At 68.0% G+C, this 112,308-nt stretch carries 106 protein-coding genes, 2 tRNA genes and 1 pseudogene (2 of these 109 cut by a window edge); 60 read left to right on the top strand and 49 right to left on the bottom strand.

The annotated features are described in order from the left end of the window. Positions 1–323: the end of a mannitol dehydrogenase family protein gene (locus EOJ32_RS13870; RefSeq protein ID WP_127898963.1), read on the top strand. Its footprint begins 1,159 nt before the window's first position; only the last 323 of its 1,482 coding nucleotides appear in the window; its start codon lies off the left edge, out of view; the stop codon is at positions 321–323. Here the strand turns inward: EOJ32_RS13870 and oiaX are convergent. Both oiaX and EOJ32_RS13860 read right to left on the bottom strand, forming a co-directional pair. Then, on the bottom strand, positions 296–1,537 hold the full coding sequence (oiaX, locus tag EOJ32_RS13865; RefSeq protein ID WP_127898962.1) for a 3-oxo-isoapionate-4-phosphate decarboxylase OiaX: 1,242 nt from the start codon (positions 1,535–1,537) through the stop codon (positions 296–298). The two genes, EOJ32_RS13870 and oiaX, sit on opposite strands and share 28 nt — an antisense overlap. After that, positions 1,534–2,901, bottom strand: a complete 1,368-nt coding sequence (locus EOJ32_RS13860; RefSeq protein ID WP_127898961.1) for a four-carbon acid sugar kinase family protein — start codon at positions 2,899–2,901, stop codon at positions 1,534–1,536. The genes oiaX and EOJ32_RS13860 overlap by 4 nt, the downstream gene beginning before the upstream one ends. A gap of 86 nt (positions 2,902–2,987) precedes the next feature. On the opposite strand from EOJ32_RS13860, the gene EOJ32_RS13855 reads away from it, so the two are divergent. The 10 genes from EOJ32_RS13855 to EOJ32_RS13810 all read left to right on the top strand — a co-directional run bounded on the left by EOJ32_RS13855 (position 2,988) and on the right by EOJ32_RS13810 (position 14,775). After that, positions 2,988–3,818, top strand: a complete 831-nt coding sequence (locus EOJ32_RS13855) for a phosphogluconate dehydrogenase C-terminal domain-containing protein (protein ID WP_127898960.1) — start codon at positions 2,988–2,990, stop codon at positions 3,816–3,818. Between the two features lie 61 nt (positions 3,819–3,879). Next, a complete protein-coding gene (locus tag EOJ32_RS13850) occupies positions 3,880–4,857 on the top strand; it encodes a TRAP transporter substrate-binding protein (protein ID WP_240542443.1) in 978 nt (325 codons plus the stop codon). A gap of 51 nt (positions 4,858–4,908) precedes the next feature. Next, positions 4,909–5,385, top strand: a complete 477-nt coding sequence (locus EOJ32_RS13845) for a TRAP transporter small permease (RefSeq protein WP_127898959.1) — start codon at positions 4,909–4,911, stop codon at positions 5,383–5,385. Continuing rightward, positions 5,382–6,659 (top strand): TRAP transporter large permease, encoded by a 1,278-nt coding sequence (locus EOJ32_RS13840; RefSeq protein WP_127898958.1) that lies wholly within the window; start codon positions 5,382–5,384, stop codon positions 6,657–6,659. The genes EOJ32_RS13845 and EOJ32_RS13840 overlap by 4 nt, the downstream gene beginning before the upstream one ends. After that, positions 6,656–7,666: a Gfo/Idh/MocA family protein gene (locus tag EOJ32_RS13835; protein WP_127898957.1), complete on the top strand. Its 1,011-nt coding sequence runs from the start codon at positions 6,656–6,658 to the stop codon at positions 7,664–7,666. The genes EOJ32_RS13840 and EOJ32_RS13835 overlap by 4 nt, the downstream gene beginning before the upstream one ends. Next, positions 7,663–9,393, top strand: coding sequence for a hypothetical protein (locus EOJ32_RS13830; RefSeq protein ID WP_127898956.1), 1,731 nt, complete (start codon positions 7,663–7,665; stop codon positions 9,391–9,393). The genes EOJ32_RS13835 and EOJ32_RS13830 overlap by 4 nt, the downstream gene beginning before the upstream one ends. After that, positions 9,390–10,118 carry a transcriptional regulator NanR gene (locus EOJ32_RS13825; protein WP_045983584.1) on the top strand — a complete coding sequence of 243 codons (729 nt, stop codon included), beginning with the start codon at positions 9,390–9,392 and terminating at the stop codon, positions 10,116–10,118. The genes EOJ32_RS13830 and EOJ32_RS13825 overlap by 4 nt, the downstream gene beginning before the upstream one ends. Continuing rightward, positions 10,115–11,191, top strand: coding sequence for an FAD-dependent oxidoreductase (locus EOJ32_RS13820; protein WP_127898955.1), 1,077 nt, complete (start codon positions 10,115–10,117; stop codon positions 11,189–11,191). The genes EOJ32_RS13825 and EOJ32_RS13820 overlap by 4 nt, the downstream gene beginning before the upstream one ends. Before the next feature lie 132 nt (positions 11,192–11,323). Then, entirely contained in the window at positions 11,324–13,573 is a 2,250-nt protein-coding gene (locus tag EOJ32_RS13815; protein ID WP_127898954.1) for a methyl-accepting chemotaxis protein, read from the top strand. Positions 13,574–13,773: 200 nt separating this feature from the next. Further along, complete coding sequence (locus EOJ32_RS13810) at positions 13,774–14,775, top strand: TerC family protein (protein WP_045983577.1); 1,002 nt, start codon at positions 13,774–13,776, stop codon at positions 14,773–14,775. A 1,412-nt stretch (positions 14,776–16,187) separates the two neighbouring features. On the opposite strand, the gene EOJ32_RS13805 is transcribed toward EOJ32_RS13810, so the two are convergent. Then, entirely contained in the window at positions 16,188–17,213 is a 1,026-nt protein-coding gene (locus tag EOJ32_RS13805) for a tartrate dehydrogenase (RefSeq protein WP_127898953.1), read from the bottom strand. A gap of 907 nt (positions 17,214–18,120) precedes the next feature. On the opposite strand from EOJ32_RS13805, the gene EOJ32_RS13800 reads away from it, so the two are divergent. From EOJ32_RS13800 to EOJ32_RS13760, 9 genes are all read left to right on the top strand, one after another. Next, positions 18,121–18,492, top strand: a complete 372-nt coding sequence (locus EOJ32_RS13800) for a hypothetical protein (protein WP_127898952.1) — start codon at positions 18,121–18,123, stop codon at positions 18,490–18,492. Further along, the gene (locus EOJ32_RS13795) at positions 18,489–21,311 is read left to right on the top strand and encodes a response regulator (RefSeq protein ID WP_127898951.1); all 2,823 of its coding nucleotides are present in this window, start codon (positions 18,489–18,491) and stop codon (positions 21,309–21,311) included. The genes EOJ32_RS13800 and EOJ32_RS13795 overlap by 4 nt, the downstream gene beginning before the upstream one ends. 2 nt (positions 21,312–21,313) lie before the next feature. Continuing rightward, positions 21,314–22,288, top strand: coding sequence for a diguanylate cyclase (locus tag EOJ32_RS13790; RefSeq protein ID WP_205963151.1), 975 nt, complete (start codon positions 21,314–21,316; stop codon positions 22,286–22,288). 117 nt (positions 22,289–22,405) lie between these two features. Then, the gene (locus EOJ32_RS13785; protein WP_240542442.1) at positions 22,406–24,004 is read left to right on the top strand and encodes an ABC transporter substrate-binding protein; all 1,599 of its coding nucleotides are present in this window, start codon (positions 22,406–22,408) and stop codon (positions 24,002–24,004) included. Continuing rightward, positions 24,005–25,075, top strand: a complete 1,071-nt coding sequence (locus tag EOJ32_RS13780; protein WP_127898949.1) for an ABC transporter permease — start codon at positions 24,005–24,007, stop codon at positions 25,073–25,075. Further along, entirely contained in the window at positions 25,072–25,980 is a 909-nt protein-coding gene (gene nikC, locus EOJ32_RS13775) for a nickel transporter permease (RefSeq protein WP_127898948.1), read from the top strand. The genes EOJ32_RS13780 and nikC overlap by 4 nt, the downstream gene beginning before the upstream one ends. Then, the gene (locus EOJ32_RS13770; RefSeq protein ID WP_046001011.1) at positions 25,977–26,831 is read left to right on the top strand and encodes an ABC transporter ATP-binding protein; all 855 of its coding nucleotides are present in this window, start codon (positions 25,977–25,979) and stop codon (positions 26,829–26,831) included. The genes nikC and EOJ32_RS13770 overlap by 4 nt, the downstream gene beginning before the upstream one ends. A 1-nt stretch (position 26,832) precedes the next feature. Then, positions 26,833–27,594: an ABC transporter ATP-binding protein gene (locus EOJ32_RS13765; protein WP_127898947.1), complete on the top strand. Its 762-nt coding sequence runs from the start codon at positions 26,833–26,835 to the stop codon at positions 27,592–27,594. Then, complete coding sequence (locus EOJ32_RS13760) at positions 27,591–28,982, top strand: M20 family metallopeptidase (protein ID WP_127898946.1); 1,392 nt, start codon at positions 27,591–27,593, stop codon at positions 28,980–28,982. Before EOJ32_RS13765 ends, EOJ32_RS13760 begins: the two co-directional genes overlap by 4 nt. Before the next feature lie 169 nt (positions 28,983–29,151). Here the strand turns inward: EOJ32_RS13760 and EOJ32_RS13755 are convergent. Continuing rightward, positions 29,152–29,228 (bottom strand) — tRNA-Arg (locus EOJ32_RS13755). 152 nt (positions 29,229–29,380) lie between these two features. On the opposite strand from EOJ32_RS13755, the gene EOJ32_RS13750 reads away from it, so the two are divergent. Beyond that, positions 29,381–29,677: a hypothetical protein gene (locus EOJ32_RS13750; RefSeq protein ID WP_045981641.1), complete on the top strand. Its 297-nt coding sequence runs from the start codon at positions 29,381–29,383 to the stop codon at positions 29,675–29,677. Between the two features lie 51 nt (positions 29,678–29,728). Here the strand turns inward: EOJ32_RS13750 and EOJ32_RS13745 are convergent, their stop codons facing one another. Next, positions 29,729–30,190 carry a GNAT family N-acetyltransferase gene (locus tag EOJ32_RS13745; RefSeq protein WP_046001007.1) on the bottom strand — a complete coding sequence of 154 codons (462 nt, stop codon included), beginning with the start codon at positions 30,188–30,190 and terminating at the stop codon, positions 29,729–29,731. A 66-nt stretch (positions 30,191–30,256) separates the two neighbouring features. Continuing rightward, positions 30,257–31,396 (bottom strand): aminotransferase class V-fold PLP-dependent enzyme, encoded by a 1,140-nt coding sequence (locus tag EOJ32_RS13740; RefSeq protein WP_127898945.1) that lies wholly within the window; start codon positions 31,394–31,396, stop codon positions 30,257–30,259. 139 nt (positions 31,397–31,535) lie between these two features. On the opposite strand from EOJ32_RS13740, the gene EOJ32_RS13735 reads away from it, so the two are divergent. From EOJ32_RS13735 to EOJ32_RS13725, 3 genes are read left to right on the top strand one after another with little or no spacing between them, the layout of a single operon-like run. After that, positions 31,536–32,243 carry a type 1 glutamine amidotransferase gene (locus EOJ32_RS13735; protein WP_045981638.1) on the top strand — a complete coding sequence of 236 codons (708 nt, stop codon included), beginning with the start codon at positions 31,536–31,538 and terminating at the stop codon, positions 32,241–32,243. Next, positions 32,240–33,595 (top strand): glutamine synthetase family protein, encoded by a 1,356-nt coding sequence (locus EOJ32_RS13730; protein ID WP_127898944.1) that lies wholly within the window; start codon positions 32,240–32,242, stop codon positions 33,593–33,595. Before EOJ32_RS13735 ends, EOJ32_RS13730 begins: the two co-directional genes overlap by 4 nt. Beyond that, the gene (locus EOJ32_RS13725; protein WP_127898943.1) at positions 33,592–34,887 is read left to right on the top strand and encodes an FAD-binding oxidoreductase; all 1,296 of its coding nucleotides are present in this window, start codon (positions 33,592–33,594) and stop codon (positions 34,885–34,887) included. The genes EOJ32_RS13730 and EOJ32_RS13725 overlap by 4 nt, the downstream gene beginning before the upstream one ends. Here EOJ32_RS13725 and EOJ32_RS13720 read toward each other — a convergent pair. From EOJ32_RS13720 to EOJ32_RS13700, 5 genes and pseudogenes are all read right to left on the bottom strand, one after another. Further along, positions 34,876–35,325, bottom strand: a pseudogene (locus EOJ32_RS13720) (TerB family tellurite resistance protein). The gene EOJ32_RS13725 and the pseudogene EOJ32_RS13720 sit on opposite strands and share 12 nt — an antisense overlap. 32 nt (positions 35,326–35,357) lie before the next feature. Next, complete coding sequence (locus EOJ32_RS13715) at positions 35,358–35,651, bottom strand: DUF1330 domain-containing protein (RefSeq protein ID WP_127898942.1); 294 nt, start codon at positions 35,649–35,651, stop codon at positions 35,358–35,360. Continuing rightward, entirely contained in the window at positions 35,648–36,508 is an 861-nt protein-coding gene (locus tag EOJ32_RS13710; protein ID WP_240542441.1) for a PhzF family phenazine biosynthesis protein, read from the bottom strand. The genes EOJ32_RS13715 and EOJ32_RS13710 overlap by 4 nt, the downstream gene beginning before the upstream one ends. Before the next feature lie 9 nt (positions 36,509–36,517). After that, on the bottom strand, positions 36,518–37,420 hold the full coding sequence (ppk2, locus tag EOJ32_RS13705; RefSeq protein ID WP_045981633.1) for a polyphosphate kinase 2: 903 nt from the start codon (positions 37,418–37,420) through the stop codon (positions 36,518–36,520). A 54-nt stretch (positions 37,421–37,474) separates the two neighbouring features. Further along, positions 37,475–37,942, bottom strand: coding sequence for a hypothetical protein (locus EOJ32_RS13700; protein ID WP_205963150.1), 468 nt, complete (start codon positions 37,940–37,942; stop codon positions 37,475–37,477). Between the two features lie 130 nt (positions 37,943–38,072). On the opposite strand from EOJ32_RS13700, the gene EOJ32_RS13695 reads away from it, so the two are divergent. Continuing rightward, positions 38,073–38,369: an alkylphosphonate utilization protein gene (locus EOJ32_RS13695; RefSeq protein WP_045981632.1), complete on the top strand. Its 297-nt coding sequence runs from the start codon at positions 38,073–38,075 to the stop codon at positions 38,367–38,369. Here the strand turns inward: EOJ32_RS13695 and cobD are convergent. Further along, on the bottom strand, positions 38,366–39,328 hold the full coding sequence (gene cobD / locus EOJ32_RS13690) for a threonine-phosphate decarboxylase CobD (protein WP_127898941.1): 963 nt from the start codon (positions 39,326–39,328) through the stop codon (positions 38,366–38,368). The genes EOJ32_RS13695 and cobD overlap by 4 nt on opposite strands. A 178-nt stretch (positions 39,329–39,506) precedes the next feature. Here cobD and EOJ32_RS13685 point away from each other — a divergent pair, with 178 nt between their 5' ends. From EOJ32_RS13685 to EOJ32_RS13660, 6 genes are all read left to right on the top strand, one after another. Further along, positions 39,507–40,010 carry a YbjN domain-containing protein gene (locus tag EOJ32_RS13685; protein WP_046000997.1) on the top strand — a complete coding sequence of 168 codons (504 nt, stop codon included), beginning with the start codon at positions 39,507–39,509 and terminating at the stop codon, positions 40,008–40,010. Position 40,011: 1 nt separating this feature from the next. Beyond that, positions 40,012–40,821, top strand: a complete 810-nt coding sequence (gene proC, locus EOJ32_RS13680) for a pyrroline-5-carboxylate reductase (RefSeq protein ID WP_127898940.1) — start codon at positions 40,012–40,014, stop codon at positions 40,819–40,821. After that, complete coding sequence (locus tag EOJ32_RS13675) at positions 40,818–41,147, top strand: tRNA-binding protein (protein ID WP_127898939.1); 330 nt, start codon at positions 40,818–40,820, stop codon at positions 41,145–41,147. Before proC ends, EOJ32_RS13675 begins: the two co-directional genes overlap by 4 nt. Further along, positions 41,144–42,091, top strand: coding sequence for a D-glycerate dehydrogenase (locus tag EOJ32_RS13670; RefSeq protein ID WP_127898938.1), 948 nt, complete (start codon positions 41,144–41,146; stop codon positions 42,089–42,091). The genes EOJ32_RS13675 and EOJ32_RS13670 overlap by 4 nt, the downstream gene beginning before the upstream one ends. Positions 42,092–42,150: 59 nt before the next feature. Further along, the gene (locus tag EOJ32_RS13665) at positions 42,151–42,348 is read left to right on the top strand and encodes a CsbD family protein (RefSeq protein ID WP_046000993.1); all 198 of its coding nucleotides are present in this window, start codon (positions 42,151–42,153) and stop codon (positions 42,346–42,348) included. A 114-nt stretch (positions 42,349–42,462) separates the two neighbouring features. Continuing rightward, complete coding sequence (locus EOJ32_RS13660) at positions 42,463–43,416, top strand: magnesium transporter CorA family protein (protein ID WP_127898937.1); 954 nt, start codon at positions 42,463–42,465, stop codon at positions 43,414–43,416. On the opposite strand, the gene EOJ32_RS13655 is transcribed toward EOJ32_RS13660, so the two are convergent. The 10 genes from EOJ32_RS13655 to EOJ32_RS13610 form a co-directional block, all read right to left on the bottom strand. Then, positions 43,413–43,691: a protealysin inhibitor emfourin gene (locus tag EOJ32_RS13655; RefSeq protein WP_045981624.1), complete on the bottom strand. Its 279-nt coding sequence runs from the start codon at positions 43,689–43,691 to the stop codon at positions 43,413–43,415. The genes EOJ32_RS13660 and EOJ32_RS13655 overlap by 4 nt on opposite strands. A gap of 28 nt (positions 43,692–43,719) precedes the next feature. Then, positions 43,720–44,790, bottom strand: a complete 1,071-nt coding sequence (locus EOJ32_RS13650; RefSeq protein ID WP_127898936.1) for a M4 family metallopeptidase — start codon at positions 44,788–44,790, stop codon at positions 43,720–43,722. A gap of 84 nt (positions 44,791–44,874) precedes the next feature. Further along, positions 44,875–45,882, bottom strand: a complete 1,008-nt coding sequence (locus EOJ32_RS13645) for a sn-glycerol-3-phosphate import ATP-binding protein UgpC (RefSeq protein ID WP_045981622.1) — start codon at positions 45,880–45,882, stop codon at positions 44,875–44,877. Position 45,883: 1 nt separating this feature from the next. Beyond that, entirely contained in the window at positions 45,884–46,732 is an 849-nt protein-coding gene (gene ugpE / locus EOJ32_RS13640) for a sn-glycerol-3-phosphate ABC transporter permease UgpE (RefSeq protein WP_046000989.1), read from the bottom strand. After that, entirely contained in the window at positions 46,732–47,610 is an 879-nt protein-coding gene (gene ugpA / locus EOJ32_RS13635; RefSeq protein ID WP_045981620.1) for a sn-glycerol-3-phosphate ABC transporter permease UgpA, read from the bottom strand. The genes ugpE and ugpA overlap by 1 nt, the downstream gene beginning before the upstream one ends. Positions 47,611–47,688: 78 nt before the next feature. Continuing rightward, positions 47,689–49,002, bottom strand: a complete 1,314-nt coding sequence (ugpB, locus tag EOJ32_RS13630; protein WP_127898935.1) for a sn-glycerol-3-phosphate ABC transporter substrate-binding protein UgpB — start codon at positions 49,000–49,002, stop codon at positions 47,689–47,691. Between the two features lie 107 nt (positions 49,003–49,109). Then, the gene (locus EOJ32_RS13625) at positions 49,110–50,111 is read right to left on the bottom strand and encodes a DUF808 domain-containing protein (protein WP_127898934.1); all 1,002 of its coding nucleotides are present in this window, start codon (positions 50,109–50,111) and stop codon (positions 49,110–49,112) included. Between the two features lie 184 nt (positions 50,112–50,295). Then, positions 50,296–50,862 (bottom strand): fasciclin domain-containing protein, encoded by a 567-nt coding sequence (locus EOJ32_RS13620; protein ID WP_127898933.1) that lies wholly within the window; start codon positions 50,860–50,862, stop codon positions 50,296–50,298. Positions 50,863–50,964: 102 nt separating this feature from the next. Next, positions 50,965–51,669, bottom strand: coding sequence for an anti-sigma factor domain-containing protein (locus EOJ32_RS13615; RefSeq protein WP_127898932.1), 705 nt, complete (start codon positions 51,667–51,669; stop codon positions 50,965–50,967). Further along, positions 51,666–52,220, bottom strand: coding sequence for a sigma-70 family RNA polymerase sigma factor (locus EOJ32_RS13610; protein WP_045981615.1), 555 nt, complete (start codon positions 52,218–52,220; stop codon positions 51,666–51,668). Before EOJ32_RS13610 ends, EOJ32_RS13615 begins: the two co-directional genes overlap by 4 nt. Before the next feature lie 154 nt (positions 52,221–52,374). On the opposite strand from EOJ32_RS13610, the gene cobS reads away from it, so the two are divergent. Both cobS and cobT read left to right on the top strand, forming a co-directional pair. Next, a complete protein-coding gene (gene cobS, locus EOJ32_RS13605; protein WP_045981614.1) occupies positions 52,375–53,346 on the top strand; it encodes a cobaltochelatase subunit CobS in 972 nt (323 codons plus the stop codon). Between the two features lie 30 nt (positions 53,347–53,376). Next, on the top strand, positions 53,377–55,245 hold the full coding sequence (cobT, locus tag EOJ32_RS13600; protein ID WP_127898931.1) for a cobaltochelatase subunit CobT: 1,869 nt from the start codon (positions 53,377–53,379) through the stop codon (positions 55,243–55,245). Between the two features lie 65 nt (positions 55,246–55,310). On the opposite strand, the gene EOJ32_RS13595 is transcribed toward cobT, so the two are convergent. Next, positions 55,311–56,123 (bottom strand): NAD(P)-dependent oxidoreductase, encoded by an 813-nt coding sequence (locus EOJ32_RS13595; protein ID WP_127899408.1) that lies wholly within the window; start codon positions 56,121–56,123, stop codon positions 55,311–55,313. Then, entirely contained in the window at positions 56,123–56,971 is an 849-nt protein-coding gene (locus tag EOJ32_RS13590) for a glycosyl transferase (RefSeq protein WP_127898930.1), read from the bottom strand. Before EOJ32_RS13590 ends, EOJ32_RS13595 begins: the two co-directional genes overlap by 1 nt. Positions 56,972–57,098: 127 nt before the next feature. Between EOJ32_RS13590 and EOJ32_RS13585 the strand changes: the two genes are divergently transcribed. From EOJ32_RS13585 to EOJ32_RS13560, 6 genes are all read left to right on the top strand, one after another. After that, positions 57,099–57,407, top strand: coding sequence for a tripartite tricarboxylate transporter TctB family protein (locus tag EOJ32_RS13585; protein ID WP_127898929.1), 309 nt, complete (start codon positions 57,099–57,101; stop codon positions 57,405–57,407). 175 nt (positions 57,408–57,582) lie between these two features. Next, the gene (locus tag EOJ32_RS13580; protein ID WP_127898928.1) at positions 57,583–58,389 is read left to right on the top strand and encodes a GH25 family lysozyme; all 807 of its coding nucleotides are present in this window, start codon (positions 57,583–57,585) and stop codon (positions 58,387–58,389) included. After that, positions 58,362–59,024, top strand: a complete 663-nt coding sequence (locus tag EOJ32_RS13575; protein WP_127898927.1) for a CPBP family intramembrane glutamic endopeptidase — start codon at positions 58,362–58,364, stop codon at positions 59,022–59,024. The genes EOJ32_RS13580 and EOJ32_RS13575 overlap by 28 nt, the downstream gene beginning before the upstream one ends. A gap of 75 nt (positions 59,025–59,099) precedes the next feature. Then, positions 59,100–60,875, top strand: a complete 1,776-nt coding sequence (gene aspS / locus EOJ32_RS13570) for an aspartate--tRNA ligase (protein ID WP_127898926.1) — start codon at positions 59,100–59,102, stop codon at positions 60,873–60,875. 65 nt (positions 60,876–60,940) lie between these two features. Beyond that, positions 60,941–62,308, top strand: coding sequence for a DUF1800 family protein (locus tag EOJ32_RS13565; protein ID WP_127898925.1), 1,368 nt, complete (start codon positions 60,941–60,943; stop codon positions 62,306–62,308). 4 nt (positions 62,309–62,312) lie between these two features. Next, positions 62,313–63,488 (top strand): DUF1501 domain-containing protein, encoded by a 1,176-nt coding sequence (locus EOJ32_RS13560; RefSeq protein ID WP_127898924.1) that lies wholly within the window; start codon positions 62,313–62,315, stop codon positions 63,486–63,488. Positions 63,489–63,490: 2 nt separating this feature from the next. Here the strand turns inward: EOJ32_RS13560 and EOJ32_RS13555 are convergent, their stop codons facing one another. Then, positions 63,491–64,225: a response regulator gene (locus tag EOJ32_RS13555; RefSeq protein ID WP_127898923.1), complete on the bottom strand. Its 735-nt coding sequence runs from the start codon at positions 64,223–64,225 to the stop codon at positions 63,491–63,493. A gap of 129 nt (positions 64,226–64,354) precedes the next feature. Here EOJ32_RS13555 and mce point away from each other — a divergent pair, with 129 nt between their 5' ends. After that, positions 64,355–64,759, top strand: coding sequence for a methylmalonyl-CoA epimerase (gene mce, locus EOJ32_RS13550; RefSeq protein WP_042246072.1), 405 nt, complete (start codon positions 64,355–64,357; stop codon positions 64,757–64,759). Then, positions 64,759–65,028 carry a DUF1467 family protein gene (locus tag EOJ32_RS13545; protein WP_127898922.1) on the top strand — a complete coding sequence of 90 codons (270 nt, stop codon included), beginning with the start codon at positions 64,759–64,761 and terminating at the stop codon, positions 65,026–65,028. The genes mce and EOJ32_RS13545 overlap by 1 nt, the downstream gene beginning before the upstream one ends. On the opposite strand, the gene EOJ32_RS13540 is transcribed toward EOJ32_RS13545, so the two are convergent. The 3 genes from EOJ32_RS13540 to EOJ32_RS13530 are packed head-to-tail and all read right to left on the bottom strand — an operon-like array spanning position 64,985 to position 66,572. Beyond that, entirely contained in the window at positions 64,985–65,701 is a 717-nt protein-coding gene (locus tag EOJ32_RS13540; RefSeq protein ID WP_240542440.1) for an EI24 domain-containing protein, read from the bottom strand. The two genes, EOJ32_RS13545 and EOJ32_RS13540, sit on opposite strands and share 44 nt — an antisense overlap. Beyond that, complete coding sequence (locus EOJ32_RS13535) at positions 65,698–66,270, bottom strand: nitroreductase (RefSeq protein WP_127898921.1); 573 nt, start codon at positions 66,268–66,270, stop codon at positions 65,698–65,700. The genes EOJ32_RS13540 and EOJ32_RS13535 overlap by 4 nt, the downstream gene beginning before the upstream one ends. Positions 66,271–66,326: 56 nt before the next feature. Next, positions 66,327–66,572, bottom strand: a complete 246-nt coding sequence (locus EOJ32_RS13530; RefSeq protein ID WP_042246064.1) for a hypothetical protein — start codon at positions 66,570–66,572, stop codon at positions 66,327–66,329. Between the two features lie 141 nt (positions 66,573–66,713). On the opposite strand from EOJ32_RS13530, the gene EOJ32_RS13525 reads away from it, so the two are divergent. Beyond that, on the top strand, positions 66,714–67,484 hold the full coding sequence (locus EOJ32_RS13525; protein WP_240542439.1) for a M48 family metalloprotease: 771 nt from the start codon (positions 66,714–66,716) through the stop codon (positions 67,482–67,484). A gap of 186 nt (positions 67,485–67,670) precedes the next feature. Further along, positions 67,671–68,048 carry a hypothetical protein gene (locus tag EOJ32_RS13520; RefSeq protein WP_205963149.1) on the top strand — a complete coding sequence of 126 codons (378 nt, stop codon included), beginning with the start codon at positions 67,671–67,673 and terminating at the stop codon, positions 68,046–68,048. A gap of 8 nt (positions 68,049–68,056) precedes the next feature. Here the strand turns inward: EOJ32_RS13520 and ilvN are convergent, their stop codons facing one another. The 3 genes from ilvN to EOJ32_RS13505 form a co-directional block, all read right to left on the bottom strand. Then, the gene (gene ilvN / locus EOJ32_RS13515; protein ID WP_045981603.1) at positions 68,057–68,617 is read right to left on the bottom strand and encodes an acetolactate synthase small subunit; all 561 of its coding nucleotides are present in this window, start codon (positions 68,615–68,617) and stop codon (positions 68,057–68,059) included. 25 nt (positions 68,618–68,642) lie between these two features. Beyond that, positions 68,643–70,397, bottom strand: coding sequence for an acetolactate synthase 3 large subunit (locus EOJ32_RS13510; RefSeq protein WP_045981602.1), 1,755 nt, complete (start codon positions 70,395–70,397; stop codon positions 68,643–68,645). A 160-nt stretch (positions 70,398–70,557) separates the two neighbouring features. Next, positions 70,558–71,397 carry an arginyltransferase gene (locus EOJ32_RS13505; protein WP_046001162.1) on the bottom strand — a complete coding sequence of 280 codons (840 nt, stop codon included), beginning with the start codon at positions 71,395–71,397 and terminating at the stop codon, positions 70,558–70,560. 207 nt (positions 71,398–71,604) lie between these two features. Here EOJ32_RS13505 and EOJ32_RS13500 point away from each other — a divergent pair, with 207 nt between their 5' ends. Next, on the top strand, positions 71,605–74,406 hold the full coding sequence (locus EOJ32_RS13500; RefSeq protein ID WP_127898920.1) for a glutamine-synthetase adenylyltransferase: 2,802 nt from the start codon (positions 71,605–71,607) through the stop codon (positions 74,404–74,406). On the opposite strand, the gene EOJ32_RS13495 is transcribed toward EOJ32_RS13500, so the two are convergent. Further along, on the bottom strand, positions 74,403–76,553 hold the full coding sequence (locus EOJ32_RS13495; protein WP_127898919.1) for a glycosyltransferase: 2,151 nt from the start codon (positions 76,551–76,553) through the stop codon (positions 74,403–74,405). The two genes, EOJ32_RS13500 and EOJ32_RS13495, sit on opposite strands and share 4 nt — an antisense overlap. A 107-nt stretch (positions 76,554–76,660) precedes the next feature. Continuing rightward, positions 76,661–77,809 (bottom strand): glutamine-hydrolyzing carbamoyl-phosphate synthase small subunit, encoded by a 1,149-nt coding sequence (gene carA, locus EOJ32_RS13490; protein ID WP_127898918.1) that lies wholly within the window; start codon positions 77,807–77,809, stop codon positions 76,661–76,663. A 154-nt stretch (positions 77,810–77,963) separates the two neighbouring features. On the opposite strand from carA, the gene EOJ32_RS13485 reads away from it, so the two are divergent. Together EOJ32_RS13485 and EOJ32_RS13480 are read left to right on the top strand one after the other, a co-directional pair. After that, a complete protein-coding gene (locus EOJ32_RS13485; RefSeq protein WP_046001160.1) occupies positions 77,964–78,425 on the top strand; it encodes a GatB/YqeY domain-containing protein in 462 nt (153 codons plus the stop codon). A gap of 45 nt (positions 78,426–78,470) precedes the next feature. Then, positions 78,471–78,659, top strand: a complete 189-nt coding sequence (locus EOJ32_RS13480) for a DUF3008 family protein (protein WP_127898917.1) — start codon at positions 78,471–78,473, stop codon at positions 78,657–78,659. Here EOJ32_RS13480 and EOJ32_RS13475 read toward each other — a convergent pair. The 4 genes from EOJ32_RS13475 to lipB all read right to left on the bottom strand — a co-directional run bounded on the left by EOJ32_RS13475 (position 78,656) and on the right by lipB (position 82,218). After that, the gene (locus tag EOJ32_RS13475; protein WP_341872773.1) at positions 78,656–79,093 is read right to left on the bottom strand and encodes a DUF2244 domain-containing protein; all 438 of its coding nucleotides are present in this window, start codon (positions 79,091–79,093) and stop codon (positions 78,656–78,658) included. The genes EOJ32_RS13480 and EOJ32_RS13475 overlap by 4 nt on opposite strands. A gap of 70 nt (positions 79,094–79,163) precedes the next feature. Next, a complete protein-coding gene (locus EOJ32_RS13470) occupies positions 79,164–80,840 on the bottom strand; it encodes a cytochrome c oxidase subunit 1 (RefSeq protein WP_045981596.1) in 1,677 nt (558 codons plus the stop codon). 176 nt (positions 80,841–81,016) lie between these two features. After that, complete coding sequence (locus tag EOJ32_RS13465) at positions 81,017–81,457, bottom strand: cytochrome c family protein (protein ID WP_045981595.1); 441 nt, start codon at positions 81,455–81,457, stop codon at positions 81,017–81,019. 116 nt (positions 81,458–81,573) lie between these two features. Then, positions 81,574–82,218, bottom strand: a complete 645-nt coding sequence (lipB, locus tag EOJ32_RS13460; RefSeq protein ID WP_046000972.1) for a lipoyl(octanoyl) transferase LipB — start codon at positions 82,216–82,218, stop codon at positions 81,574–81,576. A 107-nt stretch (positions 82,219–82,325) separates the two neighbouring features. On the opposite strand from lipB, the gene EOJ32_RS13455 reads away from it, so the two are divergent. From EOJ32_RS13455 to eutC, 3 genes are all read left to right on the top strand, one after another. Next, positions 82,326–82,412, top strand: a tRNA-Leu gene (locus tag EOJ32_RS13455). A gap of 73 nt (positions 82,413–82,485) precedes the next feature. Beyond that, positions 82,486–83,859, top strand: coding sequence for an ethanolamine ammonia-lyase subunit EutB (locus EOJ32_RS13450; RefSeq protein WP_127898915.1), 1,374 nt, complete (start codon positions 82,486–82,488; stop codon positions 83,857–83,859). Further along, positions 83,856–84,584 (top strand): ethanolamine ammonia-lyase subunit EutC, encoded by a 729-nt coding sequence (gene eutC / locus EOJ32_RS13445; protein WP_127898914.1) that lies wholly within the window; start codon positions 83,856–83,858, stop codon positions 84,582–84,584. Before EOJ32_RS13450 ends, eutC begins: the two co-directional genes overlap by 4 nt. Here eutC and EOJ32_RS13440 read toward each other — a convergent pair. Genes EOJ32_RS13440 through EOJ32_RS13430 form a run of 3 tightly spaced genes read right to left on the bottom strand, consistent with a single transcriptional unit; the run spans position 84,581 to position 90,402 of the window. Then, entirely contained in the window at positions 84,581–85,966 is a 1,386-nt protein-coding gene (locus EOJ32_RS13440) for an efflux transporter outer membrane subunit (protein WP_045998781.1), read from the bottom strand. The genes eutC and EOJ32_RS13440 overlap by 4 nt on opposite strands. After that, positions 85,963–89,079, bottom strand: coding sequence for an efflux RND transporter permease subunit (locus EOJ32_RS13435; RefSeq protein WP_127898913.1), 3,117 nt, complete (start codon positions 89,077–89,079; stop codon positions 85,963–85,965). The genes EOJ32_RS13440 and EOJ32_RS13435 overlap by 4 nt, the downstream gene beginning before the upstream one ends. Positions 89,080–89,085: 6 nt before the next feature. Continuing rightward, positions 89,086–90,402: an efflux RND transporter periplasmic adaptor subunit gene (locus EOJ32_RS13430; protein ID WP_240542438.1), complete on the bottom strand. Its 1,317-nt coding sequence runs from the start codon at positions 90,400–90,402 to the stop codon at positions 89,086–89,088. 108 nt (positions 90,403–90,510) lie between these two features. Here EOJ32_RS13430 and EOJ32_RS13425 point away from each other — a divergent pair, with 108 nt between their 5' ends. Beyond that, positions 90,511–91,092 (top strand): TetR/AcrR family transcriptional regulator, encoded by a 582-nt coding sequence (locus tag EOJ32_RS13425; protein WP_052714870.1) that lies wholly within the window; start codon positions 90,511–90,513, stop codon positions 91,090–91,092. Here the strand turns inward: EOJ32_RS13425 and EOJ32_RS13420 are convergent. The 3 genes from EOJ32_RS13420 to EOJ32_RS13410 form a co-directional block, all read right to left on the bottom strand. Then, positions 91,089–94,490 carry a chemotaxis protein CheB gene (locus tag EOJ32_RS13420; protein WP_127898911.1) on the bottom strand — a complete coding sequence of 1,134 codons (3,402 nt, stop codon included), beginning with the start codon at positions 94,488–94,490 and terminating at the stop codon, positions 91,089–91,091. The two genes, EOJ32_RS13425 and EOJ32_RS13420, sit on opposite strands and share 4 nt — an antisense overlap. Then, positions 94,483–95,022 carry a PAS domain-containing protein gene (locus EOJ32_RS13415; RefSeq protein ID WP_164871449.1) on the bottom strand — a complete coding sequence of 180 codons (540 nt, stop codon included), beginning with the start codon at positions 95,020–95,022 and terminating at the stop codon, positions 94,483–94,485. Before EOJ32_RS13415 ends, EOJ32_RS13420 begins: the two co-directional genes overlap by 8 nt. 73 nt (positions 95,023–95,095) lie before the next feature. After that, positions 95,096–96,121, bottom strand: a complete 1,026-nt coding sequence (locus tag EOJ32_RS13410; RefSeq protein WP_127898909.1) for a LacI family DNA-binding transcriptional regulator — start codon at positions 96,119–96,121, stop codon at positions 95,096–95,098. Between the two features lie 147 nt (positions 96,122–96,268). Here EOJ32_RS13410 and EOJ32_RS13405 point away from each other — a divergent pair, with 147 nt between their 5' ends. The 9 genes from EOJ32_RS13405 to EOJ32_RS13365 all read left to right on the top strand — a co-directional run bounded on the left by EOJ32_RS13405 (position 96,269) and on the right by EOJ32_RS13365 (position 106,111). Next, on the top strand, positions 96,269–97,321 hold the full coding sequence (locus tag EOJ32_RS13405) for a sugar phosphate isomerase/epimerase (protein ID WP_127898908.1): 1,053 nt from the start codon (positions 96,269–96,271) through the stop codon (positions 97,319–97,321). Beyond that, positions 97,318–98,424 (top strand): Gfo/Idh/MocA family protein, encoded by a 1,107-nt coding sequence (locus EOJ32_RS13400; RefSeq protein ID WP_127898907.1) that lies wholly within the window; start codon positions 97,318–97,320, stop codon positions 98,422–98,424. Before EOJ32_RS13405 ends, EOJ32_RS13400 begins: the two co-directional genes overlap by 4 nt. After that, positions 98,421–99,938, top strand: a complete 1,518-nt coding sequence (locus tag EOJ32_RS13395; protein ID WP_127898906.1) for a sugar ABC transporter ATP-binding protein — start codon at positions 98,421–98,423, stop codon at positions 99,936–99,938. Before EOJ32_RS13400 ends, EOJ32_RS13395 begins: the two co-directional genes overlap by 4 nt. Continuing rightward, positions 99,935–100,930 carry an ABC transporter permease gene (locus EOJ32_RS13390; RefSeq protein WP_045983178.1) on the top strand — a complete coding sequence of 332 codons (996 nt, stop codon included), beginning with the start codon at positions 99,935–99,937 and terminating at the stop codon, positions 100,928–100,930. Before EOJ32_RS13395 ends, EOJ32_RS13390 begins: the two co-directional genes overlap by 4 nt. A gap of 27 nt (positions 100,931–100,957) precedes the next feature. After that, on the top strand, positions 100,958–101,893 hold the full coding sequence (locus EOJ32_RS13385; RefSeq protein ID WP_127898905.1) for an ABC transporter substrate-binding protein: 936 nt from the start codon (positions 100,958–100,960) through the stop codon (positions 101,891–101,893). 134 nt (positions 101,894–102,027) lie between these two features. Continuing rightward, positions 102,028–102,930, top strand: a complete 903-nt coding sequence (locus EOJ32_RS13380; protein ID WP_127898904.1) for a hydroxypyruvate isomerase family protein — start codon at positions 102,028–102,030, stop codon at positions 102,928–102,930. 33 nt (positions 102,931–102,963) lie between these two features. Beyond that, the gene (locus EOJ32_RS13375; protein ID WP_127898903.1) at positions 102,964–104,652 is read left to right on the top strand and encodes a GMC oxidoreductase; all 1,689 of its coding nucleotides are present in this window, start codon (positions 102,964–102,966) and stop codon (positions 104,650–104,652) included. Beyond that, positions 104,652–105,296 carry a gluconate 2-dehydrogenase subunit 3 family protein gene (locus EOJ32_RS13370; RefSeq protein WP_127898902.1) on the top strand — a complete coding sequence of 215 codons (645 nt, stop codon included), beginning with the start codon at positions 104,652–104,654 and terminating at the stop codon, positions 105,294–105,296. Before EOJ32_RS13375 ends, EOJ32_RS13370 begins: the two co-directional genes overlap by 1 nt. A 56-nt stretch (positions 105,297–105,352) precedes the next feature. Beyond that, on the top strand, positions 105,353–106,111 hold the full coding sequence (locus tag EOJ32_RS13365) for a DUF1080 domain-containing protein (protein WP_127898901.1): 759 nt from the start codon (positions 105,353–105,355) through the stop codon (positions 106,109–106,111). A 115-nt stretch (positions 106,112–106,226) separates the two neighbouring features. Here the strand turns inward: EOJ32_RS13365 and EOJ32_RS13360 are convergent, their stop codons facing one another. Next, the gene (locus tag EOJ32_RS13360; RefSeq protein ID WP_127898900.1) at positions 106,227–107,078 is read right to left on the bottom strand and encodes a sugar phosphate isomerase/epimerase; all 852 of its coding nucleotides are present in this window, start codon (positions 107,076–107,078) and stop codon (positions 106,227–106,229) included. Between the two features lie 187 nt (positions 107,079–107,265). Between EOJ32_RS13360 and EOJ32_RS13355 the strand changes: the two genes are divergently transcribed. Beyond that, positions 107,266–108,750, top strand: coding sequence for an inorganic phosphate transporter (locus EOJ32_RS13355; RefSeq protein WP_127898899.1), 1,485 nt, complete (start codon positions 107,266–107,268; stop codon positions 108,748–108,750). Here EOJ32_RS13355 and EOJ32_RS13350 read toward each other — a convergent pair. From EOJ32_RS13350 to EOJ32_RS13330, 5 genes are all read right to left on the bottom strand, one after another. Continuing rightward, complete coding sequence (locus EOJ32_RS13350) at positions 108,747–109,571, bottom strand: alpha/beta fold hydrolase (RefSeq protein ID WP_127898898.1); 825 nt, start codon at positions 109,569–109,571, stop codon at positions 108,747–108,749. The genes EOJ32_RS13355 and EOJ32_RS13350 overlap by 4 nt on opposite strands. A gap of 27 nt (positions 109,572–109,598) precedes the next feature. After that, a complete protein-coding gene (locus EOJ32_RS13345; RefSeq protein WP_127898897.1) occupies positions 109,599–110,402 on the bottom strand; it encodes an enoyl-ACP reductase in 804 nt (267 codons plus the stop codon). A gap of 16 nt (positions 110,403–110,418) precedes the next feature. Beyond that, positions 110,419–111,648, bottom strand: coding sequence for a beta-ketoacyl-ACP synthase I (gene fabB / locus EOJ32_RS13340; protein ID WP_127898896.1), 1,230 nt, complete (start codon positions 111,646–111,648; stop codon positions 110,419–110,421). Between the two features lie 24 nt (positions 111,649–111,672). Further along, positions 111,673–112,182, bottom strand: a complete 510-nt coding sequence (fabA, locus tag EOJ32_RS13335; protein WP_127898895.1) for a bifunctional 3-hydroxydecanoyl-ACP dehydratase/trans-2-decenoyl-ACP isomerase — start codon at positions 112,180–112,182, stop codon at positions 111,673–111,675. A 108-nt stretch (positions 112,183–112,290) separates the two neighbouring features. Then, positions 112,291–112,308: the end of a glycosyltransferase family 2 protein gene (locus tag EOJ32_RS13330; RefSeq protein ID WP_371706146.1), read on the bottom strand. The gene runs 849 nt beyond the window's last position; only the last 18 of its 867 coding nucleotides appear in the window; its start codon lies off the right edge, out of view; the stop codon is at positions 112,291–112,293.

Genomic DNA, 112,308 nt, shown 5'->3' with positions numbered 1-112,308 from the left:
CGACGCTGCGCGACCGGCTGACGGCGGGCGCGCCCATCGGCGGGCTGGCGCTGGAGCTGGCGCTGTGGTGCCGCTATTGCGAAGGCACGACCGAGGCGGGCGCGCCGATCGCACCCAATGACGACGCCCATGCGACGCTGCGCGACCATGCGCTGGCGGCAAAGGACGATCCGCAGGCGTTCCTGTCCCAGCACGCGATCTTTGGCGATCTGGCGGGGTCCGCGCCCTTGGTCGCGGCCTTCGGCGACGCGCTGGCCGCGTTGCGCCGGGACGGGGTGCGGGCGACGCTGGCGGCCTATGTCGCGGGCATGCCCCACCGCTGAAAGCTGGCGGCCAGGTCAGGGCAATCGGCTGCGGCCTGGGCGGGCGTCAGGCCCGCGCCGGCCGCAGCCCAGGCATGGCGGATGGCGCGCACCCCCGCAGCCAGCCCGTTCGGATGGCCGTGGATCCCGCCGCCGCCCAGATACATCAGGTCCAGCGTGCCGCCCGTGCGCGCCCAGGTCTGGAACGCCTGGCCGCCCCATTGCCCCGAACAGACCACCGGCAGCGCCCGGTCCGCCTCCGAGAAGATCGGCGTCGTGACGTCCGCAAAGGACCGCACGAAGCTGTCGTCACCCTCCCAGTATTTCGCGCCGATGCCGTTGATCTGGAACTGATCGACGCCCAGCAGGCGCCAGATCTTCTGCCAGGCGCGAAACTCGAAGCCCAGGCCCGGATGGCGCGTCAGCAGGTCCCACCCGTTGCGATGCGCGTGCAGGCACAGCGCCGACCGCTTTCGCAGGAAGGCCATCGCCCCCGGTCCGATCGAATTGATGTTCACCACCGCCGCATTGCCGCCTTGCGCCACGACGTGATCGTGGCGGCGCATCATCACGTCCGGGTCCGCCGATGACAGGCCAAAGGCATACATGACCTGCTTGCCCGTCTGCTGCGCATGGTCGCGGATCACCGCCATGACGGCATCGACCCGCGCCTCGAAGGGGGAATAGGCGGGCGACATCATCTTTTCGTCGTCCTTGATGAAATCGACCCCGGCCGCGCACAGCGTACGCACGACCTCGGCCGTCTGATCGGGGGTCAGGCCAAGCGAGGGCTTGATGATCGACGCGATGATCGGCCCCTCTGCGACCCCGGTCAGGCGGCGAGAGCCCTCAATGCCGAATTGCGGCCCCGGGTGGGCCGCGAAATCGGGCGTCAGGTGGAAATCCAGCACCCGCATGCCGGTCAGGCCGCGCGCCGCGAAGAGGCCGCCCGTGGTGACCGTCAGCAGCGCCGCGATGTCGCCGCCGATGCTGTCGGGCGAAAAGGCGATGGTCGCGCGGGCGCGCCGCACCGGCCCCGCGCCTTCGGGCAGCGAGGGCTGGGGCAGGGGCTCCAGCAGGGTCACGTCCTCGACCCGGGCGGCGTGGCGGGCGCGCAGGGCGTCGGTCTCTCCGGGCAGGTCGGTGAAGGTGCCGGTGGACTGGTCGGCCGCGATCTTCTCGGCCATGGCGCGCGGGTCGCCGGGGGTCTCCAGCAGATAGGTGACGCGGATCATGGCTGCTCCTGATGTCGGGGGCCGCCGCCGTCGCGGATCCAGCCGAAATAATCGGTCGAGCCCATCTGCCCGCCCTTCAACGCGATCTCCAGCCCGTCATGCAGGCCGTCGCCATGGGCCCGGCACAGCGCGGCGCCGGGAATGGTGGGGGCCAGCGCGGTCAGGGCGCTGAGGCCCAGCTGCCGCATTGCGTGCCCCGAGGTGTCGCCCCCCGAGATCACCGCGCGGCGGATGCCGGACCCGCACAGCACCCCGTCCAGAATGCGGCCCAGCCCCTCTCCGATGCGCCGGGCGGCGGTCTCAGGCGCCATGCCCGAGGTCGACAGCGCGCTGCGGAACGCGCCGACCTGCGCGCCGTCATGGCCCGCCGCCGAATGGATCAGCGGGCTGGCGCCGTCACTTGCGGCACGCAGGGCGGCGGCGGTCAGGCGCGCGACCTCGGCCGTCAGATCGGCCTCGGATCCGCAGGCGGCGCGTGCGTCGAAGGGCAGCAGCGCAAAGCCGTGCCGCCCGGCCCAGTCCAGCTGCGCCGCCGTCACCGGTGACACCGACCCCGACACCGCCGCGATGCGCGCCGCGCGCCCGGCCGAGGCGGGCGGGGGCGGCGCGGGCAGGTTCCCCGTCTGCTGCCAGTGGCGCACCAGCGCGTATTCGACCCCCTGGCTGCCCGCGACAAGGCCCATCCGCGCGCGGTTCCGCCAGATCAGCGCGCCCGCCGCGGCCTCCGATGCCGGGTCCATGCTGTCGATGGACAGGATGCGCGCGCCTTGGGTCAGCGCCTCCTCCAGCCGGGCCTGCGGGTCCGTGGCCAGCGCCTCCAGGTCGATCAGCGCGCCGGGCAGGTCGGTCTGCGCGGCCAGATGGGCCAGCAGGTCGGCTTCGGCCATGGGCGTCGCGGGGTGGTGCGCCATGACCGGGTGCCGGTCCAGACGGAACACCCCCTGCGGGCTGCCCGCGAAGAGATGCCCGAAGGCCTGATAGCGGCGCATGGCAGGGGCGGCGGTCAGCAGGGGCACGGCCCGGGACGGGCGCACCGACAGCCCCGCCGCGATGGCCGCGCCGATCGAGCCCAGATGCGGCGCCGAATCGAAGGTCGAGCATATCTTGTAATGCAGAATCTGCGGCCGCAGCGCGTCCAGCGCGGCGAAGAGCGGCGGCAGGTGTTCGGCCATCCAGTCCGGTCCCTGCGCGCGGGCGGTCGTGGCCAGCCCCACCGCCGCGCAATCCGCGAACCGCGCCATCAGCGCGGCTGTGGGCGGTTCGGTGAATAGGACCGATGGCAGGCCCGCGAAGGTCAGCACCTCCATCACCGCGGCGGCGCCGGTGAAGTCGTCGCCCAGCCAGGCCAGCCGCAGATCGGTCATTCGCATCCCCTCTTGACGTAACGGAATAATTATCACCTCATCATACCAGTTAGGCAAGTGATTCCCGAAGGCCGGAGGAGACTGAGATGACCAAGGTGGCGCTGCTGGGGGCGGGCGGTAAGATGGGGGTGCGTCTGGCGACGAACCTGGCCCGGACCGATTTCGAGGTGGCCCATGTCGAGGTCAGCCCCGCCGGACAGGCCCGGCTGAAGGCCGAGACGGGGCTGGATTGCGTCCCGCAGGAGGCGGCGCTGGCGGGTGCCGAGGTGGTGATCCTGGCGGTGCCGGACACGGTGATCGGCAAGGTCGCGGGCGCGGTCGTGCCGCAGCTGGCGCCGGGCACGATGGTCGTGGTGCTGGACGCGGCCGCGCCCTTTGCGGGCCATCTGCCCGAGCGGGCCGACATCACCTATTTCGTGACCCATCCCTGCCACCCGCCGATCTGGAACGACGAGGACACGCCCGAGGGCCGGGCCGACCATTTCGGCGGCGTCGCCGCCAAGCAGGGCGTGGTCAACGCGCTGATGCAGGGCCCGCGCGAACATTACGCCCTGGGCGACAGCATCGCCCGCGCGATCTATGCCCCCGTTGCCCGCACCTATGAGGTGACCGTCAGGCAGATGGCCATGCTGGAGCCGGGCCTCTCCGAGACGGTCTGCGCCTCGCTGCTGGCGGTGATGCGCGAGGCGCTGGACGAATGCGTGGCGCGCAGCGGCGTCAGCCACGACTGCGCCCGCGACTTTCTGCTGGGCCACATGAACATCCTGGGCGCGGTGCTGTTCAACGAGCGCGAGGGCGCGTTCTCGGATGCCTGCAACAAGGCCATCGAGTTCGGCAAGCCGATGCTGATGCGCGACGACTGGAAGCGGGTCTTCGAATGGGACGAGGTCGAGGCCAGCATCCACCGCATCACCTGACATCGCGCGGCGGGCGGGGGAGCGTCCGCCGCGATCATCAACACAAGGGAGGAGACCTTCGATGACCAAGATGATGACCGCCGCGTCGATGCTGGCCATGCTGCTGGGTGCGGGACCGGCGCTGGCCCAGGCAAAGGTGATGAACCTGGCCTTCACCCCGCCCGCCGACAGCCATTACGGCGATGCGGCGCGCGCCTTTGCCGAGACCATCGCTGATCTGTCCGACGGTGCCTTCGAGATCGCGCTGCGCCCGGCAGGCGCCCTGGGCGGTGAGCGCGACGTGATCGAGGGGCTGCAGATCGGCACGGTCGAGCTGACGATCTCCTCGACCGGACCCATCGGCAATTTCGTCCCCGAGGTCTATGCGCTGGATTTCCCGTTCCTGTTCGACGACTACGCCAGCGCGCACGCGGTCCTGGACGGAGAGATCGGACAGGAGCTGCTGGCCAGCTTCCAGCCGCACGGCATCGTGGGCCTGGCCTGGGCCGAGAACGGGTTTCGCCACATCACCAACTCGGTCCGTCCGATCCGCGAGCCGGCCGATCTGGCCGGGCTGAAGCTGCGCACGATGGAGAACGAGGTCCATATCGCGGCCTTCCGCGCCGCCGGGGCCGCCCCCACGCCGATGAGTTGGACCGAGGTGCTGACCTCGCTGCAGCAGGGCACCATTGACGGGCAGGAGAACCCCATCCCCATCGTCACCGCCAATAACATGTGGGAGATCCAGGACAACATCACCCTGACGGGCCATGTCTATTCGCCCGCCGTGGTGGCCATGTCCGCGATCCACTGGGACGGCCTGACCGAGGAACAGCAGGGCTGGTTCGTGGAGGCCGCCCAGGCCGCCGCCGCCGCATCGCGCCAGACCGTCGCCGCGAACGAGGAATCGGGCATCGCCCTGATGCGCGAGAACGGGATGGAGGTGATCGACGGCATCGACAAGGCCGCCTTCGCCGCCGCGGTCCAGCCCGCCTATGACGAGTTCGCCGACCGCTATGCGCCCGAGCTGATCGCGCGCATCCGCGCGGCGCAGGACTAGGGCGTCCGGCGGGGCCGTCCGCGGCCCCGTCTTGCGAACGGGGACACCATCATGAGACATGTCGAAGCCTGGGCCGAGGGCGTCGTCCGGCTGGCCCACAACCTGGCCGCGCTGCTGCTGGCGGTGGCGACGGGGCTGGTCTTCTTCCAGGTCGTCACGCGCTTCGGCCTGGGCCATGCCGCCGGCTGGTCCGAGATCCTGGCCCGTGGGCTGATCATCTGGTCCACGCTGCTGGTCGCGGCGGCGGGCTTCCGACTTGGCGCGATGATCCCCATCGACTTTCTCCGCGGGCTGCTGCCCGGCCCTGCGCAGATCTGGGTGATCCGGCTGGTCACGCTGCTGACGCTGGCCTTTCTGGTGGTGCTGGTCTGGCAGGGCTGGTCCATGACGCTGCGGGTGCAGGCGCAGCGGGTCGCGATGCTGGGCACCTCGATGAGTTGGTTCTATGCGGCGATCCCCCTGGGCGCGCTGATGGCCATTCCGGGCGTGCTGCTGCGCCATGTCGAACAGGAAAGGGAACGTCCGTGAACGCCGCTCTTGCCGCAGGCCTGGTGGGCCTTTTCGCGCTGTCCGTGCCGGTGGCGGTGTCCATCGCGCTGGCCTCGATCATCGCGATCCACTTCTTCTCGAACCTGCCGCTGCTGGTCGTGCCGCAGAAGATGTTCACCGGGCTGGACAGCTTTCCGCTGATGGCGGTGCCGTTCTTCATCCTGGCGGGCGCGATCATGACCCAGGGGGGTATTTCGGCCCGGCTGGTCGATCTGGTGAAATCCATGGTCGGCAACATCCAGGGCGGTCTGGCCAGCAGTTGCGTGCTGACCTGCATGCTGTTCGCGGCCATCTCGGGGTCGTCGGTGGCCACGACTTTTGCGGTCGGCTCCATCCTGATCCCGGCGATGCTGCGCCACGGCTATCCGGTAGACATGGCGGGCGCGATCCAGGCGTCCTCGGCCGAGCTGGGCGTGATCATCCCGCCCTCGGTGCCGCTGATCCTCTATGCGGTCTCGACCGAGACCTCGATCACCCGGCTGTTCCTGGCGGGCATGGTGCCGGGACTGATGATCGCCGCCGCGCTGGTCGTGATGGTCCAGATCTGGTGCCGCGTGAAGGGCCACGGCAAGCGGGACGGCGAGGGCCGCCAGGCCATCCTGCCCGCCGCGCGCCGCGCCTTCGGGGCGCTGATGATGCCGATCATCATCGTGGGCGGCATCTATGGCGGCGTCTTCACCCCGACCGAGGCCGCCGCCGTGTCGGTCATCTATGCGCTGATCCTGTCGATCTTCGTCTATCGCGAACTGTCCTGGTCCGACCTGCCGGGCATCTTCCGCGCGGCGGCGGTGTCGTCCGGGGCGGTCATGCTGATCATCTCGGCGGCGGCGCTGTTCAGCTTCCTGATCAGCCTGTCGGGCCTGCCCGGCGCCGTCGGCACCTGGAGCCAGGAGAATTTCGGCAGCGCGCTGACCTTCCTTCTGGGCGTCAACCTGCTTTTGCTGGTCGTGGGCATGTTCATCGAGACCAGCGCCGCGATCCTGGTGCTGGCCCCGATCCTGACGCCGGTGGCGATCAGCTTCGGCATCGACCCGGTGCATTTCGGCATCGTCATCGTGGTGAACCTGGCCCTGGGCATGATCACGCCGCCCCTGGGGGTGAACCTCTTTGCCGCGGCCGCCGTGGCGAAGGTTCCGGTGCAGGCGCTGTTCCGGTCGCTGGTCTGGCCCATCGCCACGGTTCTGGTGATGCTGGCGGCGATCACCTATGTTCCCGCCATCTCCCTGGGGCTGGGCTGGTGGATGATGCCATGATCAAGGTCGGACTGATCGGCTGCGGCTTCTTCGCGGTGAACCAGATGCAGGGCTGGGCCGATGCGGAAGGGGCCTGCGTCACCGCGATCTGCGACCGCGACCCGGACCGGCTGGCCGCGATGGGCGCGCGCTTCGGCATCGCGCAGCGCTATGACGACGCGGCGCGGATGATGCGCGAGGCGGATCTGGACGTGGTCGACATCGCCACGACCGTCCCCTCGCACCGCCCGCTTGTGATGGCGGCGGCCGAGGCCGGGCTCCACGCCATCTGCCAGAAGCCCTTCGCCGAGACGCTGGAGGATGCCCGCGCCATGGTCGCCGCGATGGACCGCGCGGGCCGCGTGCTGATGGTGCACGAGAACTTCCGCTGGCAGTCGCCCATCCGCGCCGTGCTGGCCGCGCTGCGCGAGGGTGCGGTGGGGCGGCCCTTCTTCGGGCGGGTCAGCTTCCGGTCGGGCTATGACGTCTTCTCGGGGCAGCCCTATCTGGCGACCGATCCGCGCTTCATCATCCAGGATCTGGGCATCCACATCCTGGACATCGCCCGCGCCCTCTTCGGAGAGGTGGATCGCCTCTCGGCCAGCACCGCGCGCATCAACCCCGCGATCCGCGGAGAGGACGTGGCGACGATCCTGATGGATCACGCAGGCGGGGTGACCTCGCTCGTGGACTGTTCCTATGCGACGCGGCGGGACGAGACCTTCCCCCAGACCCTGATCGAGATCGACGGCACCGAGGGCACGCTGCGGCTGGAGGCCGGATACCGGCTGGTCATCGACCGCGGCTGCGACCGGCAGGTCCACGACGTCTCGCCCCCGCTGCTGCCTTGGGCCGAACGGCCCTGGCACAACATCCAGGAAAGCGTCGCGCTGATCCAGCAGGACTTCGTGGCCTGCCTGCGCGAGGGCCGGGCGCCCGAGACCTCGGGGCGCGACAACCTGGCCACGCTGGCCCTGGTCGAGGCCGCCTATGCCTCGGCCCGCGACGGCAGCCGGGTCCGGCCGTGACGCGGACGCTCTCCTGCGGGCCGGCGCGGCTGGTGCTGGAGGGCGACCGCCTGCGCTACCTGCATCTGGACGGGGTCGAGGCGATCCGCGGCCTGTCCTTCCTGGTCCGCGATCGCGATTGGGGCACTGTCGCGCCCAACATCTGCGATCTGCGCCTGTCCGACGGGCCGGACGGGTCGCGCATCGCCTGGACGGCGCGGTACGACATGGGCGCGGGGGCGGTCCACGCCGCGCTGATGGTCGATCTGACGCCCGACGGGCTGACCGCGCGGGCGGTGATCGGGGCCGAGGGGCAGGTCTGGACGAACCGCACCGGCTTCACGCTGCTGCACCCGATCACCGGGGTCGCGGGGGCGCCGGTCACGGTCGATCACGCGGACGGCCCGCCCGAGCAGGCGCGCTTTCCCACGTTGATCGCGCCGTGGCAGCCCTTCATGGACATCTCCGGCCTGACCCATCAGGCGGGCGGCTGGCGCGTCCATTGCCGCTTCGACGGCGACATCTTCGAGATGGAGGATCAGCGCCAATGGGGCGATGCCTCCTTCAAGACCTACAACCGCCCCCTGGCGCGGCCTTGGCCCTATCGTCTGGAGGGCGAGACCAGCCAGACCGTCACCATCCGCTGGTCCCCGGCCGCGCCCATGGCCCCGGTCACGGGCCCTGAGGCCCGCGTGGCCGACACGCGCTTTCCGCAGACGGCGCTGGCCCTGACGGGGGCGGATGCGGCGCATCTGGCCCGCGCGCCGCAGGGCCTGGCCGCGATCGGGGTGCAGCGCCTGCTGTGCCATCTGGACGCCGCGGGCGACATCGCGCGCGACCTGGCCGGTTTCGCCGCGCTGCAGGCGGCGCTGCCCGGCCCGGCCTACGATCTGGAGCTGCTGGCGCTGTGCGACCCCCAGGTCGATCCGCAGGAGGAGTTCGCCCGCCATGCCGCGGCGCTGGCGGCTTCGGGCCTGGCCGCGGCCACGGTGCTGGTCCACGCCCGGCCCGATTGGCAATCGACGCCGCCGGGCTCGGACTGGCCGCCCTGCGCGCCCCTGGCGCAGGTCCATGCGGCGGCGCGCGCGGCCTTTGCCGGGCATCCGGTGGGCGGGGGCGTGGCCGGCTTCTTTCCCGAACTGAACCGCAAGCCGCCGCCGCCGGGGCTGGCGGTCGTGACGCATGGGCTGTGCCCCATCGTGCATGCCGCCGACGACCTGTCGGTGGTCGAGGCGCTGGAGGCGGTGCCGCATATTCTGGCCTCCGCGCGCGCCCTTGCGGGGGATGCGGAGTATTGGCTGGGGCCGTCGACCATCGCCATGCGCCACAACCCCTATGGCAGCCGGACCATCCCCAATCCGGGGCGCGGGCGCGTCTGCATGACCGATGACGATCCGCGCCAAGAGACCGGCTTTGCGGCGGCCTGGGCCTGCGGGCTGGCCGCGGCGATCGCGCCCGCGGGCCTGTCGGTCTGGACCCCGGCCGAGGTGCTGGGCCCGCGCGGCCTGTTCGCGCGCGATGGCCGTCCGCGCCCGGTGGCCGGGGTCGTGGCCGCGCTGGCGGCGCTGGCCGGCGCGCCGGTCCATGATGCGCAGGGGGGCGATCTGGTGCGGCTGCATCTGGGCGGGCGCATCCTGCGCGCCAACCTGACGCCCGATGCGCGGGCGGGGCTGGCGCCCTGGGGCTGGGATCAGGACGACGCGCCGGATTTGCAGGCGGGCGCGGGCCGTCCTAAACCATGGGCATGATGCAACCGACCGACCCTTCCGACCGAATCGTCCGGCGCAAGCTGTCCGACCAAGTGTTCGACCGCCTGCGCGACATGATCGCCAGCGGAGAGCTGACGCCCGGCGCGCCGCTGCCGTCAGAACGCGACCTGATGGAGCGTTTCGGCACCGGCCGCCCCGCCGTGCGCGAGGCGCTGCAGCACCTGCACACCATGGGCCTGATCACCATCAGTCACGGCGAGCGAAGCCGCGTGAACGCGCTGAGCGCGGACAGCGTCCTCAGCCGCGTGGACGACGTGGCGCGGATGCTGTTGTCGTCGGAACCCGACCAGCTGGACCACCTGAAGCAGGCGCGGCGGATGTTCGAATGCGGGCTGGTGCGCATGGCCGCCCAGACCGCGACAGAGGCCGATGTGGCCGACCTGCGCGACCTGATCGCCGCGCAGCGCGACTGTCTGGGCGATGCCGCGCGCTTTGTCACCCAGGACATGGCGTTCCATGCGCGCATCGCGGCGATCTCGGGCAATCCGATCCTGATTGCCACCAGCCAATCGATGCTGCGCTGGCTGTTTCAGTATCACGGCGTCCTGCTGCATTGGTCGGGCAACGAACAGGTCACCCTGCGCGAGCACGAGGCCATCACCGACCTGATCGCCGCGCATGATCCGGACGGCGCGGTGGCCGCGATGCAGGCGCATCTGGACCGCTCGGTGGGTCTTTACGCGCATCAGAACGCCCAGGGGTGAGCGGGACGCCCATCCTGCTGTTGGGGGCGGGGCATGCCAATCTGCTGGCGCTGCCGCCGCTGCGGGCGGCGCTGCCGGAGGCGGCCGTTCTGCTGGTCGACATGACCGAACAGGCGACCTATTCGGGCATGTATCCCGGCTTGATCGCGGGCCATTACCACGCCGACCAGCTGAGCGTCGGGCTGGTGGATTTCGCCGCGCGGCACGGGGCGAGTTTTCTGCGCGCGCGTATCACCGGGATCGACCCGGTCGCGCGCCAGGTCACGGCCGTGCAGCCTTGCGGCACGGCGCAGCGTCTGGATTATTCCCAGGCCGCGCTGGATGTGGGCAGCCACGGCGTCATGCCCGAAATCGCGGGGTTTCGTGACCACGCGCGCGCCGTCAAGCCGCTGCGCGCAGATCTGCCGTTGCCCGACCGGGGCCTGCCGTCGGTCGTGATCGGCGGCGGCGTGGCGGGGGCCGAGATCGCGCTTGCCCTGTCCCATCGCCAGCGCGCGCCCGTCACTTTGGTCGAGACCGGGCCCCGCATCGCCGCAGCTTTGACGCCACGCGCCCGGACCCTGCTGCGCCGCGCACTGGAGAGGGCAGGGGTCGCGATCCTGACGGAGGCGCGCGTGCATTGGGTCGCGGCCGATCACGTGGTGCTGGCCGATGGACGGCGGATCGACAGCGCCCTGACCCTGGGCATCGCCGGCGCGCGTGCGCCGGACTGGTTGGCGCGCGATCTGCCGGTGGACGAGGCGGGCTTTGTCCGCGTGGGGGCGTGCCTGCAGGTGCCGGGCCATCCCGACCTGTTCGCGGCCGGCGACTGCGCCTTCATGACCCACGCCCCGCGCCCAAAGGCCGGTGTCTTTGCCGTGCGTCAGGCGCCCGTGCTGGCGGCGAACCTTGCCGCGCGGCATCTGGGCCGCCCCTGCCGGGCGTTCCGGCCGCAGCGCGACTATCTGAAGATCATCTCGCTTGGCGGACAGGAGGCGCTGGCCCAGTGGCACGGCATCGTCCTGCAGGGCCGTTGGCTGTGGCGGGTCAAGGACCGGATCGACCGTAAATTCATGGCCCGCCTGAAGGGCTAGCCCGTCGACGGCCGTCGGGATCGATCGATTTGGTCACGTTCGACGGCGGCCCGGTAACGGATCGGAAACCTGTGGCTGCTATCCCGGCAAGACAGACCTCTTTCCCGACCAACCCCCAAGAGAGGGGCAAGCATGCCGTTCCGTTCCATCTCCATCCGCGCCAAGCTGGCCCTGTCCGCCGCCGCGCTGACCGCCTTTGCCATCGTCGCCGTGATCGCGCTGACGACAAGCCTGATGACGCGCGATTCGGCTCGCGAATCCGAGGCGCATGCCAGCGCGCTGATGACCGGCTATGCCGCGACCATCGCGCAGGAGGTCGCCAGCGTCATCGACACTGTCCGCACCGGCGTCGCCGGGATCGAGGGGGCGATCGCCGACGATCCCGCAAATCGCGACGCACTGGCGTCCATCGTCACGACGATCCTGCGCACGCGTCCCGATCTGGTCGGCATGACGCTGGCGCTGGAACCCGACGCGCTTGGGCCGGATGGCGCCCATCTGGGCAGCCCCTATGCGGATGCCGCCGGGCGGTTCGTGCCGTATTTCTTCTACGCCCCTGACGGAAGCATCGGCATCGAACAGTTGGACATGCGCCCCGAGGCCGGGACCGACAGCTGGTACGACCGGCCGCTGCGCGAGGATCGCAGCCTGATCACGCCGCCCTATCTGTACCCCGTGAACGGCGCCGAGGTCCTGATGACCACCGTCAGCGGCGTGGTCCGCGACGGCACGCGGCTGGTGGGCGTGCTGACCGGCGACGTATCGCTGGACCGGCTGTCGGCGCGGATCGAGGAGCTGCGTCCCTTTGGCGACGGTCGCGTGCGGCTGGTCAGCTCTGGGGGGCTGTGGATCGCGCATGAGGACCGCGCGCTGCTGGGCCAGCCGGTGCAGGCTGCGGACCAGGCGTTGATGGCGGCGGGACCGATGCACTACGCCGAAGTGGACGGGCAACAGTCGATGGTCCTGACAGGGTCTGTCGCCTTTCCCGGCATGGACGAAAGCTGGACCCTGATGATGCATGTGCCGCGCGCGACCGTGATGGCGCATGTCACCCAGACGCGCGACCGGGCAGTGCTGACCGCGGCGCTGATGCTGCTGGGAACGCTGGTCGTCGTCTGGTTCGGCGCGCAGATCATCTCTCGTCCGATCGAGGGGATGACGGCGGCGATGACCCGTCTGGCGGATGGTGATCTGGAGACGCCGGTCCCCCATGCCGGCCGTGGCGACGAGATTGGGGCGATGGCCGGGGCGATGCAGGTGTTCCGCGACCGGGCGCTGACTGCCCGGCGTCTGGAGGCCGAGGCCGAGGCCGCGCGCGACGCCCGCGACCGCGACGCCCGCGCCGAGGCCGAGCGTCAGGCCCGCGTCGTGCGCGAGATCGGCACCGGGCTGGACCGGCTGGCGGCTGGCGATATGACGCATCAGATCGCCAGCCCCGCGCATGATCCCTTTCCGCAGGGCTATGATTCGCTGCGCTTGGCGTTCAACGGTGTCGTTGGCGGCCTGTCGGACACGATCCGACGCATCACCGACGTCGCCAACCAGGTGCGCGGCGGCGCGGACGAGATCAACATGGCCGCCGGAGAGCTGTCCAGCCGCGCCGAGACCCAAGCCGCCACGCTGGAACAGTCCGCCGCGGCCCTGAACCAGATGAACGAGAGCCTGCGCCAGACCGCCGAACGCGCCCGAGAGGCGGAGCGCGCCAGCGGCCAGAACCGCGACATCGCCCGGACCAGCGCGGCCGTCGTGGCCGATGCGGTCACCGCCATGCAGGGCATCCAGCGGTCGTCGGAACAGATCACCCGCATCATCGGCGTCATCGACGACATCGCGTTCCAGACCAACCTGCTGGCCCTGAACGCGGGCGTCGAGGCCGCTCGTGCCGGAGAGGCGGGTCGCGGCTTTGCGGTTGTGGCCTCCGAGGTGCGGGGCCTTGCGCAGCGCGCGGCGGAATCCGCGCGCGAGGTGCGTGGCCTGATCTCGCAGAGCGCGGCGCAGGTCAGGACCGGGTCCGATCTTGTGGGCCGGACGGGCGACAGCCTGGGGGTCATCCTGCAGAAGGCGTCGGACGTGTCCGAACAGATCGCGGCCATCGCCCTGGCCACCGCCGAACAGTCCATCGGCCTGTCCGAGATCAACAGCGGCGTGAACCAGCTGGACCAGGTGACCCAGCAGAATGCCGCGGTGGCAGAACAGGCGACGGCGGCGTCCATGTCGCTGCGCCAGCAGGCCCAGGTCCTGTCGACCGAGATGGGGGCGTTCACCGTGACCGATCAGGCACCGCCCGCCCAACGCCCGTCGCTTGCACCGGACTTTGCGGTCGAGGCGCGTCCGATCCGGGTCGCGGCCCCGGCCGGTCGAGGGCAGATGCTGGAGTTCTAATGCCGCGCGACGCCGCCCGCATAAGCGCATGCTTGTGCGGGCGGCCAATTCGTGGTACACGCCGCCCTGCGGACCGGGCCCCTCTGGCAGCATGATCGTCACGATCGGCTGCGATGTCGGACCGCATCGAGCGTGCTCGGTGCATCGGTGGCCCTTCCGTCGTCCCTTGCCCCGCACATTTTCAGTCTTGCGAGGGCATCGTGGAACTTCTTCTAAGCGAATTCTTGGGCAAGCCCATCTGGATGTGGCTGCTTTTCATGGGGCTGGTCATCGCCCTGCTGGTATTCGACCTGGGGGTCCTGAACAAGGACGACCATGAGATCGGGATCGCCGAAAGCCTCAAGCTGTCGGCCATGTACATCACCTTGGGCATCGCCTTTTCGGGCTTCATCTACTGGACGATGGGCGGGGAGGCCACGGCGCAGTACCTGACCGCCTTCATCGTTGAGAAGACATTGGCGATGGACAACATCTTCGTCATCGCGCTGATCTTCAGCTTTTTCGCGATTCCGCGCGAATACCAGCACCGCGTGCTGTTCTGGGGCATCTTGGGAGTGATCCTGCTGCGCGGCATCATGATCGGCCTGGGCGCGACCATCGTCGAGAACTATCACTGGGTCCTGTACCTGTTCGCGGCCTTCCTGATCTTCACCGGCATCAAGATGCTGTTTGCCAGCGACGATCACACGGACATGGCCGACAACAAGGCGCTGAACTGGCTGCGCCGCCGCATGCGCGTCACGGACGAGCTTCACGGCCATGCCTTCACGGTCAAGATTCCTGATCCCAAGACCGGCAAGCTGGTCCGCTGGGCCACGCCCCTGCTGCTGGCGCTGATCGTGATCGAGATCGCGGACCTTGTCTTTGCCGTCGACTCGGTTCCCGCGGTGTTCACCATCACCACGGACCCGTACCTGGTCTACACCTCGAACATCTTCGCGATCCTGGGCCTGCGGGCGCTTTACTTCGCGTTGGCCGCGATCCTGCACCGCTTCGCCTATCTGAAATACGCGCTGTCGATCCTGCTGATCTTCATCGGTTCCAAGATCTTCATCGCGGACCTGATGGGCTGGGAGAAGTTCCCGCCGTCCTGGTCGCTTGGGATCACGTTCTTCATCCTGACGGTGGGCGTGGTCGTGTCGCTGGCCAAGACCCGCGGCCAGTCTCCCGAACCGCTGCCCTTCGGCGAGAACCGGAACTGACCCGGACCATCTGCTTTTCGCGTCGGCGCCCGAAAGGCCGCCGGCGCAAGTTCCGCTGTTCCCATAGCGTGATGACGAAACATTCCGAACGCGCACAGTGACCTGTCTTGGACGCAGAGAAGGCGCGCATGGGTGATCGTACCATGTAGTCTAATCGTCAAGATTACCGAGCCGGGAAAAAATTTCATCCCGCCGTCATTAGGCAGTAATTTCAGATCGCCTTTAATCGGTCGCATCGGTTCCGAGCATGATGATCGGCTTCGTCCCTGGTCCAGGCTTCATTCTCGGCGTCAAAGTAAGTCGTACTCGTGACGCTATCGGGCGACATCCGAGTTCCGACAAGTCAGTGTCCTCTCGCGATTCCGTAGCTGGACGCCAGCAAGACCGCGGGGTGAATATGGATGCTGCGGCACAATTCTATGATAACCGGTGACGGCATCATGGGATAAGACACGTTTCCAGCGGTGCTTTTTCCTGTTCCGCTTTTTATAAATTCGGCCCTTCTGTCGGTTTTGCGGGGGAGGGGAGGAACGCGCGGACCATGCAGAAATTTGCTGGTTAGGCCTACAGAGCATGCTATCCAAAAAAGTGATATGCATGCATGTAGCGTCGTTAGGACGGCTACGCTGCCATGGTCTCCGTGCAACTGATTAGTCTCGCCTCGACAAGAACGTGGATGCTTTCTCCGCCGAGAGGCGTAGGAATGAAGGCATCCGTTGATCGTTCACCACCGTGCCTTTACACAGGTCAATCCGACGAAGGCGGTTTATTGGCTGCATACTGTCGGCCCGAATGACGGCAAGGCCCTCTGGCAGGTTTGTCACGACGTGCGACGACGCCGGACGTCGTGTTCCGTCGTTTCACCAAAAGCACAATTACAACTGCCATAATGTCCGTTTGTCAGGGCAGCATACTGTCCAACATTATCGACGCACGACCGGAGCAATCTTGTCGATCATCACGTTGGTCAACGGTCCTACTGTGAATCCGCGCTTAGCCGTAGTACCGTGGCTGGACGGAACTGGCTATCCGTCGATGGGTCACCTCAGCGAACCAAGGCGTGAGATTAGCATCAACAGCAATCCAGACCCGGAATTCAGATGATGACTTGCTCTTCTGCAGCGCCAGAATCCGCGCAGGGCGCCTAGGAATTACCGGTACAATGTCTTGCGAAAGCCTCTGCAGAACGGTGAGTTGCATAAATATGCGACTGCTGGCACGGGCGGCACCAGTCATCGTCGTTCAACCATGGACGGTTCGATAACCGCGACTGTGCCCAAGGAATGCTCGGTGCAAGGTCAGGACCTTCTGTGGCGCTGGTATCGGCACCGACCCACGCATCTGTCAGCGCTCGCCGGAGCGCCGGGTTTGGGTCGGTAGAGACCGACGGGGAGCGCGGGTCGGTGCAGTCCTTACAGCTGCGCCAGAACGGCAGTGGTGATGGCGTCGGTGGTGTCGCGGCCCGGGTGGGTGCCGATGCCGCGGGCGGTGGCGGCCTCCAGTGCGGCCATGATGCGGGCGGCGGGGGCCGTCTGGCCCAGGTGGTCCAGCATCATCGCCGCCGACCAGAACGCCGCCATCGGGTTGGCGATGCCCTGATCCGCGATGTCGGGGGCCGAGCCGTGGACCGGTTCAAACATCGACGGGTTGCGGCGCGTCGGGTCGATGTTGGCCGAGGCCGCAAAGCCCAGGCCCCCCTGGATGGCCGCGCCCAGATCGGTCAGGATGTCGCCGAAGAGGTTCGAGGCCACGACCACGTCCAGGCTCTCGGGGGCCATGACCATCCGCGCGCACATTGCGTCGATGTGGTAGCGGGTGACAGCGACGTCCGGGTATTCGGCGGCCAGTTCGTCGGTGACCTCGTCCCAGAAGACCATGCTGTGGCGCTGTGCGTTCGACTTGGTGACCGAGGCCAGCTTGCCCCGCCGCGCCTGCGCCTGTTCGAAGCCGAAGCGCAGGATGCGTTCAACGCCCGTGCGGGTGAAGATCGAGGTCTCGACCGCGACTTCGTCCAGGGTGCCCTGGTGGACGCGGCCGCCAGCGCCGGAATATTCGCCTTCGGTGTTCTCGCGGATGCAGAGGATGTCGAAATCGCGGGTCTTCAGCGGACCCTCGACGCCGGGCAGCAGCCGGTGCGGGCGGATGTTGGCGTATTGGACGAAGGCCTTGCGGATGGGCAGCAGCAGCCCGTGCAGCGACACGGCATCTGGCACGCGGGCGGGCCAGCCGACCGCGCCCAGGAAGATGGCGTCGAAGCCGCGCAAGGTCTCGATCCCGTCCTCGGGCATCATGCGGCCGTGCTGCAGGTAATGATCGCAGGACCAGGGAAAGCTCTCGGTCGCGATGTCGGCGCCGCTGGCCTCCATGACGCGCAGGGCGGCCTCGGTCACGGGAATGCCGATGCCGTCTCCGGGGATCAGGGCGATGCGGTGGGTCATGGAAGGCTCCTCAGATTTCATTCAACACGGTCTTGTGTTGGCCGCGTTCGCGACAGGCCGTGCAGCCCGGATCGCTGCCGATGCCCAGTTACCCGCAGTCCCGACCGGCAGGGCATGATCGCACCAGCGACCATGGCGGTTGATCCGGACCGTGCCTGTCCGGAGCCGCCGCATGGCCGGTGACGGGGCGCGTGTAACGTGCCGGCGCAGGGACCCTAGGTCGGATAGGCCGACAGGTCCATGGCCTGACCCGCGTTGTCAAAGCTGCACGGCGTCGAAAGCCCTCTTCCAGATGAAGTGCCAGTCAGGCGCCGCATTCGACCGGAATGCCTGGGACGCGGAGATGTCCGGGGCTGTACATCCTTGATTGCCCGACCACCGCCTAAGCGGAGCACCGCGCGTGGATTCCGCAGTCATCGTCACGGAAAGCGATGGGCGGGGCAGCACTGTCACTTATGGTATCCGGTGGAGGGAGTACGGGGCACGAGCAGCACGCAGGAAGCGAGGGCCGGTCGATCACACGACCCCGCGGGTGGGCGATGCTTTTGAGATCACAGACGTCAAGATGCAGCGACGATCGACTGGCCTGCCGCCACTGCCCCATCTCAGAATAGGGAAATACACGCGTGCGGGGCGACTGATCGGGTTGGTCCCATGATTTTTAGGCAGCCATGGCAGCGCCGGGCGGGGACGGGGTTCGACGGCCCGTCTGCGAAGGCCGTTGCACGCGGATTGCGTCCCGCGGTGGCCGGGGGCTGCGCGCCCCCGGACCCCCCGTGGGTGCACGGTGACGCCGGTGGTTCCGTATGAACCGCATCGTTTTGGACATTCTTGCATTCGACCGGTCTGCGGACGGACGACGCGTTGCGGGATATTGTGCACTTCAAGGATAGGGCAGGAGCACATCGTGACATCTGGAACCGGTGCCGACATGACGGCGCCCGAAACCGAGGGGGGTGCGTTGGGCGCGCTTTTGCCGGCGCTGGCGCTGGCGCTGGCGGGGCTGGTCGCGCTAGCGGGCCATGCATTGACCCGCCCGGGCGCGCCGGGACAGTTCCTTGTCATGACCCGTCCCGGCCTGCATCGGGCGCAGGTTCTGGACCTGGTCCATGCCGCCGGGGGCGGGGTGATCGCCTTTGGCGCGCTGCCTGGCCTGTCGATCGTGCTGTCGGGCGACGAGGGGTTCGAGGACCGCGTCCGCCAGCGGGGTGCATGGCTGGTGCTGCCCGCGCCGGGATCTTTGGGATGCGTCGCGTCGGACGCGGAGGGGGCACGATGAACGTCGAACTGAACGCGCTGCGGGCGCGCTATGGCCGGATGCTGGTCACGCTGTTCTGGGCGCATGTCCCGGTGATCGGCCTGGCCGCGGCGTGGGTGGGCAGCATGTCACCGCTTACGGCGATGGCGCTGGGCGGGGGGCTTGCCGCGCTTTACCACCTGCTGTGGAGGCTGCGCCGCACCCGGCCGGTGACGCGCAACATCGCCGCCGTGGCCCTGGTGGGCGAGCCTGCGCTGTTCCTGCTGGCGTTCGAGGGGCACGCCTGGCAGATGGACATGCACATGTACTTCTATGCCGTGCTGGCGCTGAACCTGGCATGGTTCGACCGGTCGGCCCTGATCATGTCGGCGGCAGCGATCACCGTGCATCATCTGGTGCTGTTCTATCTGCTGCCGAATGCCGTGTTCTCGACCGACGGCGACGTGGCGCGGGTGCTGCTGCACGGGGCCATCGTGGCGTTTCAGACCGCTGTTCTGGTCTGGGTCAGCGACAAGGTCGTCCAGTCCTTCGACCGCATCGGCAAAATGAGCGACGAGATCGTGGCAAAAAGCGCCGCGCTGGAGGAACGCACCCGCGAAGCCGAGGAGGCGAACCGCACAAAGAGCATGTTTCTGGCCAACATGAGCCACGAGATCCGCACCCCCATCAACGCCATCCTGGGCTTTTGCCACCTGGTCCAGCGAACCACGCTGGAACCGCGCCAGCGCGAGCATGTCAGCCGGATCAGCACCGCGGGGGGCGTCCTGTTGCGTCTGATCAACGACCTGCTGGACTTTTCCAAGAACGAGGCGGGGGCGCTGACCCTTGAGGTGCGGCCCTTCGACCTGCGCTCGGCGATGTCATGCCAGGTCCAGATGGTGGCCGACACCATGGCCGCCCGCCGCCTGACCTTGCGCCAGGAGATTGACGAACGCCTGCCCGAGATGCTGGTCGGGGACGAGCTGCGCCTGAACCAGGTGCTGCTGAACCTGTTGAGCAACGCCACCAAGTTCAGCGAGGATGGGGAGATCGTGCTGACCGCCCGCCTGGTCGAACGGCAGGACGACCAGGCCCGGGTCGAGATCTCGGTCAGCGATTGCGGCATCGGCATGACGCCCGACCAGGTAGGCCGGCTGTTCACGCCGTTCACGCAGGCCGACAGCTCGACCACGCGGCGGTTCGGGGGGACGGGGCTGGGGCTGGCGATCTGCAAGCAGATCGTCCAGCAGATGGACGGCTGGATCCGCGCGGAGAGCGTGCCGGGGCAGGGCAGCCGGTTCACCTTCTCGCTGTGCCTGGGGATCGGACAGGTGGACGCCGCCGAGGCGATCCTGCCCTGCAGCGCGATCCGCGCCCTGCGCATCCTGATCGCGGATGACAGCCCCATCGCGCTGAAGATGCTGGAGGCGATCTTTGCCCGCTGGCAGATCCGGGTGATCCTGGCGCCCTCGGGCCGCGCGGCGCTGGACATGGTGCAGGCGGCGGATCAGCGGGGGCATCCCTATGACCTGGTGATCCTGGACTGGAAGATGCCCGATCTGGACGGGCTGCAGACGCTGCGCGCGCTGCGGCGGGTGGATCTACGGCGGATGCCCGCCACGATGGTGATGACCGCGCACGGCGTCGACGCCGTCATGGCCGAGGCCGGCGGAGAGACGATCGACCTGTTCCTGGCCAAGCCCATCAACGCGCGCAACCTGCTGGATGCGCTCAAGCAGCTGCCCGGGCTGGCCGAACGCCATGTCCCCAAGGTCGCGCCCGACCTGCCCGCCGCCCCCGTGCTGCCCGAGGCGATGCGCGGTCAACGCGTGCTGCTGGTCGAGGACAATCCGATCAACCAGGAGATCGCGGTCGCGCTTTTGGGCGATGCGGGCCTGCTGGTCGATTGCGCCGAGAACGGGCTTGTCGCCTGCCGGATGGTCGAGGCCGGTGCGGCGGGCTATGCCGCCGTGCTGATGGACATGCAGATGCCGGAGATGGACGGGCTGACCGCCACGCGGCAGATCCGCCTGACGCACACGGCCGAGGCCCTGCCCATCATCGCGCTGACCGCGCATGCCTATGACGACGAACGCCGCGCCTGCATGCAGGCGGGGATGTGCGATCACGTGACCAAGCCCGTCGATCCCGCGCGCCTGATCGCGGTGCTGGCACGGCACATGCGGATCGTGCCCACCGCCGCCGCCCCGGCCCCGCGGGCCGAGGGGGTTGGCGCCGCGGACCTGCCCGACCACCTGCCGCCCTTCGACATCCCCGCCGCGCTGGCGCGGGTGAACGGCAAGCGGCCGCTGCTGCGCCGCCTGATCCTGTCCTTTGCCGAAGGGAACCGCGATGCTGTCGCGCAGATCGCACAGCTGATCGCCGACGGACGACGCCAGGACGCGCATCGCGCCGCCCATACCCTGAAGGGGGTCGCGGCCTCGCTGGAGCTGCCCCGGATCGCGGCCCTTGCCAGGCAGATCGAGGCGTTTCTGCAGGCCGATGACACGACCGGCATCGACGCGCTGTTGGCGCAGCTGTCCGGCCCGCTGGCTGCAGCGATCGCCGCCGCCGACAGCCTGACGGCGGCGGCGGGCACGTCCCACGCGGCCGCGTCGCCGCCCACCCCGGCCGGCGACAGCGCGCGGATCGCCCAGCTGCGCGGCCATCTGCGCGACCAGGTCCGCCGTCGCAGCATGGCCGCCCGTGCCAGCTTTGACGCGCTGGCCGAGGCGCTGCAGCTGGACCGCATGGCGATGGACGACCATCCCGTGCGCCGCGCGCTGCTGCGGCTGGATTATGCCGCGGCGGATGCGCTGCTGAACCGCCCCCACCCCGACACCGGTCAACCAGGGATATGAACATGGACAACCGCCCCGTCATCCTTGTGATCGACGACGAACCCGCCAACATCGAGATCGTCACCGCCGTGCTGGAGGACGAATACGAGATCTGCTTTGCCCTGTCCGGCGAACAGGCCGTGCAGGTGGCCCGCGAAAGCAGGCCGGACCTGATCCTGCTGGACGTGGTGATGCCCGGCATGGACGGCTATCAGCTGTGCCGCATCTTCAAGGCCGACCCGCTGCTCAGCGACATTCCGGTGATCTTCGCCACCGCCCTGGGCGATGACGAGGCCGAGTTGCGCGGGTTGGCGGTCGGTGCGATCGACTATGTCACCAAGCCGGTCCGCCCGGCCGCCCTGCAGCGGCGCGTGCGCAACCACGTCCAGATGAAGCGGATGCGCGACCAGTTGACCGAACAGGCGCTGCGCGATCCGCTGACGGGGCTGGCCAACCGGCGCATGCTGGAACGCCGCCTGCAGGCGGAGCTGCACCGGCAGGCGCGCGACGGCGGTCTGATCGCGGTGCTGATGCTGGATATCGATCACTTCAAGGGCTTCAACGACAGCTATGGCCACCCCGAGGGGGACATCTGCCTCAAGGCCGTGTCGCAGGCGCTGGCGCAGTCGATCCGCCGGTCGGGCGACCTGTGCGCGCGCTACGGCGGCGAGGAGTTCGCCTGCATCCTGCCCGGCACCGACCTGGACGGCGCCCTTCACCTGGCCGAGACGATGCGCGCCGGTGTCGAGGCGCTGGCCATCCCGCACCGCGCGTCGCAGGTGGGGCAGGTGGTGACGATCAGCATCGGCGTGGCGTCGGGGCGTTGCGACATGGGCAGCGACAACGCCTTCTGGCTGACCGGGGCCGACCGGATGCTGTATCGCAGCAAGCTGGCCGGGCGGAACCGCGTCAGCGGGCAGGTGATGAGCGCCGATCACCCGCTGCGCGACGCGTCCGCGCTGGACGGGCCGGTCGTCGGGGATGTCAGGGCGGGCTAGGCCCTTCCCGTCGGGCAGGCCGTCAGATTGGCATTGAATGCCGGACGGGCCTGCGGCAGGCTGCATGACATGCAACCCCGCGACACAGCGGGGGCCGATCACCGACAGGAACCTCACATGACATATCCCCTGACCATGCGCGCCATGCTTCTGGCCTCGGCGCTGGCGCTTGCACCCGCGGCCTGGGCCGAGACGCCGGCCGACACCCTGGTCGTGGCCCACACGATCGACGACATCATCAGCCTGGACCCGGCGGTAAGCTTCGAATTCGCGGGCAACGACGTCAACAACAACACCTATGACCGGCTGGTCGATTTCAATCCGCTGGACCCGGACGCGGGCTTCCAGCCCAGCCTTGCGACCGAATGGGCGGTGTCCGAGGACGGCCTGTCCATCACCTTCACGCTGCGCGAGGATGCGACCTTCCATTCCGGCAACCCCGTGCGCGCCGCGGACGCCGCCTGGTCGCTGCAGCGCGCGGTCAAGCTGGACAAGACCCCGGCCTTCATCCTGACCCAGTTCGGCTTTACCGCCGACAACGTCGATCAGATGATCACCGCCGACGGCAACACGCTGACGCTGACGATGGACAAGCCCTATGCGCCGACCTTCGTGCTGAACTGCCTGACCGCCAACATCGCCAGCGTGGTCGACATGAAGACCGTCATGGCCAACGAGGTCGACGGCGACATGGGCAATGCCTGGCTGAACACGAACGAGGCCGGGTCGGGCGCCTATGTGCTGTCGGCCTGGCGTCCGAACGAGGCGGTGCAGCTGACCGCCTATGAGGAATACTGGCAGGGCGCCCCCGAGATGAAGCGCGTGATCGTGCGCAACGTCGCCGAATCCAGCGCGCAACGGCTGCTGCTGGAGCAGGGCGACATCGACGTGGCGCGCAACCTGACGCCGACGGACGTGGAATCCATCGCCGCGGTCGAGGGCGTGACCATCCAGGACGAGCCGCGCGGCCGTATCCTCTACATGGGCCTGAACCAGAAGGACGAACTGCTGTCGAACCCCGCCGTTGTCGAGGCGATGAAGCACCTCGTCGATTACGAGGGCATCACCGGCAGCTTCCTGAAGGGTCAGTTCGTCACCCACCAGACCTTCCTGCCCCAGGGCTATTTGGGCGTGCTGGACGAGCAATCCTGGACCTATGACGTGGAGAAGGCCCGCCAGATCCTGACCGATGCGGGGATCGAGGGCGGCACCATCACCACCCGCGTGCGCGACCTGCGCGAATACGTGGACGTGGCCCAGACCCTGCAGGCGTCGATGGCCCAGGTCGGCCTGACCCTGGAGATCGAGCAGATGACCGGCGCGCAGGTGCTGGACGCCTATCGCGCCCGCGAGGTTCCGATCTTCCTGGGCGAATGGGGGCCGGATTACTCGGACCCGAACACTAATGCCGCGACCTTCGCCTATAACCCCGACAACAGCGACGAGGCGGCGGCCGTGGGCCTGCTGGCCTGGCGCAACGCCTATGAGGTGCCGGCCGAGATGAACGAGGCCACTGTCGCAGCCACCCTGGAGCAGGACGCCGACGCCCGCGCCGCGATGTACCAGGACATCCAGCGCCAGTACCAGGCCGAGGCCCCGATCGTGCCGCTGTTCCAGCGCATCGAACAGGTCGGCCTGCGCGACGGCGTCCAGAACTGGTGGAGCGGCGGCGCCATTTCGTCGGTCATGTATCGTCAGGTGACGAAGAGCGAATAAATGGCCCCGACCGATCCGACCGGCGCCGCGACCGCACCGTCGCGGCGCCGCGCCCTGACCCGCAGGCGCGTGCGCAGCGTGGCGGGGACCGTCCTGTCGCTGGCGCTGACGCTCTTGGGGCTGCTGCTGGTCACCTTCATCATCGGGCGGGTCATGCCGATCGACCCGGTGCTGAAGGTGGTGGGCGACCGCGCCACCCAGGCCCAGTACGACGCCGCCTATGTGGCGATGGGTCTGGATCAGCCGCTGATCGTGCAGTTCCTGTCCTATGTGGGCGACGTGCTGCGCGGCGATTTCGGGCGCTCCATCTCCACCGGGCAGCCGGTGGCACAGGACATCGCCCGCGTCTTTCCCGCGACCTTCGAACTGGCGGCCCTGGGGACATTCATCGGCGTCGTGATCGGCGTGCCCCTGGGCGTGATCGCGGCGGCGCGGCGCGGCGGCGTCATCGACCAGGTTGCCCGCGTCGTAGCGCTGGTTGGCTATTCGATGCCGATCTTCTGGCTGGGACTGATGGGCCTGTTGATCTTCTATGGCATGCTGGGTTGGGTCGGGGGGCCGGGGCGGCAGGGGATCATCTATGACGGGATGGTGCCGAACGTGACCGGCATGATCCTGGTCGACAGCCTGATCGCCGGGGACTGGGCCGCATTCCGCGACGCGTTCTCTCACATCATCCTGCCGGCCAGCCTGCTGGGCTATTATTCGCTGGCCTATATCAGCCGCATGACGCGCAGCTTCATGCTGGAACAGCTGTCGGCGGAATACATCACCACCGCCCGGGTCAAGGGCCTGTCCGAACGCGCCGTCATCTGGGGCCACGCCTTCCGCAACATCGCGATCCCGCTGGTGACGGTCATCGCGCTGTCCTTCGGCTCTCTGCTGGAAGGGTCGGTCCTGACCGAGATCATCTTCACCTGGCCGGGCCTGGGCAGCTATATCACCCGCGGCCTTTTGTCGGGCGACATGAACGCGGTGCTGGGCGGAACGGTGGTCGTGGGCGTGTGCTTCGTCGTGCTGAACCTGTTCAGCGACATCCTGTACCGTTTCCTGGATCCGAGGTCGACATGAGCGCCATGACACGCCGCGATTGGTTGCTGTCCGACGCGCCCCAGACCCGCCGCCAGGCGCGGCTTGGCGCGATCTATCAGGGCTGGCTGACCTTCCGCGCCAACAAGCTGGCGATGGTCGGGCTGATCATCCTGGTGCTGCTGATCGGCATGGCGATCCTGGCACCCTGGATCGCGCCGCAGGACCCCTATGCCCAGAACCTGGCCGACCGGCTGCAGCCGCCGTCGGCCACGCATTGGCTGGGCACCGACGCCTTGGGGCGCGACATCCTCTCGCGGCTGATCCACGGCTCGCGTATCACGCTGTTCATCGTGGGCACGGTCGCGCTGATCGCGCCGGTCATCGGGCTGCTGATCGGCACGGTGGCGGGGTTCGCCGGGGGCTGGGTGGACCAAGTGCTGATGCGGGTGACCGACATTTTCCTGGCCTTCCCCAAGCTGATCCTGGCGCTGGCCTTCGTCGCGGCCCTGGGGCCCAGCATCGGCAACGCGGTGCTGGCGTTGGCGCTGACCGCCTGGCCGCCCTATGCGCGCCTGGCGCGGGCCGAGACGCTGACCATCCGCAACGCCGACTTCATCGCCGCCGCGCGCCTGCAGGGGGCGGGGCGGCTGCGCCTGCTGATCCGCCACATCTGGCCCCTGTGCCTGTCGTCGCTGATCGTGCGGGTGGCGCTGGACATGGCTGGGATCATCCTGTCGGCGGCGGGCCTGGGCTTTCTGGGCCTCGGCGCACAGCCGCCGCTGCCCGAATGGGGTGCGATGATCTCGGGCGGGCGGGGCTATATCCTGGATTTCTGGTGGGTCGCCGCCATGCCGGGCATCGCGATCTTCCTGGTGTCGATGGCCTTCAACCTGCTGGGTGACGGGCTGCGCGACGTGCTGGACCCCAAGGGAGACAAGTCGTGACCGAACCTCTTCTGTCCGTGCGCGACCTGCGCGTCACCTTCCCGACCCGGCAGGGCGAGTTTCAGGCCGTGCGCGGCATCGATTTCGACCTTGGCCGCGAACGCCTTGGCGTCGTGGGCGAAAGCGGGTCGGGCAAGTCCATGACCGGCCGCGCGATCCTGGGCCTGGTGCGTCCGCCCGGCCGGGTCGAGGCCGCCCGGATGGAGCTGGAGGGCCAGTCCATCCTGAACCTGCCCGACCGGCAGATGCGCAGCGTCCGCGGCGGGCGCATCAGCATGGTCATGCAGGACCCCAAGTTCAGCCTGAACCCGGTGATGACCGTGGGCCAGCAGATCATCGAGGCCTATCGCCTGCACGCCCGCGCGCCCCGCGCCGCCGCCCGCGCGAAGGCCCTGGAGATGCTTGAGGCCGTGCAGATCCGCGACCCCGAACGCGTCATGGACAGCTATCCCCACGAGGTGTCGGGCGGCATGGGTCAGCGCATCATGATCGCCATGATGCTGGCCCCCGACCCGCAGATCCTGATCGCGGACGAACCGACCAGCGCGTTGGACGTGTCGGTCCGGACCGAGGTGCTGCACATCATGGACCGGCTGGTCCGCGACCGGGGCATGGGACTGATCTTCATCAGCCACGACCTGAACCTGGTGGCGCAGTTCTGCGACCGCGTGCTGATCATGTATGCCGGCCGCGTGGTCGAGACGCTGCCCGCCCGCGACCTGCACCGGGCGCAGCACCCCTATACCCGCGGGCTTCTGGACAGCCTGCCGCGGCTGGACGCGCCGGTGTCGCGCCTGTCGGTCCTCCAGCGCCAGGACAGCTGGCGCGACCCCGTCGTGAAAGGCCCCTGAGATGCTGAGCGTTGCCGATCTGACCGTTTGGTTCGGGCAGGAGCCCGACCGCGTCACCGCCGTCCACGATGCGGCCTTCGACGTGGCGCAGGGCGAAAGCTTTGGCCTGGTCGGCGAAAGCGGTTCGGGCAAGTCGACCATCCTGCGCGCCATCGCAGGTCTGATCCCCGGCTGGTCCGGCCGGATCGCGGTCGACGGTCAGGCTCAGAAGGGAGAGCGGCGCGACCGGGCGTTCTTTCGCACCGTCCAGATGGTGTTCCAGGACCCCTATGCCAGCCTGCATCCGCGCCATTCCGTCGATGCCGTCCTGGCGGAAACCCTGCGTCTGCAGGGCATGGACCGGATCGACCAGCGCATCGTCAAGCTGCTGGACGACGTGGGTCTGGGCCGGGGGTTCCGCTTCCGCTATCCGCACCAGCTGTCCGGGGGACAGCGTCAGCGCGTGGCGATCGCCCGCGCCTTGGCGGCGGAGCCGCGCCTGTTGCTGCTGGACGAGCCGACCAGCGCGCTGGACGTCAGCGTCCAGGCCGAGATCTTGAACCTGCTGGCCGATCTGCGCGACGAACACGGGCTGACCTATCTGATGGTCAGCCACGACCTGTCGGTGATCGCCCATATGTGCGACCGGCTGGCCGTGATGCAGCGCGGCCGCATCGTCGAGATCCTGCCGGCGTCCCATCTGCGGGCGGGGCAGGGCGCCCAGCCCTATACCACCCACCTGATCGAGGCGTCCGCCGGATACCGCCCGGAGGTTCGCCCATGACCGATGCGCGACAGGATGCGGTCGCCCGCGCCGAAGGCTATTTCGACCAGGGCGGATTCCAGGCCGATCTGGCGGCCCTGGTGGCGCATCCGACCGAAAGCCAGAACCCGACGCAGCGGTCCCATCTGGACCGCTATCTGACCGAGGCGATGATACCGCGCCTGTCCGGTCTGGGTTTCGCCACGCGGGTGCTGGACAACCCCGACCCGCGCGGCGGCCCCCTGCTGATCGCGGAACGGATCGAGGATCCGGCCCTGACCACGGTCCTGACCTATGGTCATGGCGACGTGGTCCGCGCCCAGACCGACCAGTGGCGCGACGGGCTGTCGCCATTTGTCCTGACCGCCGAGGGTGACCGCCTGTATGGCCGTGGCGCGGCCGACAACAAGGGGCAGCACCTGATCAACCTGGCCGCGCTGCAGGCGGTCATCGATACGCGCGGGCATCTGGGCTCCAACATGCGGATCATCTTCGAGATGTCCGAGGAGACCGGATCGCCCGGCCTGGCCCAGGTCTGCCGGGATCATGCCGATGCGCTGGCGGCCGATGTGCTGATCGCGTCCGACGGCCCGCGCCTGCAGTCCGACGTGCCGACGCTGTTCATGGGATCGCGCGCCGCGCTGGCCTTTGACCTGGTGCTGGAGCTGCGGCCGGGGGCGCATCATTCGGGCAACTGGGGCGGTCTTCTGGCCGATCCGGCGATGATCCTTGCCCATGCGCTGGCCACGATCTGCGACGGGCGCGGCCAGATCCAGGTCCCGGAATGGCGCCCCGACAGCCTAACGCCCGCGCTGCGAGACGCCCTGCGCGACCTGCCGGTGATCGAGGCGGGCGGCCCCCAGGTCGATGCCGACTGGGGAGAGGTCGGGCTGACACCCACCGAACGCGCCTTTGGGTGGAACAGTTTTGCGGTGCTGGCGATGACCGCCGGTGTGCCCGACGCACCCGTGAACGCCATCGCGGGCCGCGCGCGGGCGACCTGCCAGCTGCGCTATGTCGTGGGGACCGATCCGGACGACATCCTGCCGGCGCTGCGTCGCCACCTGGACCGCCACGGCCATCACGCGGTGCGCATCGTGCCGCGGGACGGCGATCCCGCCCATGCCACGCGGCTGATGCCCGACCATGACTGGGTGCGCCGGGTCGCGGGGTCGGTCCGGCGGACGACCGGGCAGGACCCGCATCTGCTGCCGAACCTGGCCGGATCGCTGCCCAACGAATGTTTTGCGGAAATCCTGGGCCTGCCGACGATCTGGGTGCCCCATTCCTATCGCGGCTGCTGTCAGCACGCGCCCGACGAACATGCGTTGCAAAGCCTGTCGCGACAGGCGCTGGCGATCATGGCGGGGCTGTGGTGGGATCTGGGGACGCCCGCGGATGGCACTTGACCGCAGGGGTGACAGATCGGCCGGGCGTCTGAACTCTTTAAACCAACCACCAAGGACGCCCGGCCGATAAGCCTCTTTTGTCTGAAGTCTGCGGCGGCGTCATCCTGTCCTTATGGACAGGAGAAGATGCACCGATTGGTGCGGTAAGGGTCTGAGCTAAAACGGAAAATGGCGACCCCGGCAGGATTCGAACCTGCAACCTATTGATTAGAAGTCAATTGCTCTATCCAGTTGAGCTACGGGGCCCGCGGGCTGGCCTTTCTTAGCGGCAGGCGCATCGGCAATCCAGACATAATCGCCCCGGCAAGCACGAACTTGTGCGCAGGGCCATCCCATGACGATGGAACGGCGCCCGCTGGGCCGGTGTTGATGTGCCACACCACCTGAAGGAGGTCGACATGGACCACGCAAATCACACGCGACTGACCCACGACGAACTGACCGAGGCCGTTCTGGACGGCGCCACCGTCTATGGCCCGGGCGACGAAACCGTCGGCAGCGTGTCGCACACGCACGGCATGGGAGCATCGGCCAAGGTCGTTCTGGACGTCGGCGGGTTCCTGGGCATCGGCGCCAAGCCGGTCATGGTTCCGGCGACCGACCTGGACTTCATGCGCGACGAAAGCGGCACCGTGCATGCCCGGACCAACTGGACCAAGGATGATCTGAAGGCTCTGCCCACGCACGAGCACTGAATGATCGACAGGAAGACGACGGCGCGCATCGCAAGATGCGCGCCGTTTGCATTACAACATCAGCGTCATGAAGACCGAATGCGGGTCGGCGCGATAGCTGCCAAAGGGCGGGCACTCCGTGAACCCCTCGCGGGCGTAGAGGCCGCGCGCCGCGACAAATCCCGGCTGCACGCCGGTTTCCAGCGACAGCTTGGCATAGCCCGCGTTCCGCGCGTGACCCAGCATGTGCCGCAGCAGCATCCGCGAGACACCCCGCCCGCGCTGTTCGGACAGCACGTGCATGGATTTAAGCTCTCCCTCGGATGCGCCCAGATCCTTGATGGCGCCCATGGCGACAGGTTGGCCCGCGTCGCGCACCACGAAAAAAGCGATGGCGGGGTTCTCCAATGCCTCCTTGGGCATCATGTGAATCGATCCCGGCGGGGTATCGGCATGCATCTCGGCGGTGTGGCGTTGGAACAGCAGGTCCAGGTCGGGCCCAAGCGGGCTTTCCAGGTCGATCGTCAGCGTCATGTCGGGGTCCTGTCGCCACATGGTCACGGCGGGGCACTATCCCGCCGTGACGCGCGCGTCAAAGGCTTAGCCGCGCGGGGCGGTCGCCTGGTCCAGCACCGGCACAAGCCGGGCCATCGTGCCGTCGACATCGCGCAGCTTGTCCAGACCGAACAGCCCGATGCGGAAGGTCGAGAAGTCGGCCCCCTCATCCACGGCCAACGGCACGCCCGCCGCGATCTGGGTGCCGAGGGCGGCAAAGGCCTTGCCAGACTTGACCTCGGGGTCGTCGGTATAGCTGACCACGACGCCCGGCGCCTGGAACCCCTCGGCCGCCACCGAGCGGATGCCGCGCGCGGACAGTTCGTCGCGGACCGCCCGGCCAAGGCGCCATTGCGCGTCGCGCGCGGCGGCGAACCCCATCGCGCGGGTCTCCTCCATCGCGTCGCGCAGGCCCAGCAGCGCGTCGGTGGGCATGGTCGCGTGATAGGCATGGCCGCCATCCAGATAGGCCTGCATGATCGCGCGCCATTTCTTCAGATCCAGCGCAAAGCTGTCGCTGTCGGTGGTGGCCAGTCGTTCGGCGGCGCGATCGGACAACATGACAAGGCCTGCGGCGGGTGACGTCGACCAGCCCTTTTGCGGGGCCGAGATCAGCACGTCGACGCCCGTGGCCCGCATGTCGACCCAGATCGCACCCGACGCGATGCAGTCCAGCACCATCAGGGCACCCACCTCATGCGCGGCATCGGCCAGCGCGGTGATATAGTCGTCGGGCAGGATCAGCCCGGCCGAGGTCTCCACATGCGGGGCAAAGACCGCGTCGGGGCGCGTCTCGCGGATGCGGGCCACGACCTCGTCGATGGGCGGGGGCGCATAGGCGGGCTGGGGCGCGTTCCCTTGCGGGCGGGCCTTGACCACGGTCACCTCGCGCGCGAATGCGCCCGCGTCGAAGATCTGGCTCCAGCGATAGCTGAACCAGCCGTTCCTGACGATCAGCGCATGCGCGTCGCGCCCGAACTGGCGCGCGACCGATTCCATCGCATAGCTGCCGCCGCCCGGTACGATCGCCACCTGGGCCGCGCCATAGACCTCGCACAGACCCGCCGACAGGTCGCGCATGACCTGCTGAAAGCGTTTCGACATATGGTTCAGTGACCGGTCGGTGAACACGACCGAGAATTCGTCAAGGCCGTCCGGGTCGATCTCGGGGCGCTGATGGGGCATGGGTGCATCCTTTCCGTTGCGCGCAGCCTAGCGCTTGTGCGTCCGCGCGGCCAGACCGCCAAAAGGCGCAAACGCCCCCCCTTGCGGCCCCCCCTGCGGGGCGACTAGGCTTCGGACACAAGCAACATCAAGGTTTTTCATGCGGATCGGCATCCTTCAATGCGGCCAGTCGCCGGCGCAGCTGAAGCGGGATTTGGGCGACTATCCGGACATGTTCGTGCGCCTGCTGGCCGGGCGCGGATTCGACTTCACCACCTGGCATGTCGAGGGGATGGAGTTTCCACAGGACATCCACGATGCCGACGGCTGGCTGCTGACCGGTTCGCGCCACGGGGCCTATGAGGATCACGCCTTCATCCCGCCGCTGGAGGATTTCATCCGCCGCGTCCACGATGCGGGCGTGCCGATGGTCGGCATCTGCTTTGGTCATCAGATCATCGCGCAGGCCCTGGGCGGCACCGTGGTCAAGCATCCCGGCGGTTGGGCCGTGGGCGCGCAGGATTACGATTTCGGCGGCCAGCCCGTCACGCTGAACGCCTGGCACCAGGATCAGGTCGTGGCCCTGCCGCCCGGCGCGCAGGTCGCGGGCCGGAACGCGTTCTGCGAAAATGCCGCGCTGATCTATGGCGACCGGGCCTTCACCGTGCAGGCACATCCGGAATTCGGCGACGATTTCATCCAAGGCCTGATGGACACCCGCGCCAAGGGTGTCGTGCCGGACGACCTGCTGGCCGGGGCTGCGGCCCGCATGGGGCAGGCCGATGGCGCGTCCCTGCTGGCCGACCGGATCGAGGCCTTCTTCAAGCAACCCCGCGCCCTGGCGCAAGCCGACAAAGGTGCCGCATGAGCGACTGGACCGAGAAACTGCCCCAGGCCGCGCGCGACTTCATGTCCGGGCGCCGCCTGGACGAGGTCGAATGCATCGTGGCCGACATGGCGGGCGTCGCCCGTGGCAAGGCCATGCCCGCGTCGAAATTCGCGCGGCAGAACCAGTTCTATCTGCCCAATTCGATCTTCCTGCAGACGATCACCGGGGAATGGGCCGACAACCCGTCGGGCGCCTTCACCGAACCGGACATGGTGATGGTGCCGGATTATTCCACCGCCACCGCCGCGCCCTGGACCGCCGACTGGACCATCCAGGTCATCCATGACGCGACCGACCAGCAGGGCAACCCCATGCCCATCGCGCCGCGCAATGTGCTGAAACGCGTGGTGCAGCTGTACCGTGACAAGGGCTGGAACCCGGTCGTGGCGCCCGAGATGGAGTTCTTCCTCGTCGCGCGCAACATCGACCCGAACCAGCCGATCATCCCGCCCATGGGCCGGACGGGCAGGCGGGCTGCGGCGAAACAGGCCTATTCCATGTCTGCGGTGGACGAATACGGCAAGGTCATCGACGACATCTATGACTTTGCCGAGGCGCAGGGTTTCGAGATCGACGGCATCCTGCAGGAGGGCGGCGCGGGCCAGGTCGAGATCAACCTGAACCATGGCGATCCGGTGGCCCTGGCCGACGAGATCTTCTACTTCAAGCGGCTGATCCGCGAGGCCGCGCTGCGCCACGACTGCTTTGCCACCTTCATGGCCAAGCCCATTGAGGGCGAGCCGGGCAGCGCCATGCACATCCATCATTCGATCACGGATATCGAGACGGGCCGGAACATCTTTTCCGACGACAAGGGCCGCGAGACGCCGGCCTTCCTGCATTTCATCGCCGGCATGCAGAAGCACCTGCCCGCGGCCATCGCGCTGCTGGCACCCTATGTGAACAGCTATCGCCGCTATGTCCCGGACTTCGCGGCGCCGATCAACCTGGAATGGGGGCGCGACAACCGTACCACGGGCCTGCGCGTGCCGATCTCGGGGCCGGAGGCGCGGCGGCTGGAGAATCGGCTGGCGGGCATGGACTGCAACCCCTATCTGGGGATCGCGGCCAGCCTGGCCTGTGGCTATCTGGGCCTTCTGGAGGCCGAGAACCCGCGCGCCGAATGCCTGGGCGACGCCTACATGTCCGAGGACGAGCTGCCCTACAACCTCGGCGACGCGCTGGACCTGATGTCGGAGAGCGCGCCCATGCGCGGCGTTCTGGGCGAGGATTTCTGCGCCGTCTACGAATCGGTCAAGCGCAATGAATACAAGGAGTTCCTGCAGGTCATCAGCCCGTGGGAACGCGAACATCTGCTGCTGAACGTATGAACCTGCTGCACCTGAACGACGGGCTAGGGGCCTATCCGCCCAGCCTCTATGCCGACCAGTGCGGGCCGCAGCCCGACCTGCCGCCCCTGCGGGGCGAGGCGCGGGCGGATGTTGCGGTGATCGGGGCGGGCTATACCGGCCTGTCGGCCGCGCTGCATCTGGCACGGCGGGGCCTGTCGGTCCGGGTGCTGGAGGCGCAGCGCGTGGGCTTTGGCGCGTCGGGTCGCAACGGCGGACAGATCGGGTCCGGCCAGCGGCAGGAGGTCGACTGGCTGGAGGCGCAGCTGGGCCGCGACACGGCCCGCCGCCTGTGGGACCTGGCCGAGGAGGCCAAGGCCGCCGTCCGCAGCATCGCCGCCGAAGCGGGCGTGCGGGTCCGCGACGGCATCGCACATGCCTGCCGTACCGCGTCCGAGGTCGATCACGCCCGCCACATGGCCGACCATCTGGCACGGCATTACGGCTACGACCGGGTCACGCCCCTGGATCGCGACGGGCTGGCGGCGGCCTTGGGCAGCACTGCCTATGTCGGCGGCGATCTGGACCGCGGCGCGGGGCATGTGCAGCCGCTGGCGCTGGCCCTGGGGATGGCGCGGCTGGCGCAGGATGCGGGCGTCGTGATCCATGAGCGCGCGCAGGTCACTGGCCTGACCCATGGTGCGCCCAGCATCATCCGCACCGATCAGGGCGTGCTGCGGGCCGATCACGTCATCCTGGCCTGCAACGGCTATCTGGGCGATCTGGACCGGGCAGTCGCCGCGCGGGTCATGCCCATCAACAACTATATCGTCGCGACCCCGCCGCTGGATGATCACCCCGAGATCCTGCCGGACCGCATCGCGGTGGCGGACACGAAGTTCGTCGTGAACTACTGGCGCGTCGACGACGACCGGCGGCTGGTCTTCGGCGGTGGAGAGACGGTCACCTACCGCTTTCCGCGCGACATTGCGGCGGTGGTCCGCCCGCATCTGCTGTCAGTCTATCCGCAGCTGCAGGACGTGCCCCTGACCCATGCCTGGGGCGGGACGCTGGCCATCACCATGAACCGCATGCCCTGCTTCACCCGGCCCGCGCCGAACTGCCTGTCGGCCAGCGGCTATTCCGGGCATGGCGTGGCGATGGCCACGCTGGCGGGGCAGTTGATGGCCGAGGCCGTGGCGGGCCAGGCCGAACGGTTCGACGCCATGGCCGCCGTTCCCACCCGGCCCTTTCCGGGCGGTGCGGCCCTGCGCAAGCCGCTGCTGGTGGCGGGGATGGCGTGGTTCGGGCTGCGCGACCGGTTAGGGTTCTAGGCCGATCCGGGCCAGCACATGCTGACGGATTTCGGCCGATTCGCGGTCGGTCATGCCCAGAAGGCTGGAGACTAGGCGGATCAGGCTGTCCTCATCCGCGCCGCGGCTGTTGTCGGCATAGGCGACCTCCCACAGCGCGGCCAGAACGGCACGACGATCCTCCAGCGCGATGCGGTCCTTGATCTAGCGGGTGAAGCGGACGGTGTCGCTGGCCTCCGCCTCCAGCGCCTCGGCCTGGGAGCGGCGGGCGGCGGCCTCGGCCGCAGTCAGGCCGCGGCGGGACAGGACCTGCTCGATGCGGTCGCGTTCGGCCTGATCGTAATGATCGTCGGCCCGCGCCACGCGCACCAGCAGCGCGGCGATGGCCAGCTCGGCATCGTCGCGGTCGATCGGCGCGGCGGTATCGCCCATCAGGCGTGTCAGTAGGTCCATGAACATGGCCGAAGGATGCCCCTGCAGACGGCCGCGGTCTAGCCGGGCCAGCCCTCGACGATGATCACATCTGCGGCAGAGACCGGCTCGCGCAGCGCCTTGGCCGCCTGATAGCCGGGACTGTCGTAACAGGCCTGCGCCGCCTCCAGCGACGGGAACTCGATCACGACGCTGCGGGGGCGGGCCTGGCCCTCGACCACCTGCTGCGGCCCGCCGCGCACCAGAAAGCGCGCGCCGTATCCGGCAAAGGGGGCGGCATTGGCCCGGCGATAGGCATCATAGGCGTCGGGGTCGTCGATCGTCACATGGGCGATCCAATAAGCCTTGGTCATGTGTCCTCCGGAATGCGGGTGCGGCCTTGGGCCACGGGAACGGCACGGCCGGACACGCAGACCTGCGCCAGCGCGCCGCCCTTGACGGCGATGCGCAGGCCCAGCAGGGACGGGCGCCCCATCTCGACCCCCTGGCGCAGGGACAGGCGCGTCTCTCCCTCGGGCAGGACGCCTGCGGCCAGCAGGGGCGCGGCAAGGGTCGCGGTGGCCGATCCGGTGGCGGGGTCCTCGGGGACGCCGCTGCCGGGGGCGAACATGCGCGCGCGGAACCCCGCGCCGTCGGGGGCATAGGCATAGACCTTGCCGACCTTGGCCGTCAGCGCCTCGAACGCGGCCCCCGCGGGGCGGGCATCGGACAAGGCCTGCGCGTCGCGCAGTGGCACGAAGATGAAGGCCGGACCCGCATGGGCCACGACCGGCCGATGGTTGCCAAAGCCGATCCGGTCCGCGCCAAGGCCCAGGCCCGCAGCGGCCAGGTCGGTCGCGACCGCATCGCCCAACTGCGGCAGCACGGGGGCCGCGAATTCGGCCAAGCCGTCGCGGATGGTCACCGGGACCGGCCCGGCCTCCTCCTCCAGCACCAGATCGCCGTCGCCCGCCGACAGGTGCAGCGCGCAGCCAATGGTGGGGTGACCCGCGAAGGGGATCTCCGCCAGCGGCAGGAAAATGCGGACGCGGGCGCGGTGCGCGGGATCGCGCGGCGCCATGACGAAGATCGTCTCGGACAGGTTGAACTGGCGGGCGATGGTCTGCATCTGCCGCGTGCTCAGCGCATCGGCCCCCATGACCACGGCCAGCGGATTGCCCGCAAAGGGCCGGTCGGTGAAGACGTCATAGACATGATATTCCAGCATCATCGCCCCGGTTCAGTATTTTTGCGGAACATACAGCTCGCGGGGGACGGCGTCGCGCTCATAATCGGGGTTGAAGACGCGATCGGGCAGGGTGATCTGTTCATGGTCCACGTCGCCATAGGGAATCAGGCCCAGCAGGTGGTCGATGCAGTTCAGCCGTGCGCGCTTCTTGTCATTGCCGGGCACGATGTACCAGGGCGCCTCGGGGATGTTCGTGCGTTCGAACATGTCCTCCTTGGCCTTGGTATAGGCCTCCCACCGGACGCGGGACTGCAGGTCCATGGGCGACAGCTTCCACTGCTTGAGGGGGTCGTGGATGCGCATCTGGAACCGCATCTGCTGCTCCTCGTCCGTGATCGAGAACCAGTACTTGACCAGCCGGATGCCCGACCGGACCAGCATGCGTTCGAATTCGGGCACGTCCTGGAAGAACTGTTCGACCTGATCCTCGGTGGCAAAGCCCATGACGCGTTCGACGCCCGCACGGTTGTACCAGCTGCGGTCGAACAGCACGATCTCTCCGCCCGCCGGCAGGTGGGGGACATAGCGCTGGAAATACCATTGCGTCTTCTCCCGGTCGGACGGGGCGGGCAGGGCGACGACGCGGGCCACGCGCGGGTTCAGCCGCTGCGTGATGCGCTTGATGGCGCCGCCCTTGCCGGCGCTGTCGCGCCCCTCGAATAGGACCACGACGCGTTCGTTGTTGTGGCTGACCCAGTCCTGAAGGCGGATCAGTTCGGATTGAAGGCGCAGCAGTTCGCGGAAATACAGCTTGCGGTCCATCTGGTCGGGATGGTGGCTGCGATAGATGCGCCGGATTTCGGCCGACAGGGCGGCGTCCTCCATCTCCAGCTCGATATCTTCGTCCAGGGTCTCCTGCAGCTCTGCCTGCAGCCAGTCCTTGTAGTCGTTCATCTGCGTCTCCGATGGCTTTGCTGCGGTCTAGGGACGGAATGTGACGATAGGGTGTCAGCGCATGAACTGGCGCGCGCAATCGGGCGTGACCGCCAGCACCAGACTGCCGTCGCGCAGCCCGTCAACCGTGCCGCACCAGGCGCCCTGCACAGTGAACAGGCTTTTCGTGCCCCGCGCCGGGCGATAGGCGATGCGCCGGCCCTGGGTGTCGAACAGGTTCAGCACCCCGACCGCGTTCGGCGCGTAATAGCCCACCACCGACCCGTCCGAGGTGAAGATCACTCTCCCCTCGTTCACGCGGTCGCTGGGGCGGTTGCCCGGTGCGGTCGGCGCGTTCGCGGTATTTCCGGCCGAGTTCCAGGCCGCATGGGGCGCATTGCCCGGCCGAGCGGGGCTGTTGGCGGGGTTCCCGGGCCCCAGGTCGAACGGCAGCTGCGTGCGGTCCAGCACCATCAGCGGCGCGTCGGCCAAGGCCGCGGGGGGGGCGGCCAGCATCGTCAGGAACAGGGAAAGTCGCATCATCGGGGGCATCCTTTTCGCAGGCCCATCATGGCCAAACCCCGCGCCCTGCGCCAGAGGTTGCGCGGCCCGCCCCTGCGGCCTAAGGCGTGACGGGCGGCACCCTGCGCCGCCAGCCGCGAAAGGGCAGACCATGGCCGATGACGACTATGTCTATGACGAGGCCACGGGCGAATGGCGCCCCGCCGCCGAGGTCGCGGCCGAGGCCGCCGCCGCAGGCATCGTGCGCGACAGCGCGGGCACGCCGCTGGCCGACGGCGACCAGGTGGTCGTCATCAAGGACCTGAAGGTCAAGGGCAGCAGCACCGTGATCAAGCAGGGCACCGTGATCCGCGGCATCCGCCTGACCGACGACCCGGCAGAGGTCGACTGTCGCCACGACGGCATCAGGGGCCTGGTCCTGCGCACGGAATTCCTGCGCAAGCGCTAGCGGGTCATGGCCTGCCCGGCGCGGGCGAACTCGTCCCGGCTGCCGGGAATGCCAAGCCGCAGCCAGCGGTCCGAATAGGGAAAGCGCCGGGTCCAGACATGTGCGCGGGCCAGCGTGTCCTGGGCCGCCTGCGCGTCCGGCGTCTCGTACAGACGGAACAGGTGCGTCCCGCCCAAGGGCCGCCAGCCCGCGCGCGCGGCCAGCCGGTCAAGGTTCAGCGCGGCTTCGGCGTGATAGGTCACGGTGTCGTCGGCCCAGGCCCGGTCGGCCATGGCGGCGGTCGCGATCTCCAGTGCGGGGCCGCTGACGGACCAGGGGCCCGCGGCCTCGCGCAGCGGCGACAGCAGGGCCGGGTCCGCCAGCGCAAAGCCAAGCCGCAGCCCGGCCAGACCCCAGAACTTGCCAAAGCTGCGCAGCACCACCGCATTGACGGGCAGGGACCGGGCCAGCGACAGGTCGGGGCGCGCATCTGCGAAACTTTCGTCTACGACCAACAGGCCGACCCGCCGTGCCAGCGCGGCCAGGACCAGGGGCGACCATTCCCGCCCGTCGGGGTTGTTGGGGTTCACGACGACGGCCAGGTCGGCGCCATCCATCCTGTCCAGGTCGGGGGCGGGGGTGACACGCCAGCCCGCGGCGGTCAGGCTGGCCGCATGTTCGTTGTAGCTGGGCGTCAGCACCGCCGCGTGGCCCGCGGGCCGCAGGCGCGGCACCAACTGGATCGCGGCCGTGGCCCCCGCCATCGGCAGGACATGGTCGTCCGCGCAGCCGAACCATTCTGCGGCGACCCGGATCAGCGCCCGTTCCGCCCTGGCCATCGGCAACGCGCGAAAGGCCGTGTCCGACAGGGGCTGGACCGACCAGGGCCTGCGGTTGATGCCGGTCGACAGGTCGATCCAGTCGCCCGTGCCGAAACGTGCCTGCGCCGCATCCAGATTGCCGCCGTGATCGCGTGCCATGCCGCCCCCTTGGTCCTGTCCGCCCCTGCTAGGACACCACCGCCGCGGGGGCAATTCGGACTTTACACCAGTGGTAAAGCCGACCACGATATGTTGTAAGCGCCATGGCCGCCGACCCCCGGTGTTGTGTGGCCACCCAAGGACCACCACGGCGCAAGACCGCAGCCACAGGCAGACCATGACGCAGATCGATTCCTCCATGCGCATCGACGACATCCACCCGATCGACATCGTCGAGGCCGTGGCCACGCATCACGCCTGGGAGTTCGACCGCCTGGCCGAGGATCAGATCGTCATGGATGTGGACGGCCAGTGGCGCCGCTATGCGCTGACCCTGGCATGGTCGCCCCGCGACGCGGTCCTGCGGCTGATCTGCAGCTTCGACATGGACCCGCCGGCGGACCGCATGCCGGCCATCTATCAGACGATCAACCTGGCCAACGACCGGGTCTGGGACGGGGCCTTCACCTTCTGCGCGCCGCAGCGGCAGATGGTCTGGCGGTACGGGCTGGTGCTGGCGGGGGACGCGATCGCGCTGCCGGAACAGGTGGACCGGATGATCGGCACCGCCCTGGCCGCGTGCGAGCGGTTCTATCCTTCGTTCCAGTTGGCCGGATGGGGCGGCACATCGCCCGCCGCGGCGCTGGAGATTGCCTTGGGCGAAACCTACGGACGGGCCTGACATGAACGATTTCGACGACATCAACGCGCGCGGACTGGTCCTGGTCGGATGCGGCCGCATGGGCGGGGCGATGCTGCAGGGGTGGCTGGCGCGCGGGCTGGACGCGGGCGCGGTCACGGTCATCGACCCGAACCTGGCACCCGAATGGCAGGACCGCGGGTTGCGCGTGAATGCGGACCTGCCGGCTGATCCGGCCGTGGTCGTGCTGGCGGTCAAGCCGCAGATGATGGGCGGCGCGCTGTCTGCCATGCCGGACCTGTCGGGCAGCCTGGTGATATCGGTCGCGGCAGGCACGACCATCGCGACCTTCGAGGCGGCCTTTCCCGGCGCCCCCGTGATCCGGGTGATGCCCAACACGCCCGCGGCCATCGGTCAGGGCATTTCCGCGATGATCGGCAATGGTGCCGCAACGCCTGCGCATCTGGACCTGGCCGAGGCGCTGATGCGCGCCGTGGGCCGCGTCGTCCGGCTGGAGCATGAGGGCCAGATGGACGCCGTCACCGGCCTGTCGGGCAGCGGCCCGGCCTATGTGTTCCACCTGATCGAGGCGATGGCCGCCGCGGGCGCGGCGCAGGGCCTTTCGCCCGCGCTGTCGCTGGAACTGGCGCGCATGACCGTGGCCGGCGCAGGTGCGCTGGCTGTCCATGCGGACGAGGACCCGGCCGTGCTGCGTCGCAACGTGACCTCGCCCAACGGGACGACTGCTGCGGGGCTGGCGGTGCTGATGGACGAGGGTGCGGGCCTCACGCCGCTGATGATCCGCACCGTGGCGGCCGCGACCGAACGCGGGCGGGAGCTGGGTCGCGGATGATCACCTTTGACGATTTCCTGAAGGTCGACATCCGCGTCGGCACCATCACACGCGCCGAACCCTTCCCCGAGGCGCGCAAGCCCGCGTTCAAGCTGTGGCTGGACCTGGGCGATCTGGGAGAGCGCAAGTCTTCGGCCCAGATCACCCGTCATTATGACCCTCAGACGCTGGTCGGCACGCAGGTGCTGTGCGTCGTGAACTTTCCGCCCCGCCAGATCGGCCCCGTCATGTCCGAGGTGCTGGTCCTGGGCGTGCCCGACCCCGACAATGAGGTCGTGCTGATCCGCCCCGACCTGACCGTCCCCAACGGAGGCCGCCTCTATTGAAGGTTCTAGTCACCCGCCCGATGACCGACCGCGCCACCGCCGCCATCCGCGCGGCCTGCGATGCGACATTCCGTGACAACACGCCCCTGACCGTCGATCAGGCGGGCCAGGCGATGCGCGATTATGACGCGATCATCCCGACGCTTGGCGATGCGTTCGGGGCCGAGGCCTTCCAGGGCGATCTGCGCTGCAGGCTGCTGGCCAATTTCGGCGCGGGGTTCAACCATATCGACATCGTCGCGGCCCGCGCCGCCGGTGTGGCGGTCACGAACACGCCCGACGTGGTGACGGACGCCACCGCCGACATTGCGCTGACGCTGATGCTGATGGTGCTGCGCCGCGCATCCGAGGGCGAACGCCTGCTGCGCGCGGGCGGCTGGACCGGGTGGAACCCCACGCAGCTGCTGGGCGCGGAGATGTCGGGTCGCACCGTGGGCATCGTCGGTATGGGCCGGATCGGCCAGGCCATCGCGCGGCGCGCGCATCTGGGCTTCGGGATGGAGGTGGTGTTCTTCAACCGCTCGACTGTCGCGGGGCTGGACTTTCCGGCCCGCCAGATCGGTGATCTGCGCGCCATGCTGGCGGCCTGCGACGTGGCGGTGATCGCCGTGCCGGGGGGTGCGGCCACGCGCGGCCTGATCGGCGTGGCCGAACTGGAGGCCCTGGGCCCCCAAGGCGTGCTGGTCAACATCGCCCGCGGTGACGTGGTGGACGAGGATGCGCTGATCGCAGCCCTGGTGGACGGCCGCATCGCGGGCGCGGGCCTGGACGTCTATGCGCAAGAGCCGCATGTGCCCCAGGCCCTGCTGGATGCCCCCAATGCCACGCTGCTGCCGCATCTGGGAACGGCCACCGACGACACGCGCACCCGCATGGGCCTGCGCGCGCTGGCGAACCTGCAGGCCCATATCGACGGCGGCGTTCCGCCGGACCTTGTCCGCTAGGAACCTGCCACGGCTGCGGGCGTTATTCCGGCATATGAACGTCTGAAAAGGAGGCGGAAATGAACTGGGATATCATTGAAGGCAAATGGAAGCAGCTGAAAGGCGCGACCAAGGTCAAATGGGGCGAACTGACCGACGACGAGCTGGATCAGATCGACGGCAACAAGGACAAGCTGGCCGGCAAGCTGCAGGAGAAATACGGCTGGACCAAGGACGAGGCCGACCGTGAGATCGACGATTACTATCGCGACAAGTGATCGTCCTGCCGCAACCGCCAGTAAGGGGCGTCCCATCCGGGGCGCCCCTTTCCACATCCGCTTGATCGTTTGTCCGCGGTAGGGCACCACGGGGCGAACCGACCGGAGCGTCGCATGTATTACGCCTATTCCATCGAGAACGGTCGCCTGGTGCGCCTTGCCGCAGAACGCGATGTCGCTGACGCGGCATGGATTGACCTGATCCGGCCGAACGACGCCGAGATCGCGCAGCTGCGCGTGCCTGTTCCCAGCCTGGCCGAGATGGAGGAGATCGAGCTGTCCAACCGCCTCTATCGCGAGGACGGGCTGGACTACATGACCGCGATGCTGCCGGGAGAGCGCGCCGGGGGTGACCGGATCTCGATGCCGGTGACGTTCATCCTGTCGACGGACCGGCTGGTGACGGTGCGCCACCATTCGCCGCGGCCGTTCCTGACCTATCCCGAACGCGCCGAACGCTCGACCTTGGGCTGCGGCACGCCCGACCGCCTGTTCCTGGGCCTTGTCGAGGAGATCATCGCCCGGCTGGCCGACATCCTGGAAGGGGCGGGCCGCACGCTGGACCAGACCACCGCCGCGGTGTTCGAACGCCGCGCGGTCGCCGCGGCCTCGGACAGGCTGCAGGCCGCACTGCAAGATGTCGGACGCGAGGCCGAGACGATGGCGCGCGTCCGCCTGGCCCTGCTGACGGTCGAGCGGATGCAGGCGTTCTATACCGCCACGCTGGAGGACCGCCCCGAGGAGGGCCGCCTGCGCGCCGCCACCCGTGCCCAGATGCGCGACATCCAGGCGCTGGAGGTGCATGCCGATTTTCTGGGCGGGCGGGTCAGCCTGGCGGTGGACACCACGCTTGGCCTGATCAACCTGCAACAGAACAACACGGTCCGCATCCTGTCGGTCGTCGCGGCGTTGTTCCTGCCGCCGACGCTGATCGCCAGCGTCTATGGGATGAACTTCACGAACATGCCAGAACTGGACGAACCCTGGGGCTATGCCTTCGCCCTGATCCTGATGGGCGGGACGACCCTGGGGACGTGGCTGTTCCTGCGTTGGAAGGGCTGGATCTAAAGATCGTCCAGCAGGTCTAGCATCTCGGGGGGCATCTGGCCCTCGGAGAGGGTGATGGCGTGCGGGCCGGTCGCGTCCGTCACGGTGATCGCATAGCGCATCCGATCCGGGCAGCCGGGACAGGGGGTGGCCGCCATGTCGGCCAACGCCTTGGGGTGGAAGGCCGCGCACAGTTCCTGCGCCCGGGGTTCGGGTTGGGCATCGGTGTCGATGCGGCGCGAGGTGGCGGCAGTGATGCCGCCAAAGCCGCCATGGCTGCGGATCTCTATGATCATGCGGTCCTCCGGTCCGCGGATCATAGGATCAGACCGCGATTCCCACAAGTTTCCAAGCGCGCCGCAACAGCACCGCCTGTTGGCTGCCCGCGCCCGCCAGTGCCGCCGCGCTGCGCAGGGTCTGGTCGGCAAAGTCGGAAAAGCTGGCCATCGGGTTGTTCAGGTCCTGCAGCGTCCGGTACCAGATGCGGCCCGGCAGCTCCCACGCGTTGCCGCCCAGATAGCTGCAGAACAGGTAGAAGGCGTGGTTCGGAATGCCCGAATTGATGTGCACGCCGCCATTGTCGTCGGTCGTGGTGTTGAACTGATCCATGTGCCAGGGCTGGGGGTCGGTGCCCAGCAGGTCGTCGGCATAGGCCGTGCCCGGTGCCTTCATGCTGCGCAGCGCCACGCCGTTGATGCCCGCGCCCAGGATGCCGCGCCCGATCAGCCAGTCGGCCTGATGAGCGGTCTGGCCCAGCACGCGCTGTTCGGCCAGCGCGCCGAAGACGTCGGCCACATGTTCGTTCAGCGCACCGGACTGGTTCTCGTAGATCAGCCCGCCGGAATGCTGGATGACACCATGGGTCATCTCATGCGCGATGACCGACAGCTGCAGGAAGGTCCGGAAGATCTTGCCGTCGCCCGTGCCATAGGCCATCTGCTGCCCGTCCCAGAAGGCGTTGTTGTAGTTGCGGCGGTGCTGGACCGTCGCCACCAGCGGCATGCCGCGTCCGTCCAGCGAATTGCGGCCGTATTCCTCGGCGAACATCGCGAAGACCTGGCCGGCGCTGTCATAGGCCAGGTCGGCATCCGCGATGCCGGACGGCGCGTCGCCTTCGGCCCGGACCAGGCGGCCGGGAAGGGCGGCGCGGAATTCGCCGTCATGGATGCGGCGGTCGGGGCAGCACAGCTCGGGATCGGGGGCGATGCCCTGCAGCGCGGGCGGCAGGCTGGCCCAGGCCGCGCGCTCCTCGCGCAGCTGTTCGTCATGGCGCAGCAGCGTGCGCGCCATGTCCGCCGTCGCGGGGTCACCCCGCAGCGCCAGCACCCGCAGCATATAGGGCGGCACGATGCAGGCGATGGGATTGTGGTGAGAGCAGCCGAACGACAGGCACATGGGGCGACCTTTCCGCGTTGGTTCACCCCAAGGTAGCACGGAACGCCCGACCCGCAAGGGTCGGATGTTCACGTTTCATTCTAGTCAGTCCATGCGCTTGCCGCTGACCTTGTCAAACAGGTGCAGCCCGCCGGGGCGATAGGACAGGCGCATGTGATCGGACAGGGGGGCATCGGACGGCAGGGTGATGGTGATGCGGGCATCGCCGGTCTTGCCGTGGACCAGCCGCTGCGCGCCCAGTTCCTCGACCGCCAGCACCGACATCTCGATCGGGCCGTCGGCGGTGACGCTCAGATCCTCGGGGCGGATGCCCACATGGCCCGCATGCCCGGTTCCGGGCAGGTGCGGGACGGCGCTGGCCTCGATCAGGTTCATGGCCGGACTGCCGATGAAGCTGGCGACGAAGGCCGATGCCGGGCGGCGATAGACCTCCAGCGGCGTGCCGATCTGTTCGATCTGCCCGCCGTTCAGCACCACCAGCCGGTCGGCCAGCGTCATCGCCTCCAGCTGGTCATGAGTCACATAGATCGAGGTCGTGCGCAGGCGCTTCTGCAGCTCCTTGATCTCAAGGCGCATGGCGACGCGCAGTTTCGCGTCCAGGTTCGACAGCGGCTCGTCAAAGAGGAACGCGGCCGGTTCGCGCACGATGGCGCGGCCCATGGCGACGCGCTGACGCTGGCCGCCCGACAGGGCGCGCGGCTTGCGGTCCAGGAACGGGCCGATCTGCAGGATGTCCGAGGCGATGCCCACGCGCCGCTCGATCTCGGCCTTGGGGGTGCCGCGGTTCTTCAGGCCGTATGCCAGGTTCTGTCGCACCGACATGTGTGGGTACAGGGCATAGTTCTGGAACACCATGGCGATGTCGCGATCGGCGGGCTCGATCTCGTTGACCACGCGGTCGCCGATGCGGACCTCGCCCTCGGTGATGCTCTCCAGCCCCGCGACCATGCGCAGCAGCGTGGATTTTCCGCAGCCCGACGGGCCGACCAGGACCAGGAATTCGCCATCCGCGATGTCGATATTGACGCCGCCCACGGCGCGGGCGCCGCCGGCATAGACCTTGCCGACATTGTTGAGGGTGATGGATGCCATCTTATTTCTCCGTCTCGACAAGACCTTTGACGAACAGGCGCTGCATGGCGACCACCACGATCACGGGTGGGATCATCGCCAGCATCGCGGTCGCCATGACCAGGTGCCATTGCGGCAGACCGTCCACGGCATCCGCCATGCGCTTGATCCCCGCAACGATGGTGTAATAGTCCGAACTGGTCGTGATCAGCAGCGGCCAAAGATACTGGTTCCAGCCATAGATGAACAGGATCACGAACAGGGCTGCGATATTGGTGCGCGACAAAGGCAGCAGGATGTCGCGAAAGAACTTCATGGGCCCGGCGCCGTCGATGCGGGCGGCCTCGGTCAGTTCGTCCGGGATGGTCAGGAAGACCTGGCGGAACAGGAACGTGGCCGTGGCCGACGCGATCAGCGGGATCGACAGGCCGGCATAGCTGTTCAGCATGCCCAGATCGGCCACCACCTGGAAGGTGGGCACGATGCGCACCTCGACCGGCAGCATCAGCGTGATGAAGATGCACCAGAAGGCCAGGCCGCGCAGCGGAAAGCGGAAATAGACCACCGCGAAGGCCGACAGGACCGAGATGACGATCTTGCCGATGGCGATGGCCAGCGCCATGACCAGGCTGTTGAACATCATCACGCCGACCGGGGGCGTGCCGCTGGTGGACACGCCCGCGCCCAGCATCTGGCTGTAGTTCTGGATCATCTGGTCACCCGGCCACATCGGGATGGTGCCCGACATGAAGGCGGTCGCGCTGTGGGTCGAGGCCACGAAGGCCACCCAGACCGGCAGCGCCACGACGCAGACGCCCAGGATCAGCGTCAGGTGGGCGGCCAGGTTCAGGAAGGGACGGTTCTCGATCATCAGTAGGCCACCTTCTTCTCAACGAACCGGAACTGGATCACCGTCAGCACCAGGACCAGCGCCATCAGGACCACCGACTGCGCGGCGGACGAGCCCAGGTTCTGCCCGACGAAGCCGTCGAAATAGACCTTGTAGACCATGATGTTGGTGGCCTGTGCCGGGCCGCCCTCGGTCGTGGCGTCGATCACGCCGAACGTGTCGAACATCGCATAGACGATGTTGACGACCAGCAGGAAGAACGTCGTCGGCGACAGCAGCGGAAAGGTGATGTCGAAGAACCGCCGCACCGGACCCGCCCCGTCGATGGCCGCGGCCTCGCGCAGGCTGGCCGGGATCGCCTGCAGCCCTGCCAGGAAGAACAGGAAGTTGTAGCTGATCTGTTTCCACGCGCTGGCGATCACGACCAGCGTCATGGCGTCGCCCTTGTCCTGGATGTGGTTCCAGTCATAGCCCAAGCCCCCCAGCAGATAGGGCATGATGCCGATGGTCGGGTTGAAGATAAACCACCACAGGATGCCCGCGACCGCAGGCGCCACCGCATAGGGCCAGACCAGCAGCGTCGTATAGACCCGCGTGCTGCGGATCATCCGGTCCACCGCGATCGCCAGCAGCAGCGACAGCCCCATCGACAGCACCGTGACCGAGATGGCGAAGACCGCCGTCACCTGCAGGCTGTTGAGATATTCGGGGCTGCCCCACAGGCGGGCGAAATTCTCCAGCCCGACAAAGGTCGTCCGGGTGCCGAAGGCATCCTCGCGCAGAAAGCTTTGACGGATGGCCTGACCGGCGGGCCACAGGAAAAAGATGAAGGTGATGATCAGCTGGGGGGCCAGCAGCAGCCATGGCAGCAACTGGTTTCGGAAAATGGTGCGCTTCATCGCGGGACCTTGGGGCGAAAACGGGAAAAGACCGGGGCCGCGCGTGATGCGCGGCCCCGGCCGAAGGGGGTGGGGCGGTTACTGGTTCTGCGCCTGGAACTCTTCCAGCAGCGCGTCGCCGCGGCTGACGACCGCGTCCAGCGCGCCCTGCGCGTCCTTGTCGCCCGACAGAAGCTGTTCGAACTCTTCGTCGATGATGCCGCGGATCTGGACATAGCTGCCAAAGCGCAGACCCTTGGAGTTCCCGGTCGGCTCGTTCAGGGTGATCTGGTTGATGCCGGTGTCGGCGCCGGGGTTCTCGGCATAATAGCCGGCCATCTGCTCACGCGCGGCGGCAGTGATGGGCAGGTAGCCGGTGAAGGACGCCCAATCGGCCTGCACCTCGGGCTGGGTCAGGTATTCGAAGAACGCCGCGGTCGCCGCGTATTCCTCGTCCGTCTTGCCCGACAGCACCCACAGCGAGGCGCCCCCGATGATCGAGTTCTGCGGCGCGCCCTCGACGTCGTCGTAATAGGGCAGCATGCCATAGCCGACCTCGTACGCGGTCGAGTTGGCGATGACGCCGGCACGGCTGCCCGAGCTGCCCATCAGCATCGCGCATTCCTGCGAGTACAGCATCGGCCCCGCATTGTCGGCGCCCACCGGGCCACCGTACTTGAAGATGCCCTCGTCGGACCAGCGCTTGAGGTTCTCCCAGTGCTTGACCTGAACGGGCCCGTTCAGCGACAGGCGCGCATCAAGGCCACCCATGCCGTTCTCCAGCGTGCCGATCGGCTGGTTGTGCCAAGCCGACAGGTTCTCGGTCTGGATCCAGCTGATCCATTGCGTGGTGAAACCGCAGGTCGCGGCGCCCGATTCCATGATCTGCTTGCTGAACTGCTCCAGCTCGGCCCAGGTCTTGGGAGGGGTGTTCGGGTCCAGGCCCGCCTTCTCGAACACGGTCTTGTTGTAGTACAGGATCGGCGTCGAGCTGTTGAAGGGCATCGATAGCATGTTGCCGTCGGAATCGGTGTAATAGCCGACGACGGCCGGCAGGAACGCCGCCTGGTCGAAGGCCTGGCCGTGCTGCTCCATCAGTTCGTGGACCGGGACGATGGCGCCCTGGGCGGCCATCATGGTGCCGGTGCCGACCTCGAACACCTGGACGATGGCGGGCTGCTGGTTCGCGCGGAACGCGGCGATCGCGGCGGTCATCGTCTCGGGGTAGGTGCCCTTGTAGGCGGGGGTGACGGTGTATTCGTCCTGGCTGTCGTTGAAGCCCTGGGCGATCTCCTCCAGCTTCGCGCCCAGCTCGCCGCCCATGGCGTGCCACCATTCGATGTTCGTTTCTGCCTGCGCGGCAGTCAGCGACGCCACCAGCGCCACCGCGGATGCGGTTCCGTATCGGATCATGTTGTCTTCCCTCCCTTACAGAGTTGCGATGCTGACCCCGCCTATCGGCAGTTCACGACAGCATCGCAACGCTCATGTGACAGTCTTGTGACGTCGGGAGGTTTGGGTCAACGGGTTTCGTTGGCGTTCGGTTTTTTACGAAGTTGCGCGAATGCCCCCATCACCGCGCCGATGATCGGGTTGATGACCTTGGTCGCCACCGGCAGCAGGGCCAGCCCCAGGATCAGGCCGATGACGCCGTCGCAGAAGGCGGTGACGACCCATGCGACCACGCCGGGGGCGGCGGGCACGGCGGCGGCGGCGGCCTCGGCCCAGTCATGAATCAGGTGATAGGGCGCGCCCCAGCCCAGCTGCTCCAGGCCGTGCACGATGATCTGCCCGCCGACCCAGATCATCGCGGCGGTGCCGACCACGGTCAGCGTCTTCATGAAGCCGGGCATGACCTTGACGATGCCGCGGCCCAGAGCGGCGACGGCGCCGGTGCGGCGCTGTGCCAGATGCACCCCGACATCGTCGGCCTTCACCACCAGCGCCACGAACCCATAGACCGCGACGGTGATCGCCACAGCGACCAGCGCCAGGATGACGGCCTTCATCAGCAAGCTGTCGTCGGTCGGGATGGTGGACAGGGCGATTGTCATGATCTCGGCCGACAGGATGAAGTCGGTCTTGATGGCGCCGGCGACGCGGGCCTCCTCCAGCGCGGCACCGTCGGTGTCGGGATGGGTGTGCTTTTCGCTGTCATGGGTGTCGGTCTTGTGGAACAGGTGCGCGACCTTGTGAGCGCCCTCGTAGCACAGATAGGCGCCGCCCAGCATCAGCAGGGGCGGAATGGCCCAAGGCGCAAGGGCCGACAGCAGCAGCGCGACCGGCAACAGGATGACCATCTTGTTGAACAACGATCCGCGCGCGATCTTCCAGACGATGGGGATCTCGCGGCTGGCGTCGAAACCGTGGACGTATTTCGGCGTCACCGCCGCGTCGTCGATGACCGCGCCCGCGGCCTTGGCGCCCGCCTTGGCCGCCTGGCCCGCCACGTCGTCGATCGATGCCGCCGCCACCTTTGAAATTGCCGCTACGTCGTCAAGAAGCGCGATCAACCCGCTCATGCAGTGTCCCTTCGGAAATTGGCCCGATGCGGCGCCGTGCCGCAGCCCATCAGCACCCGGCAACGCGCGTCGAGGCAAGCGGTTTCACCATCACTCACGGATCGGCATGCAAAAAGGCCCGCGCAGAGGGGACTGCGCGGGCCATGACCTGCCTGTCGGGGGACGGCAGGTCCTGCGGGGCGTCTTAGGACGCCGGCAGCAGCACGGTGTCGATCGAGTGGATCACGCCGTTCGACTGGTCCACGTCGGGGATCAGCACGGTGGCGACGTTGCCGTTCTCGTCGGTGATCTGCAGGGCGTTGTCGCTGGCGCGGATGCTGGCGGTCAGCGTGCAGCCACCCACGGTCTCCAGCGCGGCCGAACCGCCGCCCTGCTGGATCATGCGGCCCACGGCGGACGACATCGCCTCGGTCGGGACGACGTGGCAGGTCAGGATGGTCTGCAGGGTCTGCAGGCTCTCGGGCTTCAGCAGGTCCTCGACGGTGCCGTCGGGCAGCTTTTCGAAGGCCGCGTTGGTGGGGGCGAAGACGGTGAACGGGCCGGGGCCCGACAGCGTCTCGACCAGGCCCGCGGCCTGCACGGCGGCGACCAGCGTGGTGTGGTCGGCCGAGTTCACGGCGTTCTCGACGATGTTGCGCGACGGCAGCATCTCGGCGCCGCCGACCATGGTGTTCTGGGCAAAGGCCGGTGCGCCAAGCGCGATGGTGGCAGCGATGATCGAAGCGCCGACTTTGGTAAAGCGGGTGGTCATGGACTTCCTCCGGTTTTGGTTCTGGGCGGCATTTCTGCGCCCGACAGTCCCAAACACGCGGCAGGCGCGGGTTAGTTGCGCAACCAACCGGTCAATCCGCGATCACAAGGACGTGAGCGGCGCGATGGCCACCACCGGCCCGGTCGCCTGGCCGGTCGGCGATCCGCCCGCCGGTTCGTCCGACAGCGCAATCTGGATATCCGCCGAGGGATCCAGCCCGTCCGGCAGTGTCATGCGCAGGGTGCCGTCGCGCGGGACCAGCCCGATCGATACCGGGGCCGAGCCGTCGGGTTTCACCCACCAGATTTCCCAGTCGCGGTCATCGGGGGCGGCGCCGCTTTCCAGCGCGATCTCCATGTCGCGCCCGTCGATGCGGGCAGCGACGCGCAGGGCCTGATCCTGGGTCGCAAGCTGTGCCTGATAGGCGGGGGCGGCGGGCTGCTGCAGCCCGGGCAGCCACAGGAACGCGGCGGTCGCCGCGACGGCCAGCAACCCGGCCAGCGCGCCCATCGGACCGCGCCACCAGGCCCGCCGTTCGGTCGGGTCGTTGGCCAGGGGCGGGGTGACGTGGCCCAACCGTTCGCGGATCGCCTGGCGTGCGCGGGCAGGGGCCATGACCGGGGTCAGCGCCTCGGCGATGCCGGCCATGCGTTCGTACCAGTCGTGGACGATGCGGGCGAAATCCGGGTCGGTGGACATGCGGGCCGTCGCGGCGGCGGCCTCGGGTCCGTCCAAGAGGCCAAGCGCCAGCTCGGCCGCCAGCGCCTGGTCTTCCTGGGACGGGGTCAGCGGGGCGTCGTCGGTCATTGGCTTACGCAATCCTTCAGTCGCAGCAGGCTGCGGCGCAGCCAGCTGCGCACGGTGTTGATGGGAAGCCCCTCACGCGCGGCCAGGTCGGCATAGCTGACCCCCTCGAGGTAGACGGCACGCACGGCGCCCGCCTGCGCCTCGGCCAGCCTGGCCAGGCAGTCGTCCAGCATGCGGCGTTCCTGGGCCATGATCGTCGCCGATTCGGGACCCGGCGCACTGCAGGCGACGAAGGCCGCGGCATCTTCGGGCGCGGTTACCGGTCGTGATCCGCGGGCGCGCAGCCTGTCGATGGATCGGTTGCGGGCGATGGTGATCAGCCAGGTCATCGGCGACAGCCCGTTCGAGGCATAGCGCGCGGCGCTTTGCCACACGCGGATATAGACCTCCTGCAAGGTCTCCTCGGCCTCGGGGCGGTCCTTGAGGACCGACAGGCACACGGCGTGCAGCTTGGCCGATGTCGCGTCGTACAGGCGGTCAAAGGCGTCGCGATCACCCATGGCGGTGCGGGCGATCAGGGTTTCCAGTTCGGAACGGCGTGCGTCTGTCAAAACCGGGGCATCCTTCCAAGGGTTGTGGGCACCTTATGAAGCACACCCTCGCGCGTCAACGCGCGCACGGGGTGGCGGCCGCCCGCGCCGTGCCTTGCACCCGTTGCCCGAATGCGCGATCAATGCGCCGATGTGATGGAAAGGGCTAGGGCCGATGCTGGACATGAACGCGAAACCCACCGAAGAGATCGACCTGCGCGAGGTGTTCGGTCTGGACAGCGACATGAAGGTCAAGGGCTTTGCCGACCGCACGGATCGCGTCCCCGAGATCGACAGCACCTACAAGTTCGATCCCGACACGACGATGGCGATCCTGGCAGGCTTTGCCTACAACCGCCGCGTCATGGTCCAGGGCTATCACGGGACGGGCAAGTCCACCCATATCGAACAGATCGCGGCGCGCCTGAACTGGCCCTGCGTGCGCGTGAACCTGGACAGTCATGTCAGCCGGATCGACCTGATCGGCAAGGATGCGATCAAACTGGTCGACGGCAAGCAGGTCACCGTGTTCCACGAGGGCATCCTGCCCTGGGCGCTGAGGAACCCGACCGCGATCGTCTTTGACGAATACGACGCGGGCCGCGCGGACGTGATGTTCGTGATCCAGCGCGTGCTGGAGGCCGACGGCAAGCTGACGCTTCTGGACCAGAACGAGGTCATCACGCCGAACCCCTATTTCCGCCTGTTCGCCACCGCCAACACGGTGGGCCTGGGCGACACGACCGGCCTCTACCATGGCACCCAGCAGATCAACCAGGGCCAGATGGACCGCTGGTCGCTGGTCGCGACGCTGAACTATCTGCGTCACGACGCCGAAGCCGCGATCGTGCTGGCCAAGGTGCCGCATTACAACACCGAGAAGGGCCGCAAGACCATCAACCAGATGGTGACGCTGGCCGACCTGACGCGGACCGCCTTCATGCAGGGCGATCTGTCCACCGTCATGAGCCCGCGCACGGTCATTTCCTGGGCGCAGAACGCGCGCATCTTTGACAACGTGGGATACGCGTTCCGCCTGACCTTCCTGAACAAATGCGACGAGCTGGAGCGCCAGACCGTGGCAGAGTTCTATCAGCGCCTGTTCGACGAGGAATTGCCGGAAAGCGCAGCCGCCAAGGCGGGCTGAGGCCCGCGCGGCCAAGGGGGCCATCCGCAGATGAAGAAATCCGACAACCCCGCCGACCCGTTCAAGAAGGCCTTGACCGAGGCGACGCGCGCGCTGGCGGGCGAACACGAACTGAACGTGACCTTCAGCGCGGACCCGGCCGGGGTTGCGGGCGACACGATGCGCCTGCCGCAGATCAGCCGCCGCATGGGCCGCGACGAGGTGCTGTTGGCGCGCGGCACGGCCGACGCGCTGGCCATGCGGATGCGCCACCACGATGCGGGCACCCATGCCCACTATTCCCCCGCGGGCCCGATGGCCCGCGAGCTGTACGAGGCGCTGGAGACCGCGCGCTGCGAGGCGCTTGGCGCGCGGGACATGCCGGGGGCGCTGTCCAACATCGACGCCAAGATCGGCGCCGAGGCCGACAAGAAGGGCTATGCCCAGATCAAGGCCCCGGCCGATGCGCCGCTGTCGGTGGCGGCGGGTTACATCCTGCGCCAGGCGGCGACCGGGCGTGCGCTGCCCGCGGGCGCGCAGCATGTCGCCGACCTGTGGCGGCCCTTTGTCGAGAGCCAGGCCTCGGGGGCGCTGGCGGACGTGAACGATGCGCTGGCGGATCAGGCCGCGTTCTCTCGGCTGTCGCGGCGGATCATCACCGACCTGGGTTATGGCGACCAGCTGGGCGAGGATCCGGACCAGCCCGAGGATGACGACAGCGACGAGAACGCCGAGCAGGACGAGGAATCCGGCGACAGCGAATCGCAGGATCAGGACGACAGCGAGGAGAGCGACGCCAGCCCCGAGCGCAGCCAGGAGCAGACCCAGGACGAGCGCCAGGCCCAGGTCGGCATGGACGACACCGCCGAGGACGAGATGGCGGACGAGGCGGAGATGCCCGATCAGGACAGCCCGCCCGACCTGCCGCCCCCGGTCAGCGAGGCCAGCCCCGATTACCGCGTCTTTGCCCAGACCTGGGACGAGGAGATCCGCGCGGAGGATCTGGCCGACATCGCCGAGCTGGAGCGCCTGCGCGCCTATCTGGACAAGCAGCTGGAGCCCCTGCGCGGGGCCGTCAGCCGCCTGGCCAACAAGCTGCAGCGCCGCCTGCAGGCCCAGCAGAACCGCAGCTGGGAGTTCGACAAGGAGGAGGGCGTCCTGGACGCCGGCCGCCTGGCCCGCGTGGTGGCAAACCCGACCATGCCGCTGTCCTTCAAGATCGAGAAGGACACCGAGTTCCGCGACACGGTCGTCACGCTGCTGATCGACAATTCCGGGTCGATGCGCGGGCGTCCGATCAGCATCGCGGCGATCTGCGCCGACGTGCTGGCCCGCACGCTGGAGCGGTGCAACGTCAAGGTCGAGATCCTGGGCTTTACCACGCGCGCCTGGAAGGGCGGGCAGTCGCGCGAGGCGTGGCTGGCCGCGGGCCGTCCGGCCCAGCCCGGGCGCCTGAACGACCTGCGCCACATCGTCTACAAGTCCGCCGATGCGCCCTGGCGCCGTGTCCGTCCCAATCTGGGGCTGATGATGAAGGAGGGGCTGCTCAAGGAGAACATCGACGGCGAGGCGCTGGAATGGGCGCACAAGCGCCTGACCCGCCGCCCCGAGGCACGCAAGATCCTGATGGTGATCTCGGACGGCGCGCCGGTCGATGACAGCACCCTGTCGGTCAACCCTGCCAACTTCCTGGAACGCCACCTGCGCGACGTGATCGCCATGGTCGAGAAGCGCCGCGCCGTCGAGCTGCTGGCGATCGGCATCGGCCATGACGTCACCCGCTATTACCAGCGGGCCGTGACGATCACCGATGCGGAGCAGTTGGCCGGGGCGATCACCGAGCAGCTGGCGGCGCTGTTCGACAGCGATCCGCGCAAGCGGGCGCGGGTGCTGGGCATGGCGTCGATCCGGCGAGGCTGATTGCGTCCCGCGACGCCGGGGGGCGCCGCCCCCCGGACCCCCCGAAGGCATCGCTGATCCGTGACCTAGTCCCGCAGCAATCGACGGATCGTGTGGCGCAGCAGGCGATCACCCCCGGGTTGCCATCCGGCACCGATCAGTGCGGTGCAGTCCGGGACGCGCAGGCGTGACGCATCGGCACGCGGGGGCAACGGGTGACGGCTGCCGGTGGCGTCGCGGACGATCGCCAGTAGGTCGTGGTGATCCAGCACAAGATCACTGCAGTTGACGGTGGATGGCAGCACCCCCGTCGACAGAAGCAGGACCAGCGCCCGGGCGAGGTCGGCGGCGTGGACCTCGGTCGCGATGCGCGGGGCGATGGGGCGACCGGACAGGTAATCGGCGAACAACGTCCGCCATTTATGCGCGGGGCCGGGACCATAGACGCCGGTCGCGCGGATCGCGCAGCCGGCCAGCGGCAGCGATGCCAGAAACGCCTCTGCCCCGGCCTTGACCTGGCCGTAGAGCGTGGTCGGCGCGGCAGGCAGGTCGTCGGGCAGGCGCATCCCCGGCGGATGACCGTCATGCACCGCGCGCGAGGACAGGAACAGCACCCGCCCGACCCCCTGCCGCACGGCTTGATCGAACAGGGCACGCGTACCGTCCAGGTTGGCAGCGATGAAGGCCGCGGGGTCGTCGCCCTCTCCGCCGCGATAGCGGCCCGGCGCGTGGGCGAAGGCACAGTGGATCAGCGCGTCATGGCCCTGCAGCGGCGCAGGGTCGCCCAACGCCCAGCCATGGGCCCGGTCCAGGGGCGTCACGTCGTGGCCCGCCCGGCCCAGGGCGCGCGCGGCATAGCGCCCGACGATCCCGGACGCGCCGGTCAGGGCCACGCGCATCAGGCGGGCGGGCCGGGCAGGGCGTTCAGGTCGGGCACGGGTCCGCCCGCCGCGATCTGGCGCCACAGGTCGATCAGCGGGCGCAGACTGTCGGCCTTGGGGTGATCCTGCCACGGCTTCTCGTACTGGAAATGCAGGATGCGGATCTGGGTCCAGTCCCAAAGTTGCGGCATGTGCGTCCAGACGTATTGCAGCAGGTTGTGGTGGATCGACAGCCCCTGCCAGTCGGGAAAGTACTCCTGCAGGAAGGTCTGATCCGTGCGCCGCCAGAAGGCGCCCGGCCGGTCCAGACGGGCCATCATCGCGGCGAAGGTCGCGGGATCGGGGCGTGCGGTGAAGACACCCGAATTCATCCGGCCGAACCCGTCCAGCCCGTCATAGACATTGGGCGCGGCGCAGAATTCCGGGAAATCGAACAGCTTGTCGACCGGGCGCAGCACGATCGCGTCGGCGTCGATGAAGACGCAGGCGTCGTAGTCCAGCTGCCATAGGCGCAGCTTGATGAAATTGTCCAAGGGGGTATGGAAATCCGGCTTTCCGCCCTTGAGGAATGCGGCCCGTGCGTGCAGCGCGTCGCGGGCATGGGCCTGGTCGAAGGCGTCCGACGTGGGCAGCAGGTCGGCCCGGATCAGCCGGGCGCCAAGCGCGGACAGGCGCGCCAGCGCATCCGCATCGAGGCCGCGATGCATCACCGCCAGATCGGCGGAGGTTCCGGTCAGCCTGAGGGAACGCAGGAGCGCCTCGGCGCCGGGCAGGTAGGCGGCATTGCTGACCAGGGTGACGAAGGCGCGGCGTGCTGTCGCAGGTCCGTCCGCGACTAGTCCGGGGGGTAGCGTAGGATCGGTCATCTGCGCGGGTCCTGATCGGGGCGGGTGTCGGGCCTTCATGGCAGACGGGCGCGGGGTTTGCCAAGCTGTTGCGGAACCGCCCACCCCCGGCCACGTTTCCTTGCGAGTCCAACAGGAAAGTGATCCCATGTCCCACAACCACGAGCCGGAAAAAGCCGCGCGCAATCACAAGCCCGCGATCATCGCCATCATCGTCGCGCTGGTCGTGGCGGCACTGGTGTTCTTCGTCTTCACGCCTGGCGTGGACGAACAGGAAGACGGCATCGCCATGACCGCCCCGCCCGCCGACACGCCGATCAGCGATGCCGAGGGCCTGGGCGAGGATGTCGGCGAACCCACCACGCCCGGCGCGGATACCCCGGCCGATGGCACCACCGCCCCCACCGGCACCGCCGACCGGCCCGCAGGCGACGATGCCCCCGCGCCCGCGAACTGAGCCGCGCCCACATTCCGTGTTCCCCGCGCCCGGACCTGAAACGGTCCGGGCGTTCTTCTGACGCAACCGTGACCGGCATGGGCCGATGACATTGCCTCACGGGTTTGAGATAACGGCCACAGAATGGCGCGCAAAGCGCCGCGGGCGGTATCTTCGGACAGAAGAAGGGGCAGGCATGAAATTTCTGACAAAGCTGTTGCTGGGGTTGGCGGTGGTGACATTCGCCGTCTCCTGCGGACGGACGCCGCCGCGGGGGCAGGCGCCTGGCGGCTACCAGGTCGCGCCCGGACCCGGGGCGAACCCGCAGCTGGGCGACCGCGCGCCGCACCAGTGGCGCAACGGCGCGCCCTATGGGCATGCGGTGCACGGCATCGACATCTCGCGCTGGCAGGGGGACATCGACTGGAACCGGGTGCGCGGTGCGGGCATCAGCTTCGCCTTCATCAAGGCGACCGAAGGGGGCGATCACTCCGACCCGAACTTCCGCCGCTACTGGTACGAGGCCGCGCAGGCCCGGATCCCGCGGGGCGCCTATCATTTCTACTATTTCTGCCGATCTGGCGCCGAGAACGCATATTGGTACATCCAGAACGTCCCGCGCGAGGCCGGATCGCTGCCGCCCGTGCTGGACATGGAATGGACCAATTCGCGCAACTGCCCCCGCCGCCCCCCGGCCGCCGAGGTTCTGCGCGAGGCCGAGGTATTCATGCAGATCGTCGGCCGCCATTACGGCCAGCGCCCGATCATCTACACCACCGTCGATTTCTATCGCGAGAACCAGATGGGCCGCATGAACGCCGAGTTCTGGCTGCGATCGGTCGCGGATCATCCCAGTGTCACCTATCCGGGCCAGCGCTGGACGTTCTGGCAGTATACCGGCACGGGCATCGTTCCGGGCATCCGCGGTGACACGGACATCAACGCCTTTGCGGGCTCGGCTGCGGATTGGGCGCGATGGTTGCAGGCGCGCCTGGTTCGCTAGCCCCCCGGCGCTGGCTGCAGGTCGAGTTCGCGGCGCTCTATGTCGGGGCGCCGCTGGCGATCGCACTGTTCCTGCCGCCCGATCAGCTGTTCACCGCGCTGGCGGTGTTCAGCCTGGCCGGGATGGCGCTGCTGTGGATCACCGGCGGGTTCCGCTGGCGCGTGCTGGTGCGGGGCTGGCGGCGGATGCCCTGGCAGGAGCTGGCGGGCATCGCGCTGGCGACGCTGGCGGCGGGCTGGCTGATCCTGGCCTGGATGCGCCCCGAGGCGCTGTTCTCGATCCCCCGCAACCGGCCCGAATTCCTGCTGGTCATCTGGACCTTCTATCCGATCCTGTCGGCGCTGCCGCAGGAGCTGATCTTCCGCCCGCTGTTCTTTCACCGCTACGGCGCGATCCTGCCCCAGGGGCGGGCGGCCATCGCGCTGAACGCGGCCATCTTTTCGTTCGCGCATCTGATGTACTGGTCCTGGATCGTGGCGATCATGACCTTCGTGGGCGGCTGGTTCTTTGCCCGCGCCTATCTGCGGCACGGCTTTCCGGCGGCTTGGGCGCTGCACGCGGTGGCCGGGAACGTGCTGTTCGCTGTTGGCATGGGCGTCTATTTCTACAGCGGCAACGTGGTGCGGCCGTTCTGAAGGCCTGCTCTAAGAGGTTGACTTCCCGCCCAGCCCGCGCTTTGTGCGGGGGCTGAAAAACTGGGGAAAACGCTCATGCACGCCTATCGCAGCCATACCTGCGGCGACCTGAAGGCCGCCGATGCCGGAACCACCGTCCGCCTGTCGGGCTGGGTCCACCGGGTCCGCGACCACGGGGGCGTGCTGTTCGTCGACCTGCGCGACCATTACGGCATGACGCAGGTGCTGGCCGACAGCGACAGCCCCGCCTTTGCCGCGATGGACAAGCTGCGGGCAGAGACCGTCATCCGCATCGACGGCCGGGTCAAGATGCGTGACGCGTCGCTGGTCAACGCCAAGCTGCCCACCGGCGAGATCGAGGTCTATGCCACCGAAATCGAGGTGCTGGGGCCCGCGGACGAACTGCCCCTGCCGGTCTTCGGCGACCAGGACTATCCCGAGGAGACGCGGCTGGCCTATCGCTTTCTGGACCTGCGCCGCGACAGCCTGCACAACAACATCATGCTGCGGTCCAAGGTCATCCGGTCGATCCGCAACCGCATGTGGGACCAGAACTTCACCGAATTCCAGACGCCGATCATCACGGCCAGCAGCCCCGAGGGCGCGCGCGACTTCCTGGTGCCGTCGCGACTGCATCCGGGCAAGTTCTATGCCCTGCCGCAGGCGCCCCAGCAGTTCAAGCAGCTGATCATGGTCGCGGGTTTCGACAAGTATTTCCAGATCGCCCCCTGCTTCCGCGACGAGGACCCGCGCGCCGACCGCAGCCCGACCGATTTCTATCAGCTGGACATGGAGATGTCCTTCGTCCGGCAGGAGGACGTGTTCGCCACTGTCCAGCCGGTCATCCAAGGCCTGTTCGAGGAGTTCGGTGGCGGCCGCCGCGTGGACGCCGACTGGCCGCTGATCCCCTATGCCGACAGCCTGCTGAAATACGGCACCGACAAGCCCGACCTCCGGAACCCGATCGAGATGCAGATCGTCAGCGATCACTTCCGCGGGTCGGGCTTCGGCATCTTCGCCAAGCTGCTGGAGCAGGAGGGCACGCAGGTCCGCGCCATTCCCGCGCCCACCGGCGGCAGCCGAAAGTTCGCCGACCGCATGAACGCCTTTGCGCAAGGGCAGGGCCTGCCTGGCATGGGCTACATCATCTGGCGCCGCGCCGAGGACGGTTCGACCGAGGCCGCCGGCCCCATCGCCAAGGCGCTTGGCGTCGAGAAGACCGAGGCGATCCGCACGCAGCTGGGCTTGGCCGAGGGTGATGCGGCCTTCTTCCTGGGCGGCCGTCCCGACCAGTTCGAGGCCGTCGCGGGCCGCGCCCGCACGGAAATCGGCCGTGAATTGGGCCTGATCGACGAAAACCAGTTCAAGTTCGCCTGGATCGTCGATTTCCCGATGTACGAGAAGACCGACGACGGCAAGATCGACTTCAGCCACAACCCCTTCAGCATGCCGCAGGGCGGGATGGAGGCGCTGAACGGCGACCCGCTGGAGGTTCTGGGATACCAGTACGACCTGGCCTGCAACGGCTATGAGCTGATCAGCGGCGCGATCCGCAACCACAAGCCCGAGATCATGTTCAAGGCGTTCGAGCTGGCCGGCTATCCGGCATCCGAGGTCGAGAAGCGGTTCGGCGGCATGGTCAAGGCGTTCCGCTATGGCGCACCGCCGCACGGGGGCTGTGCCGCGGGCATCGACCGCATCGTGATGCTGCTGGCCGACGAGCAGAACATCCGCGAGGTCATCATGTTCCCGATGAACCAGCGCGCCGAGGACCTGATGATGGGCGCCCCGTCAGAGCCCACCAACGAGCAAATGCGTGACCTGCGTCTGCGGGCGTTGCCGAAAGAGTGACCTGACCCCGGGCGGCGGACATGGCATGATGCTGCACAGCAGCACCAGCCGGAGCCTGTCGCCCGATGCCGTCCTATGCTGAAATCGCCGCGATCCGCCTTGGCTTTGGCCTGTCGCCGCGCCTGACACCGCCCGCCGACCCGGCGGGAATGGCGGCATCGGTTGCGGCGGCCACGCGGATCGGGCCGCAGGCCGTGACGCTGGACAAGGTCCGCGCCTGGCAGGACAAGGGCCTTGACCTTGGCGCCGCCGCCCGCGCCGGCGATCCTGCCGCCCGCGATCGCGATGTCGCCTATCGGCGCAGGCTGGGCGGCATCTATCGTGCGGCGATCCAGAACCGTTTCGCGCGCGCAGTCGATGACCCTTCCGGCTTTGGGGAACGTCTGGTCTGGTTCTGGGCCGATCATTTCACCGTCACCGGTGGCACGGTCTATTGGAACCTGATGACCGACGCCTTTGTCCAGGATGCGATCCGTCCGCATCTGACCGGTCGGTTCGCCGACATGATGCTGGCGGCCGAAATCCATCCGGCGATGGTGCGCTATCTGGATCAGGACCGGTCGGTCGGCCCCAACTCGGCCCGCGCGCGCAGGAATCCCGACAAGCCGTTGGGATTGAACGAGAACCTGGCGCGCGAGATGATCGAACTGCACAGCCTTGGCGTGGGGGCCGATTACTCCCAGCAGGATGTGACGCAGCTGGCCGAACTGCTGACCGGACTGGCCTATCACCCCCGGCAGACGGGCATCTTCCGTCCCGGCCAGGCCGAACCGGGGGCCGAGACGGTTCTGGGCGCCCGCTATGGCGGGGGGCGCGCCAGTCTGGACGACATTCGCGGGGTCATCGCCGACCTGGCCCACCATCCGGCGACCGCCCGGCATATCGCCCGCAAGATGGCTGTGCATTTCGTCGCGGACGAACCGCCGCAGCCGCTGGTCGACCGGCTGGCGGCCGTGTTCGCCGATACCGGCGGCGATCTGGGCGCGATGAACCTGGCGCTGGCAGAGGCGCCGGAACTGCGGCAGCAGTTCCGCCAGAAGATGCGGCAGCCCTTCGACTTTCTGGTGGCCGCCCTGCGCGGACTTGGCGTCGACGGGCGTCAGGTCCGCGACATGAAGCCGGGCCAGCTGCAGCGTCTGTTGCTGCAACCGATGACTGCGATGGGGCAGGCCTGGGGCAGCCCCCTGGGGCCCGACGGCTGGCCCGAGGATCAGGCGGCCTGGGCCAGCCCCCAAGGTCTGGCGATGCGCATCACCTGGGCGCTGAGCGCGCCGTCGCGGCTGACCGACCCGCTGCCCGACGCACGCCAGCTGCTGCGTGCGGCCTTGGGCGACACCGCGTCCGAGGCGCTGTCCTGGGCGGTCCCGCGCGCCGAAAGCCAGGCCGAGGGCGTGACCCTGATCCTGGCCTCGGCCGATTTCAACCGGAGGTGACGCGATGCTGTCTCGGCGGCTGTTCCTGAAATCGACGGCGCTGATCGGCTGCTCGGCCGCCGCGCATCCGCTGCTGTCGTCGGCGACCTTCGCGGCGGCGCCGGGCGACAATCGCCTGGTCGTCATCATCCTGCGCGGCGCGATGGACGGGATGGACGCGTTTCAGCCTTATGGCGACCCCGCACTTCGGGGGCTGCGCCAGACCCTGTCGCTTGGACCCGATCACGGCGCCACTGATCTGGACGGGTTCTTTGCGCTGCATCCGGGCCTGTCGGACCTGTTGCCGCTGTGGCAGGCCGGGCAGCTGGCCTTCGCGCCCGCGGTCTCGACGCCCTATCGCGACAAGCGCAGCCATTTCGACGGCCAGACCATGCTGGAGGCCGGCACCGGCACCGACCTGGACCTGGATGCCCAGCAGGACGGCTGGCTGAACCGGCTGCTGCAGGCGATGCCGGGGCAGGCGTCGGAGACCGCCTATTCTGTAGGGGTCTCGCAGATGCGCATCCTGCAGGGGCAGGCCCCGGCCAAAAGCTGGACCCCCAAGGCGCAGATGGACCTCAGCCCGCAGGCCGAGCAGCTGCTGACGCGCATCTATCACGATGACCCGCTGTTCCGCGACGCCAGTGCGCAGGCGATGGAGATCGTGGCCAGCCTGTCGCCGGACCTTGCCACCGGCAAGCCGGGACAGGACCACCTGGAGATCGCGCGTTTTGCCGCGGACCGCCTGAACGGCCAGACGCGGATCGCCAGCTTTTCCATCGGCGGGTGGGACACCCATGCGGGGCAGGCGGGGTCGCTGCTGCGGATGCTGGGGCGGCTGGCCGACACGATTCTGACGCTGAAGGCGGATCTGGGCGCGAACTGGGACCGCACCACCGTCATGGCGATGACAGAGTTCGGACGCACCGTCCGCGAGAACGGATCGGCGGGGACCGATCACGGCACCGGGGGCACGCTGCTGGTGGCGGGGGGCGCCGTGCGCGGCGGGCGGATGATGGGCGATTGGCCGGGTCTGGCAGAGGGCGATCTGTACGACGGGCGCGACCTGATGCCGCTGCGCGACATTCGCGCCTATGCGGCCTGGGCGATGCACGCCAAGTTCGGCATCGATCGTGCCACCCTGGAGGGGTCTGTCTTTCCCGGACTGGACATGGGGTCCGATCCGCGGATGACCGCCTAATCCTACATCTCGGCCACGCGGGACAGGCGGTCCTGGACCATGCCGCTGATACGCGCCAGGTCCGTCGCCAGCGCGTGCCCGGCGTTGTAGTCGCGCGCCAGCGCCGTGGCCGCAGCCTCCAGCGCGGGGTCGTGGGCGGACCGTGCCACCCCGGCCAGGAAGCGGGCGATATAGTCGATCTCGGTCGTGTCATGGGCGCTGGACAGCACCTCCGCCACGTGGGCCAGGTCGTCGCGCAGGCCCGAGGGGTCGGGCTGGATCATGTCGTCGGGCAGCGCCCGCAGCGTCATCGCCCCGGTATCGGCGGGCAGCACCCGCAGGATCGCCTGCTGGAACACCGCCAGGCTCTCGACCGGCTTGGGCAGGAACCCGTCCGCACCCGCCGCCAGCGCCTCGGACGCGCGGTCGGGATCGCCGGACATCGCCAGGATCACCGGCACCCGCAGTTCGGCGGCATGCAGTTCGGCGATCAGCGCGACCCCGTCGCCATCGGGCAGGCCCAGGTCGATCACCACCACCGCCGGACGATAGCTGCGCAGATGACGCGCCGCGGACCGCAGGCAATCCGCGCGGCGAATCCGCGCACCGGACTTGAGACACAGCAGCCGCACGGCCTCGCTGGCAAAGCGCGAATCCTCGATCACCAGCACCGTCAGGCCTGTCAGCGGTCTGTTGGGCAGCGACAAACGCCATTGCGGCAAGGGCTTGGGCGTGTCGGCCGTGATATCCGTCAGCATGTCTGTGTCCCCATCCACGTCTTCACGCCCAGTTAAGCCCCGATTCGCTAAGAACCGGTTAACGGCGATGCTTTTCCTTTCCCGCGGCGCGCCCAGGGCTTAGAACCGCCTGAAACGGAGGATGTGACGATGATCGGTCGCCTGAACCATGTCGCCATTGCCGTCCCCGACCTGCAGGCGGCGGCGGCACAGTACCAGACCACCCTGGGGGCCACCGTCGGTCCGCCCCAGGACGAACCCGACCACGGCGTGACCGTGGTGTTCATCGAACTGCCGAACACCAAGATCGAGCTTTTGTACCCTCTGGGCGACGACAGCCCGATCCGCGGGTTCCTGGACAAGAACCCGTCGGGCGGCATCCATCACATGTGCTTCGAGGTGGATGACATCATCGCCGCGCGCGACCACATGAAGACACAAGGCGCCCGCGTGCTGGGCACCGGAGAGCCGAAGATCGGCGCCCATGGCAAGCCCGTGCTGTTCCTGCACCCCAAGGATTTCAACGGCTGCCTGATCGAACTGGAGCAAATCTGATGAACCTGACCGGCGGTATCGTTCTGTTCGCCTCGCTGTGGTTCCTGACCCTGTTCTGCGTCATGCCCATCGGGCAGCGCAGTCAGGCCGATGCCGGAGAGGTCATTCCCGGCACCCATGCGGGCGCGCCGTCGGGCGTGAACTGGCGGCGCAAGCTGATCTGGACCACGGCCATCACCAGCGCCATCTGGGCCGTACTGGCGTGGATCGTCCTGGGCGGCGTGATCACGCGCGCGGATATCTCGAACCTGGACCAGTGGATCCGCTGATCATCTGGAACAGGTGGGTGAAGGCCGCCGCCGCCAGCAGCGGCACGGCGATGTTGACCACGGGGATGACCAGGCCCACCGCGACCAGCACGCCCGTCAGGGTCACGCGCGCCGAATGGGCGCGGCGCAGGTCGCTGGCCGGGCCTTCGTCCAGGTGGCGACGGGCGGCCATCTGAAAGAACTCGCGTCCCAGCAGCCAGCCGTTCGCGCCCAGGAACAGCAGGGGCGCAAAGGGGCCGATGAAGGGCGTCAGGATCAGGCTGATCACCAGCACCCCCAGGACCGCCAGCACGACCGCCACGGATTCCAGCAGCCCGTCGAAGAAGTCCAGCGACGTGCCGCGGCGGTCCGGGTAATGGATCGCCTCGACCTTTTCGGCAACGGTTTCCGCGAAGAGGCCCGCAAAACCGGCGGCGACCGGGGCCATCAGGAAGATCCCCATTACCGGAAACAGCGCCAGCGATCCCCAGGACAGCACCTGACCGAACTCGATCTGGCCCAGCCAGGGCAGGGTGACCCCGCCCGGCAGCCACAGCCGCAGCGTCCAGAAGATCGCCGCCTGCAGGGCCACGAACAGCACCAGCGTCAGCCCGATGCCCAGCAGCACCAGCCGCAGTACCGATGGGCGCAGCAGGTCGGCCCAACCCCGCAGCAGCGCGCGAATGGGCATCATGGACGCCACTCGGTCTTGGCGGCGATGTCGGGGCGCGGGCGTTCCGGGGGCTGCGCGCCGCGGGTGCCGATATGGATCAGCCCCGCGACGCGCTCATGCGCCGCGATGCCCAGATGCGCCTGCGCAAAGGATTGGTCCAGCGCCGCAAAGCCCGTGAGCCAGGCGGCGCCCCAACCGGATGCCAGCGCCGCGTTGACCAGCCCCAGGCACAGCGCGCCCGTCGACAGGACCTGCTCCCATTCGGGAACCTTGGGGCTGTCGACCGGGGAGAAGACCACCGCCACGATCACCGGCGACGCCATGGCCGAGGCCGCCTTGTCCGCCGCCGTCTGATCCTGCCCCGCGGCCAGGACCGCGTCGCGCAGCCGCGGCGCCATCGCATCCAGGGTTTGGCGGCCCAGCACGACAAAGCGCCACGGCTCCAGCTTGCCATGATCGGGAACGCGGGCCGCCAGGGTCAGCAGATCGGCCAGCTGGTCAGGGTCCGGGCCCGGACCGGTCATCATCTTGGGCGGGTGGGACCGGCGGGTGGCCAGAAACTGCAGGGCGGCGTCGTTGCGGTGGTCCATGCGGATCTCCTGTAAGATCAGGGGCGGTAGCCGAGAGGCTGGCCGCGGGCGGGCGGTCAGCCTTCCTTCTCGATGCGGTAATTGCCCTCGGGCAGGTTCAGCGCAAGGCGCAGTTCGGTCAGCTGATGCATGGACAGGGTGATGCGCACGACCTCTTCGCCGTCATCGCTCATCTGTTCCAGAATCACCCGGTCGTCAAAGCCCAGGATGACGACGTCCTCGTTCAGCGGGCGTGTCTGGGCCTCGGCCTCGTCGATCAGGGTGATCACGGTCGCGTCGAAGTCGTGTTCGATAGTGAACATCCGAATCTCCTTGGGAAAGGCCCGACAATCGCGTGAAAGGGGGGCTGCGGCAAGCGGTCGGGGTTTACGCCGGACGGGCAGGGGGTATTCTGCGCCGACAGGATCGCGCCGACGCCGGGGCGGCGCAACAGGGCAGGGACGATGGGACAGATGATGGCGCGCAGCTGGCTGGCAGGGTTGATCGCGGCAGTGGCCGTCGCGGGCTGTGCGCCGCTGCCCGCACCCGGCACCGCCCCCATGCCCGCGCCCGTCCCGCAGGTCCCGGTCCTGCCGGCCCCGTCGGCCCCGCACGCGGCAACGCCGGACGGCGCTGCGCGCAGCTTTGTCCAGGTGATGCGCCGGATGGAGCCCGCCGTCCGCCAAGACTGCCTGAACCGCCGCACCGCGCCGATCAGCTGCGATTTCCTGTTCGTCGTCGACGACCGCCCGGGGCTCGAGCCGAACGCGTTCCAGACCGTCGACCGCAACGGGCGCCCGGTCGTGGGCTTTACCCTGTCACTGATCGCGCAGACCCAGAATCCCGACGAAATCGCCTTTGTCGTGGGGCACGAGGCCGCGCACCACATTCTGAACCACCTGGATCGCAAGTCCGGGGCGGCCACCGCCGCCGCCGTCGTCCTTGGCAGCCTGGCCTCCGCCTATGGCGGCGACACCGGCGCCATCGCCCGCGCTCAGGAGATCGGCGCATCGGTCGGCGCACGCTACTATTCCAAGGAATGGGAGCTGGAGGCGGACTATCTTGGCGCGATCATCACGCTGAACGCAGGCTATGATCCGATCTCTGGTTCGGGCCTGTTCCAGCGAATCCCCGATCCCGGAAACCACGTCCTGGGCACCCACCCGGCACGCGCGCAACGCCTGGCGCAGGTCCGCCGCGCGGTCGCCGACGTGCAGGCGGGGCGCATCCGCTAGGGCTGGTGGTGGGGTTGTGCCTGCGCCGCAACGCGACAACCTCCGGCTGCAATAAAATTCACGTGGTGAAAGGAAAAAGCTGGCATACCGGCGGTTTTCTGCTTTAGTCGGCAAAGGTTTGCACAAGACAGATCCTTGAATCGATACCATCCGGCGCTTCGGCGCCTTTTCTATGAAGGGGCGCCCATGATCGGGGTTGTCGTATGGAGCAGCGGGTCGCGTGAAAAGGCGATCATCTGGTGCGAAGATCAAGCAACGCTGGCCTATCTGCAGGGAACCGCGAATTTCGTCGGGCCCGGCGAATGGCCCCAGCCCGGTGATCTGGTCGAACTGGAAACCCGGACCGTCGGCAATCTGCGCCATGCCCTGAACGTGACCATGCTGTCGGAGAAAAGCTGTCTGCAGCTGCCGCGAATCCTGGCCGATTCGCAGCAACAGCAGCCGTCGCGGCCAGCCCTGCGCGTCGTGGCGCATCAGGATGCGGTGCCAAGCGGATCCGTGGCGTCGTCCACCCGGCGCCCGGCGACGACCTATGCGCGACCCCGCAGCGGGGCCGCACGCTAAGGGGGCGATCAGGCGCCGCGTGACAGCGCGGCGACCCCGGTGCGCGCCAGGTCCGTCAGGCCCAGAGGACGCATCAAATCGGCAAAGGCCTCCAGCTTGGACGGCGTGCCGACCAGTTCGAAGACAAAGCTTTCCAACGTCGAATCGACCACGTTTGCGCGAAAGATTTCGGCGATGCGCAACGCCTCGACGCGCTTGTCGCCGGTGCCGCGCACCTTGAACAGGCCCAGTTCGCGTTCCACCACCGGCCCCTCGACCGTCAGGTCGTGGACCTCGTGGACGACCACGATGCGGCCCAGCTGTGCCTTGATCTGCTCGATCACCTCGGGGGTGCCGCGCGTGACCACCGTGATGCGTGAGCGGTGGCCGCTGTGGTCGACCTCGGCCACGGTCAGGCTGTCGATATTGTAGCCGCGCCCTGCGAACAGGCCGATCACGCGCGCCAGGACGCCCGGCTCGTTCTCGACCAGGACGGCCAAGGTATGGCTCTCCTCGCGCGGGGCGTGCGGGTCGCGCAGGTCATAGGCCGAATGGCTGGACATGCCCTTCTGGATGTTCAAAGCGTTCATGGTTCTGCTCTCTTTCCGGCCGGTCTCAGACCAGCACCGCGCCTTCGGATTCGATCACGCCCTGCGTCTCGGCCTCGCCCAGCAGCATCTCGTTATGCGGTTTGCCGGAAGGGATCATCGGGAAGCAGTTCTCGTGCTTCTCGACCAGCACGTCCAGGATGAAGGGGCCGTCGTAATCGATCATCTGCTGGATCGCGGCGTCCAGATCCTTAGGGTCGCGCACCTGCGCGCCGGCGCAGCCGAAGGCCTCGGCCAGCTTGACGAAATCGGGCAGGCTGTCGGACCAGGACTGGCTGTAACGCTCGCCGTGCAGCAGCTGCTGCCACTGGCGGACCATGCCAAGGCGTTCGTTGTTCAGGATGAACTGCTTGACCGGCAGGCGGAACTGCACGGCCGTGCCCATCTCCTGCATGTTCATCAGCCAGCTAGCATCACCCGCGACGTTGATCACCAGTGCCTCGGGGTGGGCCATCTGCACGCCGATGGATGCAGGCAGGCCATAGCCCATCGTGCCCAGACCGCCCGAGGTCATCCAGCGGTTCGGCCCTTCAAAGCCCAGGTACTGTGCCGCCCACATCTGGTGCTGGCCGACCTCGGTGGTGATGTAGCGGTCGTGGCCTTTGGTCAGCGCCTCCAGCCGTTCCAGCGCGTGCTGCGGCTTGATGATCGTGTCGCTAGGGCGATAGGCTAGGCATTTCCGGGCCCGCCATTGCTCGATCTGGCCCCACCATTGCTGGACCGCGGCGCTGTTCGTCTTGCGGCCGCGCGATTTCCAGACCTTCAGCAGATCCTCCAGCACATGGCCCACGTCCCCGACGATCGGCACGTCGACGCGCACGACCTTGTTGATGGACGACGGGTCGATGTCGATATGCGCCTTGACCGATCCGGGGCTGAAATCCGCGATCCGCCCGGTGATCCGGTCGTCGAAGCGCGCGCCGATGTTGATCATCAGGTCGCAGCCGTGCATGGCCAGGTTCGCCTCGTAGGTGCCGTGCATGCCCAGCATGCCCAGCCACTTGTCGCCCGATGCCGGATAGCAGCCCAGCCCCATCAGCGTCGAGGTGACCGGAAAGCCCGTCGCTTCGGCCAGCTCGCGCAGCAGTTGGCTGGCGCCGGGACCCGAATTTATGACACCGCCGCCGGTATAGAGGATCGGACGCTCGGCCTGCTCGATCAGTTCGACCAGGCGGGTGATCGCGCCCAGATCGCCCTTCTTCGTCGGCTGATAGCGGCCGGTGTCGACCTGCTTGGGCCCGACATAGGTGCCGGTCGCGAACTGCACGTCCTTGGGGATGTCGATCAGCACCGGACCGGGACGGCCCGAGGTGGCGACGTGGAAACCCTTGTGGATGGTCGCGGCCAGCTTGTCCGTGTCCTTGACCAGCCAGTTGTGCTTGGTGCAGGGGCGGGTGATGCCGACCGTGTCGGCCTCCTGGAAGCCGTCGGTGCCAATCATGAAGGTCGGGACCTGGCCCGACAGCACGACCAGCGGGATCGAATCCAGCAGCGCGTCGGTCAGGCCGGTGACCGCGTTCGTGGCGCCGGGGCCCGACGTGACCAACACGACGCCCGGTTTCCCGGTCGCTCGGGCATAGCCCTCGGCCATGTGGACGGCGCCCTGTTCGTGGCGGACCAGGACGTGGGTGATGTCGTTCTGCTGAAAGATCTCGTCATAGATGGGTAGGACGGCCCCGCCCGGATAGCCGAATACGGTATCGACGCCCTGATCGCGCAGCGCCTCGACCACCATTCTCGCACCCGTCATTGTTCGGGACATCGTCTTGCTCCATCCATCAAAAACACCCGCAAAGCACACCCGTCGCGGCCCCGCGTCGGCGCAACCTAGGGTCAGGTTCGGACAGGGTCAATGGCATTTGGCGGAGAAAGTGACGCAGGTACGCCAGAAATTGAAACTTTATTTCGCGGTTTGACGGACGTTATCGGTCGAATTGCGGCAGCGCGATACGGGCGACCTGTTCGACGATCGGATCGACGGACAGGGGATGCGCTTCGTTCGAATGATCCTCGGGGTTGCCGATATCCTGCCAGACGCCACCCTTGTAGATCTCTAGCGCGCTGAAGCGGGCCTTGTAGTCCATCTTGCGGCTGCCCGGCACCCAATAGCCCAGATAGACATAGGGCAGGCCCGCGGCCCGCGCGATCTCGATATGGTCCAGGATGATGTAGGTGCCCATGCTGGCCGGCCGCAGCAGCGGATCGTAGAAGCTGTAGACAAGGCTGAGCCCATCATCCAGCACGTCGGTCAGGCAGACACCGGCCAGGTGATCGTCGCCCTGCGCCAGCGCCGGCATCGCATCGTCGCTGCACCGGTATTCGATGACGCGGGTCTTGACCGGCGTCTCCTCGATCATCGCGGCGAATTCAAAGATGTCCATGTCCGCCATGCCGCCATCCGCGTGGCGGCTGTCCAGATAACGGCGGAACAGTTCGAACTGATCCTCGGTCGCCCAGGCACTGGTGGCCAGGCGGCGCAGGGCGGCGTTGCGGGTCGTGATGCGGCGCTGCGTCTTGGAGGGGCGGAAATCGGCCACCCGGATGCGCGCCGACATGCAGGCCACGCAGCTTTCGCAGCTGGGTCGGTAAAGCACGTTCTGCGACCGGCGGAATCCCTGCCGCGACAGCGCGTTGTTCAGTTCCGCCGCATTGTCGCCCTGCAGCGCGGTGAACAGCTTGCGTTCGGCCCGCCCGTGCAGGTACGGACAGGGCTGTGGCGCGGTCACATAGAACTGCGGCGCATGGGGCAGCGTATGGCGCATCAGGTGCGCCCCTTGCAGCATCTGGTCAGGTCGCGACTGATCATGCGGGCGCAGAAGGTTCCGTATCGCGGGTTGGTGTGCGCGAAAGCCTAGCAACGATTTCCCGGCAGGCCAAGCGTGGAAAGCAGCGGGCCCGCCGGTTCTGCGCAACATGGTTTACCGCGCGTTGCGTTGACGGGCCGGGGCGACCCCGGCAAGGTGGCGCGCATGAGCTTTCAGTCCCGCATCACCCGCCTTCCGCTGCCCGTCGACGCCGCCCGCGGGGCGGATGCGGCGGCGCTGTTCCCAACCCTGTCCGACCGGATGCGCGACCTGATCGCGGGCGCCGCGGGCAGCAGCCCCTATCTGGCCGGCCTGCTGCGGTCCGAGGCCGACTGGCTGCCCGATGCGCTGGACCATGACGACGTCGTCGTGCGCGAGACGGCGGGCTTGCAATCGCTGGACGCGGATGCCCTGGGCGTGGCGCTGCGCCGCGCCAAGCGGCGGGTGGCGCTGCTGGCGGCGTTGGCCGATCTGGGCGGCGTCTGGACGCTGGAGCAGGTCACCGGCGCGCTGTCCGACCTGGCCGACCGCGCCGTCGACCTCGCCCTGCGCGCCCATGTCGCGACCGAGATCCGTCGCGGCAAGCTGCCCGCCACGGACGCCGATGCGGGCGGCATCTTCGCGCTGGCGATGGGCAAGGGCGGCGCGCGCGAACTGAACTACAGCTCGGACATCGACCTGATCGTCCTGTTCGACGAGACCGCCTATGCCGAGGCCGACCAGATGGAGGCTCGTGCCGCCCTGATCCGGGCCACGCGGCGGATGGCCGCGACCCTGTCCGACGTGACCGATCACGGCTATGTCTTTCGCACCGACCTGCGGCTGCGGCCCGACGCGGCGGTGACGCCGGTCTGCATCTCGACCGCCGCGGCGCTGGCCTATTACGAGGCCGAGGGGCGGACCTGGGAACGCGCCGCCTTCATCAAGGCGCGCGCGGCGGCGGGCGACATCACCGCGGGCGAACGGCTGCTGCGCGAATTGCGGCCCTTCGTCTGGCGCAAGCACCTGGATTTCGCGGCCATCCAGGACGCCCATGACATGCGGCTGCGCATCCGCGACCACAAGGGTCTGGGCGGGCGGCTGGAGGTGGCGGGCCACAACCTGAAACTGGGACGCGGCGGCATCCGCGAAATCGAGTTCTTCACCCAGACCCGCCAGCTGATCGCGGGCGGGCGCGACCGCGACCTGCAATGCCGCGACACGGTTGGCGGGCTGGCGGCGCTGGCCGCCAAGAACTGGATCCCCCGGGACGTCGCAGAGGAACTGACGGCGCATTACCGCGACCATCGCGACATCGAACACCGCATCCAGATGGTGAACGACGCCCAGACCCACAGCCTGCCCAAGGACGATCAGGGATTGGCCACGATCGCCGCCCTGATGGGCGAGGGCGATGTCCAAGCCTGGTGCGCCCGGCTGAAATCGCGGCTGGAACGCGTGCATGCGCTGACCGAACGGTTCTTCGCCCCGACCGAACCGACCGAAAGCCTGCCCGACCTGTCGGACGAATCGCGGGCGGTGATCCAGCGCTGGCAGACCTATCCCGCGCTGCGGTCCGACCGGGCGCGCCAGATCTTTCGCCGGATCGAGGCGCCGCTCTTGTCGCGCATGGCCCGCGCGGGCCACCCCGCCGAGGCGCTGGCCCGCTTCGACAGTTTCCTGTCCGGCCTGCCTGCGGGGGTCCAGCTGTTCTCGCTGTTCGAGGCCAATCCCCAGCTGATCGACCTGATCGTCGACATCTGCGGAACGGCGCCCGCGCTGGCCGCCTATCTGGCGCGCCATCCGTCCGTTCTGGACGGCGTGCTGGCAGGCAGCTTCTTCGCCCCCTGGCCGCGGGAGGCCGGGTTGGTCCAGGAACTGGACGCGGTCCTGCAACGGGCCCTGAGCCAACCTGGCGGTGGCTATGAACGGGCGCTGGATGCGGCGCGGCGGTGGGCGCATGAATGGCAGTTCCGCATCGGCGTCCATCACCTGCGCGGCCTGATCGGCGCGGACGAGGCGGCGGTGCAATACGCGGACCTTGCGGGGGCCTGCGTGGCGGCGCTGCTGCCGGTGACCGCCGCCGATTTCGCGCGCCGCCATGGCCCGCCGCCGGGCCGCGGCGCGGTCGTGGTGGGCATGGGTTCCCTGGGCGCGCGGGTGCTGAACGCCGGGTCGGACCTGGATCTGATCGTGATCTATGACGCGGACGGGGTCGATGCCTCGGACGGGCCGCGCCCGCTGGCCGCGCGCCCCTATTACGCCCGGTTGACGCAGGCGATGGTCACCGCCCTGTCTGCGCCCACCGCCGAAGGCCGGCTGTACGAGGTCGACATGCGGCTGCGCCCGTCGGGGCGGCAGGGGCCGGTGGCGACCTCGATCGACAGCTTCGGCACCTACCAGATGACCGAGGCCTGGACATGGGAGCATCTGGCCCTGACCCGCGCGCGCTGCGTCGCGCAGATCGGGCCCGATGCGGATATGCTGTGCCAGCAGATCGAGACCCTGCGCCTGAAGGTGCTGGCCGAACGCGGCATCGATCCGCGTGTTTTGCCCGACACAGGCCAGATGCGTGACCGCCTGTTCGCCGCAAAGCCGCCGGGCGGGGCCTTCGACGTGCGACAGGGGGCCGGGCGGCTGCAGGACATCGACCTGCTGGCGCAGAGCTGCGCCTTGCGGGCGGGCGATCCGGCGCGGTCGACGCTGGCGCAGTTGCGGGCGGGTCGCCGGGCGGGGCTGCTGACGACGGAACAGGCGGACCGCCTGTCGTCGATCTGGCGGGGATTGTGGCGCGTGCATGCCGCCGCCCGCCTGTTGACGGACAGGGCGCTGGACATGGACGTGATCGGGCGCGGAGGCCAGGATTTCCTGCTGCGCGAGGTCGAGGCCGACAGCCCCGATACCCTGCGTGATCGGTTGTCCGACGATTTCGCCACGGTGCAGGCCCTCGTCGAGGGACATCTGTCGGACGAAAGTCCGCCCGACTAGCCGCTGGCGGCGCGGTCCTGAGGATAGCGCATGGCATCCGGTTCGACTGCCGGCGCATCGATCTGGACCAGGTTGGGCTGTCCCGCGGTGGCCTGTCCGGCGCTGCTCTGCAGGTCCGCCGCCACCTCTGCCAGGGACCGGCCGCCGATCTGGCCCAGGACCGGGATCGAGACCATGCCCGGTGCCAGGGGGATGACGGGGGCATCCGCCGCCTCGACGAACAGGCCGTGGGCGGTCTTGTCCCAGTAGAAGGGCTTGGCCACGACCTCGTAGATGGCCTTCCACCCGGCCAGGCATCCAAGCGGAAAATAGAGATGGAGCGTCGGCACCCAAGGCATCAGATGGCGGTGCTTTGCCCCACTGACCGCACGCATGCCGACGAAGATGCTCAGCGCCTCGGACGCGACGAACAATCCGAACAGGCCCACGATCGCCCAAGAGCCTACCCCGGTTTCCAGCGGTGCGCGCAGCGGATGCGGCAGGCCGAAGGTCAGCAGCCAGAAGCTCCACAGGATCGGTGCCAGAAGGTATTGCGACAGCGCCCCCAGGAACTGGACCTGAAAGCCCCAGAAGCGCCACGCCCCCAGATCGCGGTAGAGCGCCGCAGGATCGCGCATGTGCACCGCCCAGGTCATCGCGTATCCCTTGAGCCAGCGCGACCGCTGCTTGACCCATGGCAGGGCGCGGCAGTTCGCCTCCTCATCGGTGGTGGTCTCGATGATCTCTGTCCGGTATCCGCGCCGGGCCAGGCGGACGCCCAGATCGGCGTCCTCGGTCACGTTCCATGCATCCCATGCGCCGACCCGTTCCAGCAGGTGGCGGCGAAAGAACAGGGTGGTGCCGCCCAGGGGCACGATCAGCCCTAGACGCGCGACCCCCGGCAGCAGGATGCGGAACCAGCTTGCGTATTCGATGGTAAAGCACCGCGCCAGCCAGTTGGTGCGCGGGTTGTAGTAGTCCAACGCTCCCTGCAGGCATGCGACGTCCGCAGGCGCGACATGAAAGCGGCGCGCGACCTTGTGCAGTTGATCGGGATCGGGTCGGTCCTCGGCGTCCCAGATGCCCACGATCTGGCCGCGGCAGAAGTTCAGCGCATAATTCAGCGCCCGGGGCTTGGTCTTGATCGGCCCGTCGGGCACCCGCACGACGCGGATCCAATGCGGCAGGCGCACGCCGTCCAGCGCGGCCTCGGTGATCTCGTCGCTGGCCTCGATCACCAACAGGATGTCGGTCAGTTCCCGCGGATAGTCCAGCCGCGCCAGCCGTGCGACCAGCTTGCCCGCGACGTCCTTTTCGTGAAACAGCGGCACCATGACCGAGATCAGCGGCAGCGCAGCCTCCATCAGCGGGGGGACAGGATGACCCTGTCGGACGGCCAGCGCATGGGCATCCTGCTCGCGCAGCGCCCGCCGCGCCGCCAGGAACGACGCCAGCTTCAGCCCGCTCTGCGTCACCAGGGTCAGCACCGCCCAGAACGTCAGCAGCCCCACGATCAACGTCGGGACCAGGATCAGGCCGGCCGCGGTCAGGGCCAGCGCCGCGATCGCCAGGCGTGCCGTCCGGGCCTGATCCTGCGTGCGACAGCTTTCGATGGCGGGGACGCGCGTCTCCGCCTCGCGGATCAGGCGGGTCCGGCGGGAGTTCAGCACCCCGCCCTGGGCCTGGTCCGCACTGCACAGCAACATGCGGACCTGGCCGAACTGGCGCGGCAGCAGGGGCAGCACGGCCGCGAAATCATCGGGCCGCGCCGTCGCGATCCAGGTCACCCCGCCGATTCGCCGCCAAGGCAGCAGCCCGTGCGTCAGGCAGAACCCGGCCCCTGCGTCGTCGATCAGCCGCGGGTCGGCGGGCGTCACGTCGGGGTCGATGGCGGTGGTGCGCCACTGCCGCGACAGCGCGCGGGCCAGGGCGGCGGGCTGGACCATCCCTTGGGCCAGCAATACCTGGTCCAGCCGCAGGCTCAGCTTTTGCTGGATCACCGTCGCCTTGAGCAGGTCCCCCGCATCGACCACCCCGTCTTCCAGCAGGATCTGCCCAAGCGACCGCCGGTCGCGCGGCGCCAGCGTCGGCCCGCACAGGACCGCGCTGCCGGCGGTGGCCGGATCGGGCAGGTTGGCAGGCCGGGGCAGGGGGGCAGGCTGCGCCATGGTCGTTTCCCATCAGGATCGACCCGTCTTGGCACGTGATGCGTTAACAGAAGATTAAGCGATCCCGCGCGACCGGCAAAAACCGGTCGCACGGGACCAATTCGTCATCAGGCGCGGCGCGCGCGCATCGAATCGGTGAACCGCTTGAACAGGTACAGGCTGTCCTGGGGACCGGGCGAAGCCTCGGGGTGGTGCTGGACGGAAAAGACCGGCTTGTCCTGCATGCGGATGCCGCAGTTGCTGCCGTCGAACAGGCTGACATGGGTCTCGATCACGCCGACCGGCAGGCTTTGCGAATCGACGGCGAAACCATGGTTCATCGAGGTGATCTCGACCTTGCCGGTCTCGACGTCGCGCACGGGGTGGTTCGCGCCGTGATGGCCGTGGCCCATCTTGACCGTCTTGGCGCCAAGCGCCAGCGCCAGCATCTGGTGACCCAGGCAGATGCCGAAGATCGGCATGTCGCGGCCCAGCAGGTCCTTGATCATCGGGACGGCATATTCCCCCGTGGCCGCCGGATCGCCGGGGCCGTTCGACAGGAACACGCCCTCGGGCTCGTGCGCCATCACCTCCTCGGCGGTGGCGGTGGCGGGCAGGACGGTGACATCGGCGCCATGGGCCACCAGAGAGCGCAGGATGTTGCGTTTCGCACCGTAATCCAGCGCCACGACCTTGAACGGCTTGTCGCCGGGTGCGGTGCCGAAACCTGCGCCCCATTCCCACGACCCCTGATCCCACCGATAGCTTTGCGCGCAGCTGACGCCGCGGGCCAGATCCAGGCCGACCAGGCCCTGCCAGTCGCGGGCGCGGGCGATCATCGCCTCGATGTCGAAATTGCCGTCGGGATCATGCGCCAGGACGACATGGGGTGCACCCTGCTGACGGATCGCGCGGGTCAGGCGGCGGGTGTCCACGCCGCCGATGCCGATGCGGCCGCGGCGGGCCATCCAGTCGGTCAGTTCGGACGTGCTGCGCCAGTTCGACGGCTCGGTCGGGTCCCACCGGACGACGATGCCGCTGGCGACCGGATCGGGCGCCTCGTCATCCTCCGGCGTGACGCCGGTATTACCAATATGGGGAAAGGTGAAGGTCACGACCTGGCTGGCATAGGAGGGATCGGTCATGATCTCCTGATAGCCGGTCATCGCGGTGTTGAAGACCAGCTCGGCGACGACCTCGCCGGGGGCGCCAAAGCCCATGCCATAGAAGACGGTCCCGTCGGCAAGCGCCAGGCAGGCGGTCGGTTTAGCAGCCATGTCGGCACCTCTGGAATGAAATCAGCCGGTGAATAGGGGGCGGACGCCCCAAGGTCAACCCGCAGCGGCCCGGGAGCCGCGCTTGAAACGCAGGCGCCGGGGGGCTAGATGCGGTTCTTTCGGGCGCATCCCGCGCCTTGGGTTGGAGACGAAGATGGATCTGCGCGCCAAGCTGCAAGCCGCCACCAAAGAGGCGATGAAGGCCCGCGACAGTGCCCGGCTGTCGACGCTGCGCCTGATCGCCGCCGCCGTCAAGGACCGCGAGATCGCCGCGCGCAGCGGGGACACCGACGGCACCCTGACCGAGGGCGACCTGGTCATGATCCTGTCGCGCATGGTCAAGCAGCGCCAGGAATCGGCCAAGGCCTATGAGGAGGGCGGCCGTCTGGAGCTGGCCGCCAAGGAGGAGGACGAGATCGGCGTGATCCAGGAGTTTCTGCCGCGCCAGATGAACAGCGTCGAGACGACCGCCGCGATCGACGCGGCCATCGCCGATCTGGGTGCCGAGGGCATCCGCGACATGGGTCGCGTGATGGCCGCGCTGAAGGAGCGCCATGCCGGCCAGATGGATTTCGGTGCGGTGGGTCCGGCCGTCAAGGCGCGCCTGCTGGCCTGAAACCCGCGCGTCGCATCACGCGTTGTGCGGGCAGGAGGTGACCCCATGCCCGCACGATCCAAAGCCCAGCAACGCGCCGCAGGCGCCGCCCTGTCCGCCAAGCGCGGCGAGACGAAGGTCGGCGACCTACAGGGCGCGTCCAAGGACATGTATCACAGCATGACCGAGGCAGAGCTGGAAGACTTTGCCAAGACCGACCACGACGACCTGCCGGACCGCGCCGACGACGACTAGCGCAGCCGCGCCAGCCGCCGCATCAGCTCGTCGCAGAGGTCGCGGCGTTCATCGGGGGTCAGGAACGCGCCCAGCTCGATCTCGCGCTGGCCGTCGGACAGGGTCAGATAGGCCTCGACCGGACCATTGCGCAGGCCCGGGCGCACCCAATAGCTGTTGGTCTGCCACAGGCGCTCTGGACGTCCCGGATCGTTGCGCCGGATCTGCAGGCGGCTGCGGTCCATGACCAGCTCCTCGCGCGTCTGTCCGGTGCGATAGGTCTGGCGCAGGGCGATCCACACGCCCCCCACCGTCAGCATCATAAAGGGCAGCAGCCCCCACAGCACCTGCGCCCCCAGAACCGCCAGGATCGGCAGCAGCAGCAGCGTGGCCGTCGTTCCGATGAACCAGACGAAGCCCCGTTTGGGCAGCGACCGGTGCGGCCACAGGGTCACGGTTTGCAAAAAGGCCCCGGACGTGTCCGGGGCCGTTTCTGTCCAATGATAGGGCATCGAGGGATGTGCCTCAGTGGGCCGGGCTGCGGTCCCAGTCCTCGCGCTTGGGCAGCTGCTCGAACGTGTGCTCGGGCGGGGGCGAGGGCAGGGTCCATTCCAGCGTGTCGGCGTACTCGTTCCAGTAGTTGTTCTGGGTGACGCGCTTGCCGGCGAACAGGGTGTAGAACATCACGCCGATGAAGAAGATGAACGACGCGAAGGACAGATAGGCGCCCCACGAGCTGATCGCGTTCCAGAAGGCGTATTCCACCGGATAGTCGATATAGCGGCGAGGCATGCCCTGACGGCCCAGGAAGTGCTGGGGGAAGAAGGTCAGGTTCGCACCGATGAACATCGCCCAGAAGTGCAGCTTGCCGGCCCATTCCGGGTACTGGCGACCCGACATCTTGCCGATCCAGTAGTAGATGCCCGCAAAGATCGCGAAGACCGCGCCGAGCGACATCACGTAGTGGAAGTGCGCCACGACATAGTAGGTGTCGTGATACACGCGGTCCAGCGGCGCTTGGCTCAGCACCACGCCGGTCACGCCGCCGACGGTGAACAGGAACAGGAAGCCGAAGGCCCAGAGCATCGGCGTCTTGAACTCGACCGAGCCGCCCCACATCGTCGCGATCCACGAGAAGACCTTGATGCCCGTAGGCACGGCGATCGTCATCGTGGCCAGCATGAAGTAGCTCTGCTGGGTCAGCGACATGCCGACGGTGTACATGTGGTGCGCCCAGACGACGAAGCCCAGGATCCCGATCGCGGCCATCGCCAGGACCATCGGCAGGTAGCCGAAGATCGGCTTGCGCGAGAAGGTCGCGATGACGTGGCTGATGATGCCGAAGCCGGGCAGGATGATGATGTACACTTCCGGGTGGCCGAAGAACCACAGGATGTGCTGGTACAGCACCGGGTCACCGCCGCCGGCCGGGTTGAAGAAGTTCGTGCCGAAGTTGCGGTCCATCAGCAGCATGGTGATGGCGCCGGCCAGGACGGGCAGGGCCAGCAGGATCAGCCAGGCGGTGATGAACACCGACCAGGCGAACAGCGGCACCTTGAACAGCGTCATGCCGGGGGCGCGCATGTTCAGGAAGGTGGTGATGATGTTGATCGCACCGACGATCGACGAGGCGCCCGAGACGTGAACCGCGAAGATCGCGAGGTCGGTCGAATAGCCGCCCTCGGTCGTCGACAGCGGCGGGTACAGCACCCAGCCGATGCCCGAACCGGGCTGCTGGTTGCCGCCCGGTGCCAGCAGCGAGGCGATGCCCAGCAGCAGGCCGGCGACATAGAGCCAGTAGCTGAGGTTGTTCATCCGCGGGAAGCTCATGTCCGGTGCACCGATCTGCAGCGGCATGAAGTAGTTGCCGAAACCGCCGAACAGCGCCGGAATGACGACGAAGAACATCATCAGCACGCCATGATACGTGATCATGACGTTCCACAGGTGTCCGTTGGGGGTACATTCGGCCGCGGCATTCGCAAAGAATCGCGCGCCTTCCATGCACATGTACTGCACACCCGGCTCGTGCAGTTCCATCCGCATGTAGACGGTGAAGCTGACCGAGATCAGGCCCGCCAGGCCGGCGGTGAAAAGGTAAAGAATACCAATGTCTTTGTGATTGGTGGACATGAACCAGCGGGTGAAGAACCCGCGTGTGTCATGATGGTCGTCGTGGCCGTGTGCGGCTGCGTCTGCCATACCCGAACTCCCTCAAGATGTCGTCGATCCGGCCTGTCGACCGTCATTATCACGCATTCTTTAGACCACCTGCGGGCACCGGGCAATGCGTCACAGTGGCCCCGGAGGCAAACGCCCCGGCCGGGTCCGAAAAACCCGGCCGGGGCGCCAAGGCGGCACGGGGCCGCGTCAGAGGATCATTCGGCGGGCGCGTCCGGCGAAACCGAGGCCAGATAGGCCGCGACGTCCGCCTGGTTGCGGTTCAGCTTGAAGGTCATCTTGCTGCGGGCCGAATCGTCGCCTGACTTTTCCTTCACCCAAGCCGTCGGGTCGGTCACGTAGGCGACCAGCTCCTCCTCGGTCCAGACCATGTCCGGGTTGGCTTCCTTGGCGGCCAGCAGGCCGTCGCCATAGTTGAAGCCTTCCATGTGGGCGATGGGCGCGCCGACGATGTTCCACAGGTTGGGACCGGTGGCCCCGCCCTTGACGATGTCTGTCCCGCTGTCGTCCTGGATCATGTGGCAGGCGCGGCATTTGCGGAATTCGCCCTCGCCCGCGGCGGCGTCGCCCGCTTCCTGCGCGACGGCCGGGATGGCTAGGGTCGCGCCCAACAGGGCGCCGACAATGGCTGATTTCATGCGTAGTTCCTCGCTGGGCCCTGGAGGGGCCGTGGTCTCCCGAAGGGCACCGTAGGACCAACGCGCCCCGGAAATCCAGCCATCGAAAGGTCGCAAGGAAAGAATTGATCGCCGGCCTAGCCGAATGTGCGTGCAAAACCCTGGCGCAGCGCCACGTCCAGATCGGCCATCCCTACCGGCAGCCCCAGATCGACCAGCGAGGTCACGCCGTGCCCGCTGATCCCGCAGGGCACGATCCCGCCGTAATGCGACAGGTCGGGGTCCACGTTGACGGCGATGCCGTGAAAGCTGACCCATCGGCGCAGCTTGACGCCGATGGCGGCGATCTTGTCCTCGCGCATCTGGCCATCGGGCAGGGGGGGCTTGTCGGGACGCGGCACCCAGACGCCCACGCGCCCCTCGCGGATCTGGCCTGACACGCCGAAGCTGGCAAGCGCGTCGATCACCCACCCCTCCAGCTGTCCGACAAAGGCGCGCACGTCGCGGCCACGCCGGTTCAGGTCCAGCATGACATAGGCCACGCGCTGGCCCGGCCCGTGATAGGTGTACTGACCGCCCCGCCCGGTCTGGTGCACCGGAAAGCGCGCGTCCAGCAGGTCCTGGGGGCGGGCGCTGGTCCCGGCCGTGTACAAGGGCGGGTGCTCGACCAGCCAGACGGCCTCGGGGGCCTGGCCTGCATGGATCTGCGCCACGCGATCCTCCATCAGGGCCACGGCGTCGGCATGCGCGGTCAGGCCGCTGCTGATGATCCATTCAACCATGGTTGCGATGTGGCCTCTTCGTCCTTCCCCGTCAACATCCGTCGGCATCCGCAGAAACCGCTTTTCTTTGCAATCGGCCTCGGCTATCAGGCGCGCACTGCCCGGATGCGGCCGTGGCGGAATTGGTAGACGCGCAGCGTTGAGGTCGCTGTTCCTTAACCGGAGTGGAAGTTCGAGTCTTCTCGGCCGCACCAACCCCCCCTTTCATCGATGCCTTGACCCCGATGCCGTTCGGGTCATTCTGTCCCCCGACAACCGGGGATGGTCATGGCCACGTATGCCGCCACAGCGCGCGACCACAGATTTCGCTTTGACAGCCTGGCTGCGGTGATGGCCGCGGCCTCGCAGGAACGGTCGGGCGATCAGCTGGCCGGGATCGCGGCGGGCAGCGCGCTGGAACGCGTGGCGGCGCGGCGCGTGCTGATGGACCTGCCGCTGACCACCTTCCTGTCCGATGCACTGATTGCCTATGAGGATGACGAGGTCACACGCCTGATCATCGATGGCCACGACCGCGCGGCCTTTGCGCCGGTCGCGTCGATGACCGTGGGCGATCTGCGCGACTGGCTGCTGTCACCCGCCACGGACGGTGCGGCGCTGGCCACCGTCGCCCCCGGCCTGACGCCGGAGATGGTGGCCGCGGTCAGCAAGCTGATGCGCAACCAGGATCTGATCCGCGTGGCGCGCAAGGTGCGGGTCATCACGGCATTCCGGAACACCATCGGAGGGGCGGGGGTGCTGGCCTCGCGGCTGCAGCCCAACCATCCGGCGGATGACCCGCGCGGCATCGCGGTCGCGGTGCTGGACGGGCTGCTGCAGGGGGCGGGCGACGCAGTGATCGGGATCAACCCGGCGTCGGACAACCTGGCCAACTGCCACGCCCTGCTGACCGCCCTGGACGAGATGCGCCAGGCGCTGGACATCCCCACGCAGACCTGCGTGCTGACCCATGTGACCAACGCCCTGACCCTGCTGGAGCGGGGCGCGCCCGTGGACCTGATCTTCCAGTCGGTCGCGGGCAGCCAGGCTGCCAACGAAGGTTTCGGCATCACCCTGTCGATGCTGGAGGAGGCCCATCAGGCGGGACTGGCGGCGGGGCGGGGCACGGTCGGCCAGAACGTGATGTATTTCGAGACGGGGCAGGGGTCCGCCCTGTCGGCCGACGCCCATCACGGTGTCGATCAGCAGACGATGGAGGCCCGCGCCCAGGGCGTCGCCCGCGCCTATGCGCCGCTGCTGGTCAATACTGTCGTGGGCTTCATCGGGCCGGAATACCTGTTCGACGGCAAGCAGATCATCCGTGCGGGGCTGGAGGATCATTTCTGCGGCAAGCTGCTGGGCCTGCCGATGGGGGTCGATGTCTGCTATACCAACCATGTCGAGGCCGACCAGGACGACATGGACACGCTGTCGACGCTGCTGGCGCAGGCGGGGGTCAATTTCGTGATCGCCGTGCCGGGCGCCGACGACGTGATGCTGGGTTATCAAAGCCTAGCATTCGAGGACATCGCCTATCTGCGCGAAACCACCGGCCTGACCCCGGCACCCGAATTCGCGGCCTGGCTGGATGCGTTCGGCCTTGTGGGTCGTGCCTTGCCCGATACCGGCGCGATGGCCCGCCGCCTGGGGCTGTCCGCATGAGCGCGCCGGACCTGCACCGCCTGTCCGCCCTGACACCGGCGCGGGTGCGGCTGCAGGCGGGGGCCGGGCCCACCGCGCTGCCGGACCTGCTGCGGTTTCAGCAGGACCACGCGGCGGCGCGCGATGCGATCCACGGGCAGGTGGATTGGGACGCGCTGGCGCAGGACCTTGGCCCGCTGCCGGTGCTGCGGGTGGACAGCATGGCGACCGACCGCGCCACCTATCTGCGCCGCCCCGACCTGGGGCGGCGGCTGGCGCCCCATGACCTGCCCCGGCTGGACGCGCCGCTGCAGGTGGTGATCGGGGACGGGCTGTCCGCGCCCGCGGTCATGGCGCAGGCCGCGGGCGTGGTGCGCGCGCTGCTCGCCTGCCTGCCGGAACTGGCGGGGCGTCCGGTGATTCTGGCGCAGGGCGCGCGGGTGGCCTTGGGCGATGCGATCGGGGCGGCCACGCGGGCGGGCATGGTGCTGATGCTGATCGGCGAACGGCCTGGACTGTCGGTGGCCGACAGCCTTGGCGCCTATCTGACCCATGCGCCTCGGATCGGGCTGCGCGACAACGCGCGCAACTGCGTGTCGAACATTCATCCGAACGGGGGGCTGTCCCATCAGGCCGCCGCCGAACGGCTGGCCTGGCTGGTGATGCAGGGGCGTCGGATCGGCGCGACGGGCATCGCGCTGAAAGACGAAAGCGGCGGCAGCGCCCTGCTGCCGCCACGGGCTTAGTCGGCGATCCGCGCCACGGCGGCACCGGCACCGGTCGCGATCTGCAGCGCGGCCCACTCCTTGGCGGCGTCGTTGCGGGCCGATGCGGCCTGCAGGCGTGCCGCCGCACGCTGGCGGTCGGCGTCCAGCAGATCGACCAGCGGCAGGGCGCCCGCCTCGAAGTTCGTGCGCGCCAGGGCATAGGCCCGGTCATAGCTGGCCGCCGCGCGGTCCAGCGCATCGACGCGCTGGCGCAGGCGGCGCAGGTTCGACTGGCTGGTCTGCACATCCTCGACCGAGGCCGCGACCTGGCTGCGCCATGCCAGATCGGCTTGGCGCGCCTCGGACACGCGGCGGGTGCGGGTCGCGCCCAGGATGCCCTGATTGGCCACCGGCAGGCTGATGCGCGGGCCAAAGCCCCAGCCCGTCGCCCCGCCCGTGTCGCTGACCGTGCCCGTCAGCGACAGCGAGGGCAGCATGTCCGCCGTCGCGACCCCCACTGCCGCCAGCGCCTGCACCAGATCCTGCTGGGCCGCGCGCACGTCTGGACGGTTGCGCAGCAGTTCGGCCGGGACCCCGGTGCCGGGGCCGGGCGGGATGCGCAGCGCGCCCGATCCGCCCTGCATCTGCGACATCAGCGGCCCGGCCTGCTGGTTCAGCAGCGTCGACAGGCGATAGACCTGCGCGTTGAACTGTGCCTCGAAGGCGGGAAGGTCGGCCTGCGCGGTCTGCAGCAGTGCCTCGGTCTGGGCGATGTCGAAATCGGTGGCAAGGCCCAGGGCCTGGCTGTCGCGGGTGACGCTCAGGGTGGCCTGGCGCGCCTCGATCGTGTCGCGGGTCAGAGCCAGCGCCTGCTGGTTGTAGCGCGCGTCGGAATAGGCGCTGATGACCTCGGCCAGCCATGCCAGCCGGGTGACCTGGGCCTGCGCCTCGGCCGATGCGACGCCCGCAGCGGCCCCTTCGCGGGCACGGCGCGCGCCCCCGAACAGGTCGAACACGAAGCCCGCCGACAGGTTGGCGCTGCTGGTATAGCCGGTCGCCTGACCGTCGCCGCCCGACCGCACGCGGCTGGCCGATGCGGGCTCTCCGCTGATCTGGGCCGCTAGGGGCTGGGTGGCCTGTAGGTCGGCCGCCGCGGCACGGATGCGTTCGTTGGCGGTGATGATGTCCAGGCTGGTGTCCAGCCCGTCCGCGATCAGCCGCGACAGGGTGCGGTCCTGATAGCCCGACCAGAAGGCCGTGGTGCCGACCTGGCCCACGGGGCCGCCGCCGCCTTCGGCGAAGGCGCCCTGGACGCGGGTGTCGGGCAGGGCGGTGGGGTCGGGCCCCACCGCCGCGCAGGCGGAGATCATCAACAGCGCCGTCAGCGACAGTGTCGCGCGGGTCATACGGGGAAACGTCACGAGGTCTTTTCCTTCTTGCGCGACAGCAGCGACCGGATCTTGAGCACGGCCACATAGAAGACCGGCACCAGGAAGATCCCGATGACGGCAGAGGAAGCCATGCCGCCCAGAACGCCGATGCCGATCGAGTTCTGCGCCCCCGCACCGGCGCCCGACGCGATGGCCAGCGGCAGCACGCCCAGCATGAACGCGAACGTGGTCATCAGGATCGGGCGCAGACGCTGGCGCGATGCGATCAGGGCGGCCTCGACCACGGTCTTGCCCTCCTTGACCTGCGCCTCGGCGAATTCGACGATCAGGATGGCGTTTCGGGCGGCAAGCCCGATGGTCGTCAGCAGACCCACCTTGAAGTACACGTCGTTCGACTGTCCGAAGAACAGCGCGGCCGCCAGGGCGCCCAGGATGCCCACCGGAACGGTCAGCATGACCGCCAGCGGCACCGACCAGCTTTCGTACAGCGCGGCCAGCGACAGGAACACGACCAGCGCCGACAGCGCGAACAGAAGTGGCGCCTGGTTGCCCGACAGCCGTTCCTGGAACGACAGCCCGGTCCATGCGGTGCCATAGCCGCCGTCCATGTCCGCCACCATCTGTTCCATCACGTCCATCGCCTCGCCCGAGGACAGGCCGGGAACGGCCGCTCCGCTGAGCTCCAGCGCCCGCGTGCCGCCGAAACGCGCCAGCGATTGCGGTTCCTGCTGCCAGCTTTGATCGGCGAAGGCGCCGAAGGACACCATTTCCCCCTGGCTGTTGCGGGCATACCAGCGTTCGATGTCCTCGGGCTGGCTGCGGCTTGCGGCCTCGCCCTGGACCACCACGGGCCGCAGGTCGTTGCCAAGCGCAAAGTCGTTCACGTCGCGCCCGGCAAAGATCACAGACAGCATCGCGTTCACGTCACCGATGTTCAGGCCAAAGGCCGCGGCCTTCTGCTGATCGATGTCCAGGCGCAGGGCGGTCTGGGTGTTGGCGGTCTCGTTGCCGCGCAGGTTGGTGACCTGGCCACCGGCCTGCGCATCCGCGACAAGCTGGTTGGCGGCGGCGGCCAGTGCGTCCTGGCCCTGACCCGTCTGGTCCACCAGGTACATGGTAAAGCCGGAGGACGTGCCCAGGCCCTGGATCGCGGGCGGCTGCAGGGCAAAGATCTGGCCCTGGCGGTTGGTGGTGAAGAAATAGCCGTTCGCCCGGTTCACCAGCGACGCGATGTCGAACCCGTCGCGTTCGGCATAGTCGCGCAGCTTGATGAAGACCAGCGCGTTGCTTTGCCCGGTCCCGCCGAAGCTGAAGCCAAGCGCGGCAAAGACCGATTCCACCGTATCGGTTTCCTGGGTCAGCAGGTACTGCTCGACCTTTTCGACCAGGGCCTGCGTCTGCTGGGTGGTCGATCCGTCCGGGCCCTGGATGATGGCCAGGGCGACGCCCTGATCCTCGTCGGGCAGGAACGATCCGGGCAGGCGGTCGAACAGCGTCATCACGCCGAACCCGATCGCGACCAGGACGATCAGCATCCGCAGCGGGCGCTTCACCAGCCGCGTGACGATGCCGACATAGCCGGTCGTGGTCCGGTCCAGGTTGCGGTTGAACCAGCGGGCGGGGGCGATGCCGCCCTGGCCATGCTTGCGCGCCTTGAGCAGGCTTGCGCACATGGCGGGGGTCAGGATCACGGCCACGCCCAGCGACAGGATCATCGCGGTGATGATGGTGATCGAGAACTGGCGATAGATGACCCCGGTGGCGCCGGTCTGGAACGCCATCGGCAGGAACACCGCCGACAGGACCAGCACGATGCCGACCAGCGCCGAGGTGATCTCGTCCATGCTCTTTTCGGTGGCCTCGACGGGGCCCAGGCCCTCTTCCTCCATCACCCGCTCGACGTTCTCCACGACCACGATGGCGTCGTCGACCAGAAGGCCGATGGCCAGCACCAGCGCGAACATCGTCAACGTGTTGATCGAGAAGCCCGCCACCGCCAGCACGGCGAAGGTGCCCAGCAGCACGACGGGGATCGCCACCACCGGGATGATCGTCGCCCGCCAGCTTTGCAGGAAGACCAGGATCACCAGGAACACCAGCAGCACGGCCTCGGCCAGGGTCTTGTAAACCTGGCTGATCGACTTTTCCACGAACGGGGAGGTGTCATAGGGATAGGTGATCTCGACTCCGGCGGGCAGGGCGTCGGCAAGGCCGTCGATGGTGTCGCGCACGGCGGCGGCGGTCGACACGGCGTTCGCGCCGGTGGCCAGGTTCACGGCGACGGCCGCGGCCGGGTTACCGTTGTAGCGCGAGCTGCCGCCATAGCTTTCCTGACCGATCTCGATCCGGGCGACGTCGCCCAGAAAGACCGTCGATCCGTCGGGATCGACGCGCAGCAGGATGCTCTCGAACTCCTCGACCGTCGACAGCTGCGACTGCGCGGTGACCGACACGGTCAGCCGCTGGCCCTCGGCGGCGGGCTGCGCGCCCAGGTCGCCCACGGTGACGTTGGTGTTCTGCGCGGCCACGGCCGCGGTGACGTCGGCGGGCGTGACGCTGTACTGGACCATCTTCATCGGGTCCATCCAGACCCGCATCGCATAGCCCGAGCCGAAGGTGTTGATCGACCCGACGCCCGGCGTGCGCTTGACCGGATCCTCGATGAACTGCGAGATCAGGTCGCCCAGCTGGACGGTGGTATAGGTGCCCTCTTCCGCCGTCAGCGCCGCCACCAGCAGGATCGAGCTGGTCGAGCGTTCGACCTGCACGCCCTGCTGCTGCACCACGTCGGGCAGCTGCGACGTGACCAGCTGCAGCTTGTTCTGCACCTGGACCTGGGCGATCTCGGGGTCGACGGTGTCGTCGAAGGTCAGCGCGACCGATGCCGACCCCGGCGTCGAATTCGACGTCATGTAGGTCAGGCCGTCGATGCCGGTCATCGCGTCCTCGATCACCGTGGTGACCGAGGATTCGACGATCTCGGCCGAGGCGCCGTTATAGGTGGCCCGGACCTGCACCGTCGTGGGTGCGATCTGGGGATACTGTTCGATGGCCAGGCTGTTCAGGCCAAGCGCGCCGACCAGCATGGTGATCAGGGCGATCACCCATGCAAAGACGGGCCGGTGAATGAAGAAACGTGCCATGCGCGATTACTCCGTCGCGCCGGCGGGGGCGGCATCCGCCTCCGCGGGGGCTGCGTCGGCGGGGCCGGTGTCGGTTCCCGCGTCGGCCGCGGCTGCGTCGGGGGCCGTGTCGGCGGAGGCCGCATCCGTGGGCGCTGCATCCGTGGGGGCTGCATCGGCGGGGGCGCCTTGGGCGGGGGCCTGTTCGCGCACGACGCCGGTTTCGTCGATGGTCACGGGGACGGTGACGACCTCCATGCCCTCGGCCAGCCCTGTCAGACCGTCGACGACCAGGGTCTCGCCATCCTCGATGCCGTCGGTGACGATCCACTGGTGCTTGTAGGTGCCGTCCTCGGTCAGCTGGCGCTGGCTGACCTTGCCATCCTCGACGACCCAGGCCGTCAGGGTGCCGACCTTGTCACGCGTGGCCGACGACTGCGACACCAGGATCGCCGAGGTCACGCCCAGATCGACCTGCCCGCGCAGGAACATGCCCGGCAGCAGCAGGTTGTCGGGATTGTCGAACCGGAACCGCGTGTCGATCGACCCGGTCGAGGTCGACACGGTCACGCCGGGCGCGACCAGCTGGCCAACCGCCTGGTATTCGCGGCCGTTCTCCAGCGTCAGGGTCGCGGCCAGTTCGTCGTTCAGGCGCAGGTTGCCGTCGTTGATGTCGTCCAGCACGCTGAGGAAGCGCGACGAGGGTTCGTACATGTCGACCTCGATCGGGTCCAGCTGGGTGACGGTGGCCATGGCGTCCGCCTGTCCGGCGGTCACCAGATCGCCCACCGATGCCGCCGACACGCTGGCGATGCCCGACAGAGGGCTGGTGACCGTGGTCCAGCCCAGTTCGGCCTGTGCCAGCGTCAGGTCGGCCTCGGCCGATTGCAGCGCGGCGTTCGCCTGGTCCAGCGCGGCCTGGGCCTGTTCGACCTGGGCCTGGGTCGTCCCAGACCCCAGCAGCTGCTGGGTACGGTCAAACGACGACTGCGACTGCGTCACCTGCGCGCGGGCAGAGGCGACCTGCGCCTCGGCACTGGCCAGGTTCGCCTGATAGGTGGTGTCCTCGATGCGGAACATCGGGGTGCCCGCCTCGATCGCGGCGCCGGGATCGTACAGGATCTCGGTCACGATGCCGCCGACGCGGGGGCGGATGGCGGTCTCCGACACCGCGACCGCGCGACCGGGCAGGGTCACGATTCGCGGAACGTCCTGAACCGCCACCTGCATGACGCCCACCTGCTTGGGCGGCATCCCTTCGGGCGCCTGTGCCCATGCCGCGGAGGTGGACAGAATCGCGGCGACCATGGCGGCGCCGGTCGCAAGGCTGTGTTTCGGCATCATCTTTGTCCTGGATAAGCACCCGACGGGGCGTCACTGTTGCGCGCTGATTGCATGTTTTTGCGGACTATGCAATGTTTGCTTCGACTGCACGAGGAGACTGCCCCGAAAATGACCAGCAACCTGCGCGACCGCCGCCGTCAGCAGACCGCCCGAGAGATCCAGCTGGCCGCGCTGCGGTTGAGCATCCGGTCGGGCTATGCGGCGGTCACCACCGATTCCATTGCCGCCGAGGCAGGGATCAGTCCGCGCACCTTCTTCAACTATTACGCCAACAAGCAGGCCGCGGTCCTGGGCATGCCGCCGCAGCTGGAACCCTGCACGGCCGATTGGATCGTGACGTCCAAGGGGGCACTGATCGACGATCTGGCGCTGTTGCTGGGACGGATGCTGGAACTGAAGGACCTGGACCGCCAGGTCGTCCGCATGATCGAACAGGTCTGGGACACCACCCCCGAGCTGATGGCCGTGTTCCGCAATTCGATGGACAACATCGCCCTGACGATCGGCGGGCTGCTGCACGCCCGCCTGGGCCCCGACCGCCAGGCCGAGGCGATGCTGATCGCCGAACTGGCGACCCACGCGCTGTCGCATGCCGTGCGCACCTGGGCGGGGGACGAGACGATGACCGAATCCGACATTCCCGACATGCTGCGCCAGCAGATGCGGCAGGTCGGCGCGCTGCTGACCTAGAAGGTCAGGCGGGTGCGGCGGCTGTCCGCGTCCAGCGTCACCTGCAACGTGCCGTCGATCTGCGATGTCGCCCCCTCCAGCAGGATCGAGCCGAAGCCCGCATCGGGTTCGTCCTGCGCCCGCGGCGCGTCATAGCGTTCGGTCCAGTCCAGCACCGCCCCGTCGCCATCGCGCCGCCACGTGATCTGCAGCGCACCGTCGACCGGCCCCAGGACGCCGTACTTGAACGCGTTCGTGGCCAGTTCGTGCAGGATCAGCGACATCGGGACCACCAGGCGGGCCGGGATGGTCAGGTCGTCACCGCCGCTGTCGATCCGCGCACCGTCATAGGGCGCCAGCGTGGTCGCGATCAGATCGGCCAGAGGCAGCTGCGATTTGGTGCCCCGCGCCGTGGTCAGTCCATGAGAGCTGGCCAGCGCATTGATCCGGGCAGAGACCTCCTCGACCACGGTCTGGGCGTCGTCGGTCTCGCGGGCTGCCATCCGCAGCATCGCCGAGATCTGGGTGAACAGGTTCTTGACCCGGTGGTCCATCTCGGAAATCACCGCTTCGCGCAGCGTGGCGGCCGATTGCGCGGCGGTCACGTCCAGCATGACCCCCAGCACGCGGCAATCGCCGTCGTCGGTCCCGAACCGCGCGGCCGCCGTCTCCAACCGCACGGCGGAGCGTGCGTCGGACGAAGGCGACACCACGCGCCGAAAGGCCGTGCCCGCGGCGCAGGCCTGCAGGTCGGCCAGCAGCCCGTCACGGTCGGCGGGCGCGATCAGGGCCGCGAAGGCCGACAGCGGCAGCTGCGCCGTCTGGCCCAGGCCCAGCAGGTCCGAGCTGTCGTCGATGGTCAGCATCCGCGATGCGGCGTCGTAATGCCAGACCGCGATCCGCGCCATGGACCGCACCGCGTTCAGCCGCTCCTCCTGCCGCTCGACCTCGACGCGCAGGTCGCGCAGCGCGGTGACGTCCTCGAAGACCAGCATGGCGCCGTCCAGATGCCCCTCGGGGCCGCGATAGGGCTTGGCATCGACGCGCCAGACGCGGGTGCCGCCGGCCTCGACCAGCTCGGTACCCTGCGCCTCGCCCTGGCGGGCCACCTCGGCCGCCATCGACAGCAGGACGTCGCTGGCAAAGACGTTGGACACGTCGGCCAGGGGGCGGCCGTGATCGGACCGACGCAGCGGAAAGATCTGCAGCGCCGCGGCGGTAAAGTTGCGCACCCGCACGTCGCGGTCGACAACCAGCAACGGGATCTTGGTCGCGGAAAAGAAGTTCTGCAGGTCGCTGTTGGCGGCCGTCAGGTCGTCGATCTTGGACTTCAGCTCGTCGTTGACGGTGCTCAGCTCCTCGTTCGTGGACTGAAGCTCCTCGTTCATCGACATCATTTCTTCGTTCGAGCTCTTCAGCTCCTCGTTCGCGGTCTCAAGCTCCTGGACGGCGCCGTGCAGCTCGATCCGCGTCAGGCGCAGCTGCTCCTCCAGCAGGTCCGACCGGGATTCGGTGACGCTCAGCTCATCCGTCTCGTCCAGCGTGTCGGGCAGGGCCTGTACGCCCGCGTCGTGAAATACCAGCAGGACGCTGCGGTCGGGCAGGGGTTCCGCGAACAGGGTCACCGGCTGCGCCCCCAGGTCGGACCGCGCCAGCAGGTTGCGCAGGATCGCCGCGCGGCCCGTTCCGGCCACCTGGTCCAGCGCGGCGGTCACTGCCTCCTTGAGGCCCGGATGCACGATCTGCGGTGCCAGGATCGGCTTTCTGGCGGTCGGATCGACGGCCAGGAAACGGCCCAGCCTGCCCGCCGTCCACAGGACCTCTCCCGCAGGGGACACCTGCAGCGAGGCCGGCGCAAACCGGTCCAGCACCCGGCGCTGTGCGGCAAGGGCCCCGTCGCGGGCCGCACCGTCCTCGGCCTTGCGGCTGCGGGTGGCGGGGGCGGGGCGGTCGCCCTCGGACCGCAGGAACGGCATGTCCAGCGGCAGGCGCGCGGGCGTCGCGTCACGCTGGAACAGCCGCGCGGGGCGGTCCAGCTCGGTGAAGTGCATGGATTCGCGACGCACCCCTTCGGACGGGCCAAGGAACAGGTAGCCGCCGGGGCGCAGGGCATAGTGGAACAGCGGCAGCACCTGAGACTGCAGATCTTCGTCCAGATAGATCAGCAGGTTGCGGCAGGAGATCAGGTCGACCCGCGCAAAGGGCGGATCGCGCAGCACCGAATGCAGCGAGAAACGCACCCGGTCGCGCAGCTGCGGCGTGATCTGCATCAGCGCGTCGCGATGTGTGGTATAGGCCGCGCGCATCTCCTCGGGGATGTCGGCCAAGGCGCTGATCGGATAGGTGCCGGCGCGGGCGATCTCGATCATCTTCTTGTCGATGTCGCTGGCGAACACGGTGAAGCGGGGCCGCAATCCGGCGGCGCGCATTTCCGTATCGATCAGCATCGCGACGGAATAGGCCTCCTCGCCGGATGAGCAGCCGGCGACCCAGACGCGCAGCTCCTCTCCGTCGGCGGCCGCGACCATCGGGCGGATCGCCTGTTCGCGCAGGGCCTGGAACATCTCGGGGTCGCGGAAGAACCGCGTCACGTTGATCAGGAACTCGTTCAGCAGCGCCTCGCATTCGTCGGGATGGCGCTGCAGGTGGCGCAGATAGTCGCGCGTACCGTCAATGTTGAGGACCTGCAGCCGTCGGCGGATGCGCCGCACCAGCGTCGTCATCTTGTAGCCCGAGAAATCGTGCCCGCACCGGTCCAGCAGGTGTTGGCAGATCAGCCGCGCATCGGCCAGCATCGCGTCGTCGGCCTGCTGCGTTTCGCTGGAATCGAAGAACTGCAGGATGGCGGGCACGATCCGTTCCGGCGGCAGAACATAGTCCACCAGCCCGGTCGACTGCGCCGAGAGGGGCATTCCGTCATACCGGGCGGTACGCGGTTCCTGGATGACGCAGATGCCGCCATGTTCCTTGACCGCGCGCAGCCCCAACGTGCCGTCCGCCCCCGTGCCCGACAGGATCACGCAGGCAGCGGCCGGGCCGCGGTCATGCGCCAGGCTTTCGAAGAAGTCGTCGATCGGGCGGCGCAGCCCGCGCGGCTGGTCGAAATCGGTCAGGTGCAGGCGTCCGTCGCTGATCAGCATCCGCGCGCCGGGGGGGATGGTATAGACATGACCCGGCTGCAGCACCGTGCCGTCGGTCGCCTGCTGCACGCTGAGCGCGGTGCGCCGGTCCAGCAGTTCGGCCAGAACGCTGTCATGCGTCGGGTCCAGGTGCTGGATGACGACATAGGCAGCCGGGTCCTCGCGCCGCACATCACGCAGCAGGTCGTGCAACGCCTCGAGCCCCCCGGCCGAGGCGCCGATGCCGACGACGGCGAAGGGCGGACGCGTGGTGGCGCGTGGGGGCGAGGCGTCATTCATCGCGCAACGTGATCCTTGCAAGCGTGCTGATCGAACGGGCGATCAGCCCCGTGGAATCCGACATGATCAGTCCGAACTGTCCCGCGGCCCGGCGCAAGTCCGCCATGTTGCGGCTAAGTGCCACATCATCGCGCGCGATCGTTCCTGCCGCGTCCGATGCGGTCACGTCGAACTGCGACCCGATCACGAAACGCAGCGTGCCGTCGCCGCCGCGCAGCTTGGACATGAACACCAGGTTCATGAACGACCGCCCGTCGCGGGTGCGGTTCATAACCGGGAACCGCCCGTCGTCCTGTGCATCGTCGGCCAGGAACCGCGACATCGCGCCGATCTGGTCCCGCGGCGTTGCGGAGGATTGCAGAAAGCGGCAGTTGCGGCCCAAGCTGTCATCGGCGTCAAAGCCGGTCAGCCGGCAGAAGGCGTCGTTGACCATGCACAGCGGCATGTCGGGCATCGCCGCCGCCAGGGAAATGGCGATCCGCGACCGCGCGATCTGGGCGCGCAGGGCTTCGGGCAGCGTGGGGTCGAGCATCGTCATCCTGTTGCGGCGGGCCATGTCCCCGACGTTCAACCGTACAATATTAATCCCCGCCCCCTGGAACAAGTCACGTTTTTGCCGCCTGTCCGGTGCTGGCACGGACCACCAGATCGACGCCCAGAGTGATGCTGTCGGTGACCTGCTGGCCCTGCATGCGGGCCAGCAGGACTTCGGCGGCGCGCCGGCCAAGGCGGGCGCGGTGCTGGCGGATCGTGGTCAGGCCGGGGCTGCTGTAGGCCGCCATCTCGATGTTGTCGAACCCCATGACCGAGATGTCCTGCGGCACCCGCAGCCCGGCCACGATCAGCCCGTGCATCAGGCCGATCGCCATCTCGTCGTTGTCGCAGAAGACCGCGGTGGGACGGTCGGGCATGGCCAGCACCTGCGCGGCCATCTGCTGGCCGAACCGGGCGGTGAAATCGCCGGTGATGCTGTCCTGGGGGCCGGGATCGGGCAGGCCCGCCTGCGCCAGCCCCTGCAGGAAGCCCTGGCGGCGCGACAGGGTCAGCGAACTGCCCTGCGGCCCGGTCAGGTGCAGGATGCGGCGGTGCCCCAGGTCGGTCAGATGCCGCGCGGCAAGGCGGCCCCCTTCGACATTGTCGGCCAGCACGCGGGGGGCGGACAGGCCGTCGATCCATTCGCAGGCCTGCACCAGGGGCGGACAGCCGGGACGGGCGAACAGGCCCGCCTCCATCTGCCCGTCCAGCACGATCACCCCGTCCGAGCGCGACCGCGTCAGATAGGGGCCCAGCACCTTCATCGCCGGCTGGTCAGGCACGGCGGTCGTGTCCATCACCAAAAGGCTGAGGTTGTGGCGGCGCAGCACCTCGGAGATGCCCGACAGGATCTGCGAGAAGAACGGATTGGCCAGGTTCGGCACCAGCGCCAGCACGCCGCCCACCTGCTGCTGACGCAGGTTTCGGGCGGTGAAGTTCAGCGTGTAGCCGGTCTGCGCGATCGCCGCCTCGACTGCCTTGCGCGTGGTTTCCGACACGATCGACGGGTTCGAGATGGCCCGGCTGACCGTCGCCACGGACACCCCCGCCAGCTTGGCGACATCATGGATTCGGGGTGGACGCGATTGATCTGACACAAGAAACCTTTGTTCGGGACAGCATCAGGCTTAGCGGAAAAATTGATGTTGTAAACCTTTTCATCCTGTGAGAACGTCAGATGAAACCGATTACATGACGCGGAATCGGGCAAGGGGAACTTCGGAGGGGAAGTTCCGGGAGGATGTATGAAGACGATCAAGGGCCCCGGCCTTTTCCTGGCCCAATTCGTGGGCCCGCAGGCACCGTTCGACAGCTTTGGCGCGATCACGGCATGGGCTGCCGATTGCGACTATCTGGGCGTGCAGGTGCCGTCGGGGGCGGAGGCACTGATCGACCTGGATCTGGCCGCGATCTCGACCACGTATTGCGACGATCTGAAGGGGCAGGCCAACGGTTTGGCCATCACCGAACTGTCGGCCCATATCCAGGGTCAGCTGGTCGCCGTCCATCCGGCCTTTGACGAGGCGTTCGACGGGTTCGCGCCGGCCACGCTGCGGGGCAATCCGACGGCCCGTCAAGCGTGGGCGGTGGACCAGATGCGCAAGACCATCGATGCGTCGGCCAACCTTGGCCTTGACCGGATGGCGGCGTTCTCGGGCGCGCTGGCCTGGCCGTACTTCTATCCTTGGCCGCAGCGCCCCGCGGGCCTGGTCGAGGCGGCATTCGATGAACTGGCCGCCCGCTGGCGTCCGATCCTGGACCATGCCGACAGCCGCGGTGTCGACATCTGCTTCGAGATCCATCCCGGAGAAGACCTGCACGACGGCGTCAGCTTCGAGATGTTCCTGGACCGTCTGGACCAGCATCCGCGGGCCAAGATGCTGTATGATCCGTCGCACTACCTGCTGCAGCAGCTTGATTATCTTGAGAACCTGGACATCTATGCCGACCGGATCGGCATGGTCCATGTCAAGGACGCCGAATTCAACCCGACTGGTCGGCAGGGCGTCTATGGCGGCTTTCAGCCCTGGGCGCAGCGCGCCGGCCGTTTCCGCAGCCTGGGCGACGGTCAGGTCGATTTCGGCGCGATCTTTTCCAAGCTGGCGGTGATGGGGTTCGACGGCTGGGCCGTGGTCGAATGGGAATGCGCGATCAAGCACCCCGAGGACGGTGCCCGCGAAGGGGCGGCCTTCGTGCGCGACCACATCATCCGCGTGACCGACCGCGCTTTTGACGATTTCGCCGATGGGGGTGCCGACATGGAAGCCAACCGCCGCATGCTGGGGCTGTCCCGATGAACCGCCCGATCCGTCTGGGCATGGTCGGGGGCGGCGAGGGGGCGATGATCGGCAACGTCCATCGCATCGCCGCGCGGCTGGATGGCCGGTTCGACCTGATCGCCGGCGCGCTGTCCTCGGACGAGACGCGCGCGGCCGAGAGTGCGCGTGCCTTGGGCATCACCCGCAGCTATGGCGATTTCCGCCAGATGGCGCGTGACGAGGCTGCCCGTTCCGACGGGATCGAGGCCGTGTCGGTCTGCACCCCGAACCACCTGCATGAACCCGTGTCGCGCGCCTTTCTGGAACAGGGCATCCATGTCATCTGCGACAAGCCGATGACCGCGACGCTGGACCAGGCGCAGGCCTTGGCCGACCTGGCCGGGCGGTCCGATGCGCTGTTCATCCTGACGCACAACTATTCCGCCTATCCCCAGATCCGGCAGGCCCGGGCAATGATCGCGCGCGGCGATCTGGGCGCTCTGCGGCTGGTCCAGGTCGAATACGCCCAGGATTGGCTGACCCAGGACACGGACAGCAAGCAGGCCGCATGGCGCGGCGACCCGGAACGCGCGGGTGCCGGCGGCGCGATCGGCGACATCGGCACGCACGCGTTCCAGTTGGCGCGGTTCGTTACTGGCGAATTGCCCAACCGGCTGGCCGCAGACCTGACCAGCTTTGTCCCCGGCCGCAGGCTGGACGACAACGCGCATATCCTGCTGCGCTATGCGTCGGGGGCCAAGGGGATGCTGTGGGCCTCGCAGGTGGCGCCGGGAACGGAGAACGGCCTGCGGCTGCGGGTCTATGGCGACAAGGGCGGCCTGGAATGGCAGCACGACATGCCCGAGACGCTGAGATACACCCCCTTCGGCAAGCCGGCGCAGATCTTGCGCCGCGCCGGGCCGGGCAGCACCCAGGACGGCAGCCGCGTGCCCCCCGGTCATCCGGAAGGATACCTGGAGGGGTTCGCGAACCTTTACGCCGAAGCCGCGCAGGCGATCCGCAGCGGCACCATGCCCGACACCCTTCCCGGCATTCGCGACGGGCTGGAGGGGTTGCAGTTCATCGACGCCTGCATCCGGTCGAACGCGGCGGATGCGGCCTGGGTCCAGGTGACGCCATGACCGATCCCATCCTGGCGCTGAACGGCGTCACCAAGTCCTTTGGTCCCATCGAGATCCTGCACGGCGTCGATTTCGCCCTGCATCCCGGAGAGGTCCACGCCCTGATCGGCGAGAACGGCGCAGGCAAGTCCACGACGATGAAGATCCTGGCCGGATACCTGGACCCCACGGGCGGGCAGGTGACGTGGCAGGGCAAGCCCATCACCTTTGCCGGGTCGGACGAGGCCGAGGATCTGGGCATCATCATGATCCATCAGGAGTTCAACCTGGCCGAACACCTGTCGGTCGACCAGAACGTCTTTCTGGGCCGCGAACTGCGGCGCGGGCTGCTGCTGGATCACAAGGCGATGCGGGCGCAGACGGCCGATCTGCTGGGTCAGCTGCAGTGCCGGGTCGATCCGGGCACGCCGGTCAACCGCATCTCGGTCCCCGACAAGCAGATGGTCGAGATCGCCAAGGCCCTGTCGCGCAAGGCGCGCGTCTTGATCATGGACGAACCGACCGCCGTGCTGACCGAACGCGAGACCGAGGTGCTGTTCGCCCAGATTGACCGCCTGCGGGCGGAAGGGGTGGCGATCCTGTACACCTCGCACAAGCTTGGTGAGGTCAAGCGCATCGCCGACCGCGTGACCGTCCTGCGCGACGGCACGATGGTGCGGTCGGACCTGACCGCCGACGTCACCGAAGACGACATGGCCACCGCGATGGTCGGGCGCGAGCTGTCGGACCTGTTCCCGCCCAAGGCCGCCCACGGGGCCGAGCCGATCCTGGAGGCGCAGGGCGTCAGCGTGCCCGGTGTGGTCCATGACGCGTCCCTGGTGCTGCACCGGGGCGAGGTGCTGGGCATCGGCGGCCTGGTCGGATCGGGGCGCACCGAACTGGCCGAGGCCATCGCGGGCCTGCGCCCGCGCAGTGGCACCGTGCGCCTGAAGGGGCAGGACCTGCCCGCCAACCACGTCGCGCAGGCGATGCGGGCCGGGCTGGTCTATCTGACCGAGGACCGCAAGGGCGCGGGTCTGTTGCTGGACAAGACGCTTCGCGAGAACCTGACCCTGGGCCAGCTGGACCGGTTCGGCAGCCCCCTGATCGACCGCAAGCGCGAGGAGGCCGCGCTGGACACGGCCATCGGCGACTTCGCGATCCGCGCGCCCGAACGCGGCATGGCGGTGGGCGATCTGTCGGGCGGGAACCAGCAGAAGCTGCTGTTGGCCAAGACCCTGCTGTCGGACCCCCAGGTGGTCATCATCGACGAACCCACCCGCGGCATCGACATCGGCACCAAGCAGCAGATCTATACCCTGATCGCACGGTTGGCCGCCGAAGGCCGCAGCATCATCGTCATCTCCTCGGAAATGCCCGAACTGATCGGTCTGGCCAGCCGCGTGGTCGTCATGCACGCTGGTCGCATCGTGGGCGAACTGGCCGACGCGGCCGTGACCGAGGGCAATATCGTGCGTCTGGCCATGGGGATGGACCATTCCCAGGGCGGACATGAAAAGGACAGCGCCGCATGAGTATGGCAACCACCGCCCCGACCCGGCGTCCCAGGGTCAATCTGGCCGTCGTCGCGCCCATCGTGGCGCTGATCGTGCTGGTGCTGATCGGCATGGCGCTGAACCCGAACTTCCTCAGCTTTGCCAACATCACGAACGTGCTGGCGCGATCGGCCTTCATCGGCATCATCGCCATCGGCATGACCTTCGTCATCACCGCGGGCGGGCTGGACCTGTCCGTCGGGTCGATGGCGGCCTTTGTCGCAGGGCTGATGATCTTGGTGATGAACATGCTGACCGAAAGCATGGGCGGCGGGCTGCCCGTCATCCTGATCGGCATTGCGCTGGCGCTGTTCACGGGACTGGCTGCGGGCTTCATCAACGGCATCCTGATCACCCGCGCCGGCATCGAGGCGTTCATCCTGACCTTGGGCACGATGGGCATCTATCGCAGCCTAGTGACCTGGCTGGCCGACGGCGGCACGCTTTCGCTGGGCTATGAGATGCGCGAGCTGTACCGGCCCGTCTATTACGACGGCATCCTGGGGATCAGCTGGCCCATCATCGTTTTTGCCGTGCTGGCGATCCTGGGAGAGATCACCATGCGCCACACCGCCTTCGGCCGCCACTGCGCCGCCATCGGTTCGAACGAGAAGGTCGCGCGCTATTCCTCGGTCGCGGTGCTGCGGGTGCGGTTAATGACCTATGTCCTGCTGGGCACGCTGGTCGGCATCGCGGTCGTGATGTACGTGCCGCGCCTTGGATCGGCATCCGCCACCACGGGCCTGTTGTGGGAGCTGGAGGCGATCGCCGCGGTGATCATCGGCGGCACCCTGCTGAAGGGCGGCTTCGGCCGGGTCTGGGGCACGGTCGTGGGGGTCCTGATCCTGTCGCTGATCGGCAACCTGCTGAACCTGACAGACTTCGTCAGCCCCTATCTGAACGGTGCCATCCAGGGCGTCGTCATCATCCTTGCCGTCGTGCTGCAGCGCAATACTGGCGCCGCACGCTGATTTTCACCTGTGGGAGGAGTAACCACCATGAGAAAGACCCTGATTGCCACGACCGCCCTGATGAGCCTGACCGCTGTCCCGGCGCTGTCGGAAACCATCGGCATCTCGATCCCGGCGGCGACGCATGGCTGGGCGGGGGCGCTGAACTTTCACGCCGAACGCACCGTCGCGCGGCTGTCCGAGGCGAACCCCGATCTGGAATTCGTGCTGACCACGACCTCCGATCCCGGGCAGCAGGTGTCGGACCTTGAGGACATGGTTGCCACCCGCGGCATCGACGCGCTGGTCGTCCTGCCCTTCGAATCCGAGCCCCTGACCGGCCCGATCCAGCGCATCGCCGACAGCGGCGTCTGGGTCACCGTCGTCGACCGCGGCCTGGCCCAGGAGGGCATCGAGAACCTGTATGTCGCGGGTGACAACGACAGCTTTGGCCGCACCGCAGGAACCTATTTCGCCGATACCCTGGACGAGGGCGCCAAGGTCGTCGTGATGCGCGGCATCGCCTCCACCGTCGACAACGAGCGCGTGGCGGGTTTCGAGGCTGCGCTGGAAGGGTCGGGCATCGAGGTGCTGGCCATGGATCACGGCAATTGGAACCGCGACACGGCCTTCAACCTGATGCAGGACTGGCTGTCGCGCTTCCCCGAGATCGATGCGGTCTGGGCGGCGGATGACGACATGGCCGTTGGCGCGCTGGCGGCCATCGACCAGGCCGGCCGCACCGAGGAGATGTTCGTCGTCGGCGGCGCCGGGATGAAGGAGATGGTCCAGCGCATCCAGGACGGCGATCCGACGGTTCCGGTGAACGTGACCTATCCGCCGGCGATGATCTCGACCGCGATCGAGATGACCGCTTTGGGCCTGACCTCCGGTGCACCCATGTCGGGCGAATTCATCATCGCCTCCCAGCTGATCACCCCGGAGAACGCCGAGAGCTTCTATTTCGAAGACAGCCCGTACTGACGACGACGCGGCGCGGGATGTGACCCGCGCCGCATTCCGACCCCGGAGGAGGGGGTCGTTCCGCCCCGAAATGTAAACGGTTTCATATTTCGCCCGAGGGCGTGACCGGGGCCTGCATCAAAGGGAGGATAACCATGACCGATCTGTCGGACCGCGCGAGTATGACCCGGCGCGGACTGTTTCACGGCGCCAGCGGCCTTGCGGCGCTTGGGGCGGGGCTGGGGGCGGTGCCCCTGATGGCCCAGGATGCGCAGCCTGCGGGGCTGCAGGGCAACATCAACCATTCCGTGGCGCGCTGGACCTTTGGCGACCTGCCGCTGGCCGACCTGTGCCAGCTGGCCCGCCAGACCGGCCTGGGCGCGATCGACCTGTGCGGTCCGGACGACTGGCCGGTGCTGGCCGAACACGGGCTGGCCAGTTCGATGTGCAACGGCGCCGAGATCAGCTTGGAGGATGGCTGGGCGGACCCTGCCAACCACGACGAACTGACCGAACGTTATCTGCGTCACATCCCGCTGGTCGCGGAGGCGGGGCATGTGAACCTGATCTGCTTCAGCGGCAACCGCCGGGGCATGTCCGACGAAGACGGCCTGCGCCATTGCGCCGAGGGCCTGTCGCGCATCCTGCCCGCCGCTCGCGATGCCGGGGTCGTGCTGCAGATGGAGCTGCTGAACAGCCGCGTCAATCATCCCGATTACATGTGCGACCACAGCGCATGGGGTGTGGCGCTGTGCGAACGGCTGCAAAGCCCGCAGTTCAAGCTGCTCTATGACATCTACCACATGCAGATCATGGAGGGCGACGTGATCCGCACCATCATGCGCGACCATCGCTGGTTCGGGCATTACCACACCGCCGGCAATCCCGGCCGCAACGACCCCGACGACAGTCAGGAACTGAACTATCCCGCGATCTGCAGGGCGATCCGGGACACGGGCTATCAGGGTTGGGTGGCGCAGGAATTCATCCCGCGCGACCCCGCCCCGCAGGCCGCCGCCGCATCGCTGCGCGACGCGGTGCTGACCTGCGACGTCTGAACGCCTCAAGCAATTTCTAGAAAGGAACGCCAGATGGCAGACAACATGCATTACGACGCGATCGTCGTCGGATCGGGCATCAGCGGCGGGTGGGCCGCCAAGGAGCTGACGGAGAAGGGCCTGAAGGTCCTGATGCTGGAGCGTGGCCGTAACATCGAGCATCTGACCGACTATGTGAACGCGGACAAGGAGGCCTGGGACTATCCCCACCGCGGCACCGCGACCATGGAGATGAAGGACAACTATCCCGTCCTGTCGCGCGACTATCCCCTGAACGAGCAGACCTTCGGCATGTGGGCCAACGAGCAGGAGAATCCCTATGTCGAGGCCAAGCGCTTTGACTGGTTCCGGGGCTATCACGTCGGCGGGCGTAGCCTGATGTGGGGTCGCCAGTCCTATCGCTTCTCGGACACCGACTTCACCGCCAACGAACGCGAGGGGATCGCGACCGACTGGCCGATCCGCTATGCCGACATCGCGCCCTGGTACGACCATGCCGAACGCTTTGCCGGCATCTCGGGGACGAACGAGGGGCTGGACATCCTGCCCGACGGGCAGTTCCTGCCGCCCATCCCGCTGAACATCGTCGAAAAGGACGTGGCCGCACGCCTGCGCAACGCGTTTGGCGGCAAGCGGTACCTGATCAACAGCCGCGTGGCCAACATCACCGAGGCACTGCCCGACCAGAACCGCGTCGCCTGTCAGTATCGCAACAAGTGCTGGCTGGGCTGCCCCTATGGCGCCTATTTCAGCACCCAGTCCGCGACGCTGCCCGCCGCGATGGCCACGGGCAACCTGACGCTGCGGCCGTTCTCGATCGTCAAGGAGGTCCTCTACGACAAGGACCGCAAGCGCGCGACCGGGGTCGAGATCATCGATGCCGAGACGAACATGACCTATGAATACACCGCAGACGTGGTGTTCCTGAACGCCTCCAGCTTCAATTCGACCTGGGTGCTGATGAACTCGGCGACCGATGTCTGGGAAGGCGGCCTGGGCTCGTCATCGGGCGAGCTGGGCCACAACGTCATGGACCACCATTTCCGCGTCGGCGCCGAGGGCCGGGTCGAGGGGTTCGATGACAAGTACTACTTCGGGCGCCGTCCGGCGGGCTTCTACATCCCGCGTTTCCGCAACATCGACGGCGAGGAGCGGCCCTATACCCGCGGCTTCGGCTATCAGGGATCGGCCAGCCGCCAGGGATGGCAGCGCGACATCGCCGAACTGAACATCGGTGCGGACCTGAAGCAGGCGCTGTCGACGCCGGGCAACTGGACCATCGGCATGACCGGCTTTGGCGAGATGCTGCCCTATCACGACAACGCCATCTCGCTTGACCGGGGCACGACGGACAAGTGGGGCCTGCCGGTCCTGTCCGTCAGCGTCGACCTGCGCGAGAATGAGATGCGCATGCGCGAGGACATGAAGCAGGACGCCGTCGACATCCTGGAGGCCGCCGGGGTCAAGGACGTCAAGCCGGTCGACCGCGATTATGCCCCCGGCATGGGCATCCACGAGATGGGCACGGCACGCATGGGCCGCGATCCGAGGACCTCGGTCCTGAACGGCGACAACCAGGTCTGGGATGCGCCGAACGTCTATGTGACGGACGGGGCCTGCATGACCTCGGCCAGCTGCGTGAACCCGTCGCTGACCTACATGGCGCTGACCGCGCGTGCGGCGGATCACGCCGTCAAAGCCCTCAAGAACGGAGATCTGTGATGAACCGTCGCGACCTTCTGACGATGATCGCCGCCGTCACCGGGACGGCCATGCTGGGTGCGGGCCGGGTGATGGCCTATGTCCCGACCGAGACCGGAGAGAACCTCTTCACCCCCGAGGATGCGGCCTTCCTGGACGAGGTGGCCGAGACGATCATTCCCGCCACCGACACGCCGGGCGCCAAGGATGCGGGCGTGGGCGCCTTCATGACCCAGTTCGTCAGCGACTGCTATGACGCCGAGGAGCAGGCGGCGTTCCGCGACAGCATCGACACGCTGAAATCCGAGGCCCAGGCACAATTCGGCAAGCCGTTCGAGGATCTGACCGCCGAGGAGCGCCAGCAGATGCTGCAGGAGGCCATGGTCGCCGCCAGCGCCCAGGCCACCGTCGTGGCCCAGGCCAAGGAGGAGATGCGCATCCAGGCCCGCGATCAGCAGCAGTCGGCCGACACCGCCGCCACCGCGCAGGCCCAGACCGAGGCGGACCTGCCGGCGCTGCACTGGTTCACGCCGATCCAGCAGCTGACGCTGTTCGGGTTCTTCACCTCCGAGGTCGGCGCGACGCAGGTGCTGCGCTATGAGCCGGTGCCGGGCGAGTACATCGGCGATCTGGAGTACGACGGCGGCCCGGCCTGGGCCACCTGATCCCGCCAACGGCCCCGGCATGTCCGGGGCCGCATTCTTTCGCAAAGGACATTGCCATGAAACTGATGACATCGATGGCCGCGCTGCTGGCGTTGGCCGCCCCCGCCCTGGCCCAGGACGCCCCCGAGCCGACGCGCGAGGAACGCCAGGCCCAGTCCCGCGTGACCGAGATCGCGGGCCCCGAGCCGCGGCTGGTCCAGACCCCCGAGGGCGAGCCGCCGTCGGACGCGGTCGTGCTGTTCGACGGGACGAACCTGGACGGGTGGGAATCCGTGAACGGCGGCGCGGCCCAGTGGGTCGTCGAGGATGGCGCGATGCGCGTCGCGCGCGGATCGGGTGACATCCGCACCACGGAAAGCTTCTGCGACGTGCAGCTGCATGTCGAATGGCGCTCTCCGCCGAACAACGAGGGGCATGACAGCCAAGACCGCGGCAACAGCGGCATCTTCCTGCAGAGCCGCTATGAGGTGCAGGTTCTGGACAGCTTCGAGAACCCGACCTATGCGAACGGGCAGGCGGGGTCGATCTACAAGCAGCACCTGCCGCTGGTGAACGCCTCGCGCGCACCCGAAGAATGGCAGACCTACGACATCATCTTCCAGGCGCCGATCTTTTCGGACGAAGGTGCGCTGCGCCGTCCGGCCCATATCACCGTCCTGCATAACGGCGTTGTGGTGCAGAACCACGCCCAGATCCAGGGTGTGACCGAATGGATCGGCTATCCGGCCTACGAGGCGCATGACTGCGCGCCGATCCAGCTGCAGGACCATGACGCGGATGTCAGCTTCCGCAACATCTGGGTCCGCCCGATGTGATCCGGCCGGGTCCGCCCCCCGCGGCGGGCCCCGGCATCGCCACCCGGCATCGCGACACGGAAAAAGGGGCCGCGACGATGTCGCGGCCCCAGTCAACCTGTCCGGCAGGGAGGGTTCAGCGCGTGGCGCTGTCCGGCAGGTTTTCCGTCAGGAAGGTGGCGCCGGTCATCACGACCTCGGCGGCATCCAGGGGCTGGTCATGCTCGATGATGTACCACTGCGCGCCGGCCTCCTCGGCGGCGGGCAGGATCGCGGCCCAGTCCAGCGTGCCTTTGCCAAGCGCCTTGAAGCCCCGCTCGTCCTCGGCCTCGCCCTCGGGGGCGTTGTCCTTGGCGTGGATCGCAAAGACGCGGTCGTCGAAACGGCCCAGATACTCGACCGGGTCCAACCCGCCGCGCGCGACCCATGCCAGGTCCAGCTCGGCCATGACGTCCTCGCCCGCGGCCTCCATCATGATCTCCAGCGCGGTGCGGCCGTCGAACTCGACCATCTCGAAATCGTGGTTGTGATAGGCCAGCGTCATGTCCGCCGCCTCCAGCGTCTCGCTGAGCGCGGCCAGCTCCTCGCCCAGGGCGGTCCAGCCGGCGGCATCCGCAGGGCGGTCCTCCTCGGCCAGATAGGGGACGGTGATGACGTCGTTGCCGATCGCCTTGTTGAAATCGATCACCGCCTGCGCGTCGGCGCGCAGATCGGCCAGCTGGGCATGGGTCGAGATCGCCTCGATCCCGTACTCCTGCAGCTTGGCCGACAGGTCCTCGGCGGTGCTGTCCTGCATGCCGACGGTCTCCACCGCGGTCACGCCCGCCGCCTGGACAGCGGCCAGCTGTTCATCCAGCGTGCCGTGGTCGCGCAGCGTATACATCTGGACCGCGATGGGCAGGTCGGACGTGGCCGCATCCTGGGCCATCGCCATCGGTGCCACCAGCGTGGCCAGTCCACCGATCAGGGCGGTTCTTGCAAATGTCATGATCTTCTCCTCTGGTCCCCGCTCCTCCGGGGGTTGTCCACAGATGTAATGGATTTCATTCCGTCTGAAAAGGATTACATTCACACAGGCCCGGCTTTTTGCTGCCCGGATCGGCACCCTACCGCCGCAATGCTTGCGCTGAGCGCCGTTTCGCCCTAGGCCCCCGCTGCGCCAACCAGAGGACATCATGGCCCAAAACGACCTGGAAGCCCGACATCTCGATACGCTGGACCGCGACCTGGGGCGGTTCTCGGCGCTGGAAAACGCTACCGCCTATGTCGCGCGCCCGCTGGTCGCGCCGGGCGTCGCGCTGGCCTTCGTGCTGCTGGCCGGGCTGGGGGCGATGGTCGCCTTCGGACAGACCGACAACACGCTGATCGTCGTGGTCGCGGCGATCTTCGGCGCCTACATGGCGCTGAACATCGGCGCCAACGATGTGGCCAACAACATGGGCCCGGCGGTCGGCGCGAATGCGCTGACCATGGGGGGCGCCATCGCCATCGCCGCCGTGTTCGAGACCGCGGGCGCCCTGATCGCGGGCGGCGACGTGGTCAGCACCATCTCTCGCGGGATCATCGATCCGCAGACGATCGGGACCGACGGCATCTTCGTCTGGGCGATGATGGCGGCGCTGCTGTCATCGGCGCTGTGGGTGAACCTGGCGACCTGGATCGGCGCGCCGGTCTCCACCACCCATTCCATCGTCGGCGGCGTGATGGGCGCGGGCATCGCCGCGGCCGGGTTCGGCGCGGTCAACTGGCCCACGATGGCGACCATCGCGGCCAGCTGGGTGATCTCTCCGGTGCTGGGCGGGCTGATCGCCGCGGCCTTCCTGTGGTTCATCAAGGCGCGCATCATCTATCGCGACGACAAGATCGCGGCCGCGCGCGTCTGGGTGCCGGTCCTGATCGGCATCATGGCGGGTGCGTTCGCGGCCTATCTGGCGCTGAAGGGTCTTAGCCGCATCGTCGACGTGACCTTCTCCGGGGCGCTGATGATCGGCGCGGTGCTGGGCCTGGTCTGCTGGGTCGTCATGATCCCGGTGATCCGCCGCCAGTCGCGCGGGCTGGAGAACCGCAACAAGTCGCTCAAGGTGCTGTTCGGCATCCCGCTGGTCGTGTCGGCCGCGCTGCTGTCCTTTGCGCATGGTGCCAATGACGTGGCCAATGCCGTCGGGCCGCTGGCCGCCATCGTGCAGGCCCTGGGATCGGGCGGCACGGCAGAGGCCGTGGCCATCCCGCTTTGGGTGATGCTGATCGGGGCGTTCGGCCTGTCCTTCGGTCTGTTCCTGTTCGGACCCAAGCTGATCCGCATGGTCGGCAGCCAGATCACCAAGCTGAACCCCATGCGTGCCTATTGCGTGTCGCTGTCGGCGGCGCTGACGGTGATTTTGGCCAGCTGGCTGGGTCTGCCGGTCAGTTCGACCCACATCGCCGTCGGTGCGATCTTCGGGGTGGGCTTTTTTCGCGAATGGGACGCGGCCCGCCGCGCCCGCGCCGTGCAGGGGCAGGCCCCCGAACGCCCCCGCACCGCCCCCGAGGAGCGTCGCCGCCGCAAGCTGGTGCGCCGGTCGCATGTGCTGACCATCGGCGCGGCCTGGGTGGTCACGGTTCCGGCGGCGGCGGCCCTGTCGGGCGCGCTGTTCTGGGCGTTGCGGGCGATCGGCGGCTAGGCGCCGCAGGCCGCCAGCCAGCGGCGGATCGCGTCCAGGGCAGGGGCCTCGTCCAGCCAGGGGATATGGGCGCGGCCGGGCACCTCGGCCAGGATCAGGTCCGGGCGCATGTCCTTCATGCGCGCGGCCACCGCAGGCGACAGAAGGTCCGAATTCGCCCCCCGGATCAGTGCGACCGGCAGGCCGGCCGTCGCCTGCCACAACGGCCACAGATCGACCGGATCGCCCTGGAACGCGGCCAGGAACGCCTCTCGCAGGGCGGGGTCATAGGTAATGCGCAACCCCTCCGGCGTTTCGTGGTAATGGCGGCGCACGTCCTCCAGCCACCGTCCCGGCGGCACGTCGGCAAAGCCCGGCATCAGCCCGGGCAGGCGCGCCGCCAGTTCGGAATGGCTGGCAGCCGCGGGATTGCGCCCGACATAGTCGAAGATCCGCTCCAGCGCGGCGCGCGCGATCTCGGGGCCGACATCGTTCAGGCACAGGCCCGACAGGCGGTCATGCGCGGTCGCGGCCAGCACCATGCCGACCAGGCCGCCGCGCGACGTGCCCAGCACTGCGGCACGGTCGATCCCCAAATGATCCAGCAGGTCGATCACATCGCGCGCTTCGCGCGGGACGGTATAGGTTTCGGCTCCGGTCCATTCGGACGCGCCGCGGCCGCGGTAATCCATGCGGATCAGGCGTACCCCGGTCAGGTGCGGCGCGACATAGTCGAAATCGGACATGCTGCGGGTCAGGCCCGCCAGGCACAGGACGGGCAGGCCGGTCCCCTGGTCGGAAAAAGCGATGCGCGCCCCGTCACCCGCCGTGAAAACCGACATGCCGCCGCCCCCCTGTCGTGATTGCCGCTACAGGTTCTCGCTCTGCGGCATGCCCAGCACGTGATAGCCGCCATCGACCATCACGATCTCTCCGGTGGTGCAGGCGCCCCAGTCGGACAGCAGCCAGACGGCGGTGCCGCCGATGGATTCCAGCGTGGCGTTGGCGCGCAAGGGTGCATTGGCCTCGGTGTGGCGGAAGGTCTTGCGCGCGCCGCCGATGGCCGCGCCTGCCAGGGTCTTCATCGGGCCGGGGCTGATCGCGTTCACGCGGATGCCGTCCGGGCCAAGGTCGTTGGCCAGATACCGCACGCTGCTTTCCAGCGCGGCCTTTGCGACGCCCATGACGTTGTAGAACGGCGTCACGCGGTTCGACCCGCCATAGGTCAGGGTGATGATCGACCCGCCGCCCGATCCGTCCTTGGCCGCCATCAGCGGATGGGCGCGGCGCGCGACCTCGATCAGCGAGTAGCAGCTGATCTCCAGGCTGTGCTTGAAGTTGGCGCGGCTGGTGTTCATGAACCGGCCGGTCAGCTCGTCCTTGTTGGAGAAGGCGACGGCGTGGATCAGGAAGTCGATCGAACCCCACCGGTCGGCCAGCGTGGCGAAGGCCGCGTCCAGCGACGCGTCGTTCGTCACGTCCACATCGACCAGCAGGTCCGACCCCACAGAGGCCGCCAGCGGTTCGACGCGCTTGCCGAACGCTTCGCCCTGATAGCTGAACGCCAGCTCTGCCCCCTGGTCGGCTAGCGCGCGCGCGATGCCCCAGGCAATGGACCGCTCGTTGGCGACCCCCATCACAAGCCCGCGCTTGCCCTTCAGAAGATCGCCCATGCGTTGGTCCTTTGCCTCAGTCCTGATAGCGCGACATCAGCAGGGTGGCATTCGTGCCGCCAAAGCCGAAGCTGTTCGACAGGACCGAATCCAACCCGGCGTTGTCCACGCGGCTGGTCGCAATCTCGCCCGATTGAATCTCGGGATCCAGCGTCGTGACGTTCGCCGAGGCCGCGATGAAGTCATTCTGCAACATCAGCAGGCTGTAGATCGCCTCGTGAACGCCGGTCGCACCCAGGGAATGCCCGGTCAGCGACTTGGTCGAGCTGACGGGCGGGGTCGACCCGTCGCCGAAGATGCGGCGGATGGCCTTGATTTCGCCCAGATCGCCCACGGGCGTCGAGGTGCCGTGCGCGTTGATGTAGCTGACCTTTCGGTCCTCGGGCAGGGTGGACATGGCCACGCGCATCGCACGCTCGCCGCCCTCGCCGGAGGGGGCGACCATGTCGTAGCCGTCGCTGGTCGCGCCGTAACCCGTGACCTCGGCATAGATCTTGGCGCCGCGCGCCAGGGCGTGGGACAATTCCTCCAGCACGACGACGCCGCCGCCGCCCGCGATGACGAACCCGTCGCGGGTCGCGTCATAGGGGCGCGACGCGGTCTCGGGCGTGTCATTGTATTTCGACGACATCGCGCCCATCGCGTCGAAAAGGCACGACAGCGTCCAGTCCAGCTCCTCGCCGCCGCCGGCGAAGACGATGTCCTGCTTGCCCATCTGGATCTGCTCGACCCCGTTGCCGATGCAATGCGCCGACGTCGCGCAGGCCGAGGTGATGGAGTAGTTCACGCCCTTGATCTTGAAGGGCGTGGCAAGGCAGGCCGAATTGGTGGAGGACATGCAGCGCGTGACCATGAAGGGGCCCATGCGCTTGGGGCTGCCCTTCTCGATCACCGTCTGATGCGCCAGAAAGAAGTTCGACGTGGACGGCCCGCCCGATCCCATGATCAGGCCGGTGCGCTCGTTCGAGACGTCGCCTTCCTCCAGGCCGCTGTCCTTGATGGCCTGTTCCATGGCCAGGAAGTTGTAGGCGGCACCCGGACCCATGAAGCGCAGGTTGCGCTTGTCGATATGGTCCTCAAGCACGATCTGCGGCATGCCGTGGACCTGGCTGCGAAAGCCGTGCTCGGCATATTCAGGGGCGAAGACGATGCCCGACTTGCCCGCGCGCAGGCTGTCAGTGACCTCGTCGGCATTGTTGCCGATGGGGGATACGATACCAAGCCCGGTGATGACGACACGACGCATGGGGGCCTCCTTGAATGGGTGGGGTCAGCTGGCCGACAGGGCCACTTTCATGTCCTTGACCTGATAGATCAGCTCTCCGTCCGCCTCGACCCGGCCATCGGCCACGCCCATGGTCAGGCGACGGGTCTGGACGGCCTTGGTGAAATCGACGGTATAGCGCAGCATCTTGCGGTCGGGCCGCACCATGCCGGTCAGCTTGACCTCTCCGACGCCCAGGGCGTAACCGCGCCCCTGCCAGCCGCGCCAGCCCAGGTTGAAGCCGGTCAGCTGCCACAGCCCGTCCAGGCCCAGGCAGCCGGGCATGATCGGGTTGCCGGGAAAGTGGCAGCCGAAGAACCACAGGTCGGGCGTGACGTCGAATTCGGCGACGATATGGCCCTTGCCATGCGCTCCGCCGTCCTCGGACACGTCGGTGATGCGGTCCATCATCAGCATGGGCGGTTCGGGCAGCTGGGCATTTCCGGGGCCGAACAGTTCTCCGCGCGCGCAGGCAAGCAGGTCGTCGCGGTCGAAGCTGGTCTGGGTCAATGCCATCCGGGTCACGCCTTCATCTGTGCAGCCCCTGCGGGCCGGTCGGTTTTTCAGGTTGCCGCAGGGTCTATCATCCGGGGCAAGACCCGCGCAAGGGCAAGCCGCAGCCGTCTAGAACCACTGTCCCGG

The organism is Paracoccus sp. Arc7-R13, assembly GCF_004010775.1.
Taxonomy (GTDB): domain Bacteria; phylum Pseudomonadota; class Alphaproteobacteria; order Rhodobacterales; family Rhodobacteraceae; genus Paracoccus; species Paracoccus marcusii.
Note: the sequence above shows the minus strand (reverse complement) of the source record. Positions and strands in the feature narration are given on the sequence as shown.

Excerpts from the sequence above, each read along its gene's own strand:
- oiaX (WP_127898962.1), bottom strand. The coding sequence starts at position 1,537 with ATGATCCGCGTCACCTATCTGCTGGAGACCCCCGGCGACCCGCGCGCC.
- EOJ32_RS13860 (WP_127898961.1), bottom strand. The coding sequence starts at position 2,901 with ATGACCGATCTGCGGCTGGCCTGGCTGGGCGACGACTTCACCGGCGCC.
- EOJ32_RS13855 (WP_127898960.1), top strand. The coding sequence starts at position 2,988 with ATGACCAAGGTGGCGCTGCTGGGGGCGGGCGGTAAGATGGGGGTGCGT.
- EOJ32_RS13850 (WP_240542443.1), top strand. The coding sequence starts at position 3,880 with ATGACCAAGATGATGACCGCCGCGTCGATGCTGGCCATGCTGCTGGGT.
- EOJ32_RS13845 (WP_127898959.1), top strand. The coding sequence starts at position 4,909 with ATGAGACATGTCGAAGCCTGGGCCGAGGGCGTCGTCCGGCTGGCCCAC.
- EOJ32_RS13835 (WP_127898957.1), top strand. The coding sequence starts at position 6,656 with ATGATCAAGGTCGGACTGATCGGCTGCGGCTTCTTCGCGGTGAACCAG.
- EOJ32_RS13825 (WP_045983584.1), top strand. The coding sequence starts at position 9,390 with ATGATGCAACCGACCGACCCTTCCGACCGAATCGTCCGGCGCAAGCTG.
- EOJ32_RS13815 (WP_127898954.1), top strand. The coding sequence starts at position 11,324 with ATGCCGTTCCGTTCCATCTCCATCCGCGCCAAGCTGGCCCTGTCCGCC.
- EOJ32_RS13805 (WP_127898953.1), bottom strand. The coding sequence starts at position 17,213 with ATGACCCACCGCATCGCCCTGATCCCCGGAGACGGCATCGGCATTCCC.
- EOJ32_RS13795 (WP_127898951.1), top strand. The coding sequence starts at position 18,489 with ATGAACGTCGAACTGAACGCGCTGCGGGCGCGCTATGGCCGGATGCTG.
- EOJ32_RS13790 (WP_205963151.1), top strand. The coding sequence starts at position 21,314 with ATGGACAACCGCCCCGTCATCCTTGTGATCGACGACGAACCCGCCAAC.
- EOJ32_RS13785 (WP_240542442.1), top strand. The coding sequence starts at position 22,406 with ATGACATATCCCCTGACCATGCGCGCCATGCTTCTGGCCTCGGCGCTG.
- EOJ32_RS13780 (WP_127898949.1), top strand. The coding sequence starts at position 24,005 with ATGGCCCCGACCGATCCGACCGGCGCCGCGACCGCACCGTCGCGGCGC.
- nikC (WP_127898948.1), top strand. The coding sequence starts at position 25,072 with ATGAGCGCCATGACACGCCGCGATTGGTTGCTGTCCGACGCGCCCCAG.
- EOJ32_RS13765 (WP_127898947.1), top strand. The coding sequence starts at position 26,833 with ATGCTGAGCGTTGCCGATCTGACCGTTTGGTTCGGGCAGGAGCCCGAC.
- EOJ32_RS13760 (WP_127898946.1), top strand. The coding sequence starts at position 27,591 with ATGACCGATGCGCGACAGGATGCGGTCGCCCGCGCCGAAGGCTATTTC.
- EOJ32_RS13750 (WP_045981641.1), top strand. The coding sequence starts at position 29,381 with ATGGACCACGCAAATCACACGCGACTGACCCACGACGAACTGACCGAG.
- EOJ32_RS13745 (WP_046001007.1), bottom strand. The coding sequence starts at position 30,190 with ATGACGCTGACGATCGACCTGGAAAGCCCGCTTGGGCCCGACCTGGAC.
- EOJ32_RS13740 (WP_127898945.1), bottom strand. The coding sequence starts at position 31,396 with ATGCCCCATCAGCGCCCCGAGATCGACCCGGACGGCCTTGACGAATTC.
- EOJ32_RS13735 (WP_045981638.1), top strand. The coding sequence starts at position 31,536 with ATGCGGATCGGCATCCTTCAATGCGGCCAGTCGCCGGCGCAGCTGAAG.
- EOJ32_RS13730 (WP_127898944.1), top strand. The coding sequence starts at position 32,240 with ATGAGCGACTGGACCGAGAAACTGCCCCAGGCCGCGCGCGACTTCATG.
- EOJ32_RS13725 (WP_127898943.1), top strand. The coding sequence starts at position 33,592 with ATGAACCTGCTGCACCTGAACGACGGGCTAGGGGCCTATCCGCCCAGC.
- EOJ32_RS13715 (WP_127898942.1), bottom strand. The coding sequence starts at position 35,651 with ATGACCAAGGCTTATTGGATCGCCCATGTGACGATCGACGACCCCGAC.
- EOJ32_RS13710 (WP_240542441.1), bottom strand. The coding sequence starts at position 36,508 with ATGATGCTGGAATATCATGTCTATGACGTCTTCACCGACCGGCCCTTT.
- ppk2 (WP_045981633.1), bottom strand. The coding sequence starts at position 37,420 with ATGAACGACTACAAGGACTGGCTGCAGGCAGAGCTGCAGGAGACCCTG.
- EOJ32_RS13700 (WP_205963150.1), bottom strand. The coding sequence starts at position 37,942 with ATGATGCGACTTTCCCTGTTCCTGACGATGCTGGCCGCCCCCCCCGCG.
- EOJ32_RS13695 (WP_045981632.1), top strand. The coding sequence starts at position 38,073 with ATGGCCGATGACGACTATGTCTATGACGAGGCCACGGGCGAATGGCGC.
- cobD (WP_127898941.1), bottom strand. The coding sequence starts at position 39,328 with ATGGCACGCGATCACGGCGGCAATCTGGATGCGGCGCAGGCACGTTTC.
- EOJ32_RS13685 (WP_046000997.1), top strand. The coding sequence starts at position 39,507 with ATGACGCAGATCGATTCCTCCATGCGCATCGACGACATCCACCCGATC.
- proC (WP_127898940.1), top strand. The coding sequence starts at position 40,012 with ATGAACGATTTCGACGACATCAACGCGCGCGGACTGGTCCTGGTCGGA.
- EOJ32_RS13675 (WP_127898939.1), top strand. The coding sequence starts at position 40,818 with ATGATCACCTTTGACGATTTCCTGAAGGTCGACATCCGCGTCGGCACC.
- EOJ32_RS13665 (WP_046000993.1), top strand. The coding sequence starts at position 42,151 with ATGAACTGGGATATCATTGAAGGCAAATGGAAGCAGCTGAAAGGCGCG.
- EOJ32_RS13660 (WP_127898937.1), top strand. The coding sequence starts at position 42,463 with ATGTATTACGCCTATTCCATCGAGAACGGTCGCCTGGTGCGCCTTGCC.
- EOJ32_RS13655 (WP_045981624.1), bottom strand. The coding sequence starts at position 43,691 with ATGATCATAGAGATCCGCAGCCATGGCGGCTTTGGCGGCATCACTGCC.
- EOJ32_RS13650 (WP_127898936.1), bottom strand. The coding sequence starts at position 44,790 with ATGTGCCTGTCGTTCGGCTGCTCTCACCACAATCCCATCGCCTGCATC.
- EOJ32_RS13645 (WP_045981622.1), bottom strand. The coding sequence starts at position 45,882 with ATGGCATCCATCACCCTCAACAATGTCGGCAAGGTCTATGCCGGCGGC.
- ugpE (WP_046000989.1), bottom strand. The coding sequence starts at position 46,732 with ATGATCGAGAACCGTCCCTTCCTGAACCTGGCCGCCCACCTGACGCTG.
- ugpA (WP_045981620.1), bottom strand. The coding sequence starts at position 47,610 with ATGAAGCGCACCATTTTCCGAAACCAGTTGCTGCCATGGCTGCTGCTG.
- ugpB (WP_127898935.1), bottom strand. The coding sequence starts at position 49,002 with ATGATCCGATACGGAACCGCATCCGCGGTGGCGCTGGTGGCGTCGCTG.
- EOJ32_RS13625 (WP_127898934.1), bottom strand. The coding sequence starts at position 50,111 with ATGAGCGGGTTGATCGCGCTTCTTGACGACGTAGCGGCAATTTCAAAG.
- EOJ32_RS13620 (WP_127898933.1), bottom strand. The coding sequence starts at position 50,862 with ATGACCACCCGCTTTACCAAAGTCGGCGCTTCGATCATCGCTGCCACC.
- EOJ32_RS13615 (WP_127898932.1), bottom strand. The coding sequence starts at position 51,669 with ATGACCGACGACGCCCCGCTGACCCCGTCCCAGGAAGACCAGGCGCTG.
- cobS (WP_045981614.1), top strand. The coding sequence starts at position 52,375 with ATGCTGGACATGAACGCGAAACCCACCGAAGAGATCGACCTGCGCGAG.
- cobT (WP_127898931.1), top strand. The coding sequence starts at position 53,377 with ATGAAGAAATCCGACAACCCCGCCGACCCGTTCAAGAAGGCCTTGACC.
- EOJ32_RS13595 (WP_127899408.1), bottom strand. The coding sequence starts at position 56,123 with ATGCGCGTGGCCCTGACCGGCGCGTCCGGGATCGTCGGGCGCTATGCC.
- EOJ32_RS13590 (WP_127898930.1), bottom strand. The coding sequence starts at position 56,971 with ATGACCGATCCTACGCTACCCCCCGGACTAGTCGCGGACGGACCTGCG.
- EOJ32_RS13585 (WP_127898929.1), top strand. The coding sequence starts at position 57,099 with ATGTCCCACAACCACGAGCCGGAAAAAGCCGCGCGCAATCACAAGCCC.
- EOJ32_RS13580 (WP_127898928.1), top strand. The coding sequence starts at position 57,583 with ATGAAATTTCTGACAAAGCTGTTGCTGGGGTTGGCGGTGGTGACATTC.
- EOJ32_RS13575 (WP_127898927.1), top strand. The coding sequence starts at position 58,362 with ATGGTTGCAGGCGCGCCTGGTTCGCTAGCCCCCCGGCGCTGGCTGCAG.
- aspS (WP_127898926.1), top strand. The coding sequence starts at position 59,100 with ATGCACGCCTATCGCAGCCATACCTGCGGCGACCTGAAGGCCGCCGAT.
- EOJ32_RS13565 (WP_127898925.1), top strand. The coding sequence starts at position 60,941 with ATGCCGTCCTATGCTGAAATCGCCGCGATCCGCCTTGGCTTTGGCCTG.
- EOJ32_RS13560 (WP_127898924.1), top strand. The coding sequence starts at position 62,313 with ATGCTGTCTCGGCGGCTGTTCCTGAAATCGACGGCGCTGATCGGCTGC.
- EOJ32_RS13555 (WP_127898923.1), bottom strand. The coding sequence starts at position 64,225 with ATGCTGACGGATATCACGGCCGACACGCCCAAGCCCTTGCCGCAATGG.
- mce (WP_042246072.1), top strand. The coding sequence starts at position 64,355 with ATGATCGGTCGCCTGAACCATGTCGCCATTGCCGTCCCCGACCTGCAG.
- EOJ32_RS13545 (WP_127898922.1), top strand. The coding sequence starts at position 64,759 with ATGAACCTGACCGGCGGTATCGTTCTGTTCGCCTCGCTGTGGTTCCTG.
- EOJ32_RS13540 (WP_240542440.1), bottom strand. The coding sequence starts at position 65,701 with ATGATGCCCATTCGCGCGCTGCTGCGGGGTTGGGCCGACCTGCTGCGC.
- EOJ32_RS13535 (WP_127898921.1), bottom strand. The coding sequence starts at position 66,270 with ATGGACCACCGCAACGACGCCGCCCTGCAGTTTCTGGCCACCCGCCGG.
- EOJ32_RS13530 (WP_042246064.1), bottom strand. The coding sequence starts at position 66,572 with ATGTTCACTATCGAACACGACTTCGACGCGACCGTGATCACCCTGATC.
- EOJ32_RS13525 (WP_240542439.1), top strand. The coding sequence starts at position 66,714 with ATGGGACAGATGATGGCGCGCAGCTGGCTGGCAGGGTTGATCGCGGCA.
- EOJ32_RS13520 (WP_205963149.1), top strand. The coding sequence starts at position 67,671 with ATGATCGGGGTTGTCGTATGGAGCAGCGGGTCGCGTGAAAAGGCGATC.
- ilvN (WP_045981603.1), bottom strand. The coding sequence starts at position 68,617 with ATGAACGCTTTGAACATCCAGAAGGGCATGTCCAGCCATTCGGCCTAT.
- EOJ32_RS13510 (WP_045981602.1), bottom strand. The coding sequence starts at position 70,397 with ATGTCCCGAACAATGACGGGTGCGAGAATGGTGGTCGAGGCGCTGCGC.
- EOJ32_RS13505 (WP_046001162.1), bottom strand. The coding sequence starts at position 71,397 with ATGCGCCATACGCTGCCCCATGCGCCGCAGTTCTATGTGACCGCGCCA.
- EOJ32_RS13500 (WP_127898920.1), top strand. The coding sequence starts at position 71,605 with ATGAGCTTTCAGTCCCGCATCACCCGCCTTCCGCTGCCCGTCGACGCC.
- EOJ32_RS13495 (WP_127898919.1), bottom strand. The coding sequence starts at position 76,553 with ATGGCGCAGCCTGCCCCCCTGCCCCGGCCTGCCAACCTGCCCGATCCG.
- carA (WP_127898918.1), bottom strand. The coding sequence starts at position 77,809 with ATGGCTGCTAAACCGACCGCCTGCCTGGCGCTTGCCGACGGGACCGTC.
- EOJ32_RS13485 (WP_046001160.1), top strand. The coding sequence starts at position 77,964 with ATGGATCTGCGCGCCAAGCTGCAAGCCGCCACCAAAGAGGCGATGAAG.
- EOJ32_RS13480 (WP_127898917.1), top strand. The coding sequence starts at position 78,471 with ATGCCCGCACGATCCAAAGCCCAGCAACGCGCCGCAGGCGCCGCCCTG.
- EOJ32_RS13470 (WP_045981596.1), bottom strand. The coding sequence starts at position 80,840 with ATGGCAGACGCAGCCGCACACGGCCACGACGACCATCATGACACACGC.
- EOJ32_RS13465 (WP_045981595.1), bottom strand. The coding sequence starts at position 81,457 with ATGAAATCAGCCATTGTCGGCGCCCTGTTGGGCGCGACCCTAGCCATC.
- lipB (WP_046000972.1), bottom strand. The coding sequence starts at position 82,218 with ATGGTTGAATGGATCATCAGCAGCGGCCTGACCGCGCATGCCGACGCC.
- EOJ32_RS13450 (WP_127898915.1), top strand. The coding sequence starts at position 82,486 with ATGGCCACGTATGCCGCCACAGCGCGCGACCACAGATTTCGCTTTGAC.
- eutC (WP_127898914.1), top strand. The coding sequence starts at position 83,856 with ATGAGCGCGCCGGACCTGCACCGCCTGTCCGCCCTGACACCGGCGCGG.
- EOJ32_RS13435 (WP_127898913.1), bottom strand. The coding sequence starts at position 89,079 with ATGGCACGTTTCTTCATTCACCGGCCCGTCTTTGCATGGGTGATCGCC.
- EOJ32_RS13430 (WP_240542438.1), bottom strand. The coding sequence starts at position 90,402 with ATGATGCCGAAACACAGCCTTGCGACCGGCGCCGCCATGGTCGCCGCG.
- EOJ32_RS13425 (WP_052714870.1), top strand. The coding sequence starts at position 90,511 with ATGACCAGCAACCTGCGCGACCGCCGCCGTCAGCAGACCGCCCGAGAG.
- EOJ32_RS13420 (WP_127898911.1), bottom strand. The coding sequence starts at position 94,490 with ATGAATGACGCCTCGCCCCCACGCGCCACCACGCGTCCGCCCTTCGCC.
- EOJ32_RS13415 (WP_164871449.1), bottom strand. The coding sequence starts at position 95,022 with ATGCTCGACCCCACGCTGCCCGAAGCCCTGCGCGCCCAGATCGCGCGG.
- EOJ32_RS13405 (WP_127898908.1), top strand. The coding sequence starts at position 96,269 with ATGAAGACGATCAAGGGCCCCGGCCTTTTCCTGGCCCAATTCGTGGGC.
- EOJ32_RS13400 (WP_127898907.1), top strand. The coding sequence starts at position 97,318 with ATGAACCGCCCGATCCGTCTGGGCATGGTCGGGGGCGGCGAGGGGGCG.
- EOJ32_RS13395 (WP_127898906.1), top strand. The coding sequence starts at position 98,421 with ATGACCGATCCCATCCTGGCGCTGAACGGCGTCACCAAGTCCTTTGGT.
- EOJ32_RS13390 (WP_045983178.1), top strand. The coding sequence starts at position 99,935 with ATGAGTATGGCAACCACCGCCCCGACCCGGCGTCCCAGGGTCAATCTG.
- EOJ32_RS13385 (WP_127898905.1), top strand. The coding sequence starts at position 100,958 with ATGAGAAAGACCCTGATTGCCACGACCGCCCTGATGAGCCTGACCGCT.
- EOJ32_RS13380 (WP_127898904.1), top strand. The coding sequence starts at position 102,028 with ATGACCGATCTGTCGGACCGCGCGAGTATGACCCGGCGCGGACTGTTT.
- EOJ32_RS13375 (WP_127898903.1), top strand. The coding sequence starts at position 102,964 with ATGGCAGACAACATGCATTACGACGCGATCGTCGTCGGATCGGGCATC.
- EOJ32_RS13370 (WP_127898902.1), top strand. The coding sequence starts at position 104,652 with ATGAACCGTCGCGACCTTCTGACGATGATCGCCGCCGTCACCGGGACG.
- EOJ32_RS13365 (WP_127898901.1), top strand. The coding sequence starts at position 105,353 with ATGAAACTGATGACATCGATGGCCGCGCTGCTGGCGTTGGCCGCCCCC.
- EOJ32_RS13360 (WP_127898900.1), bottom strand. The coding sequence starts at position 107,078 with ATGACATTTGCAAGAACCGCCCTGATCGGTGGACTGGCCACGCTGGTG.
- EOJ32_RS13355 (WP_127898899.1), top strand. The coding sequence starts at position 107,266 with ATGGCCCAAAACGACCTGGAAGCCCGACATCTCGATACGCTGGACCGC.
- EOJ32_RS13350 (WP_127898898.1), bottom strand. The coding sequence starts at position 109,571 with ATGTCGGTTTTCACGGCGGGTGACGGGGCGCGCATCGCTTTTTCCGAC.
- EOJ32_RS13345 (WP_127898897.1), bottom strand. The coding sequence starts at position 110,402 with ATGGGCGATCTTCTGAAGGGCAAGCGCGGGCTTGTGATGGGGGTCGCC.
- fabB (WP_127898896.1), bottom strand. The coding sequence starts at position 111,648 with ATGCGTCGTGTCGTCATCACCGGGCTTGGTATCGTATCCCCCATCGGC.
- fabA (WP_127898895.1), bottom strand. The coding sequence starts at position 112,182 with ATGGCATTGACCCAGACCAGCTTCGACCGCGACGACCTGCTTGCCTGC.